We start from the raw sequence: 114,575 nt of genomic DNA on the forward strand, positions 1-114,575 counted from the left end.
TTGAGCGGTTCACGAAGCTCAACGTTGTTGCCTCGCTGCAGCCTATTCACTGCACGACCGACTTCCCGCTGAGCCACGAGCTCATCGGCGACCGCGACATCGCTCACTACCCGTGGCGATCACTTATTGACTCAGGTGCGCTCCTCGCCTTCGGCTCGGACGCTCCCGTCGAACCTGCGAACCCGCTCTTCGGCGTGCACGCCGCGGTCACCCGCGAAAACCGCGCGGGTGAGCCGGCTGGCGGCCGCGAGCCGGAGCAGCGGATCAGCCTGCTTGAGGCACTGCAGCGGTTCACCGCGGCCGGTGCAGACGCGGCGAATCTCGGCCACCAGGTTGGCCGCCTTGCGCCTGGCCAGCTCGCAGACTTCGTCGTCCTGGATCGCGACATCTTCGCCGTCGATCCACACGAAATCCCCAACTTGCAGGTGCGCGTCGTCGTCGTCGACGGCCGCATCATGCACGAGTCCCGCTAACTGCGGCCTCGCCCCTGAAACCCAGTGTTCAAAGGAGAAACACCATGAAGAAAAGCACTCGATTCCTGCAGACCGCAGGCGTCCTGACCGCCAGCCTCGCAATGCTGAGCCTCACCGCGTGCGGTGGCCAGTCGCTGTCGGGCGATGACAAGGACTCGGGCTCGGACAGCGCTGCTGTCGAGTTCATGGCGGTCCACGACGAAGAGAAAGCGAAAGACATCATCGAGGGCATCGAGCCCTCGGCTGAGGCTGCTGCGCTGCTTCCCGATGAGTTCAAGAAGGACGGCCTGACCTGGGTCACCTCGGTTGGCTACCCTCCCATGGAGGAGTGGGCGAGCGACAACGTCGGCATCATCGGTGTTGACCCCGCAATCGCACACGCGGTGTCGCGCACCCTTGGTGTCTCGATGAAGATGGAAGATCAGGAATTCAACTCGATGATTCCTGGCCTCATCTCGAAGCGCTATGACGTACTCGTCAGCTCGATGACTGACAACGAAGAGCGTCGCGAGACGACCACCTTCGTTGACTACGTGAGCGCGGGCAACGCGTTCCTCGTTGCGACAGGCAACCCCGAGAAGATTGCGAAGCCTGCAGATCTCTGCGGCAAGATCGTCGCGGTCGTTGACTCGGGCTCGTCTGCAGTGCTCGCAGGTGAGTTCTCCACCGCGTGCGAAGAGGCTGGCAAGGCTCCCTACGAGATCCTCGCGTTCGACGGAGACTCGGCAGCAAACCTCGCAGTGCAGAGTGGTCGCGCAGTCGCGACGATCACTGACTACCCGGTGGCTGCGGCACGTGCGGCGGATCCCGAAAACAAGATGGACGCTGTCGCAATCGAGGGCGGCGAGAGCCTCTGGGGCCTCGGCATCGACAACGCAAACCCTGAGCTCGCGAAGGCAGTTCAGGCCGCGCTCCAGGAGCTCATCGACAACGGCACCTACGTTGAGATCCTCAAGGCATGGGACGTCGAAGGTATGGCAGTCGACGAGGCACTGATCAACGGCGGCGCGTAAGCGTCCCGCATCACACCGAGCACGACAACCAACAATAGGAGAGGACCCCAACTATGAGCGGGACTCGTACAGCGCCCTTCCCCGGCGCAAATGGCGCGCAGATCCAGATCGCGCCACGACTCCACGTGAGTCGATGGATCGTCGGTCTGATTGCCGTCGCGGTGGTCCTGTGGGCCGTGTCGATCGTGATCTTCAACGAGAACATTCGTTGGAATCGAGTCTGGGAATACCTCTTCTCAAAGACGATCCTCGACGGCGTACTGGTCACCATCTGGGTGAGTATCGCTGCCACCATTGTTGGTCTCGTGCTCGGTGTGATTTTGGCAGTGATGAAGCTGTCAAAGAACCCCGTGCTGCGCTGGATCGCGGAGGGGTACATCTGGTTCTTCCGCGGCACCCCGGTGCTTGTGCAGCTCATCTTCTGGTTCAACCTCGCATTCCTGCTGCCCTACATCACGCTGAAGATTCCGTTCACGGAGATCGGCATGCGGTGGGACACGAACCAGCTCATTAGCGGATCGGTTGCGGCGCTTCTCGGTCTCGGTCTGAACCTCGCAGCGTACTTCGCAGAGACCGTGCGCGCTGGCATCCAGGCTGTTGATCGCGGCCAGCGTGAGGCGGCTCTCGCCGGTGGCATGACGCACCGCCAGACCATGCAGCTCATCGTGCTGCCCCAGGCGCTGCGCATCATCATCCCGCCGACGGGCAACGAGTTCATCTCGATGCTCAAGACGACCTCGCTCATCGTGGTCGTTGCGGGCAACGACCTCATGACCAACGCGAGCCGCATTTACAAGCAGAACAACCTCATCATCGAGCTGCTCATCGTTGCGAGCCTCTGGTACATGTTCATGACTGCGGTAGCGACCTACCTGCAGTCACGACTCGAAAGGCGCTTCGGTGAGGAGCGCGTCCACCTCGTGCGCGGCCCTGGCTTCAGCCAGCGCCTCCTCAAAGTAGCGACCGGCGCAATCATGCTCCCGCGCAATGGCAAGAAGAACAAAGAATTGACGGAGGTCTGACCATGAACGACATCCTCGTAGAAGCACATGGCGTCCGGAAGTCGTTCGGCCAGCACGAAGTACTTTGCGGCGTTGATTTCACCGTTCGACGCGGTGAAGTGAGCTGCATCATCGGGCCCTCGGGCTCCGGCAAGTCCACCTTCCTGCGCACCATTAACGCCCTCGAAACGATCGACGGCGGCAGCCTGATGGTGCGCGGCGAGCAGGTTGGGTACGAACTGCGCGACGGCAAGTACCACCAGTGGTCCGATAAAGAACTCTCGAACTTCCGCTCGCACATCGGCATGGTGTTCCAGCGCTTCAACCTCTACAACCACTACGACGCGGTGGAGAACGTTGCGGCAAGCCTCATCCATGTGAAGCGCATGTCGCGTGCTGATGCGAACGCTCGTGCTGAGCGTGAGCTCGCTCGCGTCGGGCTTGCGGAGCACATGCACAAGCGCCCCCACCAGCTCTCTGGTGGCCAGCAGCAGCGCGTGGCCATCGCCCGCGCGCTCGCAATGGACCCCGAACTCATCCTCTTCGATGAGCCCACCTCGGCGCTTGACCCTGAGCTTGTTGACGAGGTCCTCGAAATCATGAAGCAGCTCGCTCGCGAGGGCATGACGATGATCGTGGTCACACACGAGATCGGCTTCGCCCGCGAGGTCGGCGATACGCTGAGCTTCTTCGACGAGGGCCGCGTGCTCGAGACAGGCACCCCCGAGAGCGTCCTCACGGCGACCGACTCGCAGCGCATTCGCGGGTTCTTGGAGCGCGTGCGATGACACTCGCCACCGACCCTGAGGGTGCGCGCCGCGTCGTCGGCGTGCTCGGCGGAATGGGGCCCGCGGCCACCGCGGACTTCTACGGCAAGATCGTCCAGATCACGCCAGCCGAACGCGACCAGGACCACCTGCGCACCCTCATCTGGTCCGACCCCACCATCCCCGACCGCACCGGCGCGCTCGTTGACCGTGGCCCACACCCCGGTAGGCAGCTTGCTGATGGGGCGCGGATCCTCGAAAACTCCGGCGCTCACGTCATCGCCGTGCCGTGCAATACGGCGCACGCGTTCCTGCCAGAGATCCGCGCAGCGGTGGACGTGCCAGTGCTCGACATGATCGCGGCCACCCGCGACCGCGCACTCGGGATGCTGCAGGCAGGTGGGAGCGTTGGCATCCTGGCGACGCATGGAACGATCCGCGCCCGTCTGTACGAGCAGGCATTCGCAGAGCGTGGCGTCGCGGTGATGCTGCCAGACGAACGACTGCAGAGCAACGTGATGGACGCGATCCGCCTGGTAAAAAAGCAGCCGCAGGACGCCGAGGCAACCCGGCTGCTCGAACAGGCAGTGACCGAACTCTCGCAAGCAGGCGCGGGCGTGGTGATCGCGGGTTGCACCGAGATTCCCGTCGCCCTCGCAGGCAGTGCGCACCTTGAGGTGCCACTCATCGACTCAACGGACGTGCTCGCGCACGCCGTCGTGGACTGGGCGTTCAGCGGAAGCGCCCACCCCGCAACTATGAAGGAGCAGCGCGCATGGAGCGTGTAGAGACCCCGGGCGAACGCTCGGCAGCGGAATCCAACCCGCGCCCCCGACTCGACGAACTCGGCATTGGTGCCGGCAAGTACGCTCGTGGCCCGCTCAACGCCATCACTGACGTGCCAGGCGTGCGGATCGGCCAGTCGACGATCATCAGTGAGCAATACAACACCGGTGTGACCGCGATCGTCCCCGACCAGCTCACCAACGAGCGTCGTCACCTGCCCGCCGCGCTCGCGGTGGGCAACGGCTACGGCAAACTCGTCGGTGCGACCCAGCTGCAGGAGCTTGGCGCGATCGAGACGCCGATTCTGCTGACGAGTACGCTGTCGGCATTCCGCGTTGCAGATGCGCTCGTCGCAGAGCTGCTCACCACTCCCGCCCACGAGAAGACGACGACGCTGAACCCGGTCGTTGGCGAGACGAATGATGGGGCGCTGTCAGCGATCCGCGATCGTCCCGTCGGCCCCGAGCACGTCGCCGAAGCGCTCGCTGCCGCGGTCACCGGACCCGTGGCCGAGGGCTGTGTTGGTGCCGGAACTGGCACCACCGCGCTCGGCTTCAAGGGCGGCATCGGCACCTCGTCACGCCGCGTGAGCGTCGGGTCGGCTGGTGCTGGTGCCGGTGCCGAGGGTGCGCCCGCGCCCGAGTACACCGTTGGTGCGATCGTGCAGAGCAACTTCACCGGCATGCTGCGCATCGCTGGCGTTCCGATGCCGGCCGCCGAGATGCTTGAGGGCACGACTGCCGACACGATCGGCAACTCGTGCATGATCGTCGTCGCGACCGATGCGCCGCTCGAATCGCGGCAGCTTGAGCGCCTTGCGCGCCGGGCAGCGTACGCAATGCGCGGAGTCGGTGCCGACTATGACCAGGGCAGCGGTGACTATGCAATCGCTTTCTCAGTGGCGGATCCGGCTATCGCCCCCAACGACAACGACCTGTCGCCGATGTTCCACGCGACCATGCTTGCCGTCGAAGAGGCACTCATTAACTCGATCCTGCGGGCGACGACCGCCTTCGGCCCCACTGGCCGCGCAGGGTACGAGATCCCGATCGAGGAGGTGCGCCGCCGCCTCGCGGCCGCTGGCGCGACCGCGCTGAACTAGGGCGCTGGCGTCCGCGCCCGGCCTCGCCTTCGGCCTCAAACCCGCGAAAAGACCCCTTCCCTGCACAGACCCCACTTTCATGCGCATGAAAGTCACCGTTTCGCAGGGAAGGGGTCTTTGCTTCGTATTGGCGGTGGCGGGGCGAACTCGTATTGCCTCAACGACGTAGTCACCAGTCAACCCGCCTCAATCCGAGTGGAACGGGGGACAGTCTCCTTCGTGCGCTGGGCAGTGAGTCTGCAAAGACCTAAGATTTGGCAATGCTCTCCGTTCCCGTACTCCTCGCGACCATGATTCCTGTTGCGCTCCTGCTGTTGTGGTGGATCGCCGTGCTGGTCGATATACGCGACGCGCCACACGCGCCACACGCGCCGCACGCACCGCTGAGCGCCAACCCCGAGCCGATCCTACTCAAGACCATTTGGGTGATTTTTGTCACGATCGTCCCGTTCTTCGGGCTCATCGTGTGGCACCTGGTTGGACGCAAGATACTTACCGGTAACGCTGAAGCTACAGATCTACCGCCCCGCTAACAAGCCCCACTCGCCCGGCATTCCTAGCCAATGAGTTTCCTGTCATTCGGCATGCCAGGATTGCTGGATGACAACTCCGGGATTTGAGAACGAAACCCCACGATCAACTCGATCTCCAATGCGTATTGCGGGAATTATCCTGCAATCAATTCTGTGGTTGCTGTTCGCAATCTTCCTCGTCGGAGCGGTGGCTACGAGCGGCTGGCCTGGTCTACTGCTTGCCGTCGGCCTACTCATCTTCGTGACCGGCCTCTACGTGCTCGCGCTCAAGCGCCGCTCGTGGGCACGCATCCCAGGCGGTCGAAAGGGTGGTGGCGTCGCAGCTGCACTCGGCCTTGCCCTGCTGCTCTCAAGCGTTAGCTTCATGCCGCCTGCAGCGAGTAGCGCCGACGGACCCGCCTCGAACGCGGTCTCTTCGACCGGAGTTGCAGATTCTGAGGCAACGGCAGATGGCGCCGAGGTCACACCAGAGCCCGCTGAGAACCCCGAGCCTGTCACCGAGCAGAAGCCTGCGAAGGCACCCGCAGCTGGCGAGACGATCCTCGCGGCTGACCTCCTCGAAGACCTTGCGGTGAAGGGGCGCTCGCCCAAAACCGGATACGATCGCAAAGAAAAGTTCGGCACCGCTTGGCTCGACATCGACCACAACGGATGCGACACCCGCAACGACATCCTCCAGCGTGATCTCACTGCCGAAACCCTGCAGGGGCCGTGCAAGGTAATGACCGGAACCCTCGCCGACCCCTACACCGCTACCCAGATCGACTTCGTCCGTGGCAACACCACCTCGACTGCGGTGCAGATCGACCACGTTGTCGCGCTTTCGGATGCCTGGCAGAAGGGCGCGCAGCAGCTCACTCAGGAACAACGCGTCGCACTCGCGAACGACCCCATCAATCTGCTGGCCGTCGACGGCCCGACCAATAGCGCCAAAAGTGACAAGGATGCCGCATCCTGGCTTCCTCCGAACAAGCAGTTCCGCTGCCAGTACGTCGCGCGTCAGATCACGGTGAAGGCGACCTACTCGCTCTGGGTCACCCAGGGTGAAAAGAGCGCGATGCAGAACGTCCTCTCGTCTTGCCCCGATGAGTTGGCTCCCACGTCGGCAGACGCGCTCACTGCCGCAAAGGTAAAGGTCACCAAGGCGGCGGATCCTGTCCCCACTCCCGTACCCACTCCGGCTCCCACGCCTGCACCAGCACCTGCGCCAGCCCCCGCGCCAGCTCCAGCCCCGGCCCCTGTGCCGACCGACGTGTTCTACCAGAACTGTGACGCGGTGCGAGCTGCCGGTGCAGCTCCTATTTATGCAGGCGATGCTGGTTATTCGCGCAAGCTCGACCGTGATGGTGACGGCGTCGGCTGCGAGTAACTCCCGCTGTCGGCCCTACTCCGGGGCCAGACCTGCAGATCGGCCGTCGTTAAGACTCATTCTCTTGGAATTGTCTTAACAACGGCTGATTTCTAGATCTCGGTGGACAGCGCGCAAGGGTCTCCCCACCCATTCAGCCCCGGGCAAGGGGCACCGAAAGGTGGCCCGCGGCAGCGCAATAGGTTGCGCCCACCAGTTTGAGACGTGCCTCATTGGGGCTGCCGCGGTTGGCCACGTGGCCAACCTTGCCCTTGGCTTGTTCCTGCAGAGCAGCATGCGCGCGGGCTTGCCCTCGGTCAGAAATCACGCCTTCGGTGGTGTCGAATCACTGGATTCAGTACTACCGAAGCCCTGAAAGTACACGGAGGGCCTCGCCGGAGATATGCTTTCGGCCGTCAAAATGTGGAAAATCGCCTCAAATCGCATATCTAGGGCCGAAAGCATATCTTCGGCAAATCCAGGTGCGAACCAAGCCCCGCCCGGCGCCGAACCCCGTCAGCCACGCCGCCCCAAATCCTCTCTCTTTTGAATAAATCAAAACTGAGGTAAGCTGGAAAGCGTGAACCACGCAGCTATCTCCCTCAGCGACACCGAGCTCGGTGCGCGTTTGAAGGATGCCGGTTTGCGGTCGACCGGTCCCCGCAGGGCCGTGCTTGCTGTGCTCGCTCGTGGTGATCACTGGAACGCCAGTGACGTCTTTGACGCGGTGAGTAAAGATCTCGAAGGCACTTCGTTGCAGGCCGTATACGGTGTGCTCGCGGCGCTCGAAGAGGTTGGGCTCGCCCGCAAGATCGAGCTTCCCGGCCACCCGGCACACTACGAGTATTCACATCATGACAACCACCATCACCTGGTGTGCACAGAGTGTGGCGCGATTCGCGACGTGCCCTGTGCGGTGGGAGCGGCACCATGCCTCAGTGCTGAGGACGATTTTGGTTTCGCGATCCGCACCGCCGAGGTGACCTACCGCGGTATTTGCGGCGCTTGCCAAGCGCTTCAGGCCGCAGCGTAAGCGCGACACGGCACACACAAGCCGCCCCGCGACCAGCAATCTTCACGACCATTTGATCCACCGCGAACCGAAAGGTGTGACCTTGCAGAAGATCACGACGACCCAGACCGGTACCCCCATTGCTAGCGATGAGCACTCGCTCACCGTTGGCGCTGACGGCCCCACCGTTCTTCACGACCGTTACCTCGTTGAGAAGCTCGCAGCGTTCAACCGCGAGCGCGTTCCCGAGCGTAACCCGCACGCAAAGGGCGGCGGCGCCTTCGGTGAGTTCGAAGTCACCGAAGACGTTTCGAAGTACACCCGCGCTGCAGTATTCCAGCAGGGCGCGAAGAGCGAGACGCTCCTCCGCTTCTCGTCGGTTGCTGGTGAGCAGGGCTCGCCCGATACCTGGCGTGACGTCCGCGGCTTCTCGCTGCGTTTCTACACGACCGAGGGCAACCTCGACATCGTGGGTAACAACACCCCGACCTTCTTCCTCCGCGACGGCATGAAGTTCCCTGACTTCATTCACTCGCAGAAGCGCCTGGGCGACTCGGCACTTCGCGACGCTGACATGCAGTGGGACTTCTGGACCCTCTCGCCTGAGTCGGCTCACCAGGTCACCTACCTCATGGGTCCGCGTGGTCTCTCGAAGTCGTGGCGTCACCTCAACGGCTACGGTTCGCACACCTACCAGTGGATCAACGCTGAGGGCGAGCGCTTCTGGGTGCAGTACCACTTCCTCTCGCAGCAGGGCGTCGAGCACATGAGCCAGGAAGATGCGGATCGCATCGCTGGCACCGACGCTGACTACTACCGTCGCGACCTCTTCAACGCAATCGCTGAGGGTGACTTCCCCAAGTGGGACGTCTACGTTCAGGTCATGCCGTACGAAGACGCAAAGACTTACCGTCTGAACCCCTTCGACCTCACCAAGACCTGGCCGAAGGCTGACTACCCCCGTATCAAGGTGGGTACCTTCACCCTGAACCGTAACCCGCAGAACTTCTTCGCGGAGATCGAGCAGGCAGCATTCTCGCCCGGAAACCAGGTTCCCGGCACCGGCATCTCGCCCGACAAGATGCTCATGGCTCGCGTATTCTCGTACCCCGATGCACAGCGTTACCGCGTCGGCACGAACTACAACCAGCTCCCGGTGAACCAGCCCCGCGCAACCGAGGCGAACAACTACATGCACCAGGGCAACATGCAGTACCACTTCCCGTCGGCATCGCAGCGCGTCTACCACCCGAACTCGTTCGGTGCAGCAGGCGGCCCCGCTGTTGACGCAGCGGCTGGCGTTGAGGGCAGCTGGGAGTCGGACGGCGAGCTCGTTCGCTCGGCAGCGACCCTCCGCAAGGATGACGATGACTTCGGTCAGGCTGGCATCCTCTACCGTGACGTGTTCTCGGACGAGGATCGCGCAAGCATCCAGGCAACCCTCAAGGGCCAGGCTCAGGCAATCACGATCGATGACATCCGTGAGCGCTTCTTCCAGTACTGGACCAACGTGGACGCAGGCCTCGGCCAGCTCCTCCGCGACTCGTACAAGTAAGCACGAGTAACGCAGAACCGCTCGGGGCGGCGCAGGACTTCGGTCCGCGCCGCCCCGAGCGCTTCTGCGCTTGGAACGATCCGCGCCCGAACGCCGAGACCCAGCTGGGACGCGGATCACCCAGCCCCGCGTAGAATTACCGTGTGTCTGTTTCGATCACTCTGATCGGTAAGCCCGGTTGCCACCTCTGCGACGATGCTCGCGAGGTGATTGCCGGTGTGCGTGCCGACTTCGCCGATAACGGCCTTGATACTGACTTCGAAGAACTCAACATTCTCGAAGATATGGCGCTTGCACGGAAGCACTCGGAGAGCATTCCGGTCGTGCTCATCAACGGCAAGCGTCACTCGATTTGGCGCGTGGATCCTGCGCGCTTCACGGCCAGCATCGAAAAGGCCGCAAAATCCTGGTGGCCGGTCGGCCGCCGCTCACCCAAGGAGAACTCATGACCCTCAAGCACATCGTGAACTGGAAGCTCAGCGGCGAAACCCTCGAGGAGCGCAACGCGCAGGCAGCCGAGATCATCGCTGCGCTCGAGCCGCTCATCGACCTCGTGCCCTCGCTTCGCAAGATCAACGTCTACCGCAACGAGCTCTTCGACGGCGACAATTTCGACGTCACCCTCATCACCGAGTTCGACGACGCTGAGGGCCTCGCGGCGTACGCAACGCACCCCGATCACGTCGCTGCAGGCGCGATCATCAAGGGCTACGCGGTCGCACGCGTCGCAACTGACTTCACGATTTAATTGCGCTGACGGCTCTTGCGCCCTGTGAAGGGGGCGGATCAGCGCAGTTGCAGGTGCCCCGGGTCTTTTGGCCCGGGGCACCTTTGTGTTTGTGGGGCCGGTGGCCAGATTTCGGCACGTTCTTCATCAGGTCTGTGATTGACGGGGCTGCGGCGGTACATTCTCGGGATGGATAGGCGAGATAACTCGGATGAGTTCGATGACCTGGACGAGTTTGATGAGCCGGATGGCTACGATGAGTACGAAGAAGCTGTCGAGCTTTGGCTGCGCACTGAAGGCGTTGGTGCGATGACTGCGTTCCGGGCAGACCCGTCGAACCCGAGGGCCTTGGAACGGCTGAAGGCAGCGCTTGACCAGTGGATACCATCGCATTTGGGTGCTCCTTCTGCCTGGCATTTAGAAGTCATCGCTATCGCGGATGAGGAGGGAAAAGCTCCTTCGCAAGAAGCCAGCCTGGAATGAAGGTGAGCGCTGCAACTGCCAGACTGGCGGCATACCTACTTCACTTGCCCTAATCGACAGCACAAGTTTTTCAGCTTGCCGACCGTCGACAGCATCGTATTTGACCTGGTGCACGACGTGGACGGCGTCGTCAGATATCTCTGGAACTGAATACCCGATGCAGACGTACGTGCTGAATCTTTCGTAGTGTGCTGGGCAACGCCCACAACAAAGGGGCGCCAGGTACAAGACCTGACGCCCCTGCAAAGAAGGCAGCAACTACGCCGAAGCAAGCGCCTCGTCGAAGACGGGTCGCGATGACCCCTCGTAACGCAGGTAGCCGCGCTGCATGTCGATCTGGTCGGCGATATAGCCGGCATCGTGCCAGACACCCCAGATGAAGGTCGATCCGCGGCGTGACTGCCAGGGCAAACCAAGGAAGTAGACGCCAGCCTCGGTCGAGACACCCTTTTTATGAGCGGGGCGGCCCTGTTCATCGAACGCGTCGACCTGCAGCCAGTCGTAGTTGGTGCGGAAGCCGGTCGCCCACACGATCGAGGTGATGCCGGCCTCGGCCAGGTCAAGCTCGAGGGTGGGGTTGGTCATGCATTCTGGATCCGCGCCAATAATATGCGCTTCAGGCTCTTCGGGCAGATCGATCCCGGTGCGCTTCACGTACTCGTCTGCCTGCTCGAGCAGGTCGAGGTAGTTCGCGTCACCGCGGCGAATGTTCGCTGCGAGGTCAGTGCCGAACTGCATCTTGCCGTCGGCAAATGCGTTCGCGCGACCGACGAGGTGGATGCCGTCGTTCGCGAGGTTGCGGAAGTCGATGGTGTAGCCACCGCGCGCACCTGTCACCGCGATGGTGACGTGCTCTGCGCCCTCAGCGGGGGTCGCAGCTTCCCAGAGGCCGAGTACGCCGAGCCACCACACGAAGTTTCGGCCGCGGTAGCGCTGGGGCGGGCGATCGTGCGGACCGACAGCAAGCGTGACATCGCGGCCCGCGCGACGCAGCTCCTCAGCGATCTGTACGCCTGACGAGCCCGCGCCAACGACGAGCACACCGCCTGCTGGAAGCTGGTCAGGGTTCTTGTACTGCGCCGAGTGGAGCTGGGTGACGCTGCTTTCCGCTGGCACCAGCGGAGGGATTGCGGGCAGCTGGAAGGCGCCCGTCGCGCTCACAACGTAGTTCGCCTGGATCGGGCCCTGCGAGGTCTCAACTGCGAACCCTGCTGCGCCGTCGCGCTTGCGAACCGAGGTCACTTCGACACCGGTGCGGATCGGCGCATTGAACGTTGCCGCATACTCCTCGAAGTAGTCGGCGACGCGGTCTTTACGGGCGAATTCGTCTTGGTCGACGCCCGCAAACTCAAGACTGGGGAAGCGGTCATGCCACGCCGGGCCGTTGGCAACCAGTGAGTCCCAGCGCTCGGAACGCCAGCGCTCTGCAATGCGATCGCGCTCGAGCACGATGTGCGAAATTCCACGTTTGGTGAGGTGCTCGCTCAGTGCGACACCGGCTTGGCCAGCGCCGACGACGAGGACTTCGGTGGCCTCGATTTCTTGGCTCGACATGCGTTGTTCTCCGCTCAGAAATTAGTCGTACTGCCGTTGCGCAGTCGGTTGCGTCAGCGCGGATCGACTGCGTGCGGATACAGGAATTGCTCTGTATCCTGGGCTGTTTCTAAGCAAACAACACCCCAGACGGTGTTGGCCAATATGCGTTTTCGGAGCACTGGATCACCTCAAGTGATGATCAACTTACGCTCCATCTGATTGCCTAATTTCGCCATAAGCAGCCAAGGCGGATATTTGCGTAGGGTTTGGTCCTAGCAGTTGCGGCGGACCCAGACCCAGAATGCAGCAAAGAAGTGCCTATGGGGGCTAGAGCGGGGGCGTAGGCTTCCAGCCCATTCTCTAGAAGAAAGCGAAGACCTTCTGGGGTGGCGAGGAATTCGTCTACTAGCCCAGACGCAAGCTGCTTGAGCTCAAAAAACGTGGCCGTGGAAATCGTTCCGTCTGGTTCCGTGAGCGTGGCAACTTCATTCTGCAAATCGAAGGAGTATTCATATTTGGCACCCTCCTCTTGAACCGATTCAACGATGACTGTATCTGGCCCCCGGTTTGCCTCAGGAAATACGATATTTTGGCTTCCCGGAGACAGCAGGAAGGAAATGGTAAAAAGCAGGGGGGGGTAAGCACTATCGAAAGCGTTTTAAGAGCAGATTTGGCAAGCATGAAATGACCGATCAAGTGAGAGAGAATTCGTTCGCTCTGAAACTTATCTGCGATGTTCCCCGGCGTGTATATATGCTGAAAATATGAAGACAGAACGAGTCATAGCATCGGTTCTAGCGGGTTTGTGCGTGATTGGACTCGTGGCTTTGTGCGTTCACTTCGCAACGCAGGGGAAGCAGGTCGTGAGTCTTACCTGTGCTGGTTTTGGGCTAATCGTGATTGTCGTTTTTGTCTGGAAATTCATCATTTCAAAACACCCCGAAGACCAAAATGAGCAGAAACGCACACTCACTCCTTGGGAAGTCGTCGGTCACGTAATAATGGCCGCGATGATTGGAGGGGCATTCGTTGTGAGCGTTATTACGGATGACTGGATTTGGGCTACCTTCGCATTCGCTTCGTTAGCAACCTCTGCTTGTTTTTTGATTTTGCGTAGACGTCGCGGTGAAAAGCTCACACTTAGGGACCTGATAGATGCGCTCTTCTGATGGCTAATAGCAAGTTTGGTCGCGCTTTTCTGGCGTTGGGGCTTGTTTGGCTCTTATGCGGTGGATGTGTGGGGACGAACGCGCGAATGAGCCGTGACTCCACATGCGAAGAAGAACGCCTAATCGAGATGCCAGTCAAGTCCGGATACGTTGTGCCTGAAAACGGGCTGGGGCCACGAACATCTGAATTATGGGATTCAGGTGAACTTGCCGCCTTCAGCCGCGAGGGGAATGCGATTGGAAGTTTTGAATTTGGGTGCGTGGGGACGTTCGTCGGGGCAAGGACTGTTCTTACTGCTGCCCATTGCATCTTGAATGCTCGTGGCGGCCCAACTGTTCAAAGCTTGGCGTTTCAAGTTGGGACAGAAATTCTTTGGCCAAAGCCAGTAATGATGCCGAGCGCGGCCCAAGCTGGGGAGAGTGGAAGCGATTGGGCGCTACTCCAGTTCGAAGAATCTGCCTGCGTCAAGTGCGGTTGGAAACGAATGGTTGGGATGGATGCCAACGTAGGCGATGGAGTAACGCTCCAATTTTCGAGTCCTAGAGAACCCGAAGTTGCTACGACGATCGCTGGTGAAATCACAGAGGTGTTCTGGAGTCATCTCCGAACATCACTCGCAACAACTTTCGGCATGAGCGGGAGTCCGCTTTCGCTCTCTGAAGACGGAAACGAGATCATTGCAATTCATGTGCGAATTGATCCAGGGTCGGGGTTTGGCGAGAGCCTGAAGCTAGATTCAGTCGTGGGCCCAAAGCTAGCGGGGCGCCAGTGTGAGACGTAAGGGCGCGCATTCAACTACAACGAACTCAACTTGCTCTTTAACGGGGGCTACTCCCCAGCTTTCCCGACCGCGCGACCGGGCTGCTCGGCCACGATTTCACGCACGATGTCAGTCACCGCGAGCGCACGTGCTGAACGTGACAGCTGTTCGAGCGATGACACCGTCAATATGAGGCTCGGGACGTCGCCAAGGATCTCCACTGCGACGGCGCTACGCCCGGTGTAGGTCTGGCTGATCCGCGGTCGCTGATTGAGAATCGTGTAGCCGAGGCCCGTGGCGACCATTGAGCGCACGGTCTCGTAGCTCGAGCTACGGTAGGCGAGATTCGGCGTGACGCCTGCGCCGCGCAGAATGTCGAGGAAGTAGTCGTTGCTGTCTGGGAGGTCGAGAAGCACGAATGGGTCGTCAGCGAGCTCTGACAGCTCTACCATCGACTCGTGCGCCAGCGGGTGATCGACTGGCAAGAGCACGTAGGGGCGCACACTGCCGACGCTCTCGCGTTCGATCCCCTCCGCATCGGTGAGGGCATAGCCGACCGAAATCTCTGCGCGACCGCCGCGCACTGCCGCGAGGTTGCTTTCGTAGTCGCCCTCGATGATCTCGAGTTCGAGCTGCGGGTGACGCTGCTGTACCCGGTCCACGAGCTGGGGGATCATGAACGGTGCGATCGTGCTGAACACCGCGACGGTGATCGAGCCGCGTACCTCATTGCGTTCGGCGTTGATGGAATCGATGGTGTCGGTGAGCATGCCGAACATCTGCTGGGTATCGCGCAACAGGTGCTCACCCGAGGGTGTGAGAATGAGGCCCTTGGAATGCTGCCTGATGAAGAGCGTCGTATCGAGGGAGCGTTCCAGGTGAGAAATCGCGGTCGACACAGCCGACTGCGCGACGTGTAGTTTCTGGCTGGCCACTGTCATGTTGAGCGTCTTTGCGCACTCGATGAAGTAGCTGAGCTGGGTGAGCGTGATCGAAAAACGTTGGGTCATCGTTGAGCCTCTGTGTGGTGATCTGGCAATTTATAGCTGAATCTGTTTACCAGATGGACTAGCTATCTTTTGCCTATTTTACAGATATAGTGTTGCTTCTGAGAATAGGTGGAAAGGCGAATTTACGCCAGTGATGCCGAGCATCAGAGCACTCAATGAGGAGACACCGTGTCTGAAACGACCCACGTCCGTATTCGTAAGTTCAATACGAAGGAAACGTACCCCGAGCAGAACCTCGACAACGACCTCTGCCAGGCGGTCGTCGCGAATGGCGTCGTATACCTGCGCGGGCAGATTGGTCAGGATCTCGAGACGCGTGAATCGGTCGGCATCGGCGATGTCACCGCGCAGACCGAGCAGGCGATGAAGAACATCAAGATGCTCCTCGATGAGGCCGGCTCCAAGCTCGAAGACATCGTCAAGGTCACGATCTACATCATTGATCCCCGCTACCGCGAGGACGTCTATCGCACCGTTGGCAAGTGGCTCAAAGGCGTGTACCCCGTTTCGACCGGCATCGTCGTGCAGGCGCTCGCTCGACCTGAGTGGCTCGTTGAGATTGACGCGACCGCCGTCATTCCCGAGGTGAAGTAGCCATGACGTTTTCACTGATCCTTCGCGATCCCATTACGGGGGAGTTTGGCTCGGCCATCTCGTCGTCGTCGCCAGCTGTGGCGGCACGTTGCGTAAACCTTGCTGATGGAGTCGGCGGAGCGCACTCGCAGAACGTCACTGATCCGCGCCTCGGTCCCAAGCTCATCGAAGAACTGCGGAGCGGCCGTACGGCGCAGGCCGCGATTGATGTGGTGGTTGCGGGCGCGGATCCGGCAACCATCGATTACCGCCAGCTGCTCGCGCTCGACAACGCTGGCCGACCTGCGGTCTTCTCGGGCGGCCGAGCCCTCGGCAACTTTGGCGCTGCGGTGCGTGAAAACGCTGTGGCTGGTGGCAACATGCTCGCAAGCCTCGACGTGCTCGACGTGCTCGTAGACACGGCCTTGTCGGCGAGCGGTCGTATCGAGGAGCGCCTGATGGCCGCGCTCGAGGCCGCCATCGCGGCAGGTGGCGAGGAAGGGCCGGTGCACTCGGCCGGCATTTCGGTTGTGAGCAACGCTGGGTGGCGCGTGACCGATCTTCGCGTCGACTGGGCAGCGGACCCGATCGCTGATCTGCGCAGCGCCCTCACTGAGTGGCTGCCCCAGCGTGACGACTACGTGAGCCGTGGCCTGAACCCCGACGCTGCGCCGTCGTACGGCGTTCCAGGCGACGAGTAGAGCAGAACGGAACAGACCGATGACCACGACCCTGAAACAGCGGATCGCGGATCGAGAGCAGCAGGTCGATGCAGCGCTGATCCGCCTCTCGAATCAGCTGCATGCCGACCCCGAGCTGGGTTGGGACGAGTACCGTTCGTCGGCCGCGGTCGCCGCGGTGCTCTTTGCTCACGGCTTCGAAGTCGAGCAGCCGTACCTTGGGCTGCCGACGGCGTTCCGCGCGGTGTTCAACCCGGGTGCTGCGTTCACCGTGGGGTTCCTCGCGGAGTACGACGCGCTTCCCGGACTCGGGCACGCGTGCGGGCACAACCTCATCTCTGCGATGTCGGCAGGTGGGGCGATCTCGCTCGCTGAGGTGGCAGAAGAAGCTGGGTTGACGGTCGAGGTCATCGGTACCCCCGCTGAGGAAGGCTACGGCGGCAAGATCGAGCTGCTTGAGCGAGGTGCGTTCACGGAGCTCGACTTCGCGCTCATGGCGCACCCCGCACCCGTCGATGTGGCAGAGGCAGAGCCGTTCGCGGTCACGCACTGGCATATTCAGTACGACGGAAAGTCTGCACACGCTGCCGCATACCCCGAGCGCGGAACCAATGCGAACGACGCGTTCGTCATTGCGCAGACCGCAATCGCACTCATGCGTCAACAGCTGCCGTCTTCCGTTCGGGTGCACGGAGTGCAGACGCGCGGGGGCGAGGCGCCCAACGCGATCCCCGAGCGCACCGAGGGCCGTTGGTACGTACGTGCAGAAACGACTGAGCAGCTCCTCGCGCTCGAACAGCGGGTGCTCAACTGCTTCGAAGCAGGCGCGCTTGCGACCGGTGCGAAGCTCACCGTCACTCCGGAGGGTGGCCGGTACTCCGAGATGCGCGCTGATAACGCGGCACTCGACCTTTATCGCGCCAACGCTCAGGCGCTCGGCCGTGACTTCAACGTCGATCCGGCTGCTGCGACGATGAACAGAGCGTCAACCGATATGGGCAATGTCTCCCTCGTCGTTGACGGGATCCACCCCTATATCGGGGTCGGTGGCACTGCAAGCAACCACCAGCCAGAATTTGCAGCCGCGTGCGTGGGGCCGGTCGCTGAGCAAACGCTCCGCGACGGCGCGACGGCACTCGCCTGGACGGCCCTCGACGTCGCACTCGCGCGGCGTCGGAACTAATACCCCGGCGAGATTTTCTCGCCACCTAGTCAAGGAATTGATAGTCAATGTCGACATCACAACAGACCCGAGACGCGAGCGAGCTCGTTGATCCACGGAACCTGAGGAAGAGTGTCGTTGCCGGTTCGATCGGTGTGCTCGTGCACTGGTTCGACTGGGCTGTATATGCCTATATGGCAAGCACACTCGCAATCGTGTTCTTCCCTGCGGAGAGCAAGGCCGCTGGCCTTCTCGCGACCTTCGCTGTCTTCGCGGTGTCGTTCTTGGTGCGGCCCATTGGTGCCGTGATCTTTGGCCGCCTGGGCGATCGACTCGGCCGCCGGAAGACGCTTTCGATTGTGATTCTCGCGATGGCCCTTGCCACGCTCGTACTTGGAATTCTGCCTGGCTACGCTGTGATCGGTATGGCGGCTCCGGTGCTGTTGATCCTGACACGTGTGGTGCAGGGCCTTGCAGCTGGCGGCGAATTTGGCAGTGCGGCTGCGTTCCTCGGAGAGTTCTCACCAGCTAAACGGCGCGGCTTTGGCGTGAGCTGGCTTGAAGTCGGCAGTCTGCTTGGCTTCTTGCTGGCATCCCTCGTCGTATACCTTTTGAACCTTGCGTTTGATCATCAGCAGATCATTGACTGGGCTTGGCGCATTCCCTTCTTGATCACGGTGCCGCTTGGCTTCGTTGGCCTGTACATTCGTCGCAAGATCGAAGACACCCCTGACTTCAAGCAGCTTGAAGAGCTTGAGGTCGTATCTGAGGCTCCCGTCAAGGAAGTGTTCCAGCGCAACCTCAAGGAGTTCATCCAGACCTGTGGCATGGAGATCTTCATGAACGTGACGTTCTACGTCGTGCTCGTGTACTTGCTCACCTACCAAGAGGTATACGTCGGCTTCGATGCTGGCCGTGCGGCGCTCCTGTCCACTTTGGCTTCTGCGCTCGGCCTCATCATCGTGCCGCTTGCCGGAATGGCCTCAGACAAGGTCGGCCGCAAGCCAGTGCTCATGGTTGCTGCGGTGACCCAGACGCTGTTAGCCGTGCCACTCTTCTACCTCATGACGATCGGTGAGGACTGGGCAGTCTTTACCTCGACCCTCGGTCTGGCCCTCATTCTGGCAATCACCCTCGGCACTCATGCGGTTACCGTGGTCGAGCTCTTCCCAACCCGAACCCGTCAGACGGGACTCTCGATTGCGTACGCACTCACCGCAGCCCTCTTTGCCGGTACCGCACCATACGTGCTCACCTGGCTACTCGAGTCGACGGGCAACATGCTCGTACCCGGATTCTTCCTGGCAGCGGTTGGTGTGGTTGGCATCATCACCGTCATTTCGATTCCTGAAACCAAGGGAATCCCGCTCATCAAGGAGCAGGATCTTGAAACCGCGACCGTGCGCATCCCGGTAGAACTCCTGCCCAAACGCTCCGAAAACGAATAACCACACACGCTCAACGCACTGGGGTCCGCCGCACGCTGCAATCCGCACGCTGCAGCGGACCCCTCTAAGAAGTGAAAGTAGAGAGACATGTCTCGCACCCTTGCCGAGTGGAAGGCAGCGGCAGCTGCACTCACCTTTGACGGCCGCCCGTTCATCAACGGCACCCGCGTTGCCGCTAGCTCAGATTCCACGATTGAGAAGCGCAACCCTGCAACGGGTGAGGTGATCTCGCAGATCCACGATTGCGGAGATACCGAAGTCGACGCAGCCGTTGCCGCTGCCCGTGCCACATACGAGTCAGGTGTTTGGTCACGCGCCGGCGCAGGATACCGACGTGAACGCCTGCTCGAGTTCGCCCGCCTCATTGAAGCTCGAGCAGAAGAGTTCGCGCTCTATGACTCGATCGACATGGGCAAGCCCGTGCGTGAGGCGATGGCGATCGATGCGCCGGGATCCGCCGCTCTCTATCGTTTCTACGGCGAAGCCATTGAGAAGCAGGAGGACCTCATCCCCGTCACCCCTCCCGGCTCAACCGCTCTGGTCACTCGGGAACCCCTCGGTGTGATCGCCGTGATCGTCGCGTGGAACTACCCGCTCGAAATCGCAACTTGGAAGCTTGCCCCCGCGCTCGCCGCAGGCAACACCGTTGTGGTGAAGCCCCCGGTTGAGGCATCGCACTCGACGCTGCTGCTCGCTGAGATCGCGATCGAGGCCGGTATTCCGGCGGGTGTCCTCAACGTCGTCACAGGGCGCGGATCAAAGGTTGGCAAAGCCCTCGGTACGCACAATGATGTCGACATGCTTGCATTCACCGGCTCGACCGAAGTGGCGAAGCAGCTGCAGCAGTACGCAGGGCAGTCGAACATGAAGCGGCTTGCTCTCGAAGCAGGCGGTAAGAGCTCGAACCTCATCTTTGCTGATTGCGATGACCTGCAGCTTGCCGCGGAGAAGGCCGCGTTTGGCAGTTTCTACAACCAAGGTGAGATCTGCTCGGCGAACTCACGCGTCTTCGTTGAGCGCTCGGTGTACCCGGAGTTCCTCAAGCTGTTCGCTGCGGCTTCGCAGGCGTATTTCCCCGGTGACCCGCTTGATCCCGCCACCGGCTGTGGTTCACTCGTATCGGAGGCGCACGCCGATACGGTGTGGGCAACCATCGAGAACGCACGTCGTGACGGCACGATCTTCTCCGGCGGCAACCGCCCCGAGATCAATGGGTCGAAGGCGTTCATTGAGCCGACAATCGTGACTGATGTTGCGGCGGATCACGAGGTGCACACCCGCGAGATCTTTGGCCCTGTGGCTGTCGTGACCCCGTTCGACACCGAAGACGAAGCTATCGCGAAAGCAAACGAGACCCCGTATGGCCTCGCAGCGTCACTGTGGACTGGGAGCCTGCGCCGCGCGCACCGCGTCTCTGAGCGTCTCGTTGCAGGCACAGTTTCGGTGAACACCGTCGATGCGCTCGGCTTCACGACGCCGTTCGGCGGATTTAAGCAGTCGGGCTTCGGCCGCGATCTCTCGATTCACGCCCTGGAAAACTACACGGATTACAAGACCACTTGGATGCAGTGGGGCTGATCCGCCCCCCAGGTGAGCTAGATCACTTCAAGTGATCTAGCTCACCTTCAGAAAATATTTTCGCGAACAGCAACGCGCTGCAACGATGGGACGCGTAGACGGTTTCTATCGTCCCAGTCAGCGTCGATTGAGAGGACACAGACAATGACGACCCAGCAGAATGCGGCACCCACCGAAAGCGGTCTTGCCGAGATTGCCAAGCGCCACCTGGTGATGAATTTCACCCCCGCAAGCAAGTACCGTGAGGACGTGCTCCCGGTATTCGTGCGCGGCGAGCACTGCTCGGTATTCGACGAAGACGGTAACCGCTTCTTCGACGGCCTCGCAGGTCTTTTCTGCGTGCAGCTCGGCTACACCTACGGAGCCGAGGTAGGCGACGCGGTACGCGATCAGCTCGCTGAGCTTCCGTACCAGACCACCTGGAGCGTTGCTCACCCGCCCGCAGCAAAGCTCGCGCAGAAGATTGCGCAGCTCGCTCCCGGCGATCTCAACCGAGTCTTCTTTGCATCGGGCGGTGGCGAGTCGAACGAGGCCGCAATCAAGCTTGCTCGTCAGTACCAGCAGACCATCGGTCAGGGCAGCCGTACCAAGTTCATTGCCCGTCGCGTCGCCTACCACGGCACCAGCTTCGGTGCGATGTCGCTCAATGGCATGACCAACGTCCGTGCGATGTTCGAGCCGCTCATGTCTGGTGTGCGTCACACGCACAACACCAAGCGCTATCGTCGTCCCGAGGGGGAGACCCCCGAGCAGACGACTGAGTTCCTGCTGGGTGAACTCGAATCGCTGATCGTGCAGGAGGGTCCTGAGACTGTTGCAGCGATCATCATGGAGCCGCTGCAGAACGCAGGCGGCAGCCTGAAGCCGCCGACTCCCGAGTACTTCGCTGGCGTTCGCGCGCTCTGCGACAAGTACGGCATCCTCATGATCGCCGATGAGGTCATCACCGGATTCGGCCGCCTTGGCTCGTGGTTCGGCTCGCAGCACTACGGTTTCCAGCCCGACATGATCGTCTTCGCGAAGGGCATCGCCTCGGCATACATGCCGCTCGGTGGTGTCATCGCAAGCGACAAGATCATCGAGACCGTACTCGACGGCCCTGTTGGCATGTTCAACCACGCACTCACCTACGGCGGTCACCCCGTCGCATGTGCAGCCGCGCTCAAGAACCTCGAAATCATGGAGCGCGAAGGCGTCGTCGAGAACGTGGCAGAGCTCAGCCCGTACCTCGAGCAGCAGCTCACCGCTGTCGCAGAGAAGCACTCCAAGATCGTCGGCGACTTCCGCGGCGACGGCTTCCACCGTAGCTTCGAGCTCGTGACGAACAAGACCACGAAGCGCTGGGAAGATACCCCCATCAGTGCCGGTGAGTTCGTTGATGGCTTCCTCAACCCCGCGCTCAACAGTGTTGGACTCATCGCTCGTGTCGCGATCGACGCAGAGGGTAACCCCCTCGTGCAGGTCTCGCCGCCGCTCGTGATGACACGTGACGACATCGATGAGATGGCAGGCCTGCTCGACCAGGCATTCACTATCGCAACGGACCGCGCAGGCCTCTAAGCAGCCATGTGTCACGTGCGGTGCTCCGGGGTTCCCGGGGCGCCGCACGACCATTTTGCCGTGCAGACGGCTGGCAAGTTTCGACCCTGAAATCGGGGGTCCGCGGATCGGCAGCTTGGAACGATCCGCACTCAAACACACTTCTCTAATCAATGGCGATTGGCAACTCATGAGTGAATACCCGAAACTGACCACCTCGACGACCAAGATCGTCACCTTCGAACGGCGACACATTCGCCCCATTCCAGAAGACGAACGGCACGGTACAACGCGAGGTCTGTTCTTTGTCTGGCTGGGAATCAACATGCTTCCGCTCACGGTGGTTACCGGAGCGCTTGGCCCAAGCCTGTTTGGGCTGTCACTGGGCTGGACCATCACTGCCGTCATCATCGGCAACGTCATCGGTGGCCTTGGCGCTGCACTCCACGCATCGCAGGGCCCACAACTTGGTATCCCGCAGATGCTGCAGGCGCGTGGGCAGTTCGGGTATTACGGTGGCAGCCTGCTCGCTCTCATTGCGCTCATCATGTTTTTGGGGTTCTTCGCTTCAAACCTCGTCGTCGCGGCACAGAGTTTCGCTGCCGTGTTCAATAGCGAAACCCTGAACATTGGCATCATCGTCTGTGCTGCGATTGCGCTGGCGGTAGCGATCTTCGGTTACGACCTCGTGCGAAAGCTCATGGCCGTGTTTTCCATCGTCATTGGGCTGCTTGTTGTTGTTTCGATCGTTATCGCTGTGAGCAACCCAGCAACGTTTGTTGTGACGCAGGAACTTGGCTACAACACTGCAGGCTTCTTCGGCATGCTTGCGATTGGTGTGACGTGGCAGCTCGCGTACGCACCGTATGTATCTGACTACTCGCGGTACATGCCGAAGGCTGGCGGCTCGAAGCAGGCGTTCTGGGCTACCTACCTCGGCCTGGTCATTGGCACCGTCACGGTGATGATTCTCGGCGCCCTTGTTGGTCTGACGACGACCGACGGAGACACGATGGCCGCGCTTGGACGCTTGCTTGGTGGCTTTGGCCCGATCGTGTTGTTTGCATTTGGCGTTGCATCGGCCGTCATGAACTCATCGAACATCTACTCCGGTGTGATGTGCTCACTTACTGTGCTCGAAACGATCTCTGCGAAGATTCGGATCAATACCTCTAAGCGCGTCATCATGACGATCGCCTACGCGTTGCTCGCAATGACCGGCGCGCTGCTCGGTAAGGATAACTTCCTGCTGATCTTCGGTGATTTCGTGACGATTCTGCTGTACGTCTTGATTCCGTGGTCTGCGATCAACCTCATCGACTACTTTGTCCTTCGCAAGGGTGAGTACCGCGTGGGAGACATGTTTGAGCGTGACGGTGGCATGTATGGGAAGTGGGACAGCATCGGTCTGTGGACTTACGCGCTCGGTCTTGTTGTACAGATTCCGTTTATGGTGACGAACATGTACACCGGCCCGCTTGCTGAGCCGCTGGGCTTTGTCGATGTCGCGTGGATTGTCGGCTTCTTTGTGCCAGCCGTCGTGTATGGAATGTGGAAGAAGTCGGCAATTACCAAGACGTCGCCCGTGAGTATTGGAGCAAATGTATGAGTGTTGACACTGTCATCACCGGCGCGCAGATCTGGGACCCGGCACGGAGTCGCTGCACTGCACTCGCAATCGCTGACGGGCGGATCGTGGCAGTTGGTACGGATGCTGAGATTACTGCGCTTGCAGTTGCGGGTACGGTTCGGATCGACGCGGCAGGTGCGGCCTTGCTGCCTGGCTTCCACGATGCGCACGTCCATGCACAGGCTGGTGGCCTCGGGCTGCTCGGTTGTGATCTTGACGCGGAGCACTCGGTAGCGGGCTATGCGCGCCTCATCACGGAGTTTGCGGCGGATCACCACAGCGAATGGGTGGTTGGGGCAGGGTGGTTTGGCGACGCCTTCCCCGGTGGCTTGCCAACCAAGGCTTTGCTCGATGAGCTCATTCCTGACCGGCCGGCGGTGTTCACAAGTCACGATGCGCACGGTGTTTGGGTGAATTCAAGAGCGCTTGCACTTGCCGGAATCGATGCGTCAACCAGTGATCCACCTGCTGGGCGCATCGTGCGAGATGATGCTGGCGAAGCCACCGGCATGCTGTTTGACACCGCCGGTGAGCTGGTGACCCAATTGATTCCAGCACACCAGCCAGAAGATCTACGGTCTGGTCTCTTGGCCGCGCAAGAGCACCTATTCTCTCTTGGCATTACCGCCTGGCATGACGCAATTCTGGGCGCGTACCTCACGCTGCCAGATTGCCTCCCGAGCTACCTCGAGACACTCTCTGAGGGTTCACTTCGCGCCCGCGTGACGGGGTCGATGTGGTGGCCGCCAGCAGCTGGTCCGGAGTACCTGCCTGAGATGTTTGAGCGAATTGCAGGGGCACAACGTGCTGGATTTGATGTGCGAAGCGTCAAGATCATGCAAGACGGAATTTGTGAAAACTGTACGGCGGCACTCATTGAGCCGTACAGAGGAGCACACCCAGGCATCCGTGGCGAATCAGTTATTTCGCCGGAGGATCTCAACCTCATTACCGCTGCAGTTGATGCGGCAGGGTTCAGCGTGCACTTCCACGGAGTTGGTGACCGTGCGGTGAGAGAGTGCCTAGACGCGGTCGCTCACGCGCGTGCTCAGAACGGGTCGGGGGAGCGGCACCAGATCGCGCATCTTGACGTCGTGCACCCTGCCGATTTTGAACGTTTTGCACAACTCGGAGTGACGGCTAACTTGCAAGCGCTCTGGGCGCGGAACGATCAAGAGATTCTTGAGCGAAAGTTCCCGGTCATCGGCTCTGAGCGAGCTCGTTTCCACTTCCCGTTTGGTGCGCTCGAGCGTGCCGGGGCACACCTGGCCATGGGGAGTGATTGGCCCGTCACCAGCCCGGATCCGCTCTGGGGATTGCACACCGCTTGCACGCGAACGGCACCCGCTGCAGATTTGCATGCCTTGAACCCTGAATCTCGTGTGCCAGCTCAACCGGAGCAACGACTGAGCGTTGAAACAGCGATCCGCGCCTACACGCTTGGCGCAGCAGAGATTGCAGGTTGTGAAACAGAGATCGGCAGTATCGAAGCCGGGAAACAGGCAGATCTCGTGTTTCTGACAGGGCCGATTCTCGGTGCAGAAAGCTTTGACCAACTGCGGGTGCAACGCACGATGCTCGGCGGAGATTCCGTATATGTGCGTGACCCATCACCGCGCGTGTGATCACGCCCAAACAAGTTCAGCAAAACAGATGCCAACTATCGAGAAAGACTGTTCGCATTTGTGATCCGAGTGCATTTGTCTGATTACAGACACCTGGCTGTACGTAATTGCGGCCGCCTCAAAGGAGAGACCAAATGTCAGAGACTCAACATCAGGGCCATGCCCCGGTAACCAAGTCATTTATCCAGTTCGAGCAAGAGCACATCATGCCGATCCCGGAGAACAAGCGCACCGGTACAAACTGGTCAGTGTTCGCAATCTGGGTGAGCTTGAACATGATGCCGCTTGCGGTCGTCACGGGCGCGATCGCGAGTGGCGCCTACGGGCTGTCGATCATGTGGAGCATCATCGCGATCGTGACGGGCAACGTGATTGGCGCGTTCGGTGCAGCGTTGCACGCATCGCAGGGCCCGCACCTTGGCATCCCGCAGATGTTGCAGGCACGCGCGCAGTTCGGATACATGGGTGCAAGTCTGTTCGCGATTATTGCGTTCATCATGTTCATGGGCTTCTTCGCCGGCATCCTGATCGTTGCGAAGGATGCGCTGCTCGCGGTGTTCCCCGCGTTCAACGGCACCGTCGCTATTCTTGGCTTTGCCCTCGTCGGCATCGTGCTGTGCGTCTTTGGCTATGACCTGCTGCGCAAGACCATGAGCTGGCTTGCGATCATCATCGGTCTGGCGGTAGCGAGTTCAATGGTGCTTCTCGCCTTCAACCCTGAGGTCACGGTGTCGCGTAGTGACGCGGCGTTCAACTTCGAGGGCTTCTTTGCAATGCTCGCAATCGGTGTTGTCTGGCAGTTGGCATATGCGCCTTACGTCTCTGACTACACGCGCTACCTGCCGAAGAAGACCGGCCCCAAGACTGCCTTCTGGGCGACCTATCTCGGTCTCGTACTGAGCTCGGTCTTCGTGATGTCGCTCGGCGTTCTGCTCGGTGCGGTGAACGCGGAGAATCCGCTCGCTGCGCTTGGCGAATACCTGGGTGGCTTCGGGTTGATCGTGCTGCTGATCTTTGCGGTGAGTTCTGCACTGATCAACGGTGTGGAGCTTTACTCTGCCGTGATGAATGGGCTGACGGTGCTGCAGTCTAACTTCAACGTGATCATCACTTCTCGAGTGCGCGTCTGGACGACGATCATTTCTGGTGGTATCGCCACGGTGATTGCGCTCGCTGGTCAGGGCGACTTCATGACCATGTTCGATGCGTTCCTCACCATCTTGCTGTACGTGCTCATTCCGTGGTCTGCGATCAACCTCATTGACTACTTTGTCATTCACAAGGGTGAATACTCGATCGGCGACATGTTCATGCCCGACGGCGGCAAGTACGGCAAGTGGAACCCCGTTGGCCTGTGGAGCTACGCACTCGGCATCATCGTGCAGCTGCCCTTCATGATCACGCCGTTGTACACCGGATTCCTTGCTGAGTCGTTGCAATTCATCGACATTGCGTGGCTCGTAGGTTTCGTTGCAACCATGACGATCTACTACGTGCTAGCCCGCGCTCAATCGAACAAGAAGCAGCTCGTTCACGCTGAAGCATAGATAGTTGCGTGCAGTGAGGCCCTCGCGGGATGCGGGGGCCTTACTCGTGTGTTGGCAATGTCGTTCATTAATGGAGTGGCATATCTATAGACTCGCGCGTCTACCGCTATTCGCGAACACCTGAGCGCGATGTCAGTGGCAGTTGGTAGCGTTGCCCCACGTCGATGTTCAGCGAAGGAGCGAAACATGCCAAACACAATTGCCGATGGTGGCATCGAGACTGCACTTGAAGAGCGCCTGGGCCAGAGCTTGCGTGAGTTTGCAGCATTCGAGCTGCTTGAGACCGACGCAGGTCGTGCCGCGCTGACCGAGTATTACAAGCCGTTCATTGAGCTCGCTGTTGCAGCTGAGCTTCCGATCTCGCTTGATACGCCGACCTGGCGTGCAAGTAGCGCATGGGGCGATGTGCTCGGGTATGACGCCGCTGCGCTTGCCCGTATTAATCGTGCCGCTGTTGAGTTCGTGCGTGACGCCGCTGCCAGCGTTGACGGCAATGTCACGCTCACCGTTGGCGGCTGCATTGGCCCTCGCGTTGACGAGCCGACTGATGCTGAACTGATGTCGGCAGAAGAAGCAGAGGAGTACCACCTGCCTCAGGTGCGTGCGCTTGCCGTGGCTGGCGCCAACCGTATCGGCGCCGTCACCATGGGCTACGTGAATGAAGCCGTCGGCATCGCCCGCGCAGCAAAGCGTATGGACGTGCCGGTGGTGGTTTCCTTTGGTGTTGGTGCCGACGGCCTGCTCGCCGACGGCACTACTGTGAGCGACGCAATCGTCGAGGTTGATCGCGCGACGAATGACTACGCGCAGGGGTTCCTGGTGAACTGTGCGCATCCGAGTGAAGCCGCAAAGGCTATTGGCGCGCACACCTCGACTGATCGCATCGCTGGCTTCCGCCTGAATGCAGCTCGTCACGATGACGACGCCGCAGATTCGCCTGAGGTGTTCGCTGCGCAGCTGCTTGCTCTGCGCGAGTTCGTGCCGCAGGCGCGTCTGTTTGGTGGCTGCTGCGGTACCGACGTGCCCCACATCGCCGCAATTGCAGCTGGCCTCCTCGCAGACGACGCCGAATAACAAGAAACAGAGAAGCGGAGACCGAGTGACTTCTTCCCCCAAGCACGCCGCCGAGGCTGACGACTCGCAGCACGACGGTGCTCACCAGAACGGTGCGCATCGCGAGGCAAACGCGCACGGCCACGGCGGTGGCCACGGTAGCGAGCCGAGCGACCAGAACCCTACGGAGTTCTGGGAGCAGCGTTACTCGGACTCCGAGCGCATCTGGTCGGGCAACGTGAACCGCACGCTGGAGGCTGCGGTCGAGCAGCTCCCCGCGGGTCGCTCCCTTGACCTCGGCTGCGGCGAGGGCGGTGACGTGCTGTGGCTCGCGCAGCGCGGCTGGAAAGCACTCGGTATTGATCTCTCGGCAACGGCGACCTCGCGCGGTAACGCCGAGTTGGCGGATCGCGGCATCAAGAACGCCCGCTTCATCGCGGCCGATCTGGGGGAGTGGGCAGACGACCCCGCAGCTATCGACGGTGAACCCGAAGGGTTTGACCTCGTCACGGCAAGCTTCTTCCAGTCGCCGGTTGAACTGCCACGCGAAAAGATCATCCGCCGGGCGCTCGACCGACTCACCGTTGGCGGCTCGCTCGTGCTGCTGTCGCACGCGTCGGCACCGGGCTGGGCAAAAGGCCACGGCCCCGGCGACTTCCACCGTCCCGAGGGCGAGCTCGCAACGCTCGGTCTCGCGGCCACCGGAGTCACCACTCGGGAAGACGGCAAAGCCTTCGAAATTATCGACGCGTCAATCAAGATTCGCAGGGCCACCGGCCCTGACGGGCACGAACACGAGCTCGAAGACTCACTCGTGGTGGTTCGCCGCCAGGCGTGATCCGCGCCCTTACACCGGGAACACACGTGCGGGGCCGACCAAGCACCTGGTCGACCCCGCACGTCAGCCGGGAAGCGTGAGCGACTACTCGACGAGCTTGCCAGCTACCGAGGTGTCGATTGCCTCGTTGGCGAGATCGCGGAACGAATCTGGGGCCTCAGCTGCAGGCTCGAACGTCACGCCATCGACCGGCGACCAGATGAAGTTGCCGCGCAGCTCATCGCTCTGCTCAGGGAAGTCCGAACGGTTGTGGCAGCCGCGGGTCTCGCGACGTTCCAGCGCGCACTCAAGGGTCGCGCGCGCTGCAAGCAACGAGCCGTACAGGTCGTAGGCGTGTGCCAGGTCATCGAAGCCTGCGATGTCGGGGTGAACACCGATGTGCTCCGCGCGCGACTCTAGATCCGCCAGCTTTGCGAGACCAGCAAGCAGGCTCTCTTCGCTGCGCACGACACCGGCATGATCGCTCATGATGTTACGCAGCTCGCGCTGCAGCACGCGTGGCGTCTCGGTGCCCATGCTCGTGAGCAGGTGCTGCATTTCGGCGCGAGCCTCGGCCACAGCCTCGGGTGAACGATGCACGGTCGTGAGGTTCTTGGCGTAGTTCGCGGCATCGGCGCCGGTGATCCGGCCGTACACGAGCAGCTCAATGAGTGAGTTGCCACCGAGGCGGTTTGCGCCATGCAAACCGCTTGATGCCTCGCCAATCGCGTAGAGACCAGCGACGCCGGTGTTGTGCGACTCCGCATCGACCCACACGCCACCCATCGAGTAGTGCGCGGTCGGCGCGATCTCGATCGGCTCTTTCGTGATGTCGAGCATCTGCAGATCGATGAGGTTGCGGTAGACGCGGGGCAGCTTCTCGAAGATCACCTCGCGTGGCAGGTGGGAGACGTCAAGGAAGACGCCGCCGTTGGTGGTGCCACGGCCCTCAGCAATCTCGGTGAAGCTCGCGAGTGCGACGCGGTCACGGGTCGACAATTCCATGCGCTCGGGATCGTACTTCGACATGTATCGTTCGCCGAGCGCATTGGTGAGAATGCCGCCCTCGCCGCGAGCGGCCTCCGACACGAGTGTGCCTGCTGCATCGGCGGGTTCGAGGATGCCCGACGGGTGGAACTGGACGAGTTCAGCGTCGCGGATCTTGCCGCCAGCAAGCGCCGCCAGGCGGAACGAGTCACCGGTGTTCTCATCACGGCGCGAGGAGGTGTTGCGCCAGATGCGGTTGTGGCCGCCAGCAGCGAGGATCACCGCATCAGCGTGGATCACGACCGGGACGCCGTCGACGATGTCGAAGCCGTACGCACCGAAGATGCGGCCCTCGTGAGAGAGCAGGCGGGTGATGTAGACCGTGTCGATAACGGGAACCTCGAGCTCACGAGCGCGACGCAGCAGCGTGCGCTGAATCTCGAGTCCCGTGTAGTCGCCCGCGTAGCAGGTGCGGCGGTACTTGTGAGCGCCGAAGAAGCGCTGGCTGATCCGCCCATCTTCCTCGCGAGCGAACGGCATGCCCCAGCGCACGAGATCCGCGATGCCCTGCGATGCGCCGCGGGTCACTGTCTCGATGATCGCCGGGTCACCGAGGAAGTACGACTCTCGCAGGGTGTCAGCTGCGTGCTGCTCCCAGGTGTCTTCGGGGTCCATGGTGCCGAGCGCCGCGTTAATGCCGCCTGCGGCGAGCGTCGTGTGGGCATCGTGCTTGCGGCGCTTGCCGACAGCGAGCACCTGGACACCGCGTTCTGCGAGCTCGATCGAGGCTCGCAGACCCGCGCCACCCGTACCGATGACGAGCACGGAGGTGGAGAGCTGACGTTCAGTTGGGGCTGCCGTTTCGGCGGTCGCTGTGTTCATGGAGGCCACGCTAGGCGCGCTCTGTCGATAACTCCAATGTATTGTCATCATCGCTTCGATGCACATAGGCTATCGAGCATGAATCTTGAGCAGCTTCGAGGCTTCGCGGAAATCGCCGAAACTGGCCATTTCACGCGGGCTGCAGAGCAATTGCACCTCGCGCAACCGTCGCTCAGCCGGCAGATCGCGGCGCTCGAAACCGACCTCGGAGTCGAGCTTTTTCAGCGAACTCGCGGGAACGTGAGCCTCACCGCGGCGGGCGAAAGGCTACTTCCGCTCGCGCGACGCATGCTCACAGACGCTGATACCGCACGCAATGAGATGGCCGAATTGGCCGGTCTGCGCAAGGGGCGGATCCGCCTCGGCGCACCTCCCACGCTGTGCACAACGCTCGTGCCCGAGGTGCTTGCGGAGTTCCACGAGCGGTATCCCGGTATCGATATTCGCATCCTTGAGAGCGGGTCGCGCAGCCTCATCGCCGCCCTCATGGAGGGCTCCCTCGACCTCGCGCTTATCGTGACGGGTGTCTCATCTGGCGCCGCGCGCGCGGTTCTGGAGCGCGAGACGATCCTCGCTGAGCGGCTCGTGGCGGTCTCGGCTGCCGCGGCCCCGAGCCCGTTCGGCGCGACGGTATCGCTCGCAGAGCTCGCACTGGTTCCGCAGGTCCTTTTCCCTGAGAACTACGACTTGCGCGCGACCATGGACACGGCGTTCCGGGGTGCGGATCTCGACCCTCGCGTCGCAGTTGAGGGCGCGGAGATGGATGCGACCCTTCGCTTCGTTGAGCGCGGAATTGGTGTTGCAGTGGTGCCGGCCCTCGTTGCGGCGATGCGGCCCGAGCTGCGGGTCACGCCGCTGCGCGACACCTCGCTCGCACGCACGGTGAGTCTTGCGAAGCGCTCGGATATGGCTCCGACGCGTGCTGCTGCCGCGTTACAGGCAGTCATTCGTGAGGTCTCGGGCCGCTTCGTGACGGGCGACCGCGGGATCGCGCAGCTCGTCACGCGACTGGGATAACTCGCAGCTTAGCTCGGGAACTCGGGCGCCTTCACTGCGCATCGCACGGCCTCGCCTGGCGCAGCGCTTGTGGCGCTCGCGATCTGTTCGGTGCCATCGAGGAGAATCTTGCAGGTCAATCGAACACCCTCTGGCGGTGTGGCCGAGATGCTCAGCTCCTTGGTGACGACGCCGAGTGTCTCCGTGCGCCAGCCCTCAGTTGAGACGTCGAGCAATCCCGGCCTTGCGATGATCTGACCCTCTACGCGTGAGGGGGTATCGCGATATGAGGTGTTGCTCACGGTCTCGCTCTGCGTTGAATCGGTTGTGAGCTCGTATGTGACAGCCCATACCTTTGCGGAGGTGGTTGCCATTTTGTCGATGAATGCGCACCCGGTAAGACTCAGCGCGGCGCCAGTCATCGTCGTCGCGGCTGCGAGGGCGGTCAGAATCTTTGCCTGAGTGGACTTCATATGACTAGTTTGCGGCGGATCGCGCAGGGGCACATCAGACCACAGGCTCGATCATGCGTATCCGACTGGCACCGAGGTACCACTCGCCCAGACAAAGGACGAGCCCCTGGTCGCAGTACAAGACTGCAACCAGGGGCTCGAGCGTGGCGCGTAGGCCAGGGTGAAAACCTTACGGCATCAGGCGGGTCGGGCCGCGGAAGAGGTAGGTTACCTCGCGGATTGACGACTGCTCAAGCATGAGCATGAGCACGCGGTTCAGGCCCATGCCGAAACCACCGTGTGCGGGAACGCCGTAGCGGAAGAAGTCGAGGTAGAACCCGAGCTCCTTCGGGTCCATGCCCTTCTCGATTGCCTGTGCTTCGAGTACCTCGATGCGGTGCTCGCGCTGAGCGCCGGTCGAGATCTCGGTGCCGCGGTAGATGAGGTCGTAGCTGTTGGTCAGCTCCGGGTTGTCTGCGTGACGCATGTGGTAGAACGGGCGGATCGACGTTGCATAGTCGGTGAGGAAGACGAAGTCGTGACCGTACTTTTCCTTGACGTGCGCAGCAATCTGGCGCTCGCCCTCGGGGTCCATGTCGGCATCTGCGCGGGGAATCTCGTAGCCGCGCTCCTTGACGATCTCCTTCGCCTCAGCGAGGGGGATGCGGGGGAAGGGGCGCTCGGGAACAACGAGGTCAACGTTGAACAGCTTCTGGAGCTCTTCGCCGTGCTTCTCCTTGACCGCTGCGAGACCTGCCACGATGAGCTCCTCGTGGAGCTCCATGACGTCCTCGTGCGAGTCGATCCACGACAGCTCGGTATCGATCGAGGTGAACTCGGTCGCGTGACGCGAGGTGAACGAGTGGTCAGCACGGAATGCGGGACCAACCTCGAAGATGCCGCCGAAGCCGGCAGCCTGCGCCATCTGCTTGAAGAACTGGGGGCTCTGCGCGAGGAACGCCTTGCCCTCGAAGTACTCGACCTCGAAGAGCTCTGCGCGCGACTCCGAAGCCGAAGCCATGAGCTTCGGGGTCTGGATCTCGATGAAGCCGCGGTCTACCCACACGTTGCGGAGAGCGTGGAGGAAGGTGGTCTGGACGCGGAACACGAGGTTCTGCTCCGGACGACGCAGGTCGAGGAAGCGCCAGTCGAGGCGCACATCGATGTTCGAGTCGTCAGCGACCGGGTTGTCGGGGAGTGCCTTGGTGATGACCTCGATGGTCTCAATCTGGATCTCCACGCCACCGAGCTTGACGCGCTCGTTGTGCTGCAGCTCGCCCTCAACGGTCACGAAGGTGCCGTGGGTCAGCTCAGAAATGGTGGTGGTGCGGGGCACCAGGATGTCGGAGCGGGGATTCTCTGGATCCGCCTCACGAAGCACGCCACCATTGACGAGCTGCACAGCGCCCGACTCATCGCGGAGGACGACGAACTGTACGTAACGCTGGTCACGTACCTTCTCGACCCAACCGGATACTCGTACGGGGCCGTCTTCTCGGGCAGCCAGGTCCTTAATCAATACACGCTCAGTCACCCGTTAAGTCTACCTGCCTACTCTGTGCGCGAAGTGCTTGTTTTCAATACGGATTCTTGTGGGGTTGGCTGCGGCGGCGCTTGCGGAGCAAGACAGCCTGCGCGCCGAGCGGCGGGCTGATCTGATTCAAAACATTGCAGAATGTGACGCATTAGCTCGACTAATGTTTTCTGGCTTGCAAAACTACTTGCAACCCGGGCGGTATCGATGCCGCCCTTCGAAAGGAATCCGTCATGAATCGCATCGCCCGCAGTACCCTCGCCCTCAGTGCCATCGCCGCTGTCGCGATGGGTGCGACCGCGTGCTCATCGGGGACCGAGAAGGAAGCCGCAGCAGCAGAGGGTGTCACGACGCTGACCGTCGCGACCGGCGCAAGCCCGAAGCCGTACACGTTCCTCGACGAGAATGACGAACTCACCGGCTACGACATTGAGATCCTGCGCGCAGTCGATGAAAAGCTGCCAGAGATCGAGTTCAAGTTCGAGGTTGTTGACTTCCCGCAGCTGTTCGCTGGCCTGGACTCTGGTCTGTACAACATCGTTGCGAACAACCTCTCGGCAACGGAGGAGCGCAAGGAGAAGTACGACTTCGCAACCCCGACAATCGAGGCGCAGTTCGGCATCATCACCAAGGATGCCTCGCAGAAGATCACGAGCCTCGACGATCTCGCTGGCAAGCGTACCTATGGTGAACCCGGCCTGAACTTCACGCGTGTGCTCGAGCAGTACAACGAGCAGAACCCGGGCAAGGAGATCAGCATCGAGTACACCGAGCTGGATACTCAGACCCAGTACAAGAACCTTGCGACCGGTGGCATCGACTTCCTCTTCAACGAGCGTGTGGTCTACAACGAGCTCGGCGGCCCTGACACCGCACTCAAGCTCAACTTCACTGAGCTCGATGGCAAGTACCTCAGCGATACCTTCGGCACGAACCTGTATTCGGCGTTCGCGTTCTCGAAGCGTACGAATGACGTTGACGCGATCGTGGAGCAGATCAACGGCGCGATCAGTGAACTCGATGAGGATGGCACGCTCGCAAAGCTCAGCGACGAGTTCTTCGGCTACGACGTCACGCCGAAGAACGTGAAGTAATTCCCCGATGAACCAGATCATCGACTTCGAGGCGATCCTCAAGTACGCGATCGCACTGCTGCCATACATTCCGATGACGCTCGCCCTGAGCGTCATCGCGACGGTGCTCGGCACGGTGCTTGGCCTCGCGATCGCGCTGGTGAAGAAAGCAAAGATCCCGGTTCTCAGCCAGATCATCGCGGTGCTCGTCTCGTACCTGCGCGGTACGCCGCCGCTCGTGCAACTGCTGCTCGCGGTCAACGCGGTCCCGATTGCTGTTCTCTACACAAACCAGGTCTTTGGCACCGACTACGATGCTCTCGGTATCTCGCCCTTTGTTGTCGCGGTCGTGACGTTCGCGCTCATTGAGGCGGCGTATAGCTCGGAGTCGATCCGCGCTGCGTTGTTGGCCGTGGATCCGCGCGAGATCGAAGCCGGCCGCTCGCTCGGCATGACCTCGTGGCAGGTGCTGCGTCGCATCACGGTGCCGAACGCCTCGGTGATCGCTTTCCCGACGCTCGTGAACAACTTCATCGGCATGCTGAAGGCGTCGTCGCTCGCGTTCGTGGTTTCCGTCGTGGAGATTACGGCGTACGCGAAGATCCTCGGTGGCCGTGACTACCGCTTCTTCGAGGCATACCTAGCAACGGCGATCCTCTACTGGATCCTCACCGTGGTCATCGAGCAGATCGCTCGTGTCATCGAACAGCGTATGAATCTCACCGAGCGCGCGGATCGCGGCAGCCGCTTCGGTCTTGGTGGATGGGGCGCGAAGCGACAGGAGGTCACCGCATGATTTCGCTCACCAACATTGAAGCCGCATACGGCGATCGCGTCGTGATCGATGGCGTCTCACTCGACGTGAAACAGGGGGAGGTGGCTGCGCTCGTCGGTCCTTCCGGCGCTGGCAAGTCGACGCTGTTGCGGTGCACGAATCTGCTGGAGAAGCCGCGTCGCGGCACGATCACCGTCGGGGACGCCACGGTCGATGCTGCTTCGGCATCGCATTCGGACGTGCTGCGCCTGCGGCGAGCAACCGCGATGGTGTTCCAGTCATTCAACCTCTTCTCGCGCAAGACCGCGCTCGAGAATGTGGCTGAGGGCTTGCTGGTCGTTCGCGGCCTGGACAAGGGCGAAGCCCTCCGTGAAGCTGCCGAGCAGCTCGACCGCGTCGGCCTCACCAACCATTCGCATCAGTACCCCTCGCAGCTCTCGGGCGGTCAGCAGCAGCGCGTAGGCATCGCCCGCGCGCTTGCCATGCGGCCCGAGGTGTTGCTGCTCGACGAGCCGACGAGCGCGCTCGACCCCGAGCTCGTAGGTGAGGTGCTTGCGACGATCCGCCGCGTGGCCAGCGAAGGCCAGACCATGATCCTCGTCTCGCACGAGATGCACTTCGTGCGTCAGGTCGCGAACCGCGTGGTCTTCCTTGAGGGTGGCGCGATCCGCGAAGATCTCCCGCCCGAGCAATTCTTCGGCGCCGAAGCGAACGAGCGTACGCGTGCCTTCCTGCACGATTACCACCTCGCACACGGCAACACCGAGTACCAGATTTAATTTCAGACTTTAGGACTCCTCATGACTCAGACTCCCCGCCCGATCCGCAGCCTCGGCTTCATTCACCTCGCGCCGTTCGACCGCGACTCACCTCGCAAGGGCTTGGATGAGGCGATCGAGCTCTTCCAGTACGCCGAAGAGCTCGGCCTCGACAGCGGCTGGCTGCGCACGCGCCACATGCAGTACGGCCTGCCGTCGCCGGCTGTGCTGTTCGGTGCGCTGTCGCAGGCGACCGAGCGAATCGGCCTCGGCAGCGCGGTCATTCCGGTGGGTTACGAGAACCCGTTCCGTCTCGCTGAAGACCTCGGCACCGCAGACGTGCTCGCAGGCGGCCGCGTGCTTGCTGGCCTGAGCGTGCACGGTCCCGGCTACGGTGACGACACGGTGAACGACGCGGTCTACGACACTGGCTGGCGCGAGGAAGATTACGGCTACGGCCGCATCCAGCGCCTGCGTGGCCTGCTCGCCGGCGATCCCGTGCGCGAGATCCCGGAGTACAACGGCATCGGAGGAGACTTCGATTCTGAGCGCGTTGAGCCGCACTCGGCGGGTCTCTCGGATCGCCTCTGGTACGGCGGCGGATCGCTCCGCTCGGCAGAGTGGGCAGGCGAGGCCGGCCTGAACTGGCTCATCAGCAACATTTCGTCCACCGAGAATGGCGTCCGTGACTTCGGTGAGGTCCAGCGCAACCAGATCGCAGCGTTCCGCGCGAAGCATCCCGCTGGTGACGCGGCCCGCGCATCGGTCGCTCGCGTGCTCGTGCCGACCTCGGGCGCAACCCCCGAGCAGATCGAAAAGTACGAAGCGTACGCCGCTGGCCGACTGCCCCGCACCGAGAAGGTTCACGGTAAGGCAACGATCATCGCTCCAGACGTCGTCGGAACGGCCGAGGAGATCGTTGAGTTCATCCGCAACGACGTCGCGTTCCAGGCAGCTGATGACTACATCTTCGAGTTGCCCTTCGAGTTCGAGCTCGAAGACTGGAAGCACATCCTCCGCGTCCTCGCCACCGAAATCGGCCCAGCGCTCGGTTGGACGCCCGCCGCGTGACCGAGATTCAGGTGCGGCTCGCGGAGCCAGTCGATTTCGCGGCCGTTGACACGCTCGTAGACGCTGCGTACGCGCACGATTACGGCGCGCAAGATGAAGACGCGGATCCGAACAGCATGCACTTCGCGCGCAACCGCGCGAAGGAGTTCGACGTCTGGCTCGCGTTTCTGCCCGGCGTCGAGACGCCCGTCGGCAGCATTACGACGAGGCGCCTCGACGGCCCGCCGCTGCATGAGGACGTTCGTGTAGACGAACTCGACCTGCGCCTGCTCGCTGTCTCATCAGCGGTGCGCCGGCAGGGTATCGGCGCGCAGCTCATGCGCTTCGTGGAGCAGCACACTGCTGCGCAAGGATGGCGAGCGGTCTTCCTCAAAACGGCACCCCATATGGATGGTGCACACCTGCTCTATGAATCGCTTGGATTCGAGCGTGACAGCGACCGTGACGGACTCTGGATCGACGGCGAACACCAGTTCCATCTGCTGACCTACGTCAAAGCGGTGTAACGATCCGCGCCCCGTACTGCACTTGGTACGGGGCGCTTTGTTGTGTTCCCACGAAACATCGCGGGAACTCTCAGGCGTGCTGAACGTAGAATGAGGGACGTGAGCGACAAACTCCTGCATTTGGTGCGCCATGGCGAGGTTCATAACCCCGACAAGGTGCTATACGGCCGTATCCCCGGGTTCCGACTGTCTGAGCGAGGCCATGAGATGGCTGAAGCGGCGGCCCTTGAACTCGCGGGCAGTGACCGCAAGATCGCAAAGCTGTTTGCATCGCCGCTTGAGCGCGCGCAGCAGTCTGCGCGACCTATTTCGAGCGTGTTCAGTCTGGAAATTCAGACCGAGCCCCGCATCATCGAACCCACGAACTTCTTTGAGGGCATGGTGAACAACGGACCAGACGCGGCGTTCAAGAAGCCCCGCTACTGGTACAAGTTCTGGAACCCCATGCGCCCGAGTTGGGGCGAGCCGTACCGCGACGTCGCGGCACGTGTTCGTGAAGCAATGGATGAGGCGTGGGAGACCACACGCGGCGGCGACATCGTTATGGTGTCGCACCAGTCACCCATTTGGATGGCGCACCTCGACATCGTCGGGAAGCCACTTCCGCACAACCCGGCAAAGCGCCGGTGCGACCTTTCAAGCATTACGACGTTCGAAAAGCGCGGCGAGCGCTGGTTCGAGGTGGACTACCGCAACCCTGCGGCCGGTCTGGTTGACGATGCGATTGATGTAGGTGCAGTGTGAGTTCTCACTTTGGTGTTCGGTCAATGCTGGTTGGCGCAACCCTCGTGGCTGCGCTCGGTCTCGCTGGCTGCAGCGGCGGCAGCAACCTTTCCGACCAGTGGAACGAAGGCGGCGACAAGGGCTACGTGTCAGGTGATGGCACCTCAGCATCGATCCCTGCCGCTGAACGCACCGAGCCTGTCGTGTTCGAGGGCACTGTCGAAGACGGCAGCACTCTCAGCAGCGCAGATGTTGCCGGCAACGTGACCGTTGTGAACTTCTGGTACGCGGGCTGCGCGCCCTGCCGAGCTGAGGCTCCCGACCTCGTTGCCGCTCATGAAGAGTTTGCAGATGAAGACGTGCAGTTCGTTGGCGTGAACACCCGAGACCAGGTTGCGCAGGCTGAGCAGTTCGCAAAGCAGTTCGGCATCGACTACCCATCCATCATGGACAATGAGGGCGGCCGTGAGGTGCAGCGTGCGTTCGCTGGCCAGGTACCGCTCAACGCAGTGCCGACCACGCTTGTGCTCGACCGTGAGGGCCGCGTTGCCCACCGCGTCATCGGCCAGCTCGCTGGCGAATCGCAGCTGCGTACCCTCATCCAGGAGACGCTCGACGAGTCGTCTGCCGAAGCCAAGTCGTAAGCCGTGGGACTGCAGGATCTTGTCGCTGACGGGCAGCTGCTCGTCGCATCGCTGATCGCGCTCCTCGCTGGCCTGGTGTCGTTCCTGTCACCCTGCGTGCTGCCGCTGATTCCCGGGTACCTCGCGTACGTGTCTGGCGTTGCAGGGAGTGGCGGATCCGCCGCCGCTGCGAACCCAGCCTCGGCGAAGAAGGCCGAACGGCGCCGAATGATCATCGGCTCGCTGCTGTTCATTGCCGGCTTTACGCTCGTGTTCTTGCTCATCAACGTGGCCGCCGGCGCGATCGGATTCTGGCTCTGGGATTACCAAGACATCATCATTCAGGTGATGGGTCTGGTCGTCATCGTCATGGGCCTTGTGTTCATGGGGGCGTTCTCGAAGCTGCAGAACACCAAGAAGATGAAGCTCAAGCCGCGCGTTGGCCTCGCAGGCGCACCCGTGCTTGGCATCGTGTTCGCAATCGGTTGGGCGCCGTGCATGGGTCCGACGCTTGGCGTCGTGATGACGCTCGCTGCGCAGTCGGGCTCTGTCGGCCGCGCGACCGTGCTCGCCCTGTTCTATTGCATCGGACTCGGCGTCCCCTTCGTGCTGGCATCGTTCGGTTTCGGCTGGATGACCCAGACAATGTCCTTCTTTAAGCGCCACATTCGTGTCGTTAACCTGATCGGCGGAGCCCTGCTGATCCTCATCGGTCTCCTCATGGTGACCGGACTCTGGAGCAAGATGATGTTCGCAATGCAGGCGGTGATCGGCGACTTTGGCACGATCCTCTGACCCCATTGAGCCAGCCGACGCAGCTGGCGAGGCTGGTGGCGGCCAGGCTGCCGTAGCCAGCGAGACAGCCGCTGACTCGGCCAAGCAGGCTCCGAAGCGCCGTTTCTCCGGCCGTCCCGACGATTACGAGGACGGCAGCGGTGGTGCTTCCCCCATCAACCAGCCAGAGCTCGGCATCAAGGGCTGGTTCCGTTGGTTCTGGCGCCAGCTCACGAGCATGCGCGTTGCGCTTGTGCTCTTGCTGCTGCTCGCGGTCGCCGCGATCCCGGGTTCGCTCGTGCCGCAGCGCGGTGCAGACCCCAACGGTGTACTGCAGTATGAGGCGGATCACCCCAAGCTCTTCAAAGTGCTCGACGCCTTCCCGATTCAGGCGTTTGACGTCTACAGCTCGGTCTGGTTCTCGGCGATCTACCTGCTGCTCTTCATCTCGCTGATCGGCTGCATCCTGCCGCGCATCGGCGCGCACTGGCGCGCCTGGCGCGGCACCCCGCCGAAGACTCCTGCGCGCCTGAACCGCATGGCTGGCTTTAGCGAGACGGTCGTTACGAACGCCGACGCGAGCGACGCGGAGAAGCGCGAGTTCGCGGAGCAGGCGATCGAACTCGCATCGGGAATGCTGAAGAAGCAGCGTTACCGCGTCGAGCGCCAGGGCGGCGAAGCCGTTGGCAAGCGCCCGGCTTGGATCTCGGTTTCGGCAGAGCGCGGCTACCTGCGTGAAACTGGAAACCTCATCTTCCACACCGGCCTCGTTGGCGTGCTTGTCAGCGTCGCGATCGGTGGCGCACTGACGTTCAACGGTCAGAAGGTGCTCGTTGAGGGCGAGACGATGGTGAACCAGCTCATCGACTATGACACCGTCAACTCGGGCAACAGCTTCAACGATGACAGCCTCGAACCTTTCGGTCTGCGTCTCGATGATCTCGAGATCGATTACATCGAGCTCGACGACCCCAACGTGAACGCGATCGGCCAGGTGAAGGAGTACCGCGCCAAGACGACGCTCATTTCTCCCGATGGATCAGATGAGAGTGAGGAGGTGATCCGCGTTAACCACCCGCTGCGCGTGCATGGTTCGCCGATCTACCTCATTGCGAACGGCTACGCGCCGACCATCGTGATCCGGAACACCGTGGGTGAGATCGTGTACCAGGAGTCGATGCCCTTCATCCCGCAGGACACCAACCTCACCTCGCTCGGCGTCGTGAAGGTCATGCACGGCTTGACTGATGCAGACGGCAAGGCCCTGACTGACGAAGATGGCAAGTCGATCCAGCTCGGCCTGCGCGGCTTCTTCTACCCTACGCAGACCGAAAACTCATCTGGTGCGTTCACTTCGAACTACCCCGACCTCATGAACCCCGTATTGACGCTCGACGCGTTCGTCGGCGATCTTGGCGTCGATGACGGTATCCCGCAGTCGGTCTACTCACTCGACACCACCAACATGGAGCAGCTCACCGGCCGCGCCATCGACGTGCCGTCGCTGCGACTGACCCCTGGCGACACCGTCGAGTTGCCGAACGATCTCGGCACGATCGAGCTCACCGCAACCCCGCGGTACGCGTCGTTCGATGTCATGCGAAACCCGGCACAGATTTGGATTCTTATTTTTGCCGTGGCAGCGCTTGGTGGCCTCATTTGGTCGCTCTTTGTGCCCCGCCGTCGCGTCTGGGTGAAGGCCATCATCGGTGATGACGGCATCACGCTGCAGTACGCGGGTCTCGCCCGTGGCGATGACCCCTCGCTCGACCGCGCGGTTGGCGAGCTGCGCGAACAGCACCGCGAAGCGCTCTAGCGAGTCTTCGCGCCTCAACAGAAAGCACCCCACCTCGAAGAGATGGGGTGCTTTCTGTTTGCCTCTGCATGCTTCGGCTCGGCGAGCTCGGTGGAACTGCCCCTTATGCCGGCTCAATATCCATGCGGAACTGGTGTGCCCGGAACTCCATCCGCTCGCGCAGGTAGAACCGGTGGGCACTGAAACGCTGAACACCGGAATCGAGCATGAGCACGGAGCAACCGAGCTCACGCGCCCGATCTTTGAGGTGCGAGAGGATCTCGGAGCCGAAGCCGCGCGAACGAGCCGCTGCCGCGGTTGAAAGGTCGTCGATGTATAACTTGCGACCAGCGCCTGTGCTTGCGACCACGCGCCAGCCGGCCACTGCAACGCAATCGGCGTTGTCATCGTCGCCGTCGAAGATCGCAGTGAAGCGGAGACCTTGCGGTGTGCCCTCCTCGATGACCTGCTGGAACAGCTCATCAGTCAGGCTGGGGCGGAGCTCTCGGAGTACCGGTAGGGCGGTCTGCCAGCGCGGGTCCTCTGCACCTGCAAGATCGATGATCATGAGCACCTCCAGCGGCGTCAAAGCGTGGGAATGCCCACGTTATCAGGCGAGAGGCGTCGCGTCGCTGGGTCGGGTTGCCGTACGTTTGCGATTTGCCAACCATATGCTGAATGAGACCCCAAACAACATATCTACGGCCGATTGCATATCGACGGCAAGGGAACTTGGCAGGCGCGAGGTCAAAACCGCCAACGAGTCATTCATCTGCGCGATACCAGTGAGGCCACTATTCAATGGCAAGGTTGCCCAACTGGGCAACCGCGGCAGCAAAACACAGAAGCCGGCCTTACGGGGTGCACAGCTTTACGCGCTGCCGCGGGCGAGCAGTCGCTCGCCCTTGCCTTTGGCTGGTTGCGTTGCTGGGTCTCGTCCTTATGGGATTCACTGTGGGTCGGACCAGCAAGTTGCCTACGGTAGTGAAAACGGTTTTGGTAGGCCAGAATTTGCTGATTCCGTCTTACCTAAGCCGTTTTTCAATACGCAGGCTCAAAGCCCAGCTCAGCCCAGAACCTAGCCCTCGAGCCCTGCCAAGTACGCACGCACATCGGCCTCGAGGACCGCGAGGTCGGCTTCGGCAGTCTCTCGCCGGGCAGGCCCACAGTCGGGTCCTGATCCAATGTCGCTGAACGTATCGAGGTATAGCTTGAGCTTCGGCTCGGTGCCACTCGGCCGGATCATGACGCGCGAACCATCCGCGAGGTCGTAGCGCAGCACGTTCGCGGGAACCGCTGCGAGGCCTGGCTCGAGCAGATCCTGGGCACGAGTGACCTCGCGATCACCGAAGCAGCTGGGCGGCGAGGTGCGGATCCGCGCCGACATCTCAGTCGCGGCCGCCATGGTCGCGAGCCGCAGCGTGATCGGGGCGCTCGCGAAGTGGCCAAAGCGCGCGCTGGCTTCGTCGAGCATGTCCCACAGCTGGATACCGCGGCTGGCGCACTCACGTGCGAGGGCGAGAATGTCGGCGCTCGCCGAGATGCCGTCCTTGTCGTGTACGTGCTCGGGGTGGGTGAGGTAGCCGAGTGCTTCCTCGTAGCCAAAGATGAGGCCGGGAACGCGCGATACCCACTTGAAGCCCGAAAGCGTCTCGACGTAATCGAGCCCGTACGCGGCCGCGACCGCACCGAGCGCCGGTGACGACACGATCGTGCACGCGAGGGCACCGCGAGGATCTTCTCCTGCGCGTGCAGCCCGCTGGCGCTCGCGTTCGGCTGCGCGCCAACCGAGCAGCAGACCGAGCTCGTTGCCGGTGAGGCGACGGAAGCCTGGCTCGTCGATGTCACAGGGGAGAGCGACGGCGAGGCGATCCGCATCGGGATCGTGCGCGATGATGATGTCGGCTTGGATCTCGCGACCCGTGCGGAACGCGAGGTCGAGGGCGCCAGGCTCTTCGGGGTTCGGGAACGCGACGGTGGGGAAGCGGCCGTCTGGCGTCTCTTGCTCTGGCACCGGGACCGGGAGGGGCAGGCCAGCCGCTGAGAATACGCGGCGGGAAATGTCGGCGCCGACGCCGTGCATCGCGGTGTAGGCGACGCGAAGGTTGACATCCTTGCCGATGATGTTTCCGTCGTCGTCGAGGGGCAAGCCGGCGAGTACCGACGTCGCAGTCACCGCGACGTACTCGTCGGTGACGCTCGCGTCAGCGATGGCGTAGTCAGACGAGCGGGGCAGGTCTGCGAGGGGAAGAGTGGCGACTTCTGCGATCCGCTGCCCGATTTCTGCATCGGTGGGCGGAATGATCTGCGATCCAGCGTCGGCATCACCGAGGTACACCTTGTACCCGTTGTCACGCGGCGGATTGTGGCTTGCGGTGACCATGACGCCGGCCGAGGTGTCGAGGTGGCGTACGGCGAATGCGAGGAGCGGGGTGGGGCCGGCCTCGGGCATGAGGGTGACGCGGATCCCCGCACCGGCCATGATCTCTGCCGCATCGCGCGCGAACTGCGCTGAGTGGGTGCGACCGTCGTAGCCGATCACGATTGATGGGGGAGTGGAGGTCTCGCCGCGGGCAGCACGATCGTGCAGGTAGGCGGCGAAACCAGCGGAAGTTTGTGTCACGACGACGCGGTTCATGCGGCGGGGTCCAGCGCCGACCTCGCCTCGCAGGCCTGCCGTGCCAAACTCGAGACGGCAAGCAAAGGCGTCTTCGAGCGACGCTGTTGCGTCGGGGTCGCCAGCCGTTGCGCGAGCCAAAAGATGTGTGGCTTCTGCGCGAGTCTCATCGTCGAAATCGGCCTCTGACCAGGCCTTGACCTGGTCGAACAGTTCCTGCTGTTGCGCCATTCGGCTGCCCCCTGAAATCGTCGAATTCTGGACGTTCTCACACGTTATCACTGGACCGTACGTGCATCTGGGAGTGCCTGGCATGATTCCGATTTTGCATTCCTCCGCAAAGTAGGTACATTGTGCGTAGCGTCACTGCACACAGTGTTCAGTAAAACAAAGCAGTTTGTACTGTGTGACGTGACACGAGGTTCGAGGAGGAACTTCATGGCAGACAACAATGCGCAAGACACCGAGGGTGAACTTGGTCGTCGCATCGCGGCATTCCGTGCGCTGAGCGGCATGAGTCTTCGTTCGCTCGCGGCCGCATCCGGCGTGAGCTCGAGCTTCCTCAGCCAGCTCGAGAACGGTCGCACCAGCGCGAGCATTGGCTCGCTCCGTAAGATTTCTGCAGCGCTCGGGGTCTCGCCCGCGAAGCTGCTTGACGATTCGGCCGATCACACCCGCGGTGTCTTGAAGGCGGCGGATCGACCCACACTTCCCCTTGAGCCAGGCTCACAGAAGTACGTGCTCGCACTGCCCCCACTGCGCAACCTTGAGGTGTACGCGGGCGTGCTCGGTCCAGGCAGCTCAACAAGCGCTGAAAACTACACGCACGGCAACGCACAGGAAATCTTTATTGTCACCGAGGGTGAAGTCATCTTTGAGCTCGGCGGCGAGCGATACCCCATGAGTACCGACGACTCGATTGAGTTCTTGAGCTCAGTCCCGCACCGCGCGCTCAACGAATCAGCGGACGAGGCCAAGGTCTTGTGGATCGGCAGCCCGCCGACTCCCGACCCCGTCGAAGCCTGAGCCCGCCTCTCACACTTGGGCAGCGTTGACCACCTGGTCGACGCATACCGTCCGGGCCATGCCGCTGAATGCGCAGCAGACCCCACAGATTTACGACATAACTCATTACATCAAAGGAGATCCAGAGTGAAGAACAAGAATACCCGCCGTGTACTCACCTCGCTGCTTGCAGCTGGCGCAGCAGGCTCGCTGCTCGTCGGTTGTGCAGGTGGCGGTGGCGCAGCCGCTGAAATCGACCTCGGCGATGGCCCCGCGGTTGCTGGCACCGTGAAGGCTGGCGCACTTGACGGTGTTCCCCTCACGTTTGTCTCCTGGGGCGGCTCGTTCCAGAAGGGGCAGATGGACGCAATCGCGTACCCGTTCGGTGAAGAGTCGGGCGCGAACATGCTCGAGGACGGTCCCACCGAGTACGCAAAGGTCAAGGCTCAGGTCGACAGCAACAACGTGAACTGGGACGTTGTCGACACCGACGTCATCTGGGCTGAGAAGCAGTGCGCAGACGAAAACGGTCTCCTCCAGAAGATCAACTACGACATCGTTGACTCCTCGAAGATCCCTGAGGGCCTCTTCGGCGACTGCTACGTTCCTGCGATGCAGTACGGCTATGTCTTCGTGTACAACACTGAGAAGTACGACACCGCACCCACCGGTTGGGCTGACTTCTTCGACACCAAGAAGTTCCCCGGTAAGCGCGCAATCGCCGGCTTTGAAGACGTAGGCCCCGGTATCCACGAGGGTGCACTCCTCGCTGACGGCGTTGCCGAAGACGAGCTGTACCCGCTCGACATGGACCGTGCATACAACAAGATCGACACGATCCGCGACGATCTTGTCTTCTGGAAGACCGGCGCTGAGTCGACCCAGATGATCGAATCGGGCGAGGCTGACATGGCGCTCGTCTGGTCGGGCCGCGGCTACGAAGCGATCAAGAACGGTGCAAACTACGCGCCCGTCTGGAACCAGTCGCTCGTGCTCTTCGAAGCACTGACCGTTCCCAAGAATGCGAAGAACCCTGACGCGTCGATGGCGTTCCTGAACTACTACCTCGGTGCTGATCAGCAGGCAAAGCTCACCGAGCAGACTTCGTACTCGCCGGTCAACGTCGATGCGAAGCCGCAGGTAGATGAACTCGGCCAGAACTTCCTCGTCACCAATCCTGAGATTGCAGATCAGATGGTCGTCTCTGACACCGCATGGTGGGCAGCGAACTACGACGCTGAGCTCGAGCGCTGGATGAAGTGGCTCCAGGGCTAAGAACTATTAAGTAGGAATCTGTGACTACTACGAACATTCCGGTGGTGAGCGCTGCGAGCACGTCGAAGCGCTCACCCTACCGGGCGCTCTTGCTTCTCTTGCCTGCGTACGCGCTGCTGGTTGCAGTCTTCGCGTACCCGGTTTTTGAGAGCATGCTGCGCAGCGTGACCGACCCCGAGGTCGGGGTCTCGAACTACGTGTGGGTATTTGAGAACCCGCAGAACCTGGCCGTGATTGGGCGCACCTTCAGTAACGCGCTCATGGCGACGGTGATCTGCCTGGTGCTTGCGTACCCGTACGCGTTCCTCATGACGATTGTTGGGAAGAAGGCTCGCGCCGTTCTCCTCGTCGTCGCCATGATCCCGTTCTGGACGAGCCTCATGATCCGCACCTTCGCGTGGATCGTGCTCCTGCAGGACAACGGCGTTGTCAACAACCTGCTTGGCTTCCTCGGCCTTGGCCCGTTTGAGCTGCTGCGTACCAACCTCGGTGTAATGATTGGTCTGAGCCAGGTGCTCATGCCCTTCATGGTGCTGCCGCTCTACGCGGTGATGTCTGGCATCGACAGCCGCCTCGTGATTGCTGCTCGATCGCTTGGCGCACGCCCGACCATCGCGTTCCTCCGCATCTTCCTGCCGCTCTCGCTGCCGGGTGTTGCCGCTGGCTCGCTCATGGTCTTCATCCAGGCGCTCGGCTTCTACGTCACCCCTGCACTGCTCGGTTCGCCGTCAGACAGCATGTTGGCGCAGTCGATTTACGCACAGGTCAGCAGCCTCCTGCAGTGGGGCCGCGGCGGTGCACTCGGTGTAGTTCTGCTCGTAGCAACGTTCGTGCTGCTCGGTCTTATCGGCCTGATCATGCGCGCTGCGAAGCGCAAGGGCCTATCGGTGGAGGTGTTCTGACATGGTGAAAATTCATCCCGTCACGCGTGTGATCCTGTGGGTCGTCAGCATGCTCGTCGCCCTGTGGCTCATCGCTCCGACGCTCGTCGTCATCCCGCTGAGCTTCACGGGCAAGGCCTCATTTGTCTTCCCGCCCGAGACGTGGTCGCTGCGCTGGTACGAGTCGTTCTTTACGAACAAGCAGTGGACGACCGCGCTTGGCAACTCGCTCCTCATCGGTCTGCTCGTCGCATTCGTGGCTACGCTCCTCGGCCTGCTCGCGGTCATGGGCCTGCGTGCACTCACCAAGAAGAAGCTCGCTGGTGCATTGCGGATCGGCCTCATGGCTCCCATGGTGGTTCCCGGCATCGTCGTCGCAATCGGTATCTACGCGGTTTTCCTCAAGCTGGGCCTTGTCGGTACTGTTCTCGGCTTCGTGTTCGCGCACACGGTTCTCGCGCTGCCCTTCACGGTCATCGCGATCACCGCAGGTTTCTCGGCATTCGATGAACGGCTTGAACTCGCAGCGCTGAGCCTCGGCGCCAACCGCATTACGACCTTCTTCAAGGTCACTCTCCCCAACATCATCCCCGGCATGGTGTCAGGCGCACTCTTCGCGTTTGTCACCTCCTTCGATGAGGTTGTGCTGTCGCTCTTCATTAAGAGCCCGTACCTCAACACGCTGCCGGTACTTATGTACTCGAGCGTGACCCGCGATACCGATCCGACGCTCGCTGCAGCAGCGACCGTCATCCTCGTTCTCACTACGACGCTCGTCATCGGCGCGCTCGTACTTACCGGAAGGAAGAACCGTGCACGCAAGAGCTAATCAGGCAGGTGCCGAGATTGTTCTCACCGGAGTCTCCAAGCACTACCCGAAGTCGATCGCACTCGACAACGTAGACCTCGTTGTCAAGCCGGGCGAATTCATGACCTTCCTCGGCCCCTCGGGCTCGGGCAAGACCACGACGCTGAACCTCATTGCCGGATTCACCGACCTCACCGAGGGTGATATCACTATCGACGGTAAGCCAATGGCAAAGGTTCCCGTGCACCAGCGCGGCCTTGGCATCGTGTTCCAGCACTACGCGCTGTTCCCGCACCTCACCGTGCTGGACAACGTGATCTTCCCGCTGCAGCAGCGCAAGGTTGCTAAGGCAGAGGCGGCGGATCGGGCACGCAAGGCGCTTGCAACTGCAGGTCTTGCTGGATTCGAGGATCGCTACCCGAAGGAGCTTTCCGGTGGCCAGCAGCAGCGAGTTGCGCTCGCTCGCGCGCTCGTATTCGAGCCGCAGGTGCTGCTCCTCGATGAGCCGCTCGGTGCCCTCGATAAGCAGCTCCGCGAGCGCCTGCAGCTCGAGCTGCGTCGCATTCATAAGGAGGTTGGCCGTACCTTCATCTTCGTGACGCACGATCAGGAGGAAGCGCTCATGCTTTCCGACCGCATCGCCGTCTTCAACGAGGGTCGTATCGAGCAGGTTGGTACCTCGAAGGAACTCTACGAGAACCCGGCGTCGCTGTTCGTTGCAGGCTTCATCGGCGAATCGACCATGATCCGCACTGAGGAACAGGTGACGGTCGTCCGTCCCGAGCACGGCGTGCTCGTGAACTCGGTCGCTGAGATCCCTGCCGGCTTCGACTCGATCGAGGTGTCCGTACGCCAGGCAATCTACCTCGGTTCCGGCTGGAAGTACGAGATTGTTCTTGGCGACGGTTCGACCGGTGTCGTCCGCGGAACTGAGGCGCTGCCTTGGCTCAACGCTGACAACCAGGTCGCCCTCCTCGCTTGGGAGCCTGCACGGGCTTCCGTCTTCGCGGTATAGCGATCCGCGCACAGACCCGACACCCACAACCACGAATTACATAATTTAAAGGAACCCCAGCAATGATCAACGGCAATGTCTCCCACTGGTGGGAGCAAATCGGTACCCCTACACCGCGCCCTGAACTTCCGGGTAACCTCACCGCCGACGTGGCGATCGTCGGCGCGGGCTACACGGGTCTGTGGACTGCGTACTACCTCAAGCAGGCTCGCCCCGAGCTCAAGGTCGTCGTTGTTGAGCAGCGTCACGTTGGCTACGGCGCTTCTGGCCGCAATGGTGGTTGGCTCACCAGCGCAATCACGGGTGGTCGCGAGCAGTACGAAAAGACGCACGGTCGCGATGCGGCTGAGCGATTCCAGCGAGCGATGAACGAGACCGTCGACGAGGTTATCCGCGTCACCGAGGTTGAAGGCATCGACGCCGACATCAAGAAGGGCGGCGAGTTCAACGTCGCCTACACCGTTGCGCAGGAGAAGCGTATCCGCGAGTTCGCGGCCGCTGAGCAGCAGTGGAAGTACACCGACCTCCAGCTGCTCGAAGCACCTGAGGCGCAGGCAAAGATCAACGTCGCGAACACTCGCGCCGCGGTCTGGCACCCGCACTCGGCTCGTATCCAGCCAGCGAAACTCGCGAAGGGTCTCGCGGAGGCGTGCGAACGTCTTGGCGTTGAGATCTACGAAAACACTCGCGTTGTCGAGGTCGCACCGCACAAGCTCGTGACGACCCACGGCACCGTTTCGGCACAGTACGTCGTGCGCGCGACCGAGGGCTTCACCGCAAACCTCAAGGGCTTGCATCGCCTGTGGCTCCCAATGAACTCGTCGCTTATCGCGACTGAGCCGCTCTCGGCAGACGTCTGGGACGAGCTCAACTGGAGCAAGGGCGAGGTGCTCGGCGACTGGGCTCACGTCTACATGTACGCACAGCGCACCGGCGACGATCGCATCGCGATCGGTGGCCGTGGCGTTCCATACAAGTACGGCTCGAAGACCGACACCGACGGCCAGACCTCGGAGCGCACGGTTGAGACCCTCAGCGAGATCATGCACCGCTTCTTCCCAAGCACCAAGGGTGCAGCAATCGACCACGTGTGGTCGGGCGTACTCGGTGTTCCCCGTGACTGGGCTGCAACGGTCGGTCTCGACGAGCAGACCGGCATCGCATGGGGCGGCGGCTACGTCGGTACCGGTGTGACCTCGACGAACCTCGCAGGCCGCACGATTGCCGACCTCATCCTCGGTAACCGCAGCGAACTCACGACCCTTCCCTGGGTGAACCACCGAGTACGGAAGTGGGAGCTCGAGCCCCTGCGCTGGATCGCCACCAAGGGCATGTACGCGGCGTACGGCGTCGCTGACAAGTCTGAACTCAACGGTCGCCCGACCACCTCGCCGATCGCCAAGATCGCAAACGTCATCAGCGGCCGGTAGCAGTACACCGCTCCCCGGAGTATGTATAGCGGGCGGCCTTCGAATGTCGGTGGCCCGCTATACGCTGATGACAGCGGCGTGAACGACCTCTGCCTCACGCCGCCACTGACCACAGCCGTCAATTCAAAGGAGAAATTTGATGACTACGATTCGTACCCACGCTGCACACAACTCTGCAGCGATTGATCTCGGCGAGCTCGCACCGAAGCCCACTGCGATCACCGAAGGCCAGCAGGAGGCCGCGCTCGAGGTATGGTCGAGCGACCGCATCGGTACGGGCCTCTGGGAGTGCACCCCCGGTACCTTCACCGCAGAGCGCAACGGATACACCGAGATCTGCACGATCCTCTCGGGGCGCGTGTTTCTCGAGGTCGAAGGCGAAGAACCTGAAGAATTCGGCCCCGGCGATGTCATGGTGATGCCTTCTGGTTGGAAGGGCAAATGGCGCATCACTGAGCACCTTCGTAAGCACTACACCACGATCAACGACTAGGCGAGACTCCCATGAAGCAGCATGCGATCATCGTCGGCGGTGGCACATGGGGCCTGCCGACGGCGCTGAAACTCCAAGATGAGGGGTGGCACGTCACCGTGCTTGAGCGGTTCGAGCCAGGGAGCCCCTTCGCTTCGAACGCTGGCTCATCGCGCCTCTGGCGGCTCGCTGACACTCAGGTGTGGCGCTCGCGCGCGATGCTCGGCACGCTTGCTGCAATGGAACGACTCGGAGAGCGCATCGGGGAGCCGGTGTTCCGGCGCACCGGTGCGCTCTGGCGGGACGACGAGTCGCTCGCTGATGTCGAGCGCTCACTCGATTCGATCGATCAGAAGTACGTGCGCGTACCGGCTGACTCGGTCGGTGACTATTTCCCTGGCCTGCGCCCAGATGGCCGCGACGCGCTCTTCGTCGAAGAGGCTGGCGTTGTCTTCGCCGACAAACTGCTCGGTGGCGTCTTACGTGAATTCATCGCTGGCGGTGGCGACTACCGTCCGAACACCCGAGTAGCGCGGATCACCCCCGGTCCCGACAGCGCAACCGTCGTCCTCGAAGACGGTTCAGAGGTGACCGGCGATCAGGTACTCCTTTCAGCCGGCCCAGGCACAACCGAGTTGCTCCCCGGCCTCGGCCTGACGCTGCCGCTCACCCCGTACATGGAACAGGTGGTGTACGTCGGCGATGCAAGCCTCACACCGCCTGCCCCCGATCTTCCCGGCCTCATTGACTGCACTCGCAGCGACGAGCCCGGTGTCTATGCAATGCCGAATGGCGACTCTGGCTACAAGCTCGGCCTCGACATTCCGCTACGCTCCCTTGCCGGGCACACACTCGGCGAAGACCTCGACCGTGCCGAGTGGCCCGACCGTACTGAGGCGATCCGCGCCCGCGTCGAGCGCGATCTCACGGCGATTGTGCCGAACGTCCTCGCAACCCAGGTCTGCACCTGGACCGACTCCGGCGACGGTGATTTCATCATCGGTCGTACCCACGCGCGCGTCGTACTCGCGTGCGGTGACTCGGGCGAGGGCTTTAAATACTCAGCTTTTATGGGTGAATACCTCGCAGATCTTGTCACCGGAGGTGACGGCGACGCTGAGTTCCAGCAGTATTGGAACCCAGAGCGCTTCGGCGCAGCCGCCGTGCCGCGTGATGATTTCTCGCCCATCGGCCGGCACTGACGTTTGTATTGTTGCGATCCGCTTCCGCGAAAGGACCTCACATGACCACGGAAAGCCCCCGCTCACTCGCGCTCGTTGGCGCTCGTCTCCGCACGAACACCGATGCGCACGCAGACGCGACCGCGCTGCTGATCGAAGATGGGCGGATCACGCTCATCGGTTCAGACGCTGAAGTCTCAGAGCGAGCGGCAGCCGCTGGGGTTGTCGTGCGCGACGTGGTGGGTGCAGTGATTACGCCAGGCCTGTTCGACTCGCACACGCACCCGCACTGGGCAGCCGACGTGACCGCTGGCATCGACCTCGGTGGCCTGGAAACTATTGCGGAGCTCCGAGAAGCGATCGCCGCCGAGCACGCACGACTGCCAGAGGGCGCGTGGGTGCGTGGCTGGAACCTTGAGTATGAGCCATTCGAGGAAACAGGCATGCGCGGCGACCTGCTCGCAGATGCTGCTCCCGGTCGCCCCGTCGCGCTCATTTGCTACGACCTGCACACCGGCCTTGGCACCGCTCCCGCGCTCGCCGCAGCCGGCATCACTGGCCCGGTTGAGTTCGCAGACGCGAGCGAGGTCGTTGTTGACGAAGACGGCACCCCAACGGGTGAATTGCGGGAGCCGAGCGCCTACGGCATCCTCTTCGATGCTGCGCCGAAGCTCTCGCACGATGAGGAACGGGATGCGCTGCGCGACATGTTCCGCACGCTTGCCGCTGTCGGCCTGACCGGCGGCGCAATCATGGACGGCAAGCCCGCAACACTTGACCTGCTCGAAGAACTCGAATCGCGCGGTGAGCTCGACCATCGTCTCACCGTGCACCACTGGCACGCAGTTGGGGCAACCGATGACGATGTTGCTGCAGTGATTGCTGCTCGCGGGCGTCGCGGTGAACTCTGGCAGAGCGGCGCAATCAAGCTTTTCAGCGATGGTGTCATCGACACCGGCACCGCGTGGCTGCACGAGGCCGATGCGTGCGGCGACGGTCGCGACGGCTTCTGGCCTGATTGGAACCGTTACGTCGAGGTCGTGCGCGCGTACCACGACGCAGGCATGCTCATCGCGACGCACGCTGTCGGCGACTACGCCGTGAACCAGGTGCTCGAGGTGTACGAAGCGCTGCCCGCCCGTGACGGCCTGCCGTTCCACTCGATCGAGCATCTTGAGGTGCTGTCTGCGCAGGACATCGAGCGTCTGCGAGGCTTCCAGGCTGCCCAGGTTGGTGGCGCACAGGTGACCGCGTCGATGCAGCCCCTGCACATGCAGTGGCGCGCGGCGGATCACAGCGACAACTGGACCGTTCGCCTCGGAGAAGACCGGAACACCGCGGGCTACCGCGTACGCGACGTACTCGAGACCGGCGTCAACGTGACGCTCGGCTCCGACTGGCCTGTGGCGCAGTTCGACCCCCGTCTCGGCATGGCCTGGGCGCGTGGTCGCCACACGCCTGGCGATGCATCGGCTCCCGTTTTCGAGCCCGATCAGTGCCTGACCGGCGAAGAAGCACTGCTCGCGTACACACTGTGGCCCGCCCAGGCGCGCGGTCACGAAGACCGCGGCGTGCTCGCTGTCGGTGCTGTGGGTGACCTCACCGTGTGGGGCGCGGATCCGGTGGCAGCCTCAGCCGATGAGCTTCCCTCGGTTGCTATCGCACTGACCGTCGTTGACGGGCGCGTGGTGCACGCCGCCTAGCCTGGCTGGCTTGGCTGACCCCTCGAGATGGGGTGTTCCTGCCGAGATCATGCGTTTCTGGCGCAATAAAAGGGGTGTTTCGAGAGAAACACCCCTTTTCGCGTGTTTGGGGAACTGAAGACTACAGCGCGGCAGCGACGCGACGCGCCTCGCGCAGCCCGCTCTCGATCGCGCCGTCGATGAAGCCACCCCAGAGGTTGGCGTTGTCGGTCGACGCGAAGTGGACCACACCCTGGGGTTCCTGCAGCTCCGCGAGGTCACGGGTGAGCTGGCCGGGACGGTGCGTCATCCAGGTGGTCTGCGAGAGCGGATCAGTCATCCAATCGTGCGCCTCCACCTCGGTGATCTCGAGGCCAGGGCGGAAGATGTCGACCGCGGCCTGCACGTCAGCGATGTCTTCGAGGTTGATCTTGGAATGATCCGCGCCGAAGCCAACAAGAATCGTGTAGTCGCCGCGCTCGTCGCTGCAGTAGAACTCAGCCTTGAGCACCGACAGTGGGCCGGTTGGGCTCGCGTACGCGAAGAACCGAGGAACATGGCCCTCAGCTCGCAGCCACACCTTGGTGCCGCGCGAGGCGACCCGCTCTGCGTTCTGACGCTGCCACGCAGCGGGGAGTGCTGGCGTGAACTCGATGCCTGCGATCGCGTTGACGGGCAGGGTGCTGATGACGCGGCGAGCAGTGATCCGCGCCCCATCGGTCGTGGTGACGACGGCGCCAGCATCGTTCTGCGAGACGGCTGCGACGGTGGTGTTCAGGCGGATCTCGCCGCTGATGTCCTTCGCGATTTCGGCAGTGAAGGCCCGCATGCCGTCCACTACGCGGTAGGTTGCCGAAGCTTCGTGCATGAGTTCCCAGTGACCGCCGGTTGCTGACACCCAACGCATTGCGCTTGAGAGGCCGACCTCTGAGAGAGGCGCGTTGACGTGCCCTGTCCAGACCGAGGCGTTCGCAGCATACGCTGCGGGGTCGAGGCCGAGCTGACCCATGCGCTCCTCGATGGAGACACTGTCGAGCGCCTGGATCTCCCCGACAGTGGGCTCTGGACCACGTGGCATGACCGAGCGGACATCATCGATCAAGAGCTGCTGGCCCGGGCTGATGAGCGCCATGAACTCCTCAAGCGTGCCCTTGACGGGGTTGCCATCGGCGTCATGCCAGTATGCCTCGTCGGCCTTGGGGCTGCGAATCATCTCGCGGCCGTAGCGCGACATTTCCGCCCACACGTGTGGCTGCACCCAGTGCACCCAGTTCGCGCCCATTTCGAGCGGATGGCCGAGCCGATCATCGGTCCAGGTGCGACCGCCGATGCGATCACGCGCCTCGAGCAGGAGCACATCGTGCCCTGCCTGGCTGAGTTCGCGGGCGGCGACGAGGCCGGCGAAGCCAGCGCCAATAACAACGACATCGACGTCGGCATTGACGTCGGGAATGGTGGTGGTCATGAGATCCTCTGTGATCGAAACATTGTAATTACAAGAAGTACGGGACTGAAACGTAGTCACCGCAACGAAGTACCAGCGCGGCAAAGACGCTATTCATACGTTTGTACGCCGCCTAAATATCCTCTGGTTCCAAGGCTCCGCAGCGCACGGCTGCCCGGATGGCGAGCCAGCAGTCAGACGCATCCTGCATCTTTCCGAGGTCCTTTCCGAGCACGCTTTCGATGCGCGCGATCCGTGAGACGAGTGTCTGCCGGTGAATGAACAGGCGCTCGGATGCACGCACCCAACTGCGGTTGTCCTCAAGAAACACGCGAAGCGTTTCCATGAGGTCGGTGCCGCGCTGGGCGTCATACTCCTGGAGTGGGCCGAGCACCTGCTGAGTGATAGCGCGCAACTGATCGCCATCACTCGGGAGGAACAGCGAGGACGGCTCAGCGTCATCGAACCGGATTGCGCCGGTCTGCTCTGCCGTTCGCGCGCGCGTGAGTGTCACACTCGCCTGCCGAACGGCGGTCTGGAACCCGAGCAGATCGGTGAACGGTGCGCTCGCACCCACGACCTTGAACTGCTCGCCGAATCTGTCGAGCAGGGCAGAGTCATCGGCGCGGATCAGCGCAATCGTCTGGTGGTCTTTCACGGTGGCGATTGCGGCGGATCCTTCTGCAGCAGCAACCGCCTGGACGGCATCGAGCGACTCGCGACCGTCGGTGTACGCCCACACGCAGAAGCGAAGCGAACCAGACAGGCCGTGTGACTCGAGTAGCCCGCGGGCGAACCCGGCAGGCATCGTGCCGTCAGCGAGGTTGCCGAGCAAAATCGAGCCGTACAACCAATCTCGGCGGCGAGAGGCCGCCGAGATTGACAGCGCGGTGCCGACGATGCCGGCGGAGTGCTGGAGAAGCCCGTAGTCGGGCTCCTCTGTGACCACCTTGAAGCTCAGCACGGGATCACCTGGCGCAACGAGGGACGTGGTGAACCGGCCGGGTTCGACTTCTTCGATACTGCCGCGGGCGCCGCCAGGCAGCGCTGGTTCGATGGCAAATGTGCCACCGAGCAGCGCGCTGAGCTCGGTAAGCAATGGCTCGGAATCCTCTTCCGTCGCGTGCGTACGCAGTGCGGCATACATTCGCTCCGTGAGGCGCACGCGACGAGCACGCTGCTCTTGCGCCGCCTCAATGACGGCGGTAGCGAGCGTCAGGAAGGGCACCTCATATGCCGTTTCAAGTACGGGCAACCCGAGTGAAGACGCATATGCGAGGGCTTCCTCAGCGAGGGGAGGGGCCGACATATGGGCGCCGATCGTGACCGCGGCAATTCCGGCCTTGTGCATCCCGGCAAAGTAGGTGCACTGATCCGCCACAGACACCGGCACACCGAGACCCGTGGTCATCACGAGAGAACCTTCACCGAGCCAAAGCCAAGGATCAGGCTGCTCACAGGAGTGAGCCCACGAAATCTTGCGTTGCTCGCCAACGCCAGGGGTGAGTGACCACGTCTTCACAGATGGAAGCGCGATCAACTCGCCAACAGTGAGAGCCATATGTGCGTACTACCCTGCCGAGAGTGCCTGCGTGAGTGCGGCAACCGCGCGGTACCCCGACGCGACCGCGCCAGAAAGTGACTGGGCGAGACCGGTGTGCTCGCCAGCGATTGCGACGCGGCCTGCCGAAGTCTCGAACGCTGTGGCATCTGCTGCCTCCCAGTCGAGTGCAGGGGCGGTGTACGATCCGCGCGCCCAGGGATCATCTGCCCAGGTGGTGAGCAAGACCTCGCCAGCAAGCTCAAGCTCGGGACGCATCTTCTGCAGCTCAGCCTGCCAGGTGGCAGAACCCTCTGTGACCTGCAACGCAGCGAGCGCATCGGGACCGCCAGCGAAACTCGACAGCGCATTGATGCGGTTCTCGCCATCAACCGACATCGAACGCCACGACCACCAAGTGTGGCTCGTGTTCTGCAGTGCAATGTCGGTATCAACGCGGCTCAGTGGCACGCCAAGCTTCGCAGCAACGCCCATGAACCGGTGGTCGAGTGCGCGCTGCTGCGCCTCGGGAAGGTCGAAGCCGAGCTCCAGCTCGCGCAGAATGGGGAACGGAACCGAGAGGATCGCGCCGTCTGCTTCGAGGCGAGTGCCGTCTTGCAGCTCAACCTGGACGCCAGTCTCGGACTGATCGATCCGCGCAACGGGGTGCTCAAGGCGCACGCGGTCGCCAAGGCGCCGTGCGAGCTCGATGGACAGCGACTGGTTGCCGCGCAGGAAACGTGCGCCGTCTTCTACGTAGCCATTGACGGTGGAAGACTCGTGCAGAATGACAGCTTCTGCGCTCACGCGTGTAGGGTCAGCAGCGCTCGAGGTGACCGTGCGGCGGTATACGGGATCCTGCAGATAGTCAGCGCCGAGGGCGGCTTCGAACGCGGTCGCGAGGGAGACATTCCGCTCGCCGTCGTCCATCATGCCCTTGAGCGTTGCCTGCACCTGCGCGCTCGTGCGCTCAAGGTCGTCGAACGAAATGACGCGGCCGTTGGTCGTGCGGCGACCGTAGCGCACGCCGTGCGTGAGGAGCGGAACGCCAACTTCAGCTGCGAGCTTGCGAATCGCGAACTCGGTGGGGAATACGTACTCGCCACCGCGCTCAGTAATGACACCGTTTTCGAGTGTGGTGCTCCAGGTGCGGCCGCCAACGCGGTCGCGAGCCTCGAGCACAGTGACCTCATGACCTGCCTTGTGTAGTTCCCAAGCTGAGGAGAGACCGGAAAGACCGGCACCAATCACGATGATGTTCACGGGTAGAGCCTCCTTGCTCTGTTGTTTCCTACCGAAGTAGATGTTTGCGAGTGCGATTTACATTCGTACGGCGCAAGCTTGGCAATGACACTACGCGACCTTGCGCCAATAATTGGAAAATTACGCACATTTTCGGCCGGCCGCACCTCCCATTCGTACCGGTCATAAGACCGTACGTGTACGAACGTATGAGATATCTCAGAGGCGGTAACGAACACGTAACACAAATGATGAATGGCGAAAATGCCGTGTAGCTTCAATGTTCATCCGAGGGCGACGAGCTGATTGCTTGTAGAGGTTCGGTTCAACAGGAAAAGTAACGATGCTTAACCTGCAAGTGGCCCCGGTACCAATCACAGTGAAGTGAGAGGACCATTTCAGATGGTAAAAAACGCGAAAGCGCGTCGCGGACTTTCCGCGGTGGCCGGTGCAGCAGCACTCGCCCTGACACTCGTCGGATGTAGCGGTGGCGGCGGCAAGGAAGAAGCTGCTCCCGTACGTGATCTCGGTACCCCGGTCGCAGGCGAGGTCAAGGCAGGTGCCTTTGAGGGCACGACGCTGACCTTCGCTGGCTCGGGCGGTATCTTCCAGGACGGCCAGAAGGCCGCGCTCTGGGATCCGTTCGCAGAAGCATCGGGCGCGACCTTCAACCAGGACGCATTTGACGCAGGCAAGCTCAAGGCAATGGTCGACGCAGGAAACGTGACCTGGGACATCGTGAACACGACCCAGTTCGACACCGCGCGCGGCTGTGGCACCCTGTTCGAAGAGTACGACTACGACCAGGTCGACATTTCGAACATCCCCGAGGGCACCATCACTGACAAGTGCATGACCCCGCAGATTCTGTACGGCTTGGTTGTTGCATACAACACTGAGGCGTTTGGCGATAAGCCTCCCACGAGCGCGGCAGACTTCTTCGATACGAAGAACTTCCCCGGCAAGCGCACCGTGAGCCAGTCGACCTACGTTGATCCCCAGACCGTCGAGTTCGCACTCGTCGCTCAGGGTAAGGACGTCAACGAACTGAAGCCCGCTGACATCGAGGGTGCATTCGACGAGTACAAGAAGCTCGGCGATGACGTCATCGGTTGGACCACCGGCGCGCAGGCTCAGCAGCAGCTCGAGTCGGGCGAGGCTGTCATGGGCCTCGTGTGGTCGGGTCGTGGGTACGGCGCAGCTTCGGCTGGTGCACCCATCGCTCCCATGTGGGACGAGTGGATGCTGATGGTCGACTCGAACGGCATCCCCAAGGGCGTGAAGGACAAGCAGGCCGCATTCGCAGCAGTGAACTTCTCGATTGGTGACCTGCAGCAGGCCGAGATGACCAAGCTCACCTCGTACGGCGGAGTCAACACCAAGTCGAAGCCCGAGCTCGATAAGCAGCTCGAGACCTGGATGACGACCTCGCACATGGACACCGCTGTCAAGCCCAACGTGGACTTCTGGGTCGAGAACTACGACGCCCTCTCCGCAGCATGGGCTGGATGGGCAACGGGTAACTAATCATCATGTCCGGTCATTCTGTTCCAGAAAACACCACCGTCACTGAGGCGTTGGCTGTTTCTGGTGCGGGTGCCGGCGCTGGGAAGAAGCGGGGGCCACGCAATTGGCGCCCGCTTCTTCTCCTGCTCCCGGCATTCGCGATTGTCTCCCTGTTCTTCCTGGCGCCACTGTTCGACGTCGCCCTACGTTCGGTGACTGATCCTGAGCCGGGTCTGCAGAACTACCAGTGGCTGTTCACCACCCAGGCGAACATCGCTGTTGTCACACGCACGTTCAGCACGGCGTTTATCGTCACGATCGTGTGTCTGCTCCTCGCGTACCCCTACGCCTACCTCATGACCGTGGTTTCTGACCGCACCCGCAACATGCTGCAGCTGTTCATCATGCTGCCGCTCTGGACCTCGATCCTCGTGCGTACACTCGCGTGGATGGTGCTGCTCCAGGACACCGGCCCCATCAATGGCATCCTCATGGCGTGGTTCGGAATTGGCCCAGTGCCCCTGATCCGCACCACCTTTGGTGTCGCGCTCGGTATGTCACAGGTGCTCCTGCCGTTCATGGTGCTGCCGCTGTACTCAGCGATGGCCAAGATCGACAAGCGACTGCTGCCTGCAGCATCGAACCTGGGTGCAAACCCGGTCACCGCGTTTTTCACGGTCTACCTGCCGCTCTCGCGTCCCGGCATCTTCGCCGGCGGCGTGACCGTCTTTATTCTCGGTCTCGGCTTCTACATCATTCCCGCCCTGCTCGGTTCGTCGAAGGAGATCATGATCTCCGCGCTCATCCAACAGCAGATTTCGGTCTTCCTCATGTGGGGCCAAGGAACGGCGCTCGGCATGTTCTTGCTGATCTGTACGATCCTCATCCTCGTCATAGTGTCGAAGCTGAACAAGGGCCAGAGCCTCTTCCCGGGGGTGGATAAGAAGTGACCACGAAACGTCTCCTTGGCGTCTTCGCCATCATCATCATCATTTGGTTGGTGCTGCCCACGCTCGTCATCGTTCCGATGTCGTTCAACGAGGCTCCCTCCTTCAACTTCCCGCCGAAGGGCTTCTCGACCCGGTGGTACGAGAACTTCTTCACCGATGCGTCCTGGATGAAGGCCCTCGGGTCATCGCTGCAGGTTGCGATCCTCACCACGATCGTGGCAACGACGGTCGGCGTGCTGGCCTCGCTCGGCCTCTCGAAGGTGAAGTTCCGCGGCAAGAGCCTCGTCGAGGGCTACTTCCTGCTCCCGATGATCGTCCCCGGCATCGTCCTCGCGGTCGGCCTGTACTCGCTCTTCCTGCGCATGAACCTGCTCGGCACCCTGCCCGGCTTCGTTCTCGCACACACGATCGTGGCCATGCCGCTCGTCATCACCAACGTGATGGCGTCGCTCGCTGGCTTCGATACCCGTCTTGAGCAGGCCTCGGCCAGCCTCGGCGCGGGCCGTATGCGGACGTTCTTTTCCATCACTCTCCCGCTCATCGCACCGGGTGTGACCGCAGGCGCACTGTTCGCCTTCGTCACCTCGTTCGACGAAGTCATTCTGTCGCTCTTCATCCAGTCGCCGTCACTGCAGACGCTGCCGGTGAAGATCTACAACAGCGTGACGCAGACCAATGATCCGACTGTGGCAGCCGTAGCAGTGCTCACGATGGTGGTATCCGTCGTCGTCATGCTGTCGGCACAGTTCGCGACGCGAAAAAGAAAGCGAGTAGCAGCGTGAACGCGATGACTCACAACGACATCCCCGTCCCCGCAGGTCACGAGCAGGAACTCCGCAACGAGGGCCTGAACACCAGCACCATCTCGGCGATCAATGAGGCAGGCATCAGCCTGAACCAGGTCACGAAGAAGTACGGCGAGAACACCGTCGTCGATGACATCGACCTCGTCATCGAGCCCGGTGAGTTCATGACCTTCCTGGGCCCCTCGGGCTCGGGTAAGACCACGACGCTCAACATGATTGCCGGCTTCACCTCGGTCACCGAGGGCATGCTGCACATCTACGGCAAGCCGGTAGCGAAGCTGCCAGCCCACAAGCGCGACATCGGCATGGTGTTCCAGAACTACGCACTGTTCCCGCACAAGACTGTCGCAGAGAACGTCGCGTACCCGCTGCAGCGCCGTAAGGTTTCGAAGGCGGATCAGAAGATCAAGGTTGCTGAAGCACTCGGTATGGTGCGCCTCGGTGACTTCGGCGATCGCTTCCCCTCAGAGCTCTCCGGCGGTCAGCAGCAGCGTGTGGCACTCGCTCGCGCACTTGTCTACGAACCCCGCGTGCTCCTCATGGATGAGCCCCTCGGCGCGCTCGACAAGAAGCTGCGCGAGTGGCTGCAGGCTGAGATCAAGCGAATTCACCGCGAGGTCGGCTCGACGTTCGTCTACGTGACGCACGATCAGGAAGAAGCCCTCTCGATGTCCGACCGCATCGCGGTCTTCAACAACGGAAAGATCGAGCAGGTCGGCACCTCAGAAGAGCTGTACGAGACCCCTCGCACGCTCTTCGTTGGTCGCTTCCTTGGTGAGTCGACCGTCTTGCTCGGCACGGGCGAGGCAGCTGGCGATCAGCACACCGCGATCACCGTCGCGGGCCACCGCGTCGTGGCAGAGGGCCGCAGTGCGCACGAAGATCTCGCGATCCTGATCCGCCCCGAGAACCTGCGCCTCGAGGCAGCAGGCACCGTGGCGACCGAGGGCTGGAACGCCATCCCCGTCACGATCACGGATGTCACCTACCTCGGCTCATCGCGCCGATACACCGTTGAGCTGCCTGATGGCACCGAGGGTGCGGTGCGTCTGAGCCATGAGGCACGCGCGTTCGAGCGCGGCCAGACCGCAACCATGCTCTGGGCGGTGAAGTCGGGCGTGCTGCTCGTCGATACCGGTGAGGCTGGCGAGTCGGCGACCTAAGCCGGCCGATGTTGCAGCCGGCCGCGGTATTGGTCACCGCACCGGCAACTGGAAGGGCCCGGTCCCACGCATCACGCGTGTGGCCGGGCCCTGTGCCGTGTGGGCTGCGTTCACGGGCGCGGATCGGTGCGCCCTGGTCATGCTTACGCGCGCGGGAGGCGCGTGACGACGTCTGTGAGCAACGCTGCGAGGCGCGGCTCAGCGGCGCGACCTGCTGCGACGACCTCCGCGTGATCGAGCGGGGTATCGCCGAGGTTCGTGGCCGGGTTCGTGATGAGTGTTAGGCCGAGCACGGTCATGCCAGCCTCGCGGGCAGCGATCGCCTCGAGTCCCGTCGACATACCAACAGCATCGCCGCCAATAGCCCGGAGATAGCGCGACTCTGCAGGTGTCTCATAGTGCGGACCTGGCACCTGCACATATACGCCCTCCGCAATGCCGGGTGCGACCTCGCGCACGATCGCGCGCAGACGCTCTGCGTAGAGATCGGTGAGATCGACGAAGTCTGCGCCAACGATGGGGGAGGACGCGGTGAGGTTGATGTGATCCGCCATGATCATCGGCTCGCCAGCGCTGATCTCAGGATTCAGCCCGCCGGCGCCATTCGTGAGGATCATGATTTTCACACCGCAGGCTGCTGCTGTGCGGACGCCGTGCGCGACCGCGGCAACTCCGCGGCCCTCATAGAGGTGCGTGCGCGCTCCGATGATGAGCGCGTGCCGACCGTCGGGGAGGCGGATCGACGTCAGCGTCCCGGCATGACCGGGAATGCCAGACGGGTAAAACCCGGGCACCTTCTCGGCCGGGATCTTCGCGACGACCTCGCCAAGCGTCTCTGCAGCTTTTCCCCAACCACTGCCGAGCGTTAACGCGATGTCATGGCGTGGAACGCCCGAGATGATCGCGATAGTTGCTGCGGCTTCGGTTGCGGCTGTCTGGTGATCCATGATTTCAGCCTAGGAGGGTTGCCTTGGGAACACCAGAGTTGCGTTATGTTGGCGCTGGGTTGGCGCCAGGTTTGCCTGGTCTTTCCGGGGCTGCCTGGGGTGGCCTGTCAGGGCAGCGAAAAGGGGTGTTTCTCTCGAGATTGGCCGTTTCATGCGCATGAAAGACCTTGTTTGGAGAGAAACACCCCTTTTCGCGGGGTTGAGCCCGAAGAAACAGGAAGAGTCGCCTAGCTCAGCACGCGGTACCCGCGACGTGCGTCGTAGCCGTGAATCTCACGCGTATCGAGCGCAGCCATGAAGTCGATGATCTCCTTTGAGAACACCTGGCCTGGCACGAGCACGGGGAACCCGGGCGGGTAAGGAGTCACGAAGTTCGCCGAGACGGGCTGCTCACCGCGTTCGAGACGAGCAATCAGCTCCTCCGGCTGAACGAACTCGACGCCACCGCGGCGCTGTCCCGTGTAGTACGCCTCACGCAGTGCGCCATCGGGGAGCATGGGCCTCGTGACGGGAGACGGCGCGAAGGCCGGCGAGAACGACGTGAAGTCGGGCAGAGCCGGGTACTCGGCTGCCTCACTCGGATCGGCGAGTGTCACCTCAGGATCGCCCTGCGCCTGCTTCTCTTCGAACTTCTCTGCAAGCTTGACGAGCACCTCGATGAGGTAGGCGACGTCGCTACGCGAGGTACCAATGTTCGTCATGAACAGCACCGTGTTGCGGCTCGTCTTGTTCACCTGGATGCCATAGCGGTCCATGAGGTAATCGTGCTTGAACGTGTCGCCGTCAACGCCGGTGCGACTGATCTCAACGGTCACGCGCGAGGGTTCGACGACGAATTCGTCGTTGTCCCAGGCCTTCCACATCTCTGAGAGCCCATCACGTAGCGGCATGGGTCGCCCCGTACGGGCAGCGCCGCCGACGCCGCCGACGCCGGCGGGGATGAGTTCCTTTGCCGTGAGCACGCGGTAGGTGCGGCGCAGCAGCGGGTGCCGCGCGATCGCCTGCGCGAGGCTCGTCGCGAGGTCGAGCTGCTGCTGTACGAGCTTGTACCCCTCGAGCTCGACCTGGCGGCGGCCGATGTCGAGGGTCGACAGAATCTGGTAGTTCGGCGACGTCGAGGTGTGCGTCATGTACGCCTCGTCGAAGGGGTCTTTCGCGTCGCGCTCCCAATCCTGGTCGTAGACGTGAATCATCGACCCCTGACGCAGCGAGGTGAGCGTCTTGTGCGTGGACTGCGTTGCGTAGACGCGGATCCGAGCATCAGGCGCCGGCACCAGTCGTTCGGCCAGCCAGATGTCGTCGGCAGCGGGAGTGCCGTCCTCGTTCCAGAGCACGGCCTGCTGCGCTTCGTACGCCTCACGGTGTGCGTTGGTGCGAAGCGTGTCCTCGAGATGCTTCGCGGCGAACATCGCAGTGCGGCGGCGGGTGACGGGGTGGAAGCCGCCAAACGCGAACCACGCCTCGTCCCACAGGAACACCAGGTCAGGCTTAATCGCGAGGCACTCAGACATGACCCGGACGGGGTCGTAGACGAGGCCGTCGAACGTGCAGTTCGTGAGCGTGAGCATACGCACCTCTTCGAGGCGGCCCGCTGCGCGGTAGTCGAGCAGGAGCTGCTTCACGCTGCTGATCGGCACCGCGCCGTAGAACGCAAAGTCATCGAGCGGGTACGCCTCGAGGTACGCGGGACGACCACCGGTGAGCATCATCGCGTGGTGGTGCGACTTGTGGCAGTTGCGGTCGACGAGCACGACGTCACCAGGGGCAACAAGACCCTGGTGCACGATCTTGTTCGCGGTCGAGGTGCCGTTGGTGACGAAGTAGGAACGCTTCGCGCCGTATGCGCGGGCGGCAAGATCCTGTGCCTTCTTCAGAGGACCGACAGGTGCAAGCAAAGAGTCGAGACCACCCGAAGTCGCCGAGGTCTCTGCAAGGAGCAGGTTGACGCCGTAGAAATCGGCGAGATCTTTGACCCACTGTGACGAGAGGACTGATCCGCCGCGTGCGACCGGGAGTGCATGGAACACACCGACCGGACGTCGTGCGTGATCTTGAATGGCCGAGAAAAAGGGGGTGTCGTACAGGTGCGAGATGCGGCGTACAAGCGACAGGTGCAGCTCGATCTGGTCGTCGCGGCGGAAGACGCGCCGGAACCGACGCGTGAGCGCACCAGCGAGATCCTCAATGTGTGCGCCGGCAACGAGATACAGGTCGAGTTCTGGACGGATCTCGATGAGGGTGTCTGCGAGCTCAACCACGCGCTGCACGGACGACAGCGGGCTCTTCGGAGAGGGCGCCGATGCGTGGGTTGATGTCTGGGACTTGGCCAGCTCGATGGTTGCGGTGAGATCGCGGCTGAGCTTCTGGCGCGTACGCTGACTGAAGCCGGGGCGGATCACGCACGCCAGAATGTTCGGGTTGGTGAGGATGGCGGCGACCGCGTCATCCGCGCTCGGCACGATCACGTACTCGTAGATGAAGTCATCAGCCGCACTACGGTGCGCGAGTGCCTCTGCACGAGTCGCGTCGCGGTCGGCCTCAGTGGTCTCGTCAACGATGAGTACTTCGAAGCGCTGGCGTGGATCCGCATCCATCTGCAACTGCTCAGCGAGCTCGGGATCATCAGTGATGTCCTCGCGCGGCTCCCCGTGTTCGGAAGAACCACGAAGTCGGTGCACCACACGCCCAATGCGATCTAGCGCGAGTTCGTACTTGCCGGTTTCAATAAGGTCGGTCACATCTTGGACATACCGCTGGCCGAAACCAGCCCAGTACATCTCAATCGTGCGCAGCGCGCGCAGCGATCGCGTGATCTCAGGATCAGCCATGATGTCGCGGGCCTCATCGGTGCCGAGGGCAAGGCGCTTGACGACAAACCGTAGGTACTCCCAGGCGTCGCTACGCAGCCGCCACGTGCTCGTGGGCATTCCGGGATCGCGTTCAAGAGCCGACTCGGGTGTTGTGTTCGTCACTGAACTAATCTCTCCCACATCATTGTTTGAACCGGAGAATTTTGGCGACGGGCGCTCTCCGGCGAAGCGGATCCGTTAGATATCCTAGTGACCGCAATATGCCAGGAGCAGTAAGTGACGCGAAGAGTGCCTAAAATGGTGAGTATGGCTAAGGCGTATGAACGTAAGCACCGCATCGCAATCCTCGGTGGCGGACCAGGCGGCTACGAAGCAGCGCTCGCGGGCGCACAGCTCGGAGCAGAGGTCACGCTGATCGAGCGCGCTGGTGTGGGTGGCTCGGCTGTGCTCACCGACGTAGTTCCGTCGAAGAGCCTCATTGCGACCGCTGGTGCGGCGCAGGCAGTGCGCGACTCGGGCAAGCTCGGTGTGCAGGCATTCGTTCCAGGCGCAGACGGCAAGCCCGTGCGTCCCGAGATCGCGGTGAACCTCGCTGCGGTGAACAAGCGACTCCTCGCAATGGCCGGCGCCCAGTCGACCGACATGCGCGAAAAGCTTGAGAGCGCTGGCGTGCGCATCGTGCACGGTTCCGGCCGCCTCGACGGCTCGAACCGCGTGCTCGTCTCGACCGAGGACGGCGACAGCGGCACCGACTTCGACAGCGTTGAGGTCGACACCGTCGTCGTCGCGGTTGGCGCAAGCCCCCGCGAGCTCGACTCGGCAAAGCCCGATGGTGAGCGCATCCTCACTTGGAAGCAGCTCTACAACCTGCAGTCGATCCCTGAGCACCTCGTCGTCGTCGGCTCGGGCGTGACCGGCGCAGAGTTCGCCAACGCGTACCGCACCCTTGGCGCAGAGGTCACCCTCGTGTCGAGCCGTGACCAGGTGCTCCCGGGCGAAGATCCCGACGCAGCAGCCGTCATTGAGCGCGAGTTCAAGAAGATCGGCATGAATGTCATGTCGAAGTCGCGCGCAGACGCAGTCGAGGTCGTCGACGGCGGCGTTCGCGTACAGCTCGCAGACGGTCGCGTCGTGGAGGGCTCGCACTGCCTCATGGCGGTCGGCTCGATTCCGAACACCCAGGGTCTCGGCCTCGAAGAGGCAGGCATCGACCTCACCGACAGCGGCCACATCCGCGTCAACAAGGTCGCTCGCACGACCGTTCCCTCGATCTACGCAGTTGGTGACTGCACCGACTTCTTCCCGCTCGCATCGGTTGCGTCGATGCAGGGTCGCACCGCGATCATGCACGCACTCGGTGATTTCGTGCGCCCGATCGACCTGCGCAATGTCGCATCGAACGTGTTCACGTACCCCGAGATTGCGACCGTCGGCTGGAACGAGCGTTCGCTCGAAGGCGCAGTTGATATGGCGAAGGCGATCGAGCACACGATCCCGCTGCACACGAACCCGCGCGCGAAGATGATCGGCTTCACTGACGGCTTCGTCAAGCTCTTCGCATGGAAGGCATCGGGCACCGTCATCGGTGGCGTCATCGTCGCGCACCGCGCAAGTGAGCTGATCTTCCCGCTCGCGCTCGCCGTCGAACACCGCCTCACCGTTGACCAGGTCGCATCGGCGTTCACCGTGTACCCGTCGCTGACTGGTGCGATCACTGACGCCGCTCGTGCGATGCACGTTCGCTAACCGGCAAGCCTAGGGAGTAATTTCTGATGTCTATTGATCAGGCGCGGATCACCGCAGCCCTCAGCCGCCGCAACTTCGTCACTGGCGTGCTCGGCGTCGCGGTCGCGGCAGCGGGAACGCTCGCGCTGGCTGGCTGCGTGCAGCCGAAACCGCCCGTCGTACCGTCTGCTGGCTCCGATGTGAAGCCCGTCGTGCAGATCACCGTTGTGGACAACGAATACCACCCGGCAGAAGTGACGATTCGCCCCGGCGACGCGGTCGAGTGGATCTTCCAGGGGCACTCAGCCGATCACGACGTGGTCGCCGACGATCGGAGCTTCGTGAGCGAGCTCATGCGCGAGGGCAGCTACGTGCACGTCTTCGAGAAGGCTGGCACGTTCGGCTACGACTGCTCGATTCACCCCGAGATGCGGGGCACGATCACCGTTTCGTAGGTTCCGGCCGCTCCGCGGCCGCGCGAACCCCTTATCGGTACGCACAGCAGCCTTACAGGGTTTTGGTGACTACAAGTCCTATAAGCAATAGCGTCCGCTTTCGTTACTTGGTAGCTTCATTGCCGAAAACTTTGGAGTCTTGCACCAACAAGCGGTTTGATTCAATGTGAAGAAGACAACGATGTCAGATAATAGTAAAAAATTTGAAGTCGCGCCCTCGATAAGTGTTCTCTTAACCTCTCTGGGTACTTCGGCCATCTTAGGAATCCTTATTTGGGTCTATTTGCCATTACTGAGATGGCAAAGTTGGAGCCAAGTGCAGCTCGTGCTGGTCACAGAATCAGTTGGAAATACGCTTCAAAAGGCTGGATGGGGACTGCTTGCTGGGAGCATTGCGCTGCTCGCAGCAGGGCTTGTCGTCTTGACGATTAGCGGGCTGAGCCAAAATACGGCGGCGGGTATCCTAAGGCGAAGGACGGTCGATAACACTGTGGCTACGTTTATTAATGCTGCCGTCGTCTTGATTACTGTTCCTGTTTGGGGCCTGGTTGCATCGCTGGCAATAATTGCGAGCGCAGGTATTGATCAGCTAGATCGTACAAGGCCAGTTCTCAAACGAGCCGAAGAGATTGACCTTTTCAATTGGGCGATTGAAAACTTCATTCTCGGCTTTTGCGGGCTTCTCATACTGGTCTGTGCAACTTCACTCCTAAAAGCAGCTAAGGTCTGGATGACTTCAGATGAGGACCTCGTTGGCGACCGCATCGAAAAGCTTGCTTCAAGAATCATCCAGATTGACTTCGCCCGTGTTCTTGCATTGCAGGGCGCTAGCAAAAGTGAAAACCCATTGGTGAAGAGTGTGGCTCTCTTCTTGGGGCGCCTGCTATTTATTCTTGTAACGAATTACGTAGTCCTGGGATTGTTTGCCGCCAATTGGTCCTGGCCGGAACCAGCACGTGATGCGGCTACAGTGACGCCTTGGGAATGGGCGCTACGTTTGACGTTGATGGTGACCGTTCCAAGTCTTCTAACCGGTATCGCAGCGATCGCTCCGATTAGTGTATTTAGATGGACGAGTACCCGAAAGATTGTAGAAGGGAAGCAAGCAGCTAGTGTCGGCTATCGCGTGACAAAGTTTTCGCTCTGGGCGCTTGGGTTTGTGGGCGTGCTTATTTTGCCAACACTGCTCTCGCTCGCGATCTTCCCACTTGGAGAAGAGGTCAAGCTGGGGCATGCCATTGGATTTGCAATGTGTATGTTTGCGGTTGCTTTGGTCTGCATACCTTTTGGTCCCGGAAAGTTGGACCGTGTGATCGCAGCTGTAGCAGCCGGAGAGCATGCGAGATCATTACGTTTCTATTTGAAGGAGCTAGATGGCATGCCTTCAAACCAAGGGCATGACCGAGAAGAGCCCTCCTATGTTCTCTCGTTACGCATCTGACCCATTGAAACAATGCTCTTCAGCTAAGGCCTTCGTGTACGCGAAAGCATGGTAGAAAGGGGTTGAGTTCGGAGCGCGGTGCTTAGTGCTGGGAGCTGGCGACGATCCGCGCCCCGGTCAGGCGCTCTGCGTGTGTGGGTGCCGCGAACGCGAGAATGAGCTCATCGGCGTCGGCGTGCTTGCCGAAGGCGTCGAGCTCTTCGCGGACGCGCTCTGGGCCACCGATCGCGGTGTAACGGAGCATGCCGCGGATCTGTTCGCCCGCGGGGGTGTCGTAGAGTTCGCCGGCCTGGTCGAGGGTGAGTTCAGTTTCACGGCCGCGGGAAAGGAACTTGCGCACGCGCTCAAGCTCGCCACGGGTGAACTGTGCCTCGGCTTCCTCATCGGTGTCGGCAGCGACAACGTTCACTGCTGCGAGGACATAGGGCTTCGCGAGCTGCTCGCTCGGCCGGAAGTTCGCACGGTAGTGCGCCACCGCGGTCGTGAGCGCGTCGGGGGCAAAGTGCGAGGCAAAGCCGTAGGGGAGTCCCAGCTGCGCGGCCAGGTTCGCGCCAAAGAGGCTTGAGCCGAGAATGGTGAGGGGGACGTTGGTTCCGCGACCGGGGTACGCGTTCACGCCCGTCACCGGGAGGCTCGAGCCGAGGTACTGCTGCAGCTCGACGACGTCATTCGGGAAGTTCTCCGACGACTGATGCGTGCGGCGCAGCGCGCGGAACGTTGCGCCGTCTGAGCCGGGTGCGCGGCCGAGTCCGAGATCAATGCGGTTCGGGTGCAGCGTCGCGAGCGTGCCGAACTGCTCGGCGATGACGAGCGGCGAGTGGTTGGGCAGCATGATGCCGGCTGAGCCGAGGCGGATGCGTTCCGTCTGCGCCGCAACGTTCGCGATGAGGACAGCGGTCGCGCTCGATGCGATGCCCGACATGTTGTGGTGTTCGGCGTACCACATGCGGTCGTACCCCAGCGCTTCGGCCGTGCGGGCCAGCTCAACGGAATGGCGGAGGGCTTCGGCGATGTTTCCGCCGTGGTCTACCGTGGCGAGATCAAGAATGGAAAGTGGCAGCGCGCTCATGCTGGGTATAACGCTTCAGGGGCCGGGGTATTCCCCGGGGGTGTGGGTTGGCCGCCCGCGGGGCGCTGGCTCAACCCCTCGAAAAGGCCCCTTGCACACGAAAAGGGGCCTTTCACACGTATGAAAGACCCCTTTTCGGGAGAAACACCTTGTTTCGCGGGGTTGGTCGAGGCCTGCCCCGCGAAGCGACCGAAACTTACTCGGCGTCGGTGATGCTGAGCAGCACGTGGCCGCTCGGTACGGTCTGGCCGACCGGAGCGTCGATTGCCGAGACGATGCCGTCACGGTGTGCGTAGAGCGACTGCTCCATCTTCATTGCCTCAAGAACGGCGACGAGTTCGCCCTCAGACACCTGCTGGCCCGCTTCGACTGCAACCTTGACGACGGTCGCCTGCATGGGAGCGACGACTGCGTTGCCGGTTGCGCCCGAGACGCCAGCGCCCTTCGCACGCTTGGGTGCGGGGCCGCGGGTGACGTCCAGATCAGATGCGGGCAGGAGCGTCATCGGCATCGACACCTCGACGCGACGACCATCGACCTCTACGGCAACGGTCTGGCGGCGCGGATCCGTAGCGAGAACGGTGTTCTCGCCTTCCCACGGCTCGATGTCGTTGTTGAACTCGGTTTCGATCCACAGCGTGTAGACGCCGAACTTGCCGTCGGGCGCAGTAAATGCGGGATCGCTCACGATCTTGCGGTGGAAGGGGAGAACCGTGGGAAGACCCTGGATCTCGAACTCTTCCAGTGCACGGCGGCTGCGCTCGAGAGCCTCTTCACGGGTTGCGCCGGTGACGATGAGCTTGCCGAGCATCGAGTCGAACGAACCCGAGATGACATCGCCCGACTGCACGCCGGTATCGATGCGGACGCCGGGGCCGAGCGGCGGACGGAAGACCGCAACCGGGCCGGGAGCGGGGAGGAAGCCGTTGCCGGGATCTTCGCCGTTGAGGCGGAACTCGAACGAGTGGCCCTTAGCGACGGGGTCGCCGTACTCGATGGTGCCGCCTTCTGCGATGCGGAACTGCTCGCGCACGAGGTCGATGCCCGTGATCTCTTCCGAGACACAGTGCTCAACCTGGAGGCGGGTGTTCACCTCGAGGAACGAAACGGTGCCGTCCTTCGCGACGAGGAACTCACAGGTACCTGCGCCGACGTAGCCGACCTCCTTGAGGATGGCCTTCGACGAGCTGTAGAGACGCTCGATCTGGTCATCGGTGAGGAACGGCGCGGGCGCCTCCTCCACAAGCTTCTGGTGACGGCGCTGCAGCGAGCAGTCACGCGTCGAAACGACAACAACGTTGCCGTGTTCGTCGGCGAGGCACTGGGTCTCAACGTGGCGGGGCTTTTCGAGGTACTTCTCGACGAAGCATTCGCCGCGGCCGAACGCTGCGACAGCCTCACGGGTTGCCGACTCGAAGAGCTCAGCAACCTCGTCGCGCTCGTAGGCAACCTTCAGGCCACGACCGCCGCCGCCGAATGCAGCCTTGATGGCGATGGGGAGGCCGACCTCGTCAGCGAATGCGAGGACTTCGTCAGCGTTCTGCACGGGATCGCTGGTGCCCGCAGCGAGCGGAGCGCCAACTTTCTCGGCGACGTGACGTGCGCTGACCTTGTCGCCGAGGCGTTCGATCGCCTCGGGGCTCGGGCCGATCCAGGTGAGGCCCTGATCGATGACCGCCTGCGCGAACGCAGCGTTCTCAGCGAGGAAGCCGTAGCCGGGGTGAACGGCGTCTGCGCCCGAGCGGCGAGCAACTGCGAGGAGCTTCTCTACAACCAGGTAGGTCTCGGCGCTGGTGGTGCCGTGCAGGGCGTATGCCTCGTCGGCAAGCTGGGCGTGGAGTGCGTCGCGGTCCTGATCCGCATACACGGCAACGGATGCAATACCGCTGTCCTGGGCAGCACGAATAATACGTACTGCGATTTCTCCACGGTTGGCAATGAGCACTTTACGAATGCGCGACATAAGGTTAAGCCTATTCCAGTGGATGTCTCTCAACTTGGATATTCCCAACAAACCTCGCCCGGAATCTATTGCTGGATGGCACAGGAGTGGGTTGGATCCGCGCACTGCGGCCCGGGCAATACCGGCCACGAGGCGCGCTCTGTAGACTGAACGCGTGGTCAATCCAGAGATTCAGGGGCGTGAGTATCCGCCCACTAAGCCGTACCTCGTAGGTCGCGAGAAAGTCCGCGAGTTCGCGCGCGCCGTACTCAGCGCTTCTCCGCTGCACACCGATGTTGAAGCAGCACAGGCCGCTGGTTTCGCTGACGTTGTTGCTCCTCCTACTTTTGCCGTTGTTGTTCAGGAGTCGACCCTCGCTCAGCTGCTCGCTGACGAGGAAGCTGGCGTTGACTTCAGCCGCGTCGTTCACGGTGATCAACGCTTCACTTACACGCGTCCGATCGTTGCTGGCGATGAGCTCACCGCGACGCTCACGATCGCTGCAGTGAAGCAGCTCGGTGGTCATTCGATGGTGACTGCGTCGAGCAACATCGTTGACGCGGCAGGCGAGCATGTCGTCACCGCGATCTCGACCCTCGTTGTGAGAGGAGAAGAGGCATGACCTCTCCCGTTTTTGAGAACCTCACCGTCGGCGATGTCGTCGCTGAGAGTGAGCTCGACTTCAGCCGTGACACCCTTGTGCGTTACGCAGGTGCTTCGGGCGACTTCAACCCCATCCACTATCGCGATGACGTCGCGCAGTCGGTCGGCCTCCCCGGCGTCCTCGCGCACGGCATGCTCACCATGGGCGCAGCTGGTTCGGTTGCGACCAACTGGCTTGGCGCGGCGGCCTGGGTTAAGGACTACCAGTCACGTTTCACCCGTCCGGTTCCCGTTGACGCCGTCGCAGGTGCAACCGTGACCGTTACCGCTACCGTTGGCGCGCTTGACGCTGATGCTCGCACCGCGCGCATCGACCTCAAGGTGGTCTTCGACGGTTCGACCGTGCTGGGTAAGGCTCAGCTGCTCGCGGCGTTCGCGTGAAGCACGGTGCAGTGGCGGAATCCGCTGCGGAGACCGCTCCGACCCTAGCCGAACTCACGACGATGCGCGTGGGCGGCCCGGCCGAGCGCGTGCTCGTCGCGAAGACCCGCGAAGACCTCGTCGAAATGGCTGAGGAGCTGTGGGACGAGGGCGAGCCGTGGCTCTTGCTTGGCGGCGGCTCAAACACAATCGTCTCCGACGCTGGCTACCCCGGCACTGTGCTGCTCGTTCGCACGAGCGGAATCGAGCGGATCCCTGATCCCGATCTTGCCCCCGGCATCGTGCGCCTGCGGGTGCAGGCTGGTCATGACTGGGACGAACTTGTCGCTACCTGCGTTACTCAGGGGCTTGCTGGCATCGAAGTACTTTCTGGTATCCCTGGTCTTGCGGGTGCTGCACCCGTGCAGAACATCGGTGCATACGGGCAAGAGCTTTCGGATGTGCTGCATTCGATTGAATTCCTTCCTGGTGATTTTGCGTCTGATGGCGAGGTTCGCCGCATGTCGGTTTCCGAGCTTGAGCTTGGCTACCGTGATTCGGTAATTAAGCAGGGCCTCGAAGGCGTTGTGCTGTCGATCGATCTGTTGCTTCGTGACAGCGATGGCGGATCGGCTACTGCTCCCGTGCAGTACGAGCAGTTGGCGCGTGCACTTGGCGTCGAGCTTGGTGCCGATGTGCCGATCGGCGTCGTCCGTGACTCGGTGCTGCGACTTCGGTCGAGCAAGGGCATGGTGCTGAACGCGGATGATCGCGACAGTTGGAGCGCGGGCTCGTTCTTCACGAACCCGATTGTGTCGGAGTCGTTTGCACGAACTCTCCCGGAAAATGCTCCGCGCTTCCCTGTGAGCAACGTTGAGCCAGTAGCGGTCGCAACGACGTTCGAGGAGCTTGCTCGCGGTGTCGAGCTTCGGGTCGCCCCGCCAGCCGCTGAGCAGCGTGTGAAGCTGTCTGCTGCGTGGCTGATTGAGAACGCGGGCGTACCGAAGGGCTTCCGCCTGCCTGGATCTGGATCTGCGATTTCGTCGAAGCACACGCTCGCCTTGACGAACCGTGGGGGCGCATCCGCTGCTGACGTAGCCGAGCTTGCCCGATTCGTCGTACAGCGCGTCCAGCAGGAGTTCGGTGTCATCTTGGTGCCCGAGCCCAACCTCTACGGGCTGCAGGTCTAGCCTTCCGCTTTTTACGCTCAAACCCCCGAGATTGGCAGTTGTTGCCGAGATCGATAGTTTCTGCGGTGCGAAAGGGGTCGTTTCGAGAGAAACGGCCCCTTTCGCCGTGTTTAGGGCGCTGCAATTCATACGAGAAGTTCCCCGCGTCGAGGCGCCGAACGGGGTGGGGTGGGGATCCGCATCTGTACAAGCCACCGCGAAAAGTCATTGACCGAGCGAAGTTCGGTGGCTCCCCATCGGATGAGGCGCTTGCCGGTCTGCCCGACAATCCAGTCGGTGCGGCGCTTCTCCTGTAGCAACACGGCATCGGGGGAGCGGCCCGCGAGCATTGTCGGATCGCGGTATTTCACCAGCCCGTCGACTTCGCCGAGTACGTTGTGCTCCGGCAGTTCAAAGTCGAGCCGGTACAGCCCGCCATCTCGAGCGCGCACCTCTACCTGGGTTCGAGTCAGGTGTCCGAGCGCCGTGAGGTAGAGCCTGCTGACGCTTTCCAAGGGCGAATCGGCGGCGGGATCCACGATGCCAATGAGATTCCGTGCTCGCCGGCAGCCGCGCTGCATTTCTTCCGCGTCCATGGTTGTGAGCAACGCTGATTTCCATGCGCTGAGCGCGAGCCCGCCGGCCGTGGTGTGCCGCGCAGCCTGGTCAAGCACGCCGATCGCGACCTCGTGCGTGGACGTGCACGCGACATCGAGCGCCGTGCGATCGAGCGTAGTAAACCGCAGGCCGTATCGCTCAATAGTTTGCGCTGGGTCAGTGTGAGCAACGCTGGTAGAACGAACGCGCGCCTGCTGGAAGCGGTAGATCGGCAGACCGTGCAAGATCGCCGCAGAGTGGTGCGAGAAGACCGGCAGGGTGACCGCCGTGCGAGCCGTGGCGACAATCTGCGTCAGGTGTCGGGCTTCTGGTGACAGATCACGCCAATAATCGTGGGCAACGTAGACTCCGCGGCGGATCCGCACCAACTGTTTGGCCTCACACCGCGCGGCGATCTGCTGGTCTGAAAGCCCGAGGCGCACAAGCTGGCTGCGGGTGCGCAGTTCGGCATCTGCGTGCGCGAGTGCGTCCGCGATGGCTTGGTCGCAGGGCGGGCCCGGGGTCGAACGTGACGGGTGGTTTGGAGACAACGTGTTGAACATGCCACGAGTTTGGTGGGCTGGCGGCGGACGAACAAGGAACGAAATCGACGCTTGTGGATAAGCTTCGCGGCCCTGCGCAGACTCTGCCCGACGCGCCCTCAACCCGTCGAGATTAGGGTTTTCTGCCGAAAACGCTCCTTGCTCACGCAAGAAAGGCCCTGTTTCGGGTGAAACAGGGCCTTTCGGAGGGTTGGACCCTGGGCAGCCAGGGGGCAGCCAGGGGGCAGCCAGGGGCAGCCCGGGCCAGCGAAGAACTACAGCGCGGCGACGCGATCGAGGCCAGCGCGCAGATCCGTGATGAGGTCTTCGACGCTTTCAATGCCGACTGATAGACGCAGCAGGCCGGGGGTGATGCCAAGGCGCTCGTTGATCTCGGGCGTGAAGCTCGCGTGGGTCGACGTTCCGGGGTGGATGATCATCGAGCGGGTGTCGCCGATGCCGGTCATGCGAGAGAAGATGCGCAGGCCGTCGGTGAACGCCCGTGCGCCTTCGATGCCGCCGCGCACGGTCACACCGAAAACGGAGCCGGTGTTTGCGTAGGTGCCGGTCGCGTCGAGACCGTAGTCGCGTGCTGCGAGGTCGAACAGCGGGTTCGACGGCAGGCCGGCGTAGTCGACAGATTCCACCTCAGGCTGAGTTTCAAGCCATGCTGCGATCCGCTGTGTAGACGCAACGTGACGTTCCATACGCAGTGACAGGGTTTCCATGCCCTGCTGCAGCAGGAATCCGCTGAATGGTGAGAGAGCCGGGCCGATATCGTTCACGACCTGTTCGCGGGCTGCGCGGGCGTATGCGTGGGCGGTGCCGAATCGCTCGAAGATCGAACGAGCGCCAGGTCGAGGTGCGTTGTTGATGAGCGGGTAGCTTCGGCCAGCCGCCTCTGCTGCGGGCCAGTCGAACGTGCCCCCATCAACGATCGCGCCGCCAACTGCGGTGCCGTGACCGGTCAGGAACTTGGTCGTGGAGTGCACGACGATGTTCGCGCCGTGTTCAATCGGACGGATGAGCGCCGGGGTGCCGACAGTGTTGTCCACAACGAGCGGAAGATTGTATTTCGCTGCAATTGACGCGATCCTGTGCAAATCGGTGACGTCGTTGCGCGGGTTCGGAACAGTCTCCGTGTAGATCGCCTTCGTATTGGGGCGGATCATCGCCTCCCACTCGGCATCGTCGTTTGCGTCCCAGACGTAATCGACCTCGATGCCGAAACGCTTGAAACTACGACCGAAGAGAATGCGGGTGCCGCCGTAGATCGACGCGGTCGACACGATGTGATCGCCACTCTGTGCGAGTGTGAAGAGCGCCGACGAGATTGCTGCCTGGCCGCTCGACACTGCAACAGCCTCGGTTCCACCCTCGAGCGACGCGAGACGCTGCTCAGCGACCGTGTTCGTTGGGTTTCCCTGTCGAGAATAAATGGCCGAAGGAGGCTCTTGTGGGAAGACGTCAGGCTCTTCCATTGAACCGCGTGCTGGGCGACCCTGGAATCGCGCGACGCAGTCATCAAAATCTTCGAAGACGTAGCCAGCTGAGAGCGCAAGCGGGGGGATCCGCACGCCGTGGTTCTGGTCTTCGTACTCACCAACGTGTACCTGACGGGTGTCGAAGCCGTACCCAGCCCAGTCGTATTCGGGGCGTACTGCTGCTGCGCTCATCGTACGGTTCCTTCGACAGTAGTGGTGTGTGTATCAGCGGCTGGAGTCGAGGGGAGAATAGCGGCAATTCTGCGGATCGCCTCGCGGATCGTCTCAGGCGCACACGCGAGGTTGATCCGCACATGGCCTTGGCCACCCTCACCAAAGAACGCACCGTTGTTGAAAGCGACCTTTGCATCATTCAGGATGCGCTCGTAGGGATCGTCACCGAGCCCAGCCTCGCGGAAATCAAGCCACGAAACGTAGCTTGCCGCGGGTCGCGTGTGAACGACCCTGGGAAGGTGAGCGGAGACGAGCTCAGCGAGCAGGTCATCGTTGGCCTTGATCTGCGCAATTGCTCGGTCGAGCCAGTCACGGGCCTCAGTGAATGCGGCAACACCAGCGTGCAAACCAAGGATGCTCGAACGGGTGACTGCTTCGGGCGGCAGCTTGTCGAGCAGTTCCGCCGAACGATCGTCAGCAGCGACCAAGACTGCACACTTCGCGCCGGCGATGTTCCACCCCTTACTCGCAGAGGTCGACGCGAGCGCGAGAGTGCCAGCCTCTGCCGCGACCGGCGCGAACGGCATGAACGCCGCGGGGTCGTGAACCAGCGGAGCGTGAATCTCGTCCGAAACAACGAACACATCGTATTTCGCAGCGAGTTCAGCAAGTGCGGTGAGCTCAGCATGTGTAAACACGATGCCGTGCGGGTTATGGGGGTTACAGAGAATAAATGCGTCAATGCCCGCAGCGAACTCGCGTTCGATTGCTTCGAGATCGAGGCCGCCAGCTTCGTCGGTGCCGGGACCGGGCACGACGAGCGGTACCTGCACGGTCTCAAACGAAAGCTCCTCAAGCATCTCGAAGAAGCCGGGGTACGTCGGAACCGGAATCGCGAGTCGGCCGCCAGCAGGACGACCAACGCGAAGCGCCTCGACGACGCCGGTAGCGACATCGGTGACAAGGCGCACATGATCCTCGTTGACGTCCCAACCCCAACGGTCGCGGGCAAAACCTGCGAATGCGGGAGCCAGCGGGCCCGGGCTGTCGAGGTAGCCAATGTCCGAGTTCTCGATCCGCTCAATGAGTGCGCGCTTGATCTCGGGTGCGATCGTGAAGTCCATCTCAGCGACGAACATTGGAAGGATGTCGGCGGGGAACCGCGTCCACTTCAAGCTCGTGCGTTCGTTGCGCAGCAGTGCGGGGTCGAGTGCGGCAAACGGGACGCCGCTGGGATCGGTACAGTCGCTCATACTCTCATCTTCACGCTCGCGACCGATTTTGCCGAACCCTTTTGTAAGCGGGTGTCATATTCTGAGGACATGGAGACGTTCGCACGCAACCGCACCGCTCGCCGCCACGCTGAGCTTGAATCCTCGCAGCATGCCGCATTTGAACAGGCGCTGCAGTTCGCAGAGAGTCCAGATACGCCCGAGGCCTTCCGAGTAGATCTTGAACGAATTCGGTTCTCTTCCTACTTCGCGCGACTCTCAGATGTGACCCAGGTCGTCCCGCAGACAGGCGTTGGCCCGGTACTGCACAACCGACTCACGCACTCGCTCAAGGTCAGTGCAGTGGCGCGTGTCATTGCTGCACAGCTTGCGGGGCACGCTGCACAGTGGGAAGCGTTCGAGCGCGGAGAGATCCCGGAACGTGACGATACTGGGCGCATCGTCGTAGCGCTCGGCGGCTGTGACACCGTCGTAGCGCAGGCAGCTGCCCACGCGCACGACCTCGGTCACCCGCCCTTCGGCCACCTCGGGGAGCGCGTGCTCGACCGCCTCGCCCGCACCCGTCTCGGCCTTGCCGAGGGCTTCGAAGGCAACGCGCAGACGTTCCGTATTGTCACGCACCTCGATACCCTCGGCCGCGATTTCGACGGACTGAACCTCACCGCGGCCACGCGTGCCGCGACGCTCAAGTACCCGTGGACGCGGGCGGCGTGGGCAGGCATCCCGCTCACTGATATCGAAGCGGCGGATCGCCCCCGCGGCGCAGGCGTCAACGTCGAAGCGGGTGCTGACAAGTTTTCTTCCTACGCGCTTGAAGCAATCGAGATGGAACAGGTGTTGGCGGCGTTCCCTGCGATCCCGTCAGGGATGCAGACCGTTGAGTGCGCAGTCATGGACCTCGCGGACGACATTGCCTACGCCGTGCACGACCTCGATGACTTCGCGAAGGCCGGTGTGCTGCAGCGGGGCGAGGTGCTGCGCGAGTTCTCGTCGTGGCTCGCTGCTGAAGGGCTGCTCGCCGCGGCCAACGAGGCTGAGCTTGATCCCCGAGAGCCTGGTCAGTCGCTCGAGTTGCTGTGGCGACGTCTGCAGCTCAAGGACAGCTGGATCGCTGAACATGATGCGTTCGCCGAGGCTGTCCGCATTGTTGCCGAGGAAATTGGCGACGGGCTGCTTGCCGTGCCCTACGACGGTGGCATCACGAGCGAGCGCGCGATTTCTGGCTTCACGCGTCGATGGATCGAGCGCCTGCGCTCGTCAATCGTTGTCGATGAACATCCCAATGTTCGCGGCGGCTACGTGCGGCTCAACCAGCGGGCTTGGCACGAGGTGATGGTGCTGAAATTCGTGCACGCACACTTCGTACTCGAACGTCCTGAGCATGCCCTGCGCCAGCGTGGACAGTCGCGCATTATTGAGAGCATCACGCTCGGGCTCGACGCATGGCTGTCTGACCCAGTTGACGCGTCACATGCACCAAGAAGCTTGCTGGAATGGGTGGAGGAAGGCACGCAGGGCCTGATGGAACTTCGAGATTCGCGCCCAGATCTACTCACCGGTGACACGTCAACTCCCGGCTTGATCCGTCAGGGTCGAACTCGTGCAATCCTTGACTACGTCGCAGGTCTCAGCGACCAGCAGGCCGTACAGGTACACGCACAGCTCAACGGAACGGTGCTGTAGCGCGGGGCCCCATCTGACGCGCGCTCGATCGGTTGATACCCGGGCGGAGCGTGAGGGCTACTTACTGAGCGGAAACTCGTGCTTCCGATCCCAGGGCTGGGCCCAACCCAGTTCGTCGTACATCGACGAGAGAAGAATGCCAGTGAACCCCCACACGATGTGACGCCCCAACTTTGGGGTCAGCTGGAATGCGGGGCCACGGTGTGAGAGCCCGCCGCGGCGAAGCACTGAGGTTCCGCGTGACGCAGGGTCGAGCATGTCAGCGACCGGCACACGGAATACTTCGACCGACTCGCTTTCGTCGGCACGTACCTCGCTTGGTGCGCACCACCAGCCGACAACAGGGGTCACAAGATTGTTGCTCACCGGGATTGCGACTTCGGGAAGCGTTCCGAGCACCTCGACCCCGGCAGGGTCGAGTCCAGTCTCTTCGTTCGCCTCGCGCAACGCGGTTGCAATGGCATCGGGATCGTGAACCTCGGCCCCGCCACCTGGGAATGAAATCTCCCCGGCATGATGCCGCAGCTGTGATGAGCGCCGCATGAGCAACACGTCAAGATCACGTGAAACCGGCGACGAATCTGCCGTCAAGCTTGGCTTTCGGTCAAGTGCGCCAAACAGAATTAACACGGAAGAACGACGGTACGGCCGATCGTTCGGTGGGGCTTGCGGAGTGATCCGCAGATCCATGCCTCGCTCAAGGAGCGCGCACAGTTCTTCGCGTGCGCGCGCAACATCGGGAGTGAGAGACATATCGAAAGCTTAACCCTGCGAATGTATTCTGAGCCGGAGCTGTAACGACCAGCCTCTAGCCGGACATGTGAAAGATATGGCCCATACTCAAGATCGCGAGCGCGCGTACCGACGTCTCTTTGCCGACGTCTACGATGACGCGTTGCGGTTTGCCCTGCGAAGAGCTGAACCCACCGACGCCGAAGAAGCCGTCGCCACCGCGATGACGGTCGCGTGGCGTCGCTTCGACCGCGCCCCAGAATCCTTTGATGCGCGTCGTGCCTGGGTATTCGGGATCGTGCGTAACACGCTCCTGAATGAGCGACGCGGAACCGCGCGACGCCGCGCACTTGCCGTGCACCTGGCCGCGCACGCAGATCGCGCCGAACCGACGACGGATACCGAATTGCAAACTGTCGAGTTTCGGGCGGATCTTTCCGCCGCATGGAGACAGCTCTCCGACGCGCAACAAGAAGTGCTCGCGCTCGCGATCTTCGAGCAGCTCGACGCGGAAACCGCTGCAGCCGCACTTGGCATCAGACCTGGAACCTACCGCGTGCGCCTCACCCGCGCCCGATCCGCGCTACGAACACTACTCGCCGATACGGGCACAGACGCAGACACTGGCTCGACCACCCCATCAACCCCAAAAGCCACGGCACAGGAGGCACGATGAATATTGATGACAAGATCCGCGCGCTTGATGCTGCGGCGACCCGTCCTGACGTTCGCCAGCGAGCGGCGGCGGATCGGCTACTCGAGGAGATTGTAAGTGCGCCGCCAAAGCGCCGCCAGCCCCTGCGCGAGCGACCGCGAGCGGGTCTCACGATGCGCGTCGGCGTGGTCGTTGCGTTAGGCGCGTGCGCAGCGGTGGCGATGCTGGTGTTGCCGCAGCAAGGATCCGCCAAGGTTCCCGCAATCGCGACCTGGACCGCAACCACCGAGCCCGTCACCCCCAACGAACTCGACATAACACGGGACGCCTGCCGCGCGACGCTCGCCGAGTTCGACCTGGAGATCCCCAAGAGCCCGACCACTGTGCTGTCGGAGAGGCGTGGTGATCTCATCGGCCTGACGCTGTGGGGCGCGGATCCAGAGACAGCCCTTACCTGCCTTGTCGAATTGCCGCCCGGTGCGAGCCGGGTAGTTGCGGCAACAGGTGGCGCGGAACTCGGCGACAGCGCGGCACCTGCCTCACCTCCGGGGAGCATGGTCGGTGGAGTCGTGTGGTATCTGGATCTTGCAGGAGGCAAAGCATCGATCGCATCGGGCGCAGTCGGGCCGGATGTCACGGCCGTCACTGTGCGCTTTGGCGACACCGCTGTGCAAGCGACGGTTGCAGACGGACGTTATGCCGCATGGTGGCCAACATCGGACCTTCGTTTGTTTTCGTCTCCGCACCCCTTCGGGCAGACCACCTTCGACCTCACGCTCACGGACGGGACGACGAAAACTGGGGTACAACCCCTGTCACCCGAGGAAGCGGAGGAATGGAGCAGCCAAACGGGTGAGTGAGTGCTTGGTGAGTGACATCCACTCGCATCTTGCGCAACTACGGTCACGTTCGTGGGTAGCCTGGAAGGAACTGCAAAGGTGGAGCCGCAATGAACCTCGAAATGTATCGCCACAATGCCGATGCTGGCCAGACAGCGCCGGGGTCGAACGAGCTCCTCGATGCGGAGACACCCCTCGATGCCCTGCCGACGCGGAGACAGATGATTCGCCGCCGCGTCTTTTGGGCGGTTGGCGGCATCGTCGCAGCAGCGGTGCTCGTCGGGATCGCCGCTGTGGTCATCCTTCGAAATGATTCCGTGGTTGAGATAAACGCGCAGTGGACGGCCGAGCCTTCGGCAGTTTCAGACGCGGATCTGGCCGTTGCGGTGGCTACGTGCAGCGGAGAGGAAAGCCTGTCACAGGTTCCCATGACAGTTGCATCCACACGTGTGCTGGCTTCAGAGCGACGTGGAAATGCTGTGGCGATATTGTTCGACGGGAACAATGAGGTGGGAGGTTACGGGAGCTGTCTCGTCGCCTTAGTACCAGGATCGAAGACCTCCGAAGTTCTGCTCAACGGCTGGAGCGGGCGTGACGGGACAGCGCCTGAGTACACCCCGGAACCCGATGAGCTTTTGAGCGAAGCCATGTTTGGCAGTGAGGGACCCGACGGACCAAATGCAATGACGGGTGGCGGCGTTGGAGCAAATGTGGCCGGAGTCACCCTGTACGTTGGTGATCTTGCAGTTACTGCGACCGTGGCGAACGGGAACTACCTGTTGTGGTGGCCGCAGGGAGAGCTTGACGAGAACGGCAACTACCTCGTTCCCGATACGGGAGCGGAGGAATACGAAGAGTTCTTCGGCACAGAGCAGGACATGACCTACGACCTGCACCTCAAAGACGGCACCACGCTTGCGGGTCTTGATTTCTGGGCGATCGATGATGACGACCCCGGAGTTTTGGCGACAGCAGAGTAGCTTCGATACTCGGCCCTACTTGAGCTGTTGCCGAATGCGTCGTTTCGCGAGCAAGTAGAGCGTGCCCGCAAATGTCGCGAGCGCACTACTGACGCAGATGACTGTCGCGCTGCCGTACAACCCGATCGCAAGCGTCACGGGGAGGCCGCGATTGTCTCCGGAGCGCAGTGCAATGACGTAGTGCACCGCAGCGAGCGCAACGCACACCATTGCGAGGAATACCGCGATGAGGGCGACAACAATGCTGACCTGCGTGACCTTCTTGGTGAGCCACATCGGAACCTCCCGCGCTCGCACTCTTCAGACTGCATGACAATTTCTACAGAAATTGTTCAGAGCGTATTCGCTGAGATACTCGGCCCCGCAAGGCCTGACGCGGGATGAGCCGAGAACTGTGCCACGGCTGCTGGCGCTGCTGGCACCGGCCAGCCAGTACATCACAAGACCATGGCGCAGGTGTGGGCGCCGCCGCCCAGAAACGAGTCAACGCCGCGAGATCGACGCTTTCTGCCGAAAACCATAGTTTCTAGGCGTAGAAACTCATGATCTCGAGAGAAAGGGTCGATCTCGCGGGGTTGGGATGCTCACGGGGCCAGGCCGGGCCAGGCCAGGGCCGAGCCCGAAAGCCAGGCTCGAGCGGCAGAAGCTAGCCTTCGATGAGCAGGTCTGCGATGCCTTCTGAGACGCGCTGCGAACGAGCCCAGGGCTCGCGCTCGCGGCGTTCGCGACGCTTTACACGGCGCGCTTCGTCAGCGCGTGCCTGCGTGAGCACCGCGATGACTGCCGCGCGCTCCTCGTCGCTGACATTCTTCGTGACGAAGGTGATGTCTTCGCCGCGAAGTACCGAATCATCCGAGCCTGCCTGCTCGCGGCGCAGGGCGTCGCGAGCAGAGGCGTCGGGGGGAAGCAGCTGATCGCTCACAGCGGGATGTTGCCGTGCTTCTTAGCGGGCAGTTCTTCGCGCTTGCCACGGAGACCGCGGAGCGCCTTGATGACTGCGAGGCGGGTGCCGGCGGGCTCGAGCACGTTGTCGAGCTCGCCGCGCTCAGCCGCGAGGAACGGCGACGTGACGTCTGCCGCGTACTGCGCGGTGAGCTGTGCGCGGAGCGCCTCAACGTCTTCACCGCGCTCAGCAGCAGCTGCGAGCTCCTTGCGGTAGAGGATGTTGACTGCGCCTGATCCGCCCATAACGGCGATCTCAGCGGTGGGCCACGCGATGTTGAAGTCCGCGCCCATTTCCTTCGAGCCCATGACGATGTACGCTCCGCCGTAAGCCTTGCGGGTGATGATGGTTACGAGGGGCACGGTCGCCTCTGCGTATGCGTAGAGGAGCTTCGCGCCGCGGCGAATGACACCCTGGTGCTCCTGGTCAGCACCGGGTAGGTAGCCGGGAACGTCAACGAGGGTCACGATGGGAATCGAGAATGCGTCACAGAAACGCACGAAGCGTGCGGCCTTTTCGCTAGCGGCGATGTTCAGCGTGCCAGCCATCTGGTTGGGCTGGTTCGCGACGATACCGACCGAGCGGCCCTCGACACGGCCAAAGCCGATGAGGATGTTCGGCGCGAACAGCGGCTGCACCTCGAGGAAGTCGCCACCGTCGAGGATAGCCTCGACGATTTCCTTCATGTCGTAGGGCTGGTTCGGGCTGTCAGGGATGATCGAGTTGAGACGACGATCCGCCTCAGTGATCTCCAGAACGGCCTCGCTGTCGTACACGGGAGCTTCTGCGAGGTTGTTGTCAGGCAGGAAGCTCACGAGGGTACGTGCGTAGTCGAGTGCGTCGTGCTCGTCGCTTGCGAGGTAGTGCGAAACACCACTCGTCTGGTTGTGCGTGAGGGCACCGCCGAGCTCTTCGAAGCCGATCTCCTCGCCGGTCACGGTCTTGATGACGTCGGGGCCGGTGACGAACATGTTGCTCGTCTTGTCGACCATGATGACGAAGTCGGTGAGGGCGGGTGAGTACACCGCGCCACCAGCCGAGGGGCCCATCACGAGCGAAATCTGGGGGATGACGCCGGAGCACTTGGTGTTCAGACGGAAGATCTTCGCGTAGTTCGAGAGCGAAACGACGCCCTCCTGGATACGAGCTCCACCCGAGTCCAGAATGCCGATGAGCGGCGCACCGGTCTTGAGTGCGAACTCCATCGCCTTGACGATCTTCTCGCCTGCGACCTCGCCGAGCGAGCCACCAAAGGTGGTGAAGTCCTGCGAGAAGACGACAACCTGACGGCCGTGAATCTCACCAGCGCCCGTGACGACTGCGTCGCCGAATGGGCGGTTGTTTTCCATACCGAAACCGTGCGAACGGTGGCGTACGTACTTGTCGAATTCGACGAACGAACCCGGGTCGAGGAGCGACGCGATGCGCTCACGGGCGGTCAGCTTGCCGCGAGCGTGCTGCTTTGCAGCAGCGGCAGCGTCTCGGTCACCAACGGCCTCTTGGTATTTGCGTCGATGGTCGGCAATGCGTCCGGCGGTAGTCGCCAGATCTTCCGGGGAGAATGAGTTCTCTGCAGTCACGTCCTCCAGACTATCGCGGACCCCATGCTGAAAGTGGGAGAGGTTCTCCAGCGGGATCGGTAGATCGTTGTGGAATGATCACAATCAGGTACGCTCGCCCGTATGAACCTGCCACGCTCCAGCACCGCTCTGCCCCGCGTTGAATGGCGAGAGCGGACATCCTCCACCAACGCCGAGCTACGTGAGCTCGTTGAGCGTGAGGGTGCCGCGGTTCCGCATGGCACGGTCCTCGCGACCGTCCAGCAGACGGCTGGCCGGGGTCGTCTCGGCCGCGGCTGGGAGATGCCCCCTGGCACTGGCCTCGCGATGTCGATGCTCATTCGGGGTGGGGGCGGATCCGCGCCAACAAGCCTCGACATCAGCTGGCTCCCGCTGCTAGCCGGATCTGCGGTCTCGGCCGCGCTGCAGCCCTTCTTCTCTGAGTTGACTGAGCGTGCGCTGGAGAATGACGAAGAGGTTCCTGAGACGCGGCGCGTCGGTGTGAAATGGCCGAACGACGTTCACGTGCGCGACGAACATGATGCGGAACACAACAGCCCTGGCAAGAAACTCTGCGGCATTTTGTGCGAGATGCTGCCGAACGGCGACGTGATCGTTGGCATGGGCATCAACCTGTTCATCCCAGAGTGGGATCTTCCGACCGAGCGGTCGACGTCGCTCCTCGCGGCCGGCGCCTACCTCGGTGACGACATCTACGAAGGTGACGAATTCACGTTCGGTGAGCCGGGGATTTCGGCGTTCGATCCCCGCGGCGCAGCGATCCTCGACCGGGTCATGAGCGAAATTGGCACGGGATTGCTCGCGCTCGTGGCGCGCTCGAAGAGTGAGGCGCAGGGGGTGCGGATCCGCGCCGCTCGTGACTCCGTGACGCTCGGCAGCGAGGTTCGCGTGCACCTGCCCGGTGGTGAGATTGTGGACGGTCGCGCCGTGCGACTGGCCGACGACGGTGCGCTCGTGGTTGATCGCCCGACGGGCAAGCAGCTCGTCGTCCACGCTGGCGACGTCGAGCACCTGCGATAGCGAGCGAGCGTGCCTGCTGGCTCCGGCTGCAATGCAAGAGGCCGGGTCCAGCTGAATCGCTGGGCCCGGCCTCTGTGTTTGCTAGGGGTTAGTTGCCCTCAGCCATGAGTGCCTGGATGCGCTGTACGCCCTCGAGGAGGGGGCCCTCGCCGAGCGCGTAGCTCAGGCGGAGGTAGCCGCCGCGGCCGAAGCCCTCGCCGGGAACGGTCGCAACCTCAGCCTCGGTGAGAATGAGATCAGCGAGCTCGAGCGACGTTGCGGGCGTGATGCCGCGGTACGTCTTGCCGAGTGCGCCAGCAACGTCGACGTATGCGTAGAACGCGCCGTCAGGCATCGGGCAGTGGAAGCCGGGAACCTTGTTGAGCTCGTCAACGATGAGGTTGCGGCGGCCTTCGAAGGCAACGCGCATCTCTTCGATGGGCTCCTGGGGGCCGTTGAGTGCTGCGATCGCGCCACGCTGAGCGAGGTTGTTCACGTTCGAGCTCATGTGCGACTGCAGGTTCGCTGCACCCTTCATGATGTCCGAGGGGCCAACCATCCAGCCGAGACGCCAGCCGGTCATAGCGTAGGTCTTCGCAACGCCGTTGACGAGGATCGCGCGGTCCTGGAGCTCAGGAACAGCCTCGACGATCGAGGTTGCGCGAACGCCGCCGTAAACGAGGTTCTGGTAGATCTCATCGGCGATGACCCACAGGCCGTGCTCCTGAGCCCACTCGCCAATGGCCTTGGTCTCCTCAGCGGTGTAGACAGCGCCGGTCGGGTTCGAAGGCGAAACGAACAGAACTGCCTTGGTCTTGTCGGTGCGTGCTGCTTCGAGCTGCGCAACGGTGACCTTGTAGCCCTGGTCGGCGCCGGCGAATACCTCGACGGGGACGCCGTCAGCAAGCTGAATCGCTTCGGGGTAGCTCACCCAGTAGGGGGCAGGAACGATGACTTCGTCGCCCGGATCAAGAAGAACCTGGAACGACTGGTACACGGCCTGCTTGCCGCCGTTAGTGATCATGACCTGCGATGCCTCGACATCCCAGCCCGAGTCGCGAGCGGTCTTTGCTGCGACAGCGGAGCGCAGCTCGGGGAGACCCGTTGCTGCGGTGTACCGGAAGTTCTTCGGGTCATCGAGGGCGTCGCGTACGGCGTCAACGATGTGCTTGGGCGTGGGGAAGTCGGGCTCACCAGCGGCATAGCTGATGACCTTTCGACCCTCTGCCTGAAGTGCTTTTGCCTTAGCGTCGACCTTCAGGGTCGCGGACTCGCCAATGGCCGAAATTTTCTTTGAAAGACGGGAGATGCTGCTCACGGCATTAATCGTACCTGGAATCCGTATGCTCAGTTCGACATTTGCTTCGGAATCCCGTAATGTAATCCGAGGTAGTTGACTTCTACCAAAATTTCTTGTGCCTGACACCCTCAGCATGAGAGGGTTTGGTGGGTGAATTCATGGTCAATGAACCATAGGGTGGTGGCGCAATTGGTAGCGCAACGGTCTCCAAAACCGTAGGTTGCAGGTTCGAGTCCTGTCCGCCCTGCCAGATACCCGGTCGCAGATAACTGCGACCGGGCACCTGTTGGGAAAGGAAAGCCTGAATGAGTAGTACGGAAGTTGAAGGCGTCGATCCGATCGACACTCGCGCTCATTCGAGCGATGCAAAGAAGCGAGGCTTCTTTGGTCGAATTATCCTTTTTATCCAGCAGGTCTTCTCCGAGCTTAAGAAGGTCATTACTCCGACCCGCAAAGAGCTCGTGAACTTCACGCTCGTTGTGATCGGCTTCGTTGTCGTCATGATGGCACTCGTGTGGGTCCTCGACCAGGTATTCGGTTGGCTTGCAGTGTTCGTGTTTGGTTCGCTGCCCGCCTAATCGGCTAGCGCGAGACGTACACGTTCCCCCTACAGAAGCAAAGGCAGCACTGAGATGACTGAGAATCAGATCAACCCCGAGGCAGATCTCGACGCAGCGCTCGACGCGCTGGTGCAGTCGACCGATTCGGTCGCTGATGAGGCTGTAGAAGACGCACTCGATATTGATTCGGCAGAAGAGGCAAACGCCGCTGCTGCAGCTATCGAGGACGAAGAGACCGAAGCAGACGCTGACGCCGCAGTTGATGGCGACGCTGATGCTGAGGCAACCGAGGGCGAAGATGGCGAGTCGGACGAGACCGATTCGGCTGTTGATCCCCTCAAGGCTTTCAAGAAAGATCTTCGCCGCCGTCCCGGTAAGTGGTTTGTTATCCACACTTACGCTGGCTACGAGCGCAAGGTGAAGTCGAACCTCTGGAACCGTCGTGAGGTCATGGGCACCGTAGATGACATCTACGAGATCCAGGTACCCATGGAAGAGGTCATGGAGGTCAAGAACGGCCAGCGCAAGATGGTCACCCGCGTTCGTATCCCGGGTTACGTTCTTGTTCGTATGAACCTCAACGAGGACACCTGGTCGGTTGTCCGTCACACCCCTGGTGTGACCGGCTTCGTGGGTAACGCTCACAACCCCGTACCGCTGCGCCTCAACGAAGCTTTCGAGATGCTCAAGAGCACCGTCGAGCTCGACGCAACCGCAACTCAGAAGGGCTCGGCAGCTGCAAACGCAGTCGCGCAGGGTCAGGTTGAGATCGACTTCGAGATCGGTGAGACCATCACCATCAAGTCGGGTTCGTTCGAGGGCCTCCCCGGTACCATCAGCGAGATTAACCCCGCATCGGGCAAGCTCACCGTTCTGGTGTCGCTGTTCGAGCGCGAGACTCCGGTCGAGCTCGGCTTCGACCAGGTCACCAAGCTTGCGTAACTAGCGCTTCGCGCTCGCGCTTTGGCGCGTAACCCCGCGAGATGGGGTGTTTCTCTCGAAACAAGGCCTTTCATGCAGATGAAAGTGTACTTTTCGAGAGAAACGGTCCATCTCGCGGGGTTTACTTGTACCCGGAGTGGAGTGGCGGCCAGGCTAGCTTTGGGGTTACTTGCCTGCGGGAATCCGGCGAAGCGGCGGACCTGCTTCGACATTACTTGCTTCGCCGGGGAAAGAATGGGCCGGCCTCGCGGCCGGGCGGCCTTTTCCTTGATCTGCGGTCCATCGGAGTCCGCGTTGGCTGTTCGCGTAGGCCCGTGGCGCTCTCAACCCCTCGAAACGGGGCTGTTCATGTGAGAGGACCCGTTTCCTGCGCATGAAAGGCACCTTCTCCGGAGAAACTACCGATCTCGCGGGGTTAACGGCGAAAGGGGCAGGGTTAGCCTCACGAAACGGAGACCCGTAAGCTTGCAGGGTGAACTCTGTGACTTCCGTGCCCAAGGTTGCGGCGCCCCGCGTACGCGTAGCGCTCTGGGACAACGCCCGTTTCGTGCTCATCGTGCTCGTCGTGATCGGCCACATGATCTCGACGATCCGCACCACGACCGATTTCGGCTTCGCGGCGTACGCGTTCCTCTACCTCTTCCACATGCCGGCGATGATCATGCTGTCTGGGCTCTTCGTGAAACCCGAGGTGAACCCGAAGGCGATCCGATCGACTATCCAGCTCATTGTTATTTGGCTGCTGTGGGAAGGCATCTGGGCGATCATCAAGTTCGTCGTGAATGACCAGACCCCGGGCAAGGGCTTCCTTGTGAACTCCTCGTGGACACTCTGGTTCCTTGTCACCCTCGCAACCTTGCGAATCATTTTCCCGTACATTGCACGTCTGCGTCACCCGCTGACGTTCTCAATTGTGCTTGCTCTGATTGGCGGCCTCAGCCCGGTCATCGGAACGAACTTCTCCGTCGCCCGCACCCTCGCATTCCTACCGTTCTTCGTCATCGGTTGGAAAATCAAGGACCGCAACCTCCTCGGCGGCGACTGGTTCATGCGCCCGCGCGCGCTTACCCGCGTCGTCGCTGCCAGCACCCTCGCCCTCATCGCGGCCGCGTTCTTCCTGCCTGCGATGCACAAGAGCAGTTGGCGGATCGACAAGTGGCTCACCCACCGAGACAGCTACCAGTGGCTCTTCAACAACGCGCCCCTGGGAAATCTCGTTCCAGAAGGCTGGTTCGCCACCGCAGGGCTCGGCATCCTCATTACTGCGCTCTTGATGTTGATTGCCGGCATCATGACTCTCGCCTTGCTGATTCTCGTGCCGCGCGCAGAGAACGGCATGACGCCATGGGGTTCGCGCACACTTTTCGTGTACCTGCTGCATGGCGTTGTCATCTGGAGTCTTCGCGAGGCCGGTGTCATCGATGCTGCTGGCGAACTGGGCAACTGGGGCTTCATGATTCTTATTGTGGGTGCGATCGCGCTGTCGATGCTGCTGTCGATGAAGTGGGTGACCAAGGTGTTTGCCATCGTCGTCGAGCCGAAGTTCGACTGGATGCTGAAGCGCGACTGACACCCGATCCCAGCTCGCGCTGGCGCGGCTCACTCGGGCGCTATGCCCGGGTGAGCAACATGGGACCTCCGCATCTCGTCATTCGGCGCGCAGGTCAGCGCACACTCTTGATCGTCGTCCAGCCGCCAAACTAGGCTTGATGGCATGACGGGTAACCAATCGGGACAATCGGGCGAGGCCGCCCTGCGCATCTCTGGGCTTGTGAAGCAGTTCGGGGAGAACCTCGTGGTGGCAGGCATCGACCTCGAGGTGCCCACCGGCTCCTGCTACGGTTTGGTCGGCCCGAACGGCGCTGGCAAGACGACGACGCTGTCGATGGTGACCGGCTTGCTGCGACCCGATGCAGGGCGTGCCTGGATCCACGGCGTAGACGTGTGGGAAGACCCGGTTCCAGCGAAGGCAATGATCGGCAACTTGGCCGACGGGGTCCGGCTGTTCGACCGGCTCACCGGCGAGCAGCTGCTCACATATACAGCGATGATCTTTGGCGTCCCGCGCGAAGAGATTCCCCAACGCGTAGCCGACCTCATTGCCATGATGGATCTCGGTGCAGCGGCAGGCAAGATGGTCACCGACTATTCGGCCGGCATGACGAAGAAGATTGCGCTCGCATGCGCGCTCGTCCACGCGCCGAAGCTGCTTGTGCTCGACGAGCCGTTCGAGTCCGTTGACCCGGTCTCGGCTGCCAACATTGAAGACGTACTGCGCAGCTACACCGCGTCCGGCGGCACGGTCATCGTGTCGAGCCACTCGATGGATCTGGTCCAGAGGCTCTGTGACCACGTCGCGATCATTGCTGCGGGGCAGTTGCTCGCGGCAGGCACGGTTGATGACGTGCGTGCGGGCGAGACCCTGCAGGAGCGCTTTCTCTCACTCGTGGGTGGCCGCCACACTTCGGAAGGGCCGACGTGGTTGCGACAATCCTAAAGCTCCGTTTCCGAATTCTCGGAAACACCCTCACCCGGAGTCCCTGGCGCATCGTCGGCCTCGTCTTCGGTATCTTCGGTGGCCTCTGGCTCCTGTTCCTCGCCGCAGCTGGCATGGTCGGGCTGCTGGTGTTTGCTGACGCTGATGCGACGCGATCCGCCGTCGTGATTGGTGGCGCCGCGCTCACGCTCGGCTGGGTCATCGGCCCACTGGTGTCGGCTGGCATGGATTCAACCGTCGACGCGGATCACCTGGCTCCGTTGCCCCTCTCTCGCACGCAGGTCATGCAGGTGCTTATGGGCACTGGCCTCACCGGTGTTCCCGGCATCATCACGACCTTGGCAGCGCTCACGACCGTCATTGCCTGGTCGCGCTCGCCGATCTCTGCGATCATTGCGGTGCCTTGCGCATTCATCGGCGTCGTCATGTGTGTGCTCGCGAGCCGTCTGCTTGGAGCGGTCTCAGCTTCGAGCGGTGGTCGCAGATGGCAAGAACTCCTCGGCACGATCGCGCTCTTCCTGCTGATCTTGACTGGGCCGATCATGACTGCTGTCACGGCCGTGCTGTCCGATATGACCGACCTCGCTGGCCGATTCGCCCAGCTGACCAGGGTGCTGGAATGGACGCCGATCGGGGCAATTTGGGCGGTTCCCGGTGACGCGCTCGCGGGCAATTGGCTCCTCGCGCTTGCCCGACTCGCGATTGCGCTTGTGACGATTGCCGCGCTCTGGTTGCTCTGGGGCTACACGCTTGATCGTCGCGTCAGTACGCCAGCCAAGAAGTCGACGCACACCGCAAAGGCAGGCGAGCTCGGCCTCTTCGGCAAACTGCCGACCGGGCCGTTCGGCGCGACTTTGGCGCGGTCGCTCACGTTCTGGCTGCGCGATCCGCGCTACATGCGCCAGCTCATCGTGCTCCCGCTGTTCCCGATCCTCATGCTGTTCACTTCTGGCGTGCAAAGCATCCCGTTTGCTCTTTCAGGCGTCTTCGCCGCGTTCATGATGTGCACGGCGACGTACACCGACGTCTCCTACGACGGGACGGCATTCGCTTCCGTCTTGGCAACGGGCATGCGCGGGCGCGCGGATCGGGCCGGTCGGCTCCTTGCCTCAGCGATCGTCATCACCCCGCTGATTCTGCTGCTCGCCATCATCCCGCCCATCGTGGCGGGGTACACCGAGTACCTCGCGGCCGCGGTTGGCACGGCGGTCGGGGTGCTCTTCGTTGGCTTTGGTGTCGCGGCGGTCTCGTCGGCGCTGATGGTCATGCCGGTTGCGGCTCCTGGAGACAACCCGTTCAAGACGGTGCCGGGGCAGACATTCTTGAACGGTCTCGCCGTGTTTGCCGTCATTGGTGTCACCGGCCTGCTCAGCCTGCCGATCGTCGGTCTCTGCATTGCGAGTATCGTGATGTCATCGGCGGTGCTCGGCTGGGTGACGCTGGCGGTCGGTGTGATCTGGGGCCTCGTCGTCGCAGCGCTCGGCATTGTGTTCGGTGGCAATGCGTTCGACCGAAATGCGCCGCGCCTGCTCGCGAGCATCCGCGCGTTCCCGACCGCTTGATGAAGCCTCGCTTCACTGGGAACTTCATCGACAAACGAGATTACCGAGTTTCGATAGATCGTGAAGGGGTAGAGACGCGCCGTCAGGAGGGCCCCATGGGAACGCAGGCGCCCGAATCCTGACGGGCATCGCGACAACACTCCCGTTCCACCTCGTGCTTGCCTGCTGCAACCGTTGACGCAATGCCGTCGACCTGCAAAACTCAAAAGAAACCGTGGTCTCGCTCCACAGGTTGGGCAAGCTCATTGCAGAACTGTCTGAAGGAGACGCGTGATCCAGGTAGAGCACCTCACGAAGAGATTCAAAGCATTCACCGCGCTCGATGACCTATCGTTCGAGGTCGCCGAGAACTCGCTGTACGCGTTCCTCGGCACGAATGGCGCAGGCAAGAGCACCGCAATCTCGTGTATGACCACGCTGCTCGGCTTCGACTCTGGCACGATCACCGTCGATGGTCTTCGTGTGGGCGCTGACGATCACAAGATTCGCGATCGGATTGGCGTCGTCTTCCAAAAGTCGTGCCTCGATCCATTGCTGACCGTCGAAGAGAACCTCCGGTTGCGGGCGAAGTTCTATGGAGTCCCAGATGCGCGGATCGATGAGCTCGCCGAGCTTGTTGGCCTCGGAGAGTTCCTGAAGCGGCGCTACGGCGTCCTTTCCGGTGGGCAGAAGCGTCGAGCGGATATCGCCAGGGCGCTCATGAACACCCCGCGCGTATTGTTCCTTGATGAGCCGACTGCTGGTCTCGACCCGCAGAGTCGCGACCAAGTGTGGCGGGTGATCAAGCGCCTGCGCACCGACTTTGGACTTACCGTCGTGCTTACGACGCACTACATGCACGAGACCGAGGCCGCAGATCACGCGCTCATTATCGACCGCGGCCGGGTGCTCGTGGAGGGCAGCCCGATGGAGCTTCGCGCGAAGTACTCGCAGCCCGAACTGACGCTGCTGCCGGCGGCGCAGACCCCTGATAGCCAGCAGACCATCCAGACGGTCCTTGAGCGCAGACTCGGCGAGCCTCGATGGAAGCAAAAGGGCGGCTCGTTTGTCACGCCGGTCCCTGACTCTGCGACCGCCCTCGAGATCCTCAACGAACTCGATGGCAAAGTGAGCGACTTCCAGGTTACGCAGGGCTCGATGGAAGATGTCTTCCTGCACTTCACCGAAAACGGAGGCGTCGCATGAACACCCTCGGCGCACTCGTCAGGCGCAACCTGCTGAGCTACACGCGTGATCGGACGGCTGTCTTCTTCTCGATGCTGTCGTCGATTCTGTTGCTGATGCTGTATTTCCTCTTCCTTGGCCAGCTGCAGATCGAATCTCTGCGCGAATCCATGCCACCGCAAACCACCGATGCTGAGATCGGTTACTTCGTGAGTAGCTGGGTCTACGCAGGCATCGTCATGATCACGACGTTCTCGACGGGTCTTGGCGCGCTTGGCATCTATATCGATGACCGGGTGTCTGGCCGGCTGGACGACTTTAGGGTTTCCCCGATCCACGAATCAAAACTGATCCTGGGCTACCAATTGTCAGCAGTGATCATTGCAACCGTGATGAGTACGCTCGTGCTTATCGTCGGTGCGGCGCTCGTGGCGATTATGTACGGCAGCATTCCCGCGTTTGGCAGCCTGTTGGCAGCCTTTGGTCTTATCGTGCTGATGTCGGTCGCGTTTGCGGCGATCTCATCGTTCGTGCTCACCTTCATCAACTCGACCGGTGGCTACACGGCCTTCAGCACGATCGTGGGAACGCTCCTCGGCTTCCTTGCGGGAGCATACCTTCCTGTTGGTCTGCTATCGACCGGCATCACAAACACCATCAACGCGTTGCCATTCTCCTGGGGTGCGATGCTGCTGCGCGAGCCGCTCGCCGGTGGCGCACTCGACGAGATGACCCATGGCATCAGCGAAGCGCGCACCGCAATCGGCGACTATTACGGCTTCACGCTCCACATCGGTGACAGCGCAGTCGAGCCGGTGTGGGCCATCGCGGGCCTTGCGATCATCGCGATCGTGTTCACCGCGCTTGGTTCGTGGCGGATCGGTCGCACCATCAAGTAGCCACCCTCGAGCACGTAAACGAATGGGCGCCGCACAGAAAACCTGTGCGGCGCCCATTCACGTAGCCGGAAGCTTACGCCTCGTCCTTCGGCACGAGCAGCTGGTGCTGCGCGAGCTCGCGGTAGAGCGGAGTCGACTCGACGAGCTCAGCATGGGTACCCTCGCCGACGACCTTGCCGCCATCGAGCACGATGATCTTGTCTGAGTCGACGACCGTCGAGAGACGGTGCGCGATGACGATGAGGGTGCGACCGGTCGAGACTGAGTCGAGGGCCTCGCGCATGAGTCGCTCGTTCACGCCGTCAAGCGACGCGGTTGACTCGTCGAGCAGCAGAATCGGGGGAGCGGTGAGCAGTGCGCGCGCGATCGCGAGACGCTGCTTCTCACCACCTGAGAGCATGATGCCGTTCTCGCCGACGGGCAGATCGAGCACCGACGAGAGCGCGGGCACGGTGCCGCGGTCGAGTTGCTCCTGCGTGCGATCCAGCAGGCCGCCAAGGTTGACGGCGCGCAGCACGCGCTCGCACGCGGCGTCGGACGCGTCGGGCGACGCAAGACGCAGGTTGTCGCGCAGGGTGCCTGCGAGCACTGGCGCATCCTGTTCGACGTAGCCCATTTGCGAGCGCAGCTCGCGGCGGTCGAGCAAGCGCAGGTCTGCGCCGTGCAGGGCGACGGCGCCAGCTGCGGGGTCGTAGAAGCGTTCGATGAGGCCAAGGATGGTTGACTTGCCGGCGCCCGAGGGGCCGACCAGGGCGACGCGTGATCCGCGCGGGACATCAAAGGTGACGCCGTGCAGCACCGGGGTCTCAACGATGGTGGCCGGGGCCGCTTCCATGTCGCGGCGGGCGCCGCGGCCCGACGAGCGCACGAGATCGCGGGCATCTGCGCGCTCGGGCGCTGCCGAGCGGTAGTTGAAGTGGACATCCTCGAAGCGGATCGCGGGAGCGGCGTCATCGCTCACGGTCGCGAGCGGGACGATTTGGCCAGTGGGTGAACGATCCGCGTCCCGTTCAGTCTCGGTCTCGAGCGCCGTGATCTCCTGGATACGGCCGAGCGCACCGAGTGCCTGGTTGACCGCCGAGATCGCGCCGAAGGCCTGGCCGAGCGGCATAACCATGAGGAACAGGAAGATGATGAACGTGACAAGCTGCGCGATCGAGATCGCACCCGACGCGACACGGTAGCCGCCGAGACCGAGCACAATCAGGAACGAGAGCTGCATCGCGAGGAACGAGATCGGCACGATGAAGGCCGAGATCTTCGCGACCTTGAGGCCGAGTGTGTACGCCTCGGTCGCGTCCTTGACGGTTGCGGCTTCTTCGCGCTCGGTCGCGCCGGCGGCACGAATGGTGCGGATCGACGAAATCGAACGATCAACCTGGGCGGCGAGGTCGCCGACCTTCTCCTGCGAGCGGGCAACAGCCGGGCGGATCTGGCCCGAAATCAGCACAACGGTGATGAGTGCGACGACGATGACCGCGAAGGTCATGCCGAACAGCACGGGATCGATGACGAGCATGCCGATGAGCGCACCCACGAAGACGAGGAGGCCGCTGATTGCCTCGACAAGGCCCTGCGTGAGGACCGCGCGCAGCAGCGTCGTATCGCTGCCCACGCGGGAGACCAGATCGCCCGTGCGACGCTGATCGAACTGCGAGATCGGCAGGTTCATGATCTTCGCGATAAGGCGCTTGCGGCTCGTGAGCACCACGCCCTCACCCATGCGCTGCAGGACGAAGTGCTGGATGCCGCTGAGGATCGCGCCAACAACGACGATGCCGGTGAGGATGGCGAGAAGGCCACCGAGGGCTTCGCCCGCCTGCACCTTGTTGATGATGAGGCCGAGCATCGGAGGCTGTACGAGAGAGGCGATCGCGGCGACGATGCCGAGTACGAGCGCCACAATGAGAAGCTTGCGCTGCTCGAAAAGATAGGGGATGAGCTCCTTGAACGAAGCGCGCGGTCCGCGCGGCTGCGACGAAGCGCTGCGGCCGGGCCTCGATGCGCCTCGACGCGAACGCTTCGACGAAGCGTTCGGTGATTCGTTGGTCGACCCGGGAGCGGTTACATCAGATGTTTCAGCCACCCCAATACTTTACGCCAGACCGCTGGGTGCGAGCCCGAGAATGACACACCTTCGTCACTCGTGACGGAAACGAGATGCGAGTTGCGTGCTGGTGCGTGGGGAGTGGGTGCTTACGCGGAGTCTTCAACGGTGTGGAAGGAGAGCCATTCGTTCCAAGTTGCTCCGAAACCACTTACGAGGGATGGGGTTGCAGCAGTGGCTGCGAGACCGAGCAGATAGAGCTCAAGATGGCGCGTGTGGATTTCAGTGGCGCGCTCAATGCTGGTCGGAAGATTTGGCCGCAAATGGACGACGCCGAGCATGAGGTCGGCCGCGGTGAAATTCTGGGGGACGTACCCGGCCTCGGCGTCGTGTGCAATGAGGGCATCGAGTGCGGATCGCAACTCGCCAGTGTTCTGCTCGATCTCGGGTGAGGTGAGCGCTTGGCGCCAAGACCCGACCGTGAGTGGACCTGTCGCCATGGTGATGTGGAGCCGAAGGAAGCGGGCCACGGCGCTCACACCTTGATGGGCTTCGACGGCTTTTGCGAGGCCGGGCGTGAGTGGCTCTGTGGCGACCACACCCGTGAGGCTTGCCCGCGCGACTTCGATCACTTCGCACAGGGCGAGTGATCGCAGCCGCAGTACGAGGTCGTCCTTGCTGGGAAACCTGCGGTAGATGCTTGCGATGCCGATTCCTGCATGCTCGGCTACCGCTGACATGGGAGCTTGCCAGCCGCGTTGGGCGAAGACCTCACGCGCTGCTTGCAGCAGGATGCGGTCGTTGTCGCGGGCCTCACGTGCGCGACCTCGGAGCGGCGCTGTTGCGGCCGCTGGCGTCTCTGATGGTGCGGAGGCTGCGGTGGGCTTGGCCGCGAGTGGAGTCCCGGCATCATCGGTCATAGTTTCCATAGTACCGAGTTCGGTGTTACTGTTTCTAATCGGAACGTAACATTCCGTTCCGAAATTGAGAGGTGAAAATGACGACGCAAACTGCTCAGATACTCGTGCCATCTGCGGCGCCCCGAGTTTCGCGCGCTGGCCTGACCCTCGCGCTCGCGTCGGCGGTGCTCGCGTTCTCAATGATGCAGACGCTGTTGGTGCCTGCGCTTCCGGTGTTTGCCGCTGAACTCCAGGTCGACAGCGCCACCGCGGGATGGATTCTCACGGCATACCTGCTCAGCGGTGCTATTGCTGCCCCGGTCATCGGGTCGTTGGGAGACCGCTTTGGACACCGTCGCATCCTCATCCTGGCGATGCTGATCTTCGTCGCGGGTGCCGCCCTCGCGGCTATTGCCACGACGTTGCCGCTGCTCCTTGCTGGTCGAGTGCTGCAGGGTGCGGCCACCGCATCATTCCCGCTCGCTGTTGCGATTGTGCGGTTGCAGCTGGTCGGAAGTGCTCAGGCGACCGCAATTGGCTGGCTGTCAGGCACGCTTGGGCTCGGGGCAGGGCTCGCACTTGTCGTCGGTGGTGCAGTGGTTGACTTCCTGAGTTGGCCCTGGCTGTTCATTGTCGGCGGGGCACTCGGTCTGCTCTCCATCGTCTTGGTGATCTGGCAGGTGCCAGGTGCAACTGTGCCCGCAGTAGATGCCCGTCCCGACTGGGCAGGCATCGTGCTGCTGGTGACAACCTTGCTGCCGCTTCTCCTCGTGGTATCACAGGGAGCGAGCTGGGGTTGGGGGTCACCTATCATCCTCGGGTTGGCCGTAGTCGCCGTCATTAGCCTGGTCGCGCTCGTGCTCGTTGAGCGTCGTGTCGCAGCGCCCCTGGTGGATCCGCGCCTGGTCACACACCGGGCGCTCGCCGCCACGAACCTGCTGACTGTCTTCCTCGGCTTCATTCCGTACGTGTTTTACGTTGGAATGCCCGTACTGTTGCAGGCGTCGCCCGCGCACGGCGTCGGCCACGGGCTCGGCGTCACCGCTACCGGTGTCGCGCTCTTGCCAGGAGCAATTCTGGTCTTCCTTGGTGGGCGGCTCACGCCCTGGCTTCTCGGCCGCATGAGCGGGCGTGGAATTGCGGCACTCGCACTCGGGGTAATGCTTGTTGGCGGCGCGGGGGTTGCGGTTCGACCCGAGTCACTGTGGGTCATCGTAGTGTTCTTCAGCCTCATTGGCCTGGGGAACGGGATTGGGTTTGCTGTTATCGCCGAACTCATTGCCGGCAATGTACCCGCGGCTGGTCTGGGCGCCGCGCTTGGAGTGAACGGCGTGCTGCGCACGGTGGGCTCTGCGCTTGGCACTCCGATCGCCACGCTTGTGCTCACCACCGTGGGTCTGACAGCTGTCGGAACGCCGGGAACGGGCACCTTCTCGGCGCTCTTCGGAGCTGCCGCCGTGGTGTCATTTATTGGCGTGATCGCTGCGTTCCTTGTGCCGAAGCCGAAGCCGAAGCGCTAAAGCTGATTCAACTCAGAGGCGTCACTGACACTTCTGGAAGCGATACCCCTTCGACCCGGGGGTCGTGAGATCGCGGTCGCGCAGCACCATCCACTTGGGAGTGCCCTGCGCCTTGCAGACCTTCGCGAAGGTGACGCCTGCGTCTCTGAGTCCCTCCGGGTACTCAATGTCGATCACCTGCGAGCCGTAGGCCTTCGTGTAGAAGTCGCACTCGTTGTATGCGCCGCACGATTCGGCGACGGCAAAGTCGAAGCCGGCCGACTTCTTCAAGGAGGCCGCATAGGCCGGCGCGTTTTTCTGACCTGCCGCGAGGCCGGCCTTGTGCGCGACCTGTACGAATGACTTCGCGAGTGCCGCGTTGTGTGACTGCTTGAGCGCCCCGTGAGAGCGCTCAAATGTGTCGAGGTTGTCGAATTCGACCGCGGCGTAGCCGTCTTTCGCGCACTGCTCGATCCACGGCTTCACGCGCTTCAAGATCCCAGCGCGCGCTGTCGCGGTCGAAGTGTCGAGGATGACTTCGTCGGGCCAGGCCGGGTCGTAGACCGGCTTGCCACCGCGCTGCAACAGCAGACTCTTCGGCCACGACTCCAGCTCGCCAGGTTGGGTCTGGAAACCGTTCACGTAGCAAATGGAATAGACGCCCTTGGCTGGCGGATCCGAACGATCACGCCCCACAATGCCGACCCCGGTCGCCGGCGTATACGCGCCGCCGAGCTGGTAGTCGGGCGTCGCTCCCTTCGGCAGCTGATCGGGAGCGGCGGTAGCGGCGGCGGCACCGGCTGTAGAGACGCCAGCGGCGTGCACTGAGTCAGACTCAGCGCACGCCGTGAGTGAGAGCGTGCACGCTACCGTGAGTGCACCCGCGGCCAGTGCGGTGGCAAGTGCTCGCCAGTGCGGTGCAACGTTGCGCGCTCTCGAATTCATGTGACCGAGCTTAGCCCTGGGGCGTGCCAGGGACGAGCCGCATTGTCGGCCCCTCGGTGCGGATGCGGCGTGCGGTCACCGCGAGGTGAAGTGCCGCCTCAGCTGCCTCCTTGCCCTTCGACTCGGGAGCGCCAGGTGCGCCTGAGCGGTCGATGGCCTGCTGCTCGTTGTCGGTCGTGAGGATGCCGAAGCCGACCGGGCGGCCGGTATCGAGCTGCACGCGGGTGAGACCGTCGGTTACAGCGTTCGCGACGAAATCGAAGTGCGGGGTACCGCCACGAATGATGATGCCGAGGCACACGACTGCATCGAAGCCGCCGCCACCCTGCTCAGCAGGGGTGAGCGCAGCCTGCGCGGCGAGAGGCAACTCGAAAGCGCCTCCCACGCGGAACAGGGTGTGATCCGCGCCCATGCCCATGATGGTCTCGTGCGCACCCTTGATGAGATCGTTCATGATCTCCTGGTGCCAGCTGCCCGCGATGACGGCGACCCGGAGGCCGGTTGCGTCTACACGAAGGTCAGGTGCTCCTGCGCCACTCATAATTACTCCTTAGAAATCGGGTCGGCGGCTTAGATCGAGTCGGGAAGCTGGTGACCCATGCGGTCACGCTTCGCGTTGAGGTAGCCGATGTTCTTTTCGTTCACACCGACGACGAGGGGGACGCGCTCTGACACGACGATGCCGTGTTCCTCGAGCTGCGCGACCTTGTCGGGGTTGTTCGTGAGCAGGCGTACCGAGGGGATCCCGAGATCAGCGAAGATCTCTGCGGCCGCGGTGTAGTCGCGTGCGTCAGCAGGGAGGCCAAGTCGCACGTTCGCGTCGAGGGTGTCGACGCCCTGCTCCTGCAGCTGGTACGCGCGCAGCTTGTTCGCGAGGCCGATGCCACGACCTTCCTGGCCGCGCAGGTAGACGACGACGCCACCTTCCTCGTGCACGCGATCCATTGCTGCTTCGAGCTGCGGGCCGCACTCACACTTCAGCGAGCCGAAGGCTTCACCGGTGATGCATTCCGAGTGGACGCGTACGAGCGCGTCCTTGCCGGGGAGCTCACCCTTGGCGTTGAGTGCGACAAGTGCGAGGTGATCCACGCCCGTGCGACGGTCGCGGTACGCAAGAGTGCGGAAGTCACCGTGCGACGTCGGCAGCAGAGTGTCAGCGCGGCGGCTGACGCGACGGCTGTGACGATCTGCGGGGGCTGGGCAGCCCTCGGGGTCGTGCTCGTTGAGGTACGCGATGAGCTGTTCGATCGTGATGACCGGCACGCCTTCGCGGTTGCCAAGCTCCACGAGGCCGGGCAGGCGCATCATCTCGCCGTCTTCTGCGACGATCTCGGCGATCACTGCGACCTCGCGCAGACCAGCGAGGCGCATGAGCTCGACGCCGGCCTCGGTGTGGCCATCGCGCACGCGCACGCCACCGTCAACTGCGCGCAACGGAAGCACGTGGCCGGGTCGGTTCACGCTCGTCGGCGACGAGTCGGGGTTCGCGAGGGTGCGCAGGGTGTGCGCGCGGTCACTCGCGCTGATGCCGGTGGTGACGCCCTCAGCCGCATCGACGGTAACGGTGTACGCGGTGCTGCGCACGTCTTCATTGCGCTCCACCATCATGGGGAGGTCGAGCTGGTTCGCGATCTCATTCGACATCGGCGCGCAGAGCAAACCCGACGACCAACGCACGGTCCACGCGATCCACTCGGGGGTCGCCAGCTCAGCCGAGAGGATGACATCGCCCTCGTTCTCACGGTTCTCGTTGTCAGCGACGATGACGGGGCGGCCGTCCTTGATCGCTGCAATCGCTTCTTCGATGGTGGAGATACCAGGGATGCTCATGAGAGGGATCCTTCGTTGGTGGTGATGGAAGAGGGAAGTTCGTGGACCGGGCGGTCGAACTGGAGCATGCGCGCGACGTGGCGGGCGATGATGTCAGTTTCGACGTTGACGCGGTCACCGGGAGTGAGCGCGCCAAGAATGGTTGCTACAAGCGTCTCAGGAATGAGCGAAACCTCAAACCATTGATCCGCGTCGCTTGCTGGCGAGATGTTTGAGACAGTGAGTGACGTTCCCGAAAGCGTCACGGAACCCTTGTCCACAAGCAGCGGAGCGAGCTCAGCGCCACTCGCGAAACGGTACGTCTTCCAGTTGTCTTCTGGCGTAATCGAGAGGAGCGTGGCAGTGCCGTCGACGTGGCCCTGCACGATGTGTCCGCCGAGGCGGGTATCGAGGCGGGCTGCACGCTCGAGGTTCACGCGGCTGCCGACCGTGAGGTCGCCGAGCGCCGACATGCGGATCGACTGCGCCATCACATCTGCGGTGAATGTGCCGCGGCCATCCGCGGTGGCACCCTGTTCGATGACGGTGAGGCAGACGCCCGAGACGCAGATGGATGCGCCGTGGGTGGCATCCGAGGTGACGAGCGGGCCAGCGATGGTGAGGCGCAGCGAGTCACCCACGGGGGAGATGTCGACGATCTCGCCGATTTCCTCAATGAGTCCGGTGAACATGATCAGTTCTCCTCTGTGTTGGTGGTCAGCGCGGCGGTGACGAGGAGGTCATCGCCAAGCTGTGAAATCTGGGGGCGGTTGAGGCGAACGATGCCTGCCATCGACGTGATACCGAGGTCGCCGACCGCGAGCTTTTCGCCGCCGAGTAGCGCGAGAGCGACATAGACGAGCACCTCGTCTGCGAGCCCGGCCGCGATGATCGCGCTCGCAACCTTGGGGCCGCCCTCGACAAAGACCGAGGTGATGCCGCGCGCTGCAAGCTCCGCGAAGTCAGCCGCGAGGTCTTCGCCAGTGAGGCGGATCGGTGCCGCAAGACCGTGTCCAACAAGCGCCGGATGATCCAAGATCTTCGCCCCAGCCGGAATCTCGCGCCGCCCAAGCACAACCGGAATTGGCTGCTCAGCGGCAGGAACCAGCAACGAACCATCAGCGGCGCGCGCCGTCAGCGACGGATCATCAGCGAGTAACGTTCCTGTACCCACGAGAATTGCGTCAGCCTGCGCCCGCCGAACGTGCACATCAGCGCGCGCCTCCGCGCCCGTGATCCACTGACTCGAACCGTCAGCCGCCGCGGCACGACCGTCGAGGGTCTGCGCCCACTTCACCATCACACGCGGGGTGCGGATCGCGGCCGCAGCCGCCGACTCCTCGCCATGCGACGCTGCCTGCGCGCTCGCCGCAGCTGCCCCCTGGCGGGCGAGCCAGCCGCGCAGCAATGCCTGCGACTCAGCGGCGAGGACACCGCCGGTCACGCTGATGCCGGCTGCTCGCAACGTTGCGGATCCGCCGCCCTCGGTCTCCCCGGGATCTTTCAGCGCATATACGACCGCGCCAACTCCGGCATCAGCGAGCGCCACAGCGCACGGGCCGGTGCGGCCGGTGTGGTTGCATGGCTCGAGCGTGACCACAGCGGTCAACTCGGCCATGCGATCGCGCCACTCGGCAGGAATGCGAGCGAGCGCTGATGTCTCTGCGTGCGGGGTGCCCGCACCCTCGTGCCAGCCCTCAGCGATGATGCGGCCATCGGCGTCGATGAAGACGCATCCTACCTGCGGGTTTGCGTTCTCGGCGGGGCCACGTGCTGCGATTGTGAGCGCACGCTGCATCGCATCAACGACAGTGCGTTGCGATGTCTGCTCAATCATCCGAATCCGCCATTTCTCAAGCGTGACCGGGTGCGCAGAACGCCGTCGGGGTCGCCGACGGGCTGCGTTCCTCTCATCCGGACTAAGCCCGCACACTTACGAACTACTACCGTCGGCACCGGAATTTCACCGGTTCAACACCCGCAGGATGCGAGTGCTCGCGGACTTTCACCGCCGGTTTGGAATCTCACCAACCCCGGAACACGCTTTCCACTGTAGTAGCTGCCACCTGGGAGCGGGGAAATTTCTGCCTGGAGCGGAACGCAGAAAAAGTGGCGGATCACGGGAATAAAAAGAGTGGTGCGCGAGTAACCCCGCGCACCACCCTTTGGCCAGCTGCCGATCTTAACGGCGCAGGATGCCCATCGCGTCGTATGCGCGGTTGAGCGAAGCCTGTGCGACCTCGTTCGCGCGGTCAGCCGCACCTGCGAGGAGGCGATCGAGCTCAGCGGGGTCAGCGAGCAGCTCTTCGGTGCGCGCACGCACGGGAGCGAGCTCAGCCTCGACGACCTCTGCGACTGCCTTCTTCAGGTGGCCGTAGCCGAGGCCAGCGAACTCTTCCTCAAGCGACTCGATAGTGCGGTTACCGAGTACCGAGAAGATGGTGAGCAGGTTCGAGACGCCAGGCTTTGCCTCGCGGTCGAAACGAATCTCAGCCTCGTCGTCGGTGACGGCGCGCATGATCTTCTTGGTCGTCACGTTCGACGGGTCGAGCACCTTGATGAGGCCGGCCTCGGTCTCGGCAGACTTGGACATCTTCGCGGTCGGGTTCTGCAGATCGTAGATCTTTGCCGAGCCCTTCGGGATGACTGCCTCGGGCACGACGAAGGTATCGCCGAAGCGCGAGTTGAAGCGCTGCGCGAGATCACGGGTGAGCTCGACGTGCTGGCGCTGGTCTTCACCGACGGGAACAGCGTTCGCCTGGTAGAGGAGAATGTCAGACGCCATGAGGATCGGGTAGGTGAAGAGGCCAACCGACGACGCCTCGATGCCCTTCTTCTGCGTCTTGTCCTTGAACTGGGTCATGCGGCTCGCCTCACCGAAACCGGTGAGGGTATTGAGGAGCCATGCCAGCTCAGCGTGTGCCGAAACGTGCGACTGCACGAACAGGGTCGACTTCGCGGGGTCGATGCCAGCTGCGATGTACTGCGCTGCGGTGCGACGGGTACGAGCTGCGAGCTCCTTAGGATCCTGCGGAACGGTGATTGCGTGCAGGTTCACCACGCAGAAGAATGCGTCGTAGTCCTCCTGCATCTGGGTCCACTGGCTGAGCGCTCCAATGTAGTTGCCGAGCTGGAGCGAGTCGCTCGAGGGCTGCATGCCCGAGAAGATGACGGGCTTTGCGGGGGTGTTCTGTTCAGTCATTACTGCTTCTTAATGCTCGATGTATTCGGCTGCGAAAGTTTGGTGCGATGCGATTCGCGATCCGCGCCCCACACTGTTGCGTGCGGCGCGGGAGGACGGTGCGCGTTAGATGCGGTAATCCGCGATGACGGGCGCGTGGTCTGACCAGCGGGCGTCGTACGAGGGGTAGCGGTCGACTCGGTAGTCGACGACTCGTTCAGCGAGCTCGGGGGTGACGACGTGGTAATCGATACGCCAGCCGGTGTCGTTGATGAATGCCTGCCCGCGGTTTGACCACCAGGTGTAGGGGCCGTCGACCTCACCGGCGAAGGTGCGTCCGACATCGACCCAGCCGAGGCCGGGACCCTCTGAGCCGTCAACACCGGTGACGGTCTCGCCGCGCGCGCCGAAGTAGCGGTCGAAGAATGCGCGTTCCTGAGGAAGGAAGCCCGACTTCTTGACGTTGCCCTTCCAATTTTTGATGTCGAACTCGCGGTGGCCAACGTTGAAGTCGCCCACGATTGCGACGTTCTGGTACTCATTCTCGAGTTCGGTCATACGCTTACCCATCGCCTCAAGGAACGCGAACTTTGCGTCCTGACGCGGGGTACCGACCTCGCCTGAGTGGGTGTAGTTGCTAATGACCGTGATGGTCGTGTCGCCGAGGGGGAAATCAGCCTCAATCCAGCGGCCTGACGACTGAATCGTCTCCTGCTCATCGGCGGCACCGAGGCCAATGCGGTGAGCGGTTGCAGGCACCCGGCTTGCGATCGCAACGCCCGCGCGACCCTTGATTTCACACGGATCGTGGAGCCAATGCCAACCACGTTCACCAAGGAATTCCTGCAGGTGCTCGTCCTGAGCACGTACCTCCTGGAGCGCGAGTACGTCGACGCCACTTGCGTCGAGCCACTCGCCCATGCCCTTACGGAAAGCGGCACGAATGCCGTTGACGTTTACCGATGCAACGCGCAGAAATTCAGACATGTCTGTCATTCTATGGCGCATATTGACGACACGCAGCCTCGCAAAGCCTAAGAATTCGCGAACCACGGTTTACACTTTCGGACTTGACTTATCTGAATCACAACGGTGTAATTATTGACGACCCACGATGACGTGGATCGGAAATAAGTTTTACCCGGAGGAGATGTACAGATGACGACACCAGCGCGCGCTCACATCCCGGGTGATTGGTACGTAGATCCGGTTCTGCTCGGTATGCCGGGCATCCGCCAGGAAGACGAAGTTCTTGCTTGGCAGGGTGACGCGCTCTGTGCCCAGACCGACCCTGAAGCTTTCTTCCCTGAAAAGGGCGGATCCACCCGTGAAGCGAAGCGCATCTGCGAGAGCTGCGAGGTGCGCGCTGAGTGCCTCGAATACGCTCTCGAGAACGATGAGCGCTTCGGCATCTGGGGTGGACTTTCAGAGCGCGAGCGTCGCAAGCTGCGTCGCGAAGCCATCTAATAGAAGCGGATCTGCGCCCACCGATCTCCCGGGGGCACCCGCCTGTCCATTTCGTCGATCTTGCTGATCGACAGATTGCGGCACGCCTCCAGCTTTCCGCAGGTGTAGCGGCCTAAACTGGCCGCCATATGCGCAGCAAAGTGACCGTCGTTCTCGTCGCCAACCAGGGTGGAGAATGGCTCAACGAAACAGTTTCTGGGATTAGGTCGCAGACCCGTGTGCCGGCGACCCTTGTCGCGGTAAACAACGGTGGCGGCACTCGCGTGGACAATCAGCTCCGCGAGGCTGGGGTAGACGCGATTGTCGCGCTGCCCTCAAAGGTGTCCTTCGGCCGCGCAGTTGCGCAGGGCGTTGAGAACCGACCGCAGTCCCAGGCCGCTTCAAGCGACGAGACTGACTGGTTCTGGTTACTCAGTGAAGATGCGTGTCCTGAGCCAGAGGCGCTCGACCATATTCTTGCCCGTGTCGAAGTCGCACCCTCGGTCGTCGTCGCAGGCCCCAAACTCGTTGACTGGGATCACCCCGAGCGAATCATCGAACTTGGCCAGAGCCTGACGAAGCGTGGTTCACGCTGGCTGTTGCGCCGCCAAGAACTCGACCAGCAGCAGTACGACCACATGCAAGATGTCATGGGCGTTGGCCCGGTCGGCATGCTCGTTCGCGCCGATGTCTGGGAACAGCTCGGTGGCTTCGACCCGGCGTATTCGACGTACGATGACGGCCTCGATTTTTCGGTGCGCACCCGACTCGCGGGTTACCGCGTTGAGGTTGCCGCAGAATCGCGTGTCCGCTTCGCACGCAGTGGTGTCGCAGGCCCGCGCATCGACCGCAGCCGCTCGGTGCTGCGCCAGGCGCACCGCCAGGCACGCACCTCGCACTTGCAACGCCGCATCGCGTACGCACCCGCGTATCTCGCGGCGCTGATGTGGATCGGCCTGCCGTTCCTGTCTATTGCGCGCGTCGCGTGGGCGCTCATCCGAGAGCAGCCGGGCAACATGTTTGCCGAGTTCCTTTCGGCATGGTCGGTGTTCTTGCGCCCCAAGATGCTCTTGCAGTCACGGAAACGCGTGAAGGAAGCCTCTCACGTGGGCTGGCCCGCGATCCGCCAATTGCGAGTTGACCAGAAGTACGTTCGCACCGCGCGCATGATCGACCGTGAGGCGATCCTTGCTGCGCAGGGGCGTCAGAAGCGCGAGATTCATTTCATCTCGACCGGTGGCCTTGCCGTGCTCATCGCGGCGTTCGTGCTCGCAATCGGTATGACGTGGTGGGCGATTCCGAACACGAGTCTCATCGGCGGCGGAATGGCGCCGCTCAGTGGCTTTGCTGAGTTGTGGCACAACACCCGCATGATCGATGGAGTTCCTGCTGACCCGTTCACATGGGTGCTTGCGGTACTCGGCTCGCTCACGTTCTGGAACCCGTCGCACGCCCTCGTCATTCTGGTGGTCATCGCGATCCCGCTTTCGGCCATGGGTGCTTGGACCTGGGCTGCACAGCTCACCGAGTCGCGCGCCGGTCGCGCAATTACGGCGCTTGGCTTCGGCCTGAGCCCGGTGCTGCTCGGCTCCATCGCTGCCGGTCGCCTCACAACTCTCATTCTCGCGATCGTGTTGCCGTGGCTGCTGCTCGCTGCGACCCGCTGCCGCGAGTCTTGGAGCTGGGCCGGCACCGCATCGCTGCTCGCTGCAGTCGCGCTCGCCTGCGCCCCCGTGCTGCTCCCGGTCGCGCTCGTATTCCTGGTCATCGGTCTCTTCAGCAGCGTGCGTGGCATGGCTCGCGTGCTCACTGTCGCGATCGCACCCGCGGTGCTGTTCGCGCCGAAGATCATCCACGCCCTGTGGAGCGGATCGCCCCTAAACATCTTCATGGATCCCGGCGCCGTGTCGCCCTTCGAACCTGGCAACACCTGGCATTTGCTGCTCGGCTTCCCCGAGTTTGGCCTTGAGGGCTGGGGCAAGATCTTCGAAGCCATCGGCCTGGGTGGCGCACCTGCGACCTTGCTGGTCGGCATCCTCATGCTCCCGCTCGCCCTCCTCGCCCTGCTCGGCCTCTACACGGGTCGCATCGCGGTCACCGTGCTGAGTGCACTGTTCGGCGGCCTCGGCATGTTCATTGCGATTATGTCGAGCAACTTCGTATTGACGACGATCGGTGACACGGGCGTCGCGCTGTGGCCCGGATCGGGTCTCGCGCTGTACTGGCTTGCAATCGTCTCGCTCGCGGCCCTCGGTGCCGAACTCATTGGGCGCGCCGCTCCCGCGGTCATTTCGGTTGCAGTAATTGGCGCACTCATCGCGGTGGGCCCGCTGGCGCTGACGCTTGCTTCGGGCAAGGTTCCGCTCGCAGAGCAGCACCAGCAGACTCCCGCCATCGTGCAGGCTGCTGGCGCTGGCAACACCACAACGCGCACCCTCGTTCTCACCGCGACGGGCGACCACGCGGTGCGCGCCGAGGTGCTCGTCGGTGCAGGCACTCGCATGGACCAAATGCGGACAGCAGACTTCCGTAAGCAACCGACTGCGCAAGACAAGGAGATCGCGGATCTCGTCGGCGCGCTCGGCTCCATCGGTGACCCCAGCGTTGAACAGCGCCTGCAAGACGCAGGCGTGAGCTTCGTGCTTCTGACCCCCGGCCCCGACGCAAGCGCAGACGCAGAGATGCAGCGCATCTTTGAGCAGCACGTCGAGCTGCTCAGCGCTGGTTCGACCCAGCAGGGCCTGCTGTGGCGTGTGGCTGATGACGTGGTGCAGAAGGCAGAAGAAGGATCGACCTCACGTGTGCTCGCTGGCACCAACCTCAGCGGTCACACGATCTGGGTCATCCAGGTCATCGTGCTCCTCGGCATGTTCATGCTTGCGCTCCCGACCGGTGAGGTCGTAGAGCAGCCTGAGCGTCGCGTTAAGCCCGCAAAGGTGAAGCCGCCGAAGGCGGCAAAGCCCGCGAAAGAACCGAAGCCTGAAAAGGTGAAGAAGCCCAAGAAGCCCAAGAATGGAGCAGCGGTTGCTGCCGGCGGTGAGGCAGGCGTCGAGCCTGGAACGCCTGAAGCACCCCTGGTTCCTGACGCGTCTGAGGTGGCGGAGGCACCTGAGGCGGCGGAAGTACCTGAGGCGGCTGAAGCATCTGAGCCGAGGGGAACATCCGAGGCGATTGAAGCACCCGCTGCCCCTGAGATTCCCTTGGTGCCCGAAGCTCCAGCAGCGCCCGAAGCAACCGATACCGACACCAAGGAGGCACGCTCATGAGCGGCCGCACCAGCATTGTTCGGGGTAGCGTGCGCGCTGCCACAGGTTTGGTCATCACAGGTATCGCAGCGACCGCCGCGATTGTTCTCGGAACTGGCGACAGCTTCCAGGTGGAGCGACCGCCGCTTGCTCTGACTGTCGATACACAGCAGGGCGGCGAGCAGCGTCTTGTCTGCGCCGGACCATTTGGCGAGCTCGGCGCAGACCCGAGTCAGCCAGATGTCTCGATTCCTGTCGGTACGGTTGACGTTGCGTTTGCAGCTGCCGACGGCGTCACCGCGGGGGAGCAGACGTTGCATCCGAACAACGGATCAACAGACGGTGGCAAAACCTTTACCGGTGCGACAGGCGAGACGATGGGCGCCGCTCAGTACACGGCTGTCAAGACTGCGACCATTGCCGGAGCAGCGGCCTCAACCTGCGTCTCTCCGGCGAACAGCCTGTGGCTCATCGGCGGATCTTCAACACTCGGTGTCTCAACGACCGTCACCATTGGTAATCCCTCTGACGTGATTGCGACCGTGCACCTCGCGGTGTTCGATGAAAACGGGCGGATCGATGCTTCCGAGTCGGCTGGCGTCATTGTTCCGGCAGGTGGTCAGCAGACGGTGTCTCTCAACGGCTTCGCTCCCGATCGTGAACGTCTTGCGGTCCAGGTGACGAGCACAGGCGCGCCAGTCACCGCATCGCTCGGGGTTGCCCACATCGTCAACCTCACGCCGTTCGCGATTTCTTCCGGCACCCGCCAGCTGCGTCCCGCAATGACCTCGGTCATCCCTGCGGTCATGCACCGCGATGTGTCCGGGCGTGAGAACCGTGCGAGCGATGCAGGCGACGGCGATGAGGTCCCCGTCACCGTGCGCGTGATCGCAGCTGATGGTGCTGAGGGTGTCGCGCGTGTGCGTGCTGTTGATGCAGCGGGTTCGATCACCGAGCTCGGCACGATCAATCTTGCAGCAGACACCGTTGGTGATCTTGTCGTCGCCAAGTGGCCGAAGCAGGCAAACGCAGTCATCGTCGAAGCAGACGTTCCCGTTTACTCTGCGGCTCGTGCGGCGGCGCGCATGCTTGGCAGCCAGGACTATGAATGGTTCTCGGCCGCACCCGTTATCAATGCTGACTCTGAGGTCGCGGTACCCGTGGTTAAGGGTGGCCAGCTCGTGGTCACAAACCCCGGCACAACGACCGCTGAGGTGAGTGTGCGCGCAACTGGTGGCGCGACCGCAAACGTCAAGGTTCCGGCAGGTGCCGCGGTGCCCATCGCGCTCAGCGGCGCATCCGTGCTCTCGACCAATGCTCCCGTGTACGCCGCGGTACGAGTGGTCGGTGACAACCGTATGGCCGGCTACCCGATCGTGCCCGAGATCGACCGCGATGGAGAGCTGACGGTGTACCTGCGGTGATCCGCGCTCATCTTCACGTCCTAGAATTGCAAGTATGAGTCATCGGGATCGATTGTCGCGCGGCGTCGCGCGTCGGCATGATCGGCGGCCGATACGGTCGTCGATGGCCGGGCCGTCGATCATGGACCCCGGCAACCGGGTGACGAAGTTTGAGCGCTGGGCGCGGGCGGTCGTTGACTACCTGCAGGCAGAGTTCTCCGACGAGCTCCAGAACGTGCAGATTGGTTTCCAGACAGCGCCCTACCCCGAGGTGCGCGGCAATGACGAAAGCCAAATGCCGCTGTTCTACAACGTGAACCGTGCAGAGCGCACGATCGTGTTGTATCGCATGCCGATTCAGCGTGCCCGTGGCCTTCACGTCGATGATGAAGAACACCGCAGGTACTTCGTCGAGCACTGCGTGTATCGGGCCGTGTGTGAGTACCTTGGGCGAGAACCATGGGAACTCTTGCCCGGGCGATTTGAACACTTCTAACAGGTTGTCCCGATCCGCGCCCGGTGACAGGCATAATGGTGACATGACTGCACGGATCCTGGTGGTTGACGACGACCGGGCCCTCTCTGAAATGCTCACCATGGTGCTTCAGGGCGAGGGCTTCGCAATCGAGCACGCCTTTGACGGCACTGAGGCTGTTGAGGTGTTCCGCAAGGTTCGCCCCGACCTCGTACTCCTCGACCTGATGCTGCCAGGCATGGACGGCATTGAGGTCTGCGAGGTGATTCGTGAAGAGTCGGGCGTTCCGGTCATCATGCTGACTGCGCGCACTGACACACGTGATGTGGTGCGCGGCCTCGAAGCAGGTGCTGACGATTACGTCGTGAAGCCGTTCAACCCGGCCGAGCTCGTCGCGCGTATCAAGGCTCGCCTGCGCGAGATGCCGGCGACCGTTGGTGAGCGTTTGCACATCGGTGATCTCGAGATCGATGTTACTGGCCACGAAGTGCGCCGTGGTGACCAGGTGATCTCGCTGACGCCCCTCGAATTTGATCTGCTCGTGATCCTCGCGCGCACGCCCCAGCAGGTGTTCACCCGCGAGGTACTGCTTGAGCGCGTGTGGGGTTACCAGTACAAGGCAGACACCCGTCTCGTGAACGTGCACGTGCAGCGCCTGCGCGCGAAGATTGAGCCTGATCCTGACCGTCCCGTCATTGTGACGACGGTTCGTGGCGTCGGCTACCGCGCCGGCGCACGCTTCCAGTAAGGCTCACTCGTGGCTAGCTCCGGGAAGCGGTCGCGCTTC

105 protein-coding genes, 1 tRNA gene and 1 riboswitch (2 of these 107 only partly in view) are annotated in these 114,575 nt (G+C 62.2%); of the genes, 75 read left to right on the top strand and 31 right to left on the bottom strand.

Features of this window, described 5'->3' with window-relative positions; genetic code table 11:
- The 13 genes from ICL81_RS03670 to ICL81_RS03730 all read left to right on the top strand — a co-directional run.
- Window positions 1-473: the 3' portion of an amidohydrolase gene (locus ICL81_RS03670; protein WP_188033616.1), read on the top strand. Its footprint begins 1,114 nt before the window's first position; only the last 473 of its 1,587 coding nucleotides appear in the window; its start codon lies off the left edge, out of view; it ends in the stop codon at window positions 471-473.
- A gap of 44 nt (window positions 474-517) precedes the next feature.
- On the top strand, window positions 518-1,486 hold the full coding sequence (locus ICL81_RS03675) for an ABC transporter substrate-binding protein (RefSeq protein ID WP_188033617.1): 969 nt from the start codon (window positions 518-520) through the stop codon (window positions 1,484-1,486).
- Window positions 1,487-1,539: 53 nt separating this feature from the next.
- Window positions 1,540-2,508, top strand: coding sequence for an amino acid ABC transporter permease (locus tag ICL81_RS03680; protein WP_188033618.1), 969 nt, complete (start codon window positions 1,540-1,542; stop codon window positions 2,506-2,508).
- Between the two features lie 2 nt (window positions 2,509-2,510).
- On the top strand, window positions 2,511-3,275 hold the full coding sequence (locus ICL81_RS03685) for an amino acid ABC transporter ATP-binding protein (protein WP_188033619.1): 765 nt from the start codon (window positions 2,511-2,513) through the stop codon (window positions 3,273-3,275).
- Window positions 3,272-4,042 carry an aspartate/glutamate racemase family protein gene (locus tag ICL81_RS03690; protein ID WP_188033620.1) on the top strand — a complete coding sequence of 257 codons (771 nt, stop codon included), beginning with the start codon at window positions 3,272-3,274 and terminating at the stop codon, window positions 4,040-4,042. The genes ICL81_RS03685 and ICL81_RS03690 overlap by 4 nt, the downstream gene beginning before the upstream one ends.
- The gene (locus tag ICL81_RS03695; RefSeq protein WP_188033621.1) at window positions 4,030-5,142 is read left to right on the top strand and encodes a P1 family peptidase; all 1,113 of its coding nucleotides are present in this window, start codon (window positions 4,030-4,032) and stop codon (window positions 5,140-5,142) included. Before ICL81_RS03690 ends, ICL81_RS03695 begins: the two co-directional genes overlap by 13 nt.
- A gap of 260 nt (window positions 5,143-5,402) precedes the next feature.
- Window positions 5,403-5,675, top strand: coding sequence for a hypothetical protein (locus ICL81_RS03700; protein ID WP_188033622.1), 273 nt, complete (start codon window positions 5,403-5,405; stop codon window positions 5,673-5,675).
- A gap of 118 nt (window positions 5,676-5,793) precedes the next feature.
- The gene (locus tag ICL81_RS03705) at window positions 5,794-7,044 is read left to right on the top strand and encodes a DUF1524 domain-containing protein (RefSeq protein ID WP_188033623.1); all 1,251 of its coding nucleotides are present in this window, start codon (window positions 5,794-5,796) and stop codon (window positions 7,042-7,044) included.
- Window positions 7,045-7,603: 559 nt separating this feature from the next.
- Entirely contained in the window at window positions 7,604-8,056 is a 453-nt protein-coding gene (locus tag ICL81_RS03710) for a Fur family transcriptional regulator (RefSeq protein WP_353055407.1), read from the top strand.
- Between the two features lie 76 nt (window positions 8,057-8,132).
- Window positions 8,133-9,590 carry a catalase gene (locus tag ICL81_RS03715; protein WP_215394740.1) on the top strand — a complete coding sequence of 486 codons (1,458 nt, stop codon included), beginning with the start codon at window positions 8,133-8,135 and terminating at the stop codon, window positions 9,588-9,590.
- A gap of 143 nt (window positions 9,591-9,733) precedes the next feature.
- Window positions 9,734-10,039 (top strand): glutaredoxin family protein, encoded by a 306-nt coding sequence (locus tag ICL81_RS03720; protein WP_188033625.1) that lies wholly within the window; start codon window positions 9,734-9,736, stop codon window positions 10,037-10,039.
- Entirely contained in the window at window positions 10,036-10,338 is a 303-nt protein-coding gene (locus ICL81_RS03725) for a Dabb family protein (protein ID WP_188033626.1), read from the top strand. Before ICL81_RS03720 ends, ICL81_RS03725 begins: the two co-directional genes overlap by 4 nt.
- 168 nt (window positions 10,339-10,506) lie before the next feature.
- Window positions 10,507-10,800, top strand: a complete 294-nt coding sequence (locus tag ICL81_RS03730) for a hypothetical protein (RefSeq protein WP_188033627.1) — start codon at window positions 10,507-10,509, stop codon at window positions 10,798-10,800.
- Between the two features lie 258 nt (window positions 10,801-11,058).
- Here the strand turns inward: ICL81_RS03730 and ICL81_RS03735 are convergent, their stop codons facing one another.
- Window positions 11,059-12,354, bottom strand: coding sequence for an NAD(P)/FAD-dependent oxidoreductase (locus ICL81_RS03735; RefSeq protein WP_188033628.1), 1,296 nt, complete (start codon window positions 12,352-12,354; stop codon window positions 11,059-11,061).
- Between the two features lie 746 nt (window positions 12,355-13,100).
- Here ICL81_RS03735 and ICL81_RS03740 point away from each other — a divergent pair.
- Complete coding sequence (locus ICL81_RS03740) at window positions 13,101-13,505, top strand: hypothetical protein (RefSeq protein WP_188033629.1); 405 nt, start codon at window positions 13,101-13,103, stop codon at window positions 13,503-13,505.
- A 128-nt stretch (window positions 13,506-13,633) separates the two neighbouring features.
- Entirely contained in the window at window positions 13,634-14,287 is a 654-nt protein-coding gene (locus tag ICL81_RS12145) for a trypsin-like peptidase domain-containing protein (RefSeq protein ID WP_353055417.1), read from the top strand.
- 47 nt (window positions 14,288-14,334) lie between these two features.
- Here ICL81_RS12145 and ICL81_RS03750 read toward each other — a convergent pair whose 3' ends face one another.
- Window positions 14,335-15,276 (bottom strand): LysR substrate-binding domain-containing protein, encoded by a 942-nt coding sequence (locus tag ICL81_RS03750; protein WP_188033631.1) that lies wholly within the window; start codon window positions 15,274-15,276, stop codon window positions 14,335-14,337.
- A 168-nt stretch (window positions 15,277-15,444) separates the two neighbouring features.
- Between ICL81_RS03750 and ICL81_RS03755 the strand changes: the two genes are divergently transcribed.
- From ICL81_RS03755 to ICL81_RS03805, 11 genes are all read left to right on the top strand, one after another.
- Complete coding sequence (locus ICL81_RS03755) at window positions 15,445-15,870, top strand: RidA family protein (RefSeq protein ID WP_188033632.1); 426 nt, start codon at window positions 15,445-15,447, stop codon at window positions 15,868-15,870.
- 2 nt (window positions 15,871-15,872) lie between these two features.
- Window positions 15,873-16,550 (top strand): DUF1028 domain-containing protein, encoded by a 678-nt coding sequence (locus ICL81_RS03760; protein WP_188033633.1) that lies wholly within the window; start codon window positions 15,873-15,875, stop codon window positions 16,548-16,550.
- A gap of 19 nt (window positions 16,551-16,569) precedes the next feature.
- Window positions 16,570-17,712, top strand: a complete 1,143-nt coding sequence (locus tag ICL81_RS03765; protein WP_188033634.1) for a M20 family metallopeptidase — start codon at window positions 16,570-16,572, stop codon at window positions 17,710-17,712.
- Between the two features lie 47 nt (window positions 17,713-17,759).
- The gene (locus tag ICL81_RS03770; RefSeq protein WP_188033635.1) at window positions 17,760-19,139 is read left to right on the top strand and encodes an MFS transporter; all 1,380 of its coding nucleotides are present in this window, start codon (window positions 17,760-17,762) and stop codon (window positions 19,137-19,139) included.
- Window positions 19,140-19,226: 87 nt separating this feature from the next.
- Complete coding sequence (locus tag ICL81_RS03775) at window positions 19,227-20,717, top strand: aldehyde dehydrogenase family protein (RefSeq protein ID WP_188033636.1); 1,491 nt, start codon at window positions 19,227-19,229, stop codon at window positions 20,715-20,717.
- A 144-nt stretch (window positions 20,718-20,861) separates the two neighbouring features.
- Window positions 20,862-22,277, top strand: a complete 1,416-nt coding sequence (locus ICL81_RS03780) for an aspartate aminotransferase family protein (protein ID WP_188033637.1) — start codon at window positions 20,862-20,864, stop codon at window positions 22,275-22,277.
- Window positions 22,278-22,446: 169 nt separating this feature from the next.
- Window positions 22,447-23,865, top strand: coding sequence for a cytosine permease (locus tag ICL81_RS03785; protein WP_188033638.1), 1,419 nt, complete (start codon window positions 22,447-22,449; stop codon window positions 23,863-23,865).
- The gene (locus ICL81_RS03790; protein WP_188033639.1) at window positions 23,862-25,511 is read left to right on the top strand and encodes an amidohydrolase; all 1,650 of its coding nucleotides are present in this window, start codon (window positions 23,862-23,864) and stop codon (window positions 25,509-25,511) included. Before ICL81_RS03785 ends, ICL81_RS03790 begins: the two co-directional genes overlap by 4 nt.
- 134 nt (window positions 25,512-25,645) lie before the next feature.
- Complete coding sequence (locus ICL81_RS03795; RefSeq protein WP_188033640.1) at window positions 25,646-27,058, top strand: cytosine permease; 1,413 nt, start codon at window positions 25,646-25,648, stop codon at window positions 27,056-27,058.
- Window positions 27,059-27,244: 186 nt separating this feature from the next.
- The gene (locus ICL81_RS03800) at window positions 27,245-28,132 is read left to right on the top strand and encodes a homocysteine S-methyltransferase family protein (RefSeq protein ID WP_188033641.1); all 888 of its coding nucleotides are present in this window, start codon (window positions 27,245-27,247) and stop codon (window positions 28,130-28,132) included.
- Between the two features lie 25 nt (window positions 28,133-28,157).
- Complete coding sequence (locus tag ICL81_RS03805; RefSeq protein WP_188033642.1) at window positions 28,158-28,949, top strand: class I SAM-dependent methyltransferase; 792 nt, start codon at window positions 28,158-28,160, stop codon at window positions 28,947-28,949.
- Window positions 28,950-29,033: 84 nt separating this feature from the next.
- Here the strand turns inward: ICL81_RS03805 and ICL81_RS03810 are convergent, their stop codons facing one another.
- Window positions 29,034-30,797 (bottom strand): FAD-binding protein, encoded by a 1,764-nt coding sequence (locus tag ICL81_RS03810; RefSeq protein ID WP_188033643.1) that lies wholly within the window; start codon window positions 30,795-30,797, stop codon window positions 29,034-29,036.
- Window positions 30,798-30,875: 78 nt separating this feature from the next.
- On the opposite strand from ICL81_RS03810, the gene ICL81_RS03815 reads away from it, so the two are divergent.
- The gene (locus tag ICL81_RS03815) at window positions 30,876-31,814 is read left to right on the top strand and encodes a LysR family transcriptional regulator (RefSeq protein ID WP_188033644.1); all 939 of its coding nucleotides are present in this window, start codon (window positions 30,876-30,878) and stop codon (window positions 31,812-31,814) included.
- Window positions 31,815-31,822: 8 nt separating this feature from the next.
- On the opposite strand, the gene ICL81_RS03820 is transcribed toward ICL81_RS03815, so the two are convergent.
- Together ICL81_RS03820 and aspS are read right to left on the bottom strand one after the other, a co-directional pair.
- Window positions 31,823-32,266 carry a hypothetical protein gene (locus tag ICL81_RS03820; protein ID WP_188033645.1) on the bottom strand — a complete coding sequence of 148 codons (444 nt, stop codon included), beginning with the start codon at window positions 32,264-32,266 and terminating at the stop codon, window positions 31,823-31,825.
- Window positions 32,267-32,435: 169 nt separating this feature from the next.
- On the bottom strand, window positions 32,436-33,779 hold the full coding sequence (aspS, locus tag ICL81_RS03825; RefSeq protein ID WP_353055408.1) for an aspartate--tRNA(Asn) ligase: 1,344 nt from the start codon (window positions 33,777-33,779) through the stop codon (window positions 32,436-32,438).
- 233 nt (window positions 33,780-34,012) lie between these two features.
- Between aspS and ICL81_RS03830 the strand changes: the two genes are divergently transcribed.
- The 9 genes from ICL81_RS03830 to ICL81_RS03870 all read left to right on the top strand — a co-directional run bounded on the left by ICL81_RS03830 (window position 34,013) and on the right by ICL81_RS03870 (window position 41,898).
- Window positions 34,013-34,873 carry a transporter substrate-binding domain-containing protein gene (locus tag ICL81_RS03830; protein ID WP_188033646.1) on the top strand — a complete coding sequence of 287 codons (861 nt, stop codon included), beginning with the start codon at window positions 34,013-34,015 and terminating at the stop codon, window positions 34,871-34,873.
- 7 nt (window positions 34,874-34,880) lie between these two features.
- Window positions 34,881-35,648: an amino acid ABC transporter permease gene (locus ICL81_RS03835; RefSeq protein ID WP_188033647.1), complete on the top strand. Its 768-nt coding sequence runs from the start codon at window positions 34,881-34,883 to the stop codon at window positions 35,646-35,648.
- Entirely contained in the window at window positions 35,645-36,406 is a 762-nt protein-coding gene (locus ICL81_RS03840) for an amino acid ABC transporter ATP-binding protein (RefSeq protein WP_188033648.1), read from the top strand. The genes ICL81_RS03835 and ICL81_RS03840 overlap by 4 nt, the downstream gene beginning before the upstream one ends.
- Window positions 36,407-36,427: 21 nt before the next feature.
- On the top strand, window positions 36,428-37,456 hold the full coding sequence (locus ICL81_RS03845) for an LLM class flavin-dependent oxidoreductase (protein WP_188033649.1): 1,029 nt from the start codon (window positions 36,428-36,430) through the stop codon (window positions 37,454-37,456).
- Window positions 37,453-37,962, top strand: a complete 510-nt coding sequence (locus ICL81_RS03850) for a GNAT family N-acetyltransferase (protein ID WP_188033650.1) — start codon at window positions 37,453-37,455, stop codon at window positions 37,960-37,962. Before ICL81_RS03845 ends, ICL81_RS03850 begins: the two co-directional genes overlap by 4 nt.
- A gap of 99 nt (window positions 37,963-38,061) precedes the next feature.
- Window positions 38,062-38,706 (top strand): histidine phosphatase family protein, encoded by a 645-nt coding sequence (locus tag ICL81_RS03855; RefSeq protein ID WP_353055409.1) that lies wholly within the window; start codon window positions 38,062-38,064, stop codon window positions 38,704-38,706.
- On the top strand, window positions 38,703-39,329 hold the full coding sequence (locus ICL81_RS03860) for a TlpA disulfide reductase family protein (protein ID WP_353055410.1): 627 nt from the start codon (window positions 38,703-38,705) through the stop codon (window positions 39,327-39,329). Before ICL81_RS03855 ends, ICL81_RS03860 begins: the two co-directional genes overlap by 4 nt.
- A 3-nt stretch (window positions 39,330-39,332) precedes the next feature.
- The gene (locus ICL81_RS03865; protein ID WP_188033651.1) at window positions 39,333-40,103 is read left to right on the top strand and encodes a cytochrome c biogenesis protein CcdA; all 771 of its coding nucleotides are present in this window, start codon (window positions 39,333-39,335) and stop codon (window positions 40,101-40,103) included.
- Window positions 40,087-41,898, top strand: a complete 1,812-nt coding sequence (locus tag ICL81_RS03870) for a cytochrome c biogenesis protein ResB (RefSeq protein ID WP_223160560.1) — start codon at window positions 40,087-40,089, stop codon at window positions 41,896-41,898. Before ICL81_RS03865 ends, ICL81_RS03870 begins: the two co-directional genes overlap by 17 nt.
- Before the next feature lie 103 nt (window positions 41,899-42,001).
- Here the strand turns inward: ICL81_RS03870 and ICL81_RS03875 are convergent, their stop codons facing one another.
- Together ICL81_RS03875 and ICL81_RS03880 are read right to left on the bottom strand one after the other, a co-directional pair.
- Entirely contained in the window at window positions 42,002-42,445 is a 444-nt protein-coding gene (locus ICL81_RS03875) for an N-acetyltransferase (protein WP_188033652.1), read from the bottom strand.
- Window positions 42,446-42,955: 510 nt separating this feature from the next.
- Window positions 42,956-44,725 (bottom strand): phospho-sugar mutase, encoded by a 1,770-nt coding sequence (locus ICL81_RS03880; RefSeq protein ID WP_188033653.1) that lies wholly within the window; start codon window positions 44,723-44,725, stop codon window positions 42,956-42,958.
- 207 nt (window positions 44,726-44,932) lie between these two features.
- Between ICL81_RS03880 and ICL81_RS03885 the strand changes: the two genes are divergently transcribed.
- From ICL81_RS03885 to ICL81_RS03925, 9 genes are all read left to right on the top strand, one after another.
- Entirely contained in the window at window positions 44,933-45,520 is a 588-nt protein-coding gene (locus tag ICL81_RS03885) for a cupin domain-containing protein (RefSeq protein WP_188033654.1), read from the top strand.
- Between the two features lie 126 nt (window positions 45,521-45,646).
- Window positions 45,647-46,774 carry an ABC transporter substrate-binding protein gene (locus ICL81_RS03890; RefSeq protein ID WP_188033655.1) on the top strand — a complete coding sequence of 376 codons (1,128 nt, stop codon included), beginning with the start codon at window positions 45,647-45,649 and terminating at the stop codon, window positions 46,772-46,774.
- Between the two features lie 20 nt (window positions 46,775-46,794).
- Window positions 46,795-47,676 (top strand): ABC transporter permease, encoded by an 882-nt coding sequence (locus ICL81_RS03895; protein ID WP_188033656.1) that lies wholly within the window; start codon window positions 46,795-46,797, stop codon window positions 47,674-47,676.
- Window position 47,677: 1 nt separating this feature from the next.
- Window positions 47,678-48,484 (top strand): ABC transporter permease, encoded by an 807-nt coding sequence (locus ICL81_RS03900; protein ID WP_188033657.1) that lies wholly within the window; start codon window positions 47,678-47,680, stop codon window positions 48,482-48,484.
- Window positions 48,468-49,478: an ABC transporter ATP-binding protein gene (locus ICL81_RS03905; RefSeq protein ID WP_188033658.1), complete on the top strand. Its 1,011-nt coding sequence runs from the start codon at window positions 48,468-48,470 to the stop codon at window positions 49,476-49,478. Before ICL81_RS03900 ends, ICL81_RS03905 begins: the two co-directional genes overlap by 17 nt.
- Before the next feature lie 62 nt (window positions 49,479-49,540).
- A complete protein-coding gene (locus ICL81_RS03910) occupies window positions 49,541-50,908 on the top strand; it encodes an FAD-binding oxidoreductase (protein WP_188033659.1) in 1,368 nt (455 codons plus the stop codon).
- Between the two features lie 139 nt (window positions 50,909-51,047).
- Entirely contained in the window at window positions 51,048-51,401 is a 354-nt protein-coding gene (locus tag ICL81_RS03915) for a cupin domain-containing protein (protein WP_188033660.1), read from the top strand.
- Between the two features lie 11 nt (window positions 51,402-51,412).
- Entirely contained in the window at window positions 51,413-52,582 is a 1,170-nt protein-coding gene (locus tag ICL81_RS03920; RefSeq protein WP_188033661.1) for an FAD-binding oxidoreductase, read from the top strand.
- Window positions 52,583-52,623: 41 nt separating this feature from the next.
- Entirely contained in the window at window positions 52,624-54,264 is a 1,641-nt protein-coding gene (locus tag ICL81_RS03925) for an amidohydrolase (protein ID WP_188033662.1), read from the top strand.
- 121 nt (window positions 54,265-54,385) lie between these two features.
- Here the strand turns inward: ICL81_RS03925 and ICL81_RS03930 are convergent, their stop codons facing one another.
- From ICL81_RS03930 to ICL81_RS03940, 3 genes are all read right to left on the bottom strand, one after another.
- Window positions 54,386-55,708: an NAD(P)/FAD-dependent oxidoreductase gene (locus tag ICL81_RS03930; RefSeq protein WP_188033663.1), complete on the bottom strand. Its 1,323-nt coding sequence runs from the start codon at window positions 55,706-55,708 to the stop codon at window positions 54,386-54,388.
- A gap of 112 nt (window positions 55,709-55,820) precedes the next feature.
- Complete coding sequence (locus ICL81_RS03935; RefSeq protein ID WP_188033664.1) at window positions 55,821-57,248, bottom strand: PucR family transcriptional regulator; 1,428 nt, start codon at window positions 57,246-57,248, stop codon at window positions 55,821-55,823.
- A 9-nt stretch (window positions 57,249-57,257) separates the two neighbouring features.
- Window positions 57,258-58,547: an FAD-dependent oxidoreductase gene (locus ICL81_RS03940; RefSeq protein WP_353055418.1), complete on the bottom strand. Its 1,290-nt coding sequence runs from the start codon at window positions 58,545-58,547 to the stop codon at window positions 57,258-57,260.
- 324 nt (window positions 58,548-58,871) lie between these two features.
- On the opposite strand from ICL81_RS03940, the gene ICL81_RS03945 reads away from it, so the two are divergent.
- The 4 genes from ICL81_RS03945 to ICL81_RS03960 are packed head-to-tail and all read left to right on the top strand — an operon-like array spanning window position 58,872 to window position 62,894.
- Window positions 58,872-59,996, top strand: coding sequence for an extracellular solute-binding protein (locus ICL81_RS03945; RefSeq protein ID WP_188033666.1), 1,125 nt, complete (start codon window positions 58,872-58,874; stop codon window positions 59,994-59,996).
- A gap of 5 nt (window positions 59,997-60,001) precedes the next feature.
- The gene (locus ICL81_RS03950) at window positions 60,002-60,925 is read left to right on the top strand and encodes an ABC transporter permease (protein WP_188033667.1); all 924 of its coding nucleotides are present in this window, start codon (window positions 60,002-60,004) and stop codon (window positions 60,923-60,925) included.
- Window positions 60,922-61,707, top strand: a complete 786-nt coding sequence (locus ICL81_RS03955) for an ABC transporter permease (RefSeq protein WP_188023446.1) — start codon at window positions 60,922-60,924, stop codon at window positions 61,705-61,707. The genes ICL81_RS03950 and ICL81_RS03955 overlap by 4 nt, the downstream gene beginning before the upstream one ends.
- Before the next feature lie 5 nt (window positions 61,708-61,712).
- A complete protein-coding gene (locus ICL81_RS03960) occupies window positions 61,713-62,894 on the top strand; it encodes an ABC transporter ATP-binding protein (protein ID WP_188033823.1) in 1,182 nt (393 codons plus the stop codon).
- A 143-nt stretch (window positions 62,895-63,037) separates the two neighbouring features.
- On the opposite strand, the gene ICL81_RS03965 is transcribed toward ICL81_RS03960, so the two are convergent.
- Both ICL81_RS03965 and ICL81_RS03970 read right to left on the bottom strand, forming a co-directional pair.
- The gene (locus tag ICL81_RS03965; RefSeq protein WP_188033668.1) at window positions 63,038-63,841 is read right to left on the bottom strand and encodes a purine-nucleoside phosphorylase; all 804 of its coding nucleotides are present in this window, start codon (window positions 63,839-63,841) and stop codon (window positions 63,038-63,040) included.
- 227 nt (window positions 63,842-64,068) lie between these two features.
- Window positions 64,069-66,768, bottom strand: a complete 2,700-nt coding sequence (locus ICL81_RS03970; RefSeq protein WP_188033824.1) for an aminotransferase class I/II-fold pyridoxal phosphate-dependent enzyme — start codon at window positions 66,766-66,768, stop codon at window positions 64,069-64,071.
- Window positions 66,769-66,957: 189 nt separating this feature from the next.
- On the opposite strand from ICL81_RS03970, the gene ICL81_RS03975 reads away from it, so the two are divergent.
- From ICL81_RS03975 to ICL81_RS03985, 3 genes are all read left to right on the top strand, one after another.
- The gene (locus ICL81_RS03975; RefSeq protein ID WP_188033669.1) at window positions 66,958-68,397 is read left to right on the top strand and encodes an NAD(P)H-quinone dehydrogenase; all 1,440 of its coding nucleotides are present in this window, start codon (window positions 66,958-66,960) and stop codon (window positions 68,395-68,397) included.
- A 26-nt stretch (window positions 68,398-68,423) separates the two neighbouring features.
- A complete protein-coding gene (locus tag ICL81_RS03980; protein ID WP_188033670.1) occupies window positions 68,424-68,831 on the top strand; it encodes a cupredoxin domain-containing protein in 408 nt (135 codons plus the stop codon).
- 181 nt (window positions 68,832-69,012) lie between these two features.
- Window positions 69,013-70,272: a hypothetical protein gene (locus tag ICL81_RS03985; RefSeq protein ID WP_188033671.1), complete on the top strand. Its 1,260-nt coding sequence runs from the start codon at window positions 69,013-69,015 to the stop codon at window positions 70,270-70,272.
- An 82-nt stretch (window positions 70,273-70,354) separates the two neighbouring features.
- Here ICL81_RS03985 and ICL81_RS03990 read toward each other — a convergent pair whose 3' ends face one another.
- Window positions 70,355-71,341: an LLM class flavin-dependent oxidoreductase gene (locus tag ICL81_RS03990; RefSeq protein WP_188033672.1), complete on the bottom strand. Its 987-nt coding sequence runs from the start codon at window positions 71,339-71,341 to the stop codon at window positions 70,355-70,357.
- Between the two features lie 196 nt (window positions 71,342-71,537).
- Window positions 71,538-73,304, bottom strand: a complete 1,767-nt coding sequence (locus ICL81_RS03995) for a biotin carboxylase N-terminal domain-containing protein (protein ID WP_188033673.1) — start codon at window positions 73,302-73,304, stop codon at window positions 71,538-71,540.
- A 154-nt stretch (window positions 73,305-73,458) separates the two neighbouring features.
- On the opposite strand from ICL81_RS03995, the gene ICL81_RS04000 reads away from it, so the two are divergent.
- From ICL81_RS04000 to ICL81_RS04010, 3 genes are read left to right on the top strand one after another with little or no spacing between them, the layout of a single operon-like run.
- Complete coding sequence (locus ICL81_RS04000) at window positions 73,459-73,905, top strand: MaoC family dehydratase N-terminal domain-containing protein (RefSeq protein ID WP_188023436.1); 447 nt, start codon at window positions 73,459-73,461, stop codon at window positions 73,903-73,905.
- On the top strand, window positions 73,902-74,327 hold the full coding sequence (locus ICL81_RS04005; protein ID WP_188033674.1) for a MaoC/PaaZ C-terminal domain-containing protein: 426 nt from the start codon (window positions 73,902-73,904) through the stop codon (window positions 74,325-74,327). Before ICL81_RS04000 ends, ICL81_RS04005 begins: the two co-directional genes overlap by 4 nt.
- Window positions 74,324-75,496 carry a UDP-N-acetylmuramate dehydrogenase gene (locus ICL81_RS04010; RefSeq protein WP_353055411.1) on the top strand — a complete coding sequence of 391 codons (1,173 nt, stop codon included), beginning with the start codon at window positions 74,324-74,326 and terminating at the stop codon, window positions 75,494-75,496. The genes ICL81_RS04005 and ICL81_RS04010 overlap by 4 nt, the downstream gene beginning before the upstream one ends.
- 125 nt (window positions 75,497-75,621) lie before the next feature.
- Here ICL81_RS04010 and ICL81_RS04015 read toward each other — a convergent pair whose 3' ends face one another.
- The 3 genes from ICL81_RS04015 to ICL81_RS04025 form a co-directional block, all read right to left on the bottom strand.
- Window positions 75,622-76,635 (bottom strand): type IV toxin-antitoxin system AbiEi family antitoxin domain-containing protein, encoded by a 1,014-nt coding sequence (locus tag ICL81_RS04015; protein WP_188033675.1) that lies wholly within the window; start codon window positions 76,633-76,635, stop codon window positions 75,622-75,624.
- A 254-nt stretch (window positions 76,636-76,889) separates the two neighbouring features.
- Window positions 76,890-78,290, bottom strand: a complete 1,401-nt coding sequence (locus ICL81_RS04020) for an O-acetylhomoserine aminocarboxypropyltransferase/cysteine synthase family protein (protein ID WP_188033676.1) — start codon at window positions 78,288-78,290, stop codon at window positions 76,890-76,892.
- Window positions 78,287-79,525 (bottom strand): MalY/PatB family protein, encoded by a 1,239-nt coding sequence (locus tag ICL81_RS04025; protein ID WP_188033677.1) that lies wholly within the window; start codon window positions 79,523-79,525, stop codon window positions 78,287-78,289. Before ICL81_RS04025 ends, ICL81_RS04020 begins: the two co-directional genes overlap by 4 nt.
- Before the next feature lie 69 nt (window positions 79,526-79,594).
- On the opposite strand from ICL81_RS04025, the gene ICL81_RS04030 reads away from it, so the two are divergent.
- On the top strand, window positions 79,595-81,187 hold the full coding sequence (locus ICL81_RS04030; RefSeq protein WP_188033678.1) for a deoxyguanosinetriphosphate triphosphohydrolase family protein: 1,593 nt from the start codon (window positions 79,595-79,597) through the stop codon (window positions 81,185-81,187).
- A 57-nt stretch (window positions 81,188-81,244) separates the two neighbouring features.
- On the opposite strand, the gene ICL81_RS04035 is transcribed toward ICL81_RS04030, so the two are convergent.
- The gene (locus ICL81_RS04035; protein ID WP_188033679.1) at window positions 81,245-81,940 is read right to left on the bottom strand and encodes a CoA pyrophosphatase; all 696 of its coding nucleotides are present in this window, start codon (window positions 81,938-81,940) and stop codon (window positions 81,245-81,247) included.
- A 76-nt stretch (window positions 81,941-82,016) separates the two neighbouring features.
- On the opposite strand from ICL81_RS04035, the gene ICL81_RS04040 reads away from it, so the two are divergent.
- From ICL81_RS04040 to ICL81_RS04050, 3 genes are all read left to right on the top strand, one after another.
- Window positions 82,017-82,595 carry an RNA polymerase sigma factor gene (locus tag ICL81_RS04040; protein ID WP_188033680.1) on the top strand — a complete coding sequence of 193 codons (579 nt, stop codon included), beginning with the start codon at window positions 82,017-82,019 and terminating at the stop codon, window positions 82,593-82,595.
- Window positions 82,592-83,434, top strand: coding sequence for a hypothetical protein (locus ICL81_RS04045; RefSeq protein ID WP_188033681.1), 843 nt, complete (start codon window positions 82,592-82,594; stop codon window positions 83,432-83,434). The genes ICL81_RS04040 and ICL81_RS04045 overlap by 4 nt, the downstream gene beginning before the upstream one ends.
- An 89-nt stretch (window positions 83,435-83,523) precedes the next feature.
- Window positions 83,524-84,393 (top strand): hypothetical protein, encoded by an 870-nt coding sequence (locus tag ICL81_RS04050; protein ID WP_188033682.1) that lies wholly within the window; start codon window positions 83,524-83,526, stop codon window positions 84,391-84,393.
- A gap of 15 nt (window positions 84,394-84,408) precedes the next feature.
- On the opposite strand, the gene ICL81_RS04055 is transcribed toward ICL81_RS04050, so the two are convergent.
- The 3 genes from ICL81_RS04055 to ICL81_RS04065 all read right to left on the bottom strand — a co-directional run bounded on the left by ICL81_RS04055 (window position 84,409) and on the right by ICL81_RS04065 (window position 86,916).
- Window positions 84,409-84,669: a hypothetical protein gene (locus ICL81_RS04055; RefSeq protein ID WP_188033683.1), complete on the bottom strand. Its 261-nt coding sequence runs from the start codon at window positions 84,667-84,669 to the stop codon at window positions 84,409-84,411.
- Window positions 84,670-85,039: 370 nt separating this feature from the next.
- Window positions 85,040-85,315, bottom strand: coding sequence for an acyl-CoA carboxylase epsilon subunit (locus tag ICL81_RS04060; RefSeq protein ID WP_188023425.1), 276 nt, complete (start codon window positions 85,313-85,315; stop codon window positions 85,040-85,042).
- Window positions 85,312-86,916: an acyl-CoA carboxylase subunit beta gene (locus tag ICL81_RS04065; protein WP_188023424.1), complete on the bottom strand. Its 1,605-nt coding sequence runs from the start codon at window positions 86,914-86,916 to the stop codon at window positions 85,312-85,314. Before ICL81_RS04065 ends, ICL81_RS04060 begins: the two co-directional genes overlap by 4 nt.
- Window positions 86,917-87,018: 102 nt before the next feature.
- On the opposite strand from ICL81_RS04065, the gene ICL81_RS04070 reads away from it, so the two are divergent.
- On the top strand, window positions 87,019-87,936 hold the full coding sequence (locus ICL81_RS04070) for a biotin--[acetyl-CoA-carboxylase] ligase (RefSeq protein ID WP_188033684.1): 918 nt from the start codon (window positions 87,019-87,021) through the stop codon (window positions 87,934-87,936).
- An 88-nt stretch (window positions 87,937-88,024) separates the two neighbouring features.
- On the opposite strand, the gene ICL81_RS04075 is transcribed toward ICL81_RS04070, so the two are convergent.
- Window positions 88,025-89,233, bottom strand: coding sequence for a pyridoxal phosphate-dependent aminotransferase (locus ICL81_RS04075; RefSeq protein WP_188033685.1), 1,209 nt, complete (start codon window positions 89,231-89,233; stop codon window positions 88,025-88,027).
- Window positions 89,234-89,389: 156 nt separating this feature from the next.
- On the opposite strand from ICL81_RS04075, the gene ICL81_RS04080 reads away from it, so the two are divergent.
- The 8 genes from ICL81_RS04080 (at window position 89,390) to ICL81_RS04115 (ending at window position 96,839) form a co-directional block, all read left to right on the top strand.
- A tRNA-Trp gene (locus tag ICL81_RS04080) sits at window positions 89,390-89,465 on the top strand.
- 55 nt (window positions 89,466-89,520) lie between these two features.
- On the top strand, window positions 89,521-89,793 hold the full coding sequence (gene secE / locus ICL81_RS04085; RefSeq protein WP_188033686.1) for a preprotein translocase subunit SecE: 273 nt from the start codon (window positions 89,521-89,523) through the stop codon (window positions 89,791-89,793).
- Between the two features lie 54 nt (window positions 89,794-89,847).
- Complete coding sequence (gene nusG / locus ICL81_RS04090) at window positions 89,848-90,717, top strand: transcription termination/antitermination protein NusG (RefSeq protein ID WP_188033687.1); 870 nt, start codon at window positions 89,848-89,850, stop codon at window positions 90,715-90,717.
- 472 nt (window positions 90,718-91,189) lie between these two features.
- A complete protein-coding gene (locus ICL81_RS04095; protein WP_353055412.1) occupies window positions 91,190-92,287 on the top strand; it encodes an acyltransferase family protein in 1,098 nt (365 codons plus the stop codon).
- 144 nt (window positions 92,288-92,431) lie between these two features.
- The gene (locus ICL81_RS04100) at window positions 92,432-93,214 is read left to right on the top strand and encodes an ABC transporter ATP-binding protein (RefSeq protein WP_188033688.1); all 783 of its coding nucleotides are present in this window, start codon (window positions 92,432-92,434) and stop codon (window positions 93,212-93,214) included.
- Window positions 93,196-94,776 (top strand): hypothetical protein, encoded by a 1,581-nt coding sequence (locus ICL81_RS04105; protein ID WP_188033689.1) that lies wholly within the window; start codon window positions 93,196-93,198, stop codon window positions 94,774-94,776. Before ICL81_RS04100 ends, ICL81_RS04105 begins: the two co-directional genes overlap by 19 nt.
- A gap of 270 nt (window positions 94,777-95,046) precedes the next feature.
- Window positions 95,047-95,961 carry an ABC transporter ATP-binding protein gene (locus ICL81_RS04110; protein WP_188033690.1) on the top strand — a complete coding sequence of 305 codons (915 nt, stop codon included), beginning with the start codon at window positions 95,047-95,049 and terminating at the stop codon, window positions 95,959-95,961.
- Complete coding sequence (locus ICL81_RS04115; RefSeq protein WP_188033691.1) at window positions 95,958-96,839, top strand: ABC transporter permease; 882 nt, start codon at window positions 95,958-95,960, stop codon at window positions 96,837-96,839. The genes ICL81_RS04110 and ICL81_RS04115 overlap by 4 nt, the downstream gene beginning before the upstream one ends.
- A gap of 73 nt (window positions 96,840-96,912) precedes the next feature.
- On the opposite strand, the gene ICL81_RS04120 is transcribed toward ICL81_RS04115, so the two are convergent.
- Complete coding sequence (locus ICL81_RS04120; RefSeq protein ID WP_370566841.1) at window positions 96,913-98,931, bottom strand: ABC transporter ATP-binding protein; 2,019 nt, start codon at window positions 98,929-98,931, stop codon at window positions 96,913-96,915.
- A 104-nt stretch (window positions 98,932-99,035) separates the two neighbouring features.
- Window positions 99,036-99,806, bottom strand: coding sequence for a TetR/AcrR family transcriptional regulator (locus tag ICL81_RS04125; RefSeq protein WP_188033693.1), 771 nt, complete (start codon window positions 99,804-99,806; stop codon window positions 99,036-99,038).
- 77 nt (window positions 99,807-99,883) lie between these two features.
- Here ICL81_RS04125 and ICL81_RS04130 point away from each other — a divergent pair, with 77 nt between their 5' ends.
- Window positions 99,884-101,305, top strand: a complete 1,422-nt coding sequence (locus tag ICL81_RS04130; protein ID WP_188033694.1) for an MFS transporter — start codon at window positions 99,884-99,886, stop codon at window positions 101,303-101,305.
- A 21-nt stretch (window positions 101,306-101,326) separates the two neighbouring features.
- Here the strand turns inward: ICL81_RS04130 and ICL81_RS04135 are convergent, their stop codons facing one another.
- The 7 genes from ICL81_RS04135 to ICL81_RS04165 form a co-directional block, all read right to left on the bottom strand.
- Window positions 101,327-102,229 (bottom strand): endo alpha-1,4 polygalactosaminidase, encoded by a 903-nt coding sequence (locus ICL81_RS04135; protein ID WP_188033695.1) that lies wholly within the window; start codon window positions 102,227-102,229, stop codon window positions 101,327-101,329.
- Between the two features lie 10 nt (window positions 102,230-102,239).
- On the bottom strand, window positions 102,240-102,770 hold the full coding sequence (gene ribH, locus ICL81_RS04140; RefSeq protein ID WP_188033696.1) for a 6,7-dimethyl-8-ribityllumazine synthase: 531 nt from the start codon (window positions 102,768-102,770) through the stop codon (window positions 102,240-102,242).
- 29 nt (window positions 102,771-102,799) lie between these two features.
- Window positions 102,800-104,059, bottom strand: a complete 1,260-nt coding sequence (ribA, locus tag ICL81_RS04145; RefSeq protein ID WP_188033697.1) for a GTP cyclohydrolase II — start codon at window positions 104,057-104,059, stop codon at window positions 102,800-102,802.
- Window positions 104,056-104,730, bottom strand: a complete 675-nt coding sequence (locus tag ICL81_RS04150; protein ID WP_188033698.1) for a riboflavin synthase — start codon at window positions 104,728-104,730, stop codon at window positions 104,056-104,058. The genes ribA and ICL81_RS04150 overlap by 4 nt, the downstream gene beginning before the upstream one ends.
- A gap of 2 nt (window positions 104,731-104,732) precedes the next feature.
- Window positions 104,733-105,875 (bottom strand): bifunctional diaminohydroxyphosphoribosylaminopyrimidine deaminase/5-amino-6-(5-phosphoribosylamino)uracil reductase RibD, encoded by a 1,143-nt coding sequence (ribD, locus tag ICL81_RS04155; RefSeq protein WP_188033699.1) that lies wholly within the window; start codon window positions 105,873-105,875, stop codon window positions 104,733-104,735.
- 61 nt (window positions 105,876-105,936) lie between these two features.
- Window positions 105,937-106,083: riboswitch (FMN riboswitch) on the bottom strand.
- Window positions 106,084-106,220: 137 nt separating this feature from the next.
- Window positions 106,221-107,240: a tryptophan--tRNA ligase gene (gene trpS / locus ICL81_RS04160; protein WP_188023407.1), complete on the bottom strand. Its 1,020-nt coding sequence runs from the start codon at window positions 107,238-107,240 to the stop codon at window positions 106,221-106,223.
- 105 nt (window positions 107,241-107,345) lie between these two features.
- Entirely contained in the window at window positions 107,346-108,206 is an 861-nt protein-coding gene (locus ICL81_RS04165) for an exodeoxyribonuclease III (protein WP_188033700.1), read from the bottom strand.
- A 171-nt stretch (window positions 108,207-108,377) separates the two neighbouring features.
- Here ICL81_RS04165 and ICL81_RS04170 point away from each other — a divergent pair, with 171 nt between their 5' ends.
- The 6 genes from ICL81_RS04170 to mtrB all read left to right on the top strand — a co-directional run.
- Window positions 108,378-108,686 (top strand): WhiB family transcriptional regulator, encoded by a 309-nt coding sequence (locus ICL81_RS04170; protein ID WP_188023405.1) that lies wholly within the window; start codon window positions 108,378-108,380, stop codon window positions 108,684-108,686.
- 128 nt (window positions 108,687-108,814) lie between these two features.
- Window positions 108,815-111,931 carry a glycosyltransferase gene (locus ICL81_RS04175; protein WP_188033701.1) on the top strand — a complete coding sequence of 1,039 codons (3,117 nt, stop codon included), beginning with the start codon at window positions 108,815-108,817 and terminating at the stop codon, window positions 111,929-111,931.
- Window positions 111,928-113,334, top strand: a complete 1,407-nt coding sequence (locus tag ICL81_RS04180; protein WP_188033702.1) for a DUF5719 family protein — start codon at window positions 111,928-111,930, stop codon at window positions 113,332-113,334. The genes ICL81_RS04175 and ICL81_RS04180 overlap by 4 nt, the downstream gene beginning before the upstream one ends.
- Window positions 113,335-113,368: 34 nt before the next feature.
- Window positions 113,369-113,809 (top strand): metallopeptidase family protein, encoded by a 441-nt coding sequence (locus ICL81_RS04185; RefSeq protein WP_223160562.1) that lies wholly within the window; start codon window positions 113,369-113,371, stop codon window positions 113,807-113,809.
- A 43-nt stretch (window positions 113,810-113,852) separates the two neighbouring features.
- On the top strand, window positions 113,853-114,536 hold the full coding sequence (gene mtrA / locus ICL81_RS04190; protein ID WP_188033703.1) for an MtrAB system response regulator MtrA: 684 nt from the start codon (window positions 113,853-113,855) through the stop codon (window positions 114,534-114,536).
- 9 nt (window positions 114,537-114,545) lie between these two features.
- Window positions 114,546-114,575, top strand: the beginning of a protein-coding gene (gene mtrB, locus ICL81_RS04195) for an MtrAB system histidine kinase MtrB (RefSeq protein WP_188033704.1). Its footprint extends 1,680 nt past the window's final position; only the first 30 of its 1,710 coding nucleotides appear in the window; the start codon lies at window positions 114,546-114,548; its stop codon lies off the right edge, out of view.

The organism is Leucobacter sp. cx-328 (genome assembly GCF_014530035.1).
In the GTDB taxonomy this organism is placed as follows: domain Bacteria; phylum Actinomycetota; class Actinomycetes; order Actinomycetales; family Microbacteriaceae; genus Leucobacter.

What these genes read in the sequence shown, in the direction of transcription:
- ribD (WP_188033699.1), bottom strand. Translation starts at nt 105,875, where the DNA reads ATGATTGAGCAGACATCGCAACGCACTGTCGTTGATGCGATGCAGCGT.
- ICL81_RS03830 (WP_188033646.1), top strand. Translation starts at nt 34,013, where the DNA reads ATGAATCGCATCGCCCGCAGTACCCTCGCCCTCAGTGCCATCGCCGCT.
- ICL81_RS03785 (WP_188033638.1), top strand. Translation starts at nt 22,447, where the DNA reads ATGAGTGAATACCCGAAACTGACCACCTCGACGACCAAGATCGTCACC.
- ICL81_RS03935 (WP_188033664.1), bottom strand. Translation starts at nt 57,248, where the DNA reads ATGGCTCTCACTGTTGGCGAGTTGATCGCGCTTCCATCTGTGAAGACG.
- ICL81_RS03730 (WP_188033627.1), top strand. Translation starts at nt 10,507, where the DNA reads ATGGATAGGCGAGATAACTCGGATGAGTTCGATGACCTGGACGAGTTT.
- ICL81_RS03910 (WP_188033659.1), top strand. Translation starts at nt 49,541, where the DNA reads ATGATCAACGGCAATGTCTCCCACTGGTGGGAGCAAATCGGTACCCCT.
- ICL81_RS03675 (WP_188033617.1), top strand. Translation starts at nt 518, where the DNA reads ATGAAGAAAAGCACTCGATTCCTGCAGACCGCAGGCGTCCTGACCGCC.
- ICL81_RS03920 (WP_188033661.1), top strand. Translation starts at nt 51,413, where the DNA reads ATGAAGCAGCATGCGATCATCGTCGGCGGTGGCACATGGGGCCTGCCG.
- ICL81_RS04050 (WP_188033682.1), top strand. Translation starts at nt 83,524, where the DNA reads ATGAACCTCGAAATGTATCGCCACAATGCCGATGCTGGCCAGACAGCG.
- ICL81_RS04015 (WP_188033675.1), bottom strand. Translation starts at nt 76,635, where the DNA reads ATGTTCAACACGTTGTCTCCAAACCACCCGTCACGTTCGACCCCGGGC.
- ICL81_RS03995 (WP_188033673.1), bottom strand. Translation starts at nt 73,304, where the DNA reads ATGTCGCGCATTCGTAAAGTGCTCATTGCCAACCGTGGAGAAATCGCA.
- ICL81_RS03775 (WP_188033636.1), top strand. Translation starts at nt 19,227, where the DNA reads ATGTCTCGCACCCTTGCCGAGTGGAAGGCAGCGGCAGCTGCACTCACC.
- ICL81_RS03725 (WP_188033626.1), top strand. Translation starts at nt 10,036, where the DNA reads ATGACCCTCAAGCACATCGTGAACTGGAAGCTCAGCGGCGAAACCCTC.
- ICL81_RS03970 (WP_188033824.1), bottom strand. Translation starts at nt 66,768, where the DNA reads ATGCCCACGAGCACGTGGCGGCTGCGTAGCGACGCCTGGGAGTACCTA.
- ICL81_RS04055 (WP_188033683.1), bottom strand. Translation starts at nt 84,669, where the DNA reads ATGTGGCTCACCAAGAAGGTCACGCAGGTCAGCATTGTTGTCGCCCTC.
- ICL81_RS03705 (WP_188033623.1), top strand. Translation starts at nt 5,794, where the DNA reads ATGCGTATTGCGGGAATTATCCTGCAATCAATTCTGTGGTTGCTGTTC.
- ICL81_RS03690 (WP_188033620.1), top strand. Translation starts at nt 3,272, where the DNA reads ATGACACTCGCCACCGACCCTGAGGGTGCGCGCCGCGTCGTCGGCGTG.
- trpS (WP_188023407.1), bottom strand. Translation starts at nt 107,240, where the DNA reads ATGACTGAACAGAACACCCCCGCAAAGCCCGTCATCTTCTCGGGCATG.
- ICL81_RS04045 (WP_188033681.1), top strand. Translation starts at nt 82,592, where the DNA reads ATGAATATTGATGACAAGATCCGCGCGCTTGATGCTGCGGCGACCCGT.
- ICL81_RS04130 (WP_188033694.1), top strand. Translation starts at nt 99,884, where the DNA reads ATGACGACGCAAACTGCTCAGATACTCGTGCCATCTGCGGCGCCCCGA.
- ICL81_RS04135 (WP_188033695.1), bottom strand. Translation starts at nt 102,229, where the DNA reads ATGAATTCGAGAGCGCGCAACGTTGCACCGCACTGGCGAGCACTTGCC.
- ICL81_RS03915 (WP_188033660.1), top strand. Translation starts at nt 51,048, where the DNA reads ATGACTACGATTCGTACCCACGCTGCACACAACTCTGCAGCGATTGAT.
- ICL81_RS04005 (WP_188033674.1), top strand. Translation starts at nt 73,902, where the DNA reads ATGACCTCTCCCGTTTTTGAGAACCTCACCGTCGGCGATGTCGTCGCT.
- ICL81_RS03925 (WP_188033662.1), top strand. Translation starts at nt 52,624, where the DNA reads ATGACCACGGAAAGCCCCCGCTCACTCGCGCTCGTTGGCGCTCGTCTC.
- ICL81_RS03790 (WP_188033639.1), top strand. Translation starts at nt 23,862, where the DNA reads ATGAGTGTTGACACTGTCATCACCGGCGCGCAGATCTGGGACCCGGCA.
- ICL81_RS04040 (WP_188033680.1), top strand. Translation starts at nt 82,017, where the DNA reads ATGGCCCATACTCAAGATCGCGAGCGCGCGTACCGACGTCTCTTTGCC.
- secE (WP_188033686.1), top strand. Translation starts at nt 89,521, where the DNA reads ATGAGTAGTACGGAAGTTGAAGGCGTCGATCCGATCGACACTCGCGCT.
- ICL81_RS03760 (WP_188033633.1), top strand. Translation starts at nt 15,873, where the DNA reads ATGACGTTTTCACTGATCCTTCGCGATCCCATTACGGGGGAGTTTGGC.
- ribA (WP_188033697.1), bottom strand. Translation starts at nt 104,059, where the DNA reads ATGAGCATCCCTGGTATCTCCACCATCGAAGAAGCGATTGCAGCGATC.
- ICL81_RS03965 (WP_188033668.1), bottom strand. Translation starts at nt 63,841, where the DNA reads ATGGATCACCAGACAGCCGCAACCGAAGCCGCAGCAACTATCGCGATC.
- ICL81_RS03845 (WP_188033649.1), top strand. Translation starts at nt 36,428, where the DNA reads ATGACTCAGACTCCCCGCCCGATCCGCAGCCTCGGCTTCATTCACCTC.
- ICL81_RS04025 (WP_188033677.1), bottom strand. Translation starts at nt 79,525, where the DNA reads ATGAGCGACTGTACCGATCCCAGCGGCGTCCCGTTTGCCGCACTCGAC.
- ICL81_RS03975 (WP_188033669.1), top strand. Translation starts at nt 66,958, where the DNA reads ATGGCTAAGGCGTATGAACGTAAGCACCGCATCGCAATCCTCGGTGGC.
- ICL81_RS04115 (WP_188033691.1), top strand. Translation starts at nt 95,958, where the DNA reads ATGAACACCCTCGGCGCACTCGTCAGGCGCAACCTGCTGAGCTACACG.
- ICL81_RS03875 (WP_188033652.1), bottom strand. Translation starts at nt 42,445, where the DNA reads ATGATCATCGATCTTGCAGGTGCAGAGGACCCGCGCTGGCAGACCGCC.
- ICL81_RS03945 (WP_188033666.1), top strand. Translation starts at nt 58,872, where the DNA reads ATGGTAAAAAACGCGAAAGCGCGTCGCGGACTTTCCGCGGTGGCCGGT.
- ICL81_RS03770 (WP_188033635.1), top strand. Translation starts at nt 17,760, where the DNA reads ATGTCGACATCACAACAGACCCGAGACGCGAGCGAGCTCGTTGATCCA.
- ribH (WP_188033696.1), bottom strand. Translation starts at nt 102,770, where the DNA reads ATGAGTGGCGCAGGAGCACCTGACCTTCGTGTAGACGCAACCGGCCTC.
- ICL81_RS03685 (WP_188033619.1), top strand. Translation starts at nt 2,511, where the DNA reads ATGAACGACATCCTCGTAGAAGCACATGGCGTCCGGAAGTCGTTCGGC.
- ICL81_RS03795 (WP_188033640.1), top strand. Translation starts at nt 25,646, where the DNA reads ATGTCAGAGACTCAACATCAGGGCCATGCCCCGGTAACCAAGTCATTT.
- ICL81_RS04165 (WP_188033700.1), bottom strand. Translation starts at nt 108,206, where the DNA reads ATGTCTGAATTTCTGCGCGTTGCATCGGTAAACGTCAACGGCATTCGT.
- ICL81_RS04035 (WP_188033679.1), bottom strand. Translation starts at nt 81,940, where the DNA reads ATGTCTCTCACTCCCGATGTTGCGCGCGCACGCGAAGAACTGTGCGCG.
- ICL81_RS04125 (WP_188033693.1), bottom strand. Translation starts at nt 99,806, where the DNA reads ATGACCGATGATGCCGGGACTCCACTCGCGGCCAAGCCCACCGCAGCC.
- ICL81_RS12145 (WP_353055417.1), top strand. Translation starts at nt 13,634, where the DNA reads ATGCCAGTCAAGTCCGGATACGTTGTGCCTGAAAACGGGCTGGGGCCA.
- ICL81_RS03765 (WP_188033634.1), top strand. Translation starts at nt 16,570, where the DNA reads ATGACCACGACCCTGAAACAGCGGATCGCGGATCGAGAGCAGCAGGTC.
- ICL81_RS03800 (WP_188033641.1), top strand. Translation starts at nt 27,245, where the DNA reads ATGCCAAACACAATTGCCGATGGTGGCATCGAGACTGCACTTGAAGAG.
- ICL81_RS03990 (WP_188033672.1), bottom strand. Translation starts at nt 71,341, where the DNA reads ATGAGCGCGCTGCCACTTTCCATTCTTGATCTCGCCACGGTAGACCAC.
- ICL81_RS03820 (WP_188033645.1), bottom strand. Translation starts at nt 32,266, where the DNA reads ATGAAGTCCACTCAGGCAAAGATTCTGACCGCCCTCGCAGCCGCGACG.
- ICL81_RS04020 (WP_188033676.1), bottom strand. Translation starts at nt 78,290, where the DNA reads ATGAGCGCAGCAGCAGTACGCCCCGAATACGACTGGGCTGGGTACGGC.
- ICL81_RS03700 (WP_188033622.1), top strand. Translation starts at nt 5,403, where the DNA reads ATGCTCTCCGTTCCCGTACTCCTCGCGACCATGATTCCTGTTGCGCTC.
- ICL81_RS03950 (WP_188033667.1), top strand. Translation starts at nt 60,002, where the DNA reads ATGTCCGGTCATTCTGTTCCAGAAAACACCACCGTCACTGAGGCGTTG.
- ICL81_RS04150 (WP_188033698.1), bottom strand. Translation starts at nt 104,730, where the DNA reads ATGTTCACCGGACTCATTGAGGAAATCGGCGAGATCGTCGACATCTCC.
- ICL81_RS03900 (WP_188033657.1), top strand. Translation starts at nt 47,678, where the DNA reads ATGGTGAAAATTCATCCCGTCACGCGTGTGATCCTGTGGGTCGTCAGC.
- ICL81_RS03980 (WP_188033670.1), top strand. Translation starts at nt 68,424, where the DNA reads ATGTCTATTGATCAGGCGCGGATCACCGCAGCCCTCAGCCGCCGCAAC.
- ICL81_RS03780 (WP_188033637.1), top strand. Translation starts at nt 20,862, where the DNA reads ATGACGACCCAGCAGAATGCGGCACCCACCGAAAGCGGTCTTGCCGAG.
- ICL81_RS03880 (WP_188033653.1), bottom strand. Translation starts at nt 44,725, where the DNA reads ATGGCGCAACAGCAGGAACTGTTCGACCAGGTCAAGGCCTGGTCAGAG.
- ICL81_RS04030 (WP_188033678.1), top strand. Translation starts at nt 79,595, where the DNA reads ATGGAGACGTTCGCACGCAACCGCACCGCTCGCCGCCACGCTGAGCTT.
- ICL81_RS03835 (WP_188033647.1), top strand. Translation starts at nt 34,881, where the DNA reads ATGAACCAGATCATCGACTTCGAGGCGATCCTCAAGTACGCGATCGCA.
- ICL81_RS04070 (WP_188033684.1), top strand. Translation starts at nt 87,019, where the DNA reads ATGAACCTGCCACGCTCCAGCACCGCTCTGCCCCGCGTTGAATGGCGA.
- ICL81_RS03815 (WP_188033644.1), top strand. Translation starts at nt 30,876, where the DNA reads ATGAATCTTGAGCAGCTTCGAGGCTTCGCGGAAATCGCCGAAACTGGC.
- ICL81_RS03885 (WP_188033654.1), top strand. Translation starts at nt 44,933, where the DNA reads ATGGCAGACAACAATGCGCAAGACACCGAGGGTGAACTTGGTCGTCGC.
- ICL81_RS04185 (WP_223160562.1), top strand. Translation starts at nt 113,369, where the DNA reads ATGAGTCATCGGGATCGATTGTCGCGCGGCGTCGCGCGTCGGCATGAT.
- ICL81_RS03695 (WP_188033621.1), top strand. Translation starts at nt 4,030, where the DNA reads ATGGAGCGTGTAGAGACCCCGGGCGAACGCTCGGCAGCGGAATCCAAC.
- ICL81_RS03750 (WP_188033631.1), bottom strand. Translation starts at nt 15,276, where the DNA reads ATGACCCAACGTTTTTCGATCACGCTCACCCAGCTCAGCTACTTCATC.
- ICL81_RS03680 (WP_188033618.1), top strand. Translation starts at nt 1,540, where the DNA reads ATGAGCGGGACTCGTACAGCGCCCTTCCCCGGCGCAAATGGCGCGCAG.
- ICL81_RS04175 (WP_188033701.1), top strand. Translation starts at nt 108,815, where the DNA reads ATGCGCAGCAAAGTGACCGTCGTTCTCGTCGCCAACCAGGGTGGAGAA.
- ICL81_RS03740 (WP_188033629.1), top strand. Translation starts at nt 13,101, where the DNA reads ATGAAGACAGAACGAGTCATAGCATCGGTTCTAGCGGGTTTGTGCGTG.
- nusG (WP_188033687.1), top strand. Translation starts at nt 89,848, where the DNA reads ATGACTGAGAATCAGATCAACCCCGAGGCAGATCTCGACGCAGCGCTC.
- ICL81_RS04170 (WP_188023405.1), top strand. Translation starts at nt 108,378, where the DNA reads ATGACGACACCAGCGCGCGCTCACATCCCGGGTGATTGGTACGTAGAT.
- ICL81_RS04180 (WP_188033702.1), top strand. Translation starts at nt 111,928, where the DNA reads ATGAGCGGCCGCACCAGCATTGTTCGGGGTAGCGTGCGCGCTGCCACA.
- ICL81_RS03840 (WP_188033648.1), top strand. Translation starts at nt 35,645, where the DNA reads ATGATTTCGCTCACCAACATTGAAGCCGCATACGGCGATCGCGTCGTG.
- ICL81_RS03985 (WP_188033671.1), top strand. Translation starts at nt 69,013, where the DNA reads ATGTCAGATAATAGTAAAAAATTTGAAGTCGCGCCCTCGATAAGTGTT.
- ICL81_RS03960 (WP_188033823.1), top strand. Translation starts at nt 61,713, where the DNA reads ATGACTCACAACGACATCCCCGTCCCCGCAGGTCACGAGCAGGAACTC.
- mtrA (WP_188033703.1), top strand. Translation starts at nt 113,853, where the DNA reads ATGACTGCACGGATCCTGGTGGTTGACGACGACCGGGCCCTCTCTGAA.
- ICL81_RS03930 (WP_188033663.1), bottom strand. Translation starts at nt 55,708, where the DNA reads ATGACCACCACCATTCCCGACGTCAATGCCGACGTCGATGTCGTTGTT.
- ICL81_RS03735 (WP_188033628.1), bottom strand. Translation starts at nt 12,354, where the DNA reads ATGTCGAGCCAAGAAATCGAGGCCACCGAAGTCCTCGTCGTCGGCGCT.
- ICL81_RS04100 (WP_188033688.1), top strand. Translation starts at nt 92,432, where the DNA reads ATGACGGGTAACCAATCGGGACAATCGGGCGAGGCCGCCCTGCGCATC.
- ICL81_RS03810 (WP_188033643.1), bottom strand. Translation starts at nt 30,797, where the DNA reads ATGAACACAGCGACCGCCGAAACGGCAGCCCCAACTGAACGTCAGCTC.